A 115,343-nucleotide genomic window follows, 5' to 3' on the forward strand; every position below is an offset into this window, starting at 1 on the left:
GTAACCTCCTATTTTAGAATTGTTGTTTATATATGTTTACCGTTTCAAGCTCCTCTGTGGGGCTTTCCGCTTACACCCCTATAACTGCAATTCACATGCCAATACGAGATATGGCGACATTGTGTCGGGAAAGATTAATGATTTTAATCTTTGCTGAAATAATGTCATAGGAAACGTTTATACTAAAAAGAAAAATTTGTCCAGCCTTTATTACTGCTCAGTGAAAAAACATGGGGATGGGACTCCTAAATGAAGGCAAAGCTTTGCGTGAGAGTTGGGCTGAACTGACACAGAAATGTCTGTCCTATTCTGAATAAGAGAAAAGGGGAAAAGACTCACCCCTACGGGGCACTTAGCCCCCGGAAATTTCTGCTGAGCCTTAATAACTAGGGTGTACAGTTTGATGTGCAAAAATTGAATATCCTAATTCTGAAGTTCATGTCGGTAAATGCTCGCGCTTACAGCGCGCATGGACAATGTCCACTTACACCCAGGGTGCCGCTACGCTCTACCCTGGGCTGTGTGCTTCTGCGCTTACAGCGCGTGCTGGTCAATGTATTTTCTGCGAGCAAGTAGTCAGGGTGGTGGAGTTTGATTATAATGATGAGAGTATGTAAATTAAACATTTTGCAGAAGAGCGCCATTTAATAAATATCCCTTAATAATAATAAAAAAAGAAGCCGTGTCTCTATTAACACGGCTTCCAAGTCTTTTCGCAACGGGTTGAAAACACATTCTACTCTATGCATCATGGAAGAATCACACTAGGAACAACTCACCACTCATGATAAGAAATTCAAAGGTTACCTACTCAATCAGACATTTTCGAATAAAGTTTCTCTTGTGTTTATCACTTTTCCCTATCTCTCAAGGACCTCTCAGTAAGAGCCCCCCTACCATTTCGTTGCATTAATTGTACCTCCTACGCTCATCCCCCCACTTCACGCAGCCGGTATATTAACCGCACCGGTGACTAGGACATTGAGCAAGTGATTCCATCGTAATAGTTTAGCAACTCTATTGAACGTATAAGATCCACCTAAGATTAATACGAATCAAGCAGAAACAAAACAATCTTGTAAATCAAAAAACTAACTCAACTCAATTGAAAAGAACTACCTCAAACAGTACAACCTTAAAGTAAATAATATAAATTCAAAGAACTACCCCTACGCTGACGGTCTGCTAGAGGCGCAATGATAATCTTATCTTTATTTCTCTTTGATGCAAAGGTAATAATAAAATTATTAATAACCAAATTTCTAAAGACTTTTTTCAAGAAAAATATATTTTTTGAAAAATATCCTTAGTATAAAGCAAAATAGAGGGTATAAAAATTCTTTTTAAAAAATGAACCTTCAATTTGAAATTTGAACATTATAAAAACCTGAAGAAATGACCATATCAAGCTCATTTATGAATTATGATACGGCCATTTTTTCAGTTTTACAGTTATAAAATATAACTTTTCAAAGGGAAAATTTAGTTTTTGACCACTCTCTTTTACATTGATAAATCGCCATTGTAATATTATTCATTCGGCTTCAGTTCATCAAAAATGAGACTGCTACCGGCTTCAGTATGCGACTGACGCTTGTAAAGTCCAAGCCAGTTGTAAGTCCGACCATTGAGCCAGCGGGCGCGCTGGTAATTCTTTGTCAAACGGATACCCGTAGCCTGGACTGCTTCTTCGTGAATAACCATAGGCAATTCTTTATTTATACCGTTTTCAAAGATAATCTCTGGACGAAGAATGGTTCCGAGCGGACGAACAGGAAGAATATCGAAATCATTAGTCTTCTCGTTGTAAAGATAGCATGGCATCTTTCCACGGCGAAGAATCATCTCACGGCCTCCCAAGAAAAACGGATTGTTCATGCTCTGACCATTTGTTATTCGCTGAGGAATGAATGGTATCCAGTTGTAAGGAACTTGTGACTGTAACATATAGCGATAGTTAGCCACTTGCGCATCATTTTCAGGTAACAATATCTGTGCATCCATACCGTCAGCAAATTGGACAATTTGAGGTTTACGTTTGGGTAATCCCTTTTCGTTAACTTTATTAACATAGGCTTGAAGATGTGTAGCATAGAATTTTGCATCAAGGGTTTCACCACATCCATCAGGCACGACTTCCTCTACCCCCCATACCATGTTTGCCATTTCATCGCGTAAAATCTTCACTTCCTCAATAGGCTTTCCCTCAACTGTTGCTGCTAACTGGGGAACAAAATAAAGCCCCTGAATATCAGTTACACGACGATTGCCAAAGTTGGTGTTAGTAAACATTTGCCAAGCCTCATTACGCAACCCCATACTACCTTGATCATACTCGAGCTTTCCAGCACGTTCATTACCAGAAATCACAGTCTTACCGCCGAAAGTATCAATAACTTCAATTTTCTCTACGGTGATATATTTTCCAATCTCAGTCTCTAAAGGAAACAGCATCCAATCATTAGAGTACATTGCAGCATACTTCATTACTACAACGTTAGCTTCAGATTGCTGAGAAAGACTGTTACCCATATAGACTTTACGATCTTCCATCTGCCAAAGTCGTTTATTAGGTGCCGCAGCGAAAGTTGCCGGAGTTGGAAGAGCGAAGACATGACGTTCAGATATCAATACTTCATTTTTATCTTTAATATCGCCATTATTTTGTACTTTTTCAAGAAGCGTATTTTTAACAATCTTCAAAATAACCTCATAGCTAATTTTTCTTCTTTCTGATAAATCAATAATAAACTTTCTGATAGTATTAAACTCCATACTCCCTTTTAGGTTTTTACCTTCAATGGAATTTATAACATCTTTAATATCTATTCCGTTTTTAACGGAAAAATCTATAATATCATTTATAAGATTTTCAATGTCCTGTTCCATACTAGGCTTAGAACCAGGAATCAATATAGTCTGCTGTGAATTACGTTTAGGCTTTAAACCAAGATTTAAAGTAACTGCATTATGTCCAGCATTTAAAACATATTCTTCATTTGGTTTATCATATAAAGATTTTTTAAATTTAACAACTTTATCAGGGACTCTTGTTTCTGCATCATTCTTAATGGTTATATTATCATCCCTTTTATAATCCTTATCGTAATCGAATGAGTACCATGAAAGTCGTCCCCCCTGATATCGATCACCTTTGAAATGTTTTTCACCAGCAAAAGCTTCAACTTCATAAGAAAGATCCTCATCTAACCAATGGTCATTAGACTTACTTGCCGGTTTATACTTATCACGAAACCAGTTAATAAATTTATCTCTGTAAGGTTCAAAACCTCTGATAGTCTTTCCTGTGGTCAATGCTTCATATAATTTACTTCCATCAAAGGATTTATTTACGTATCCTTTTATAAAATCTGCTTTGTTAGTATTAAGCAAGTATTCATATTCCAATATATCATTACTAGATAAGACTGTCTTATTGGAACTGTATAGATACTTCTGATCGATGCCGTAAAGGGCTCGACACTCATCCCTGAAAGCTTTTGTTTCCACAAAATCATGATTTTCTCTATACAAATCCAACGCAAATGTAGCAGCCTCAATGCGGGCAAAGAGATCAATTTCCGGATTCATCTGTTCTGTAACAGGTTCAATAGGATCAATTGAACAGTCCTCCTCTTTAATGATACAACGAACAGACATAGCTGTTCCTGCATTGTTACCACGAAACTCACCCATCTGCCACTGACGGGCCAACATCCATAGAGGATCATGTACGCGCAGCCGCAGAGCTTCAGTGATATCATTGTTACGGGTACGTCCCTCAATACGCGTTTTATTTAAATCTACTGTAAATGAATCAGCATTAAAATGTCTGATATCTACATATTTTTTGAGATAATCAGCAACCTTAATCATATGTTCAACTATTAAATGTTTTTCTAATATTCTTTGTACTCAAGAAGTGGGAAAACACCACTTGTCCACGAATCGCGGCTAATCAAATCTGGTGTGACAGTGCGAGTCTTAATCATATGGACAGCACTCTTTAAAGAGTTAACCAGCATATCTTCGTTCCATTGACTCTTCTTTCCGTCCTTTGTTGAAACGGCAAGAAGTATTGTCTGTGGTGCCTCAGCATCAGGCTGATCATAAGCGAAGCTCACGGCTGCACTCTGAGCACGATAAGGAATACGGTCAACAAAATGATCAAATACCAAACCTGCCAATTTAGGTTTTCCACTCTCAGTAGCCTTTACAATTCGATCAGGATTCATCACAATATATGTAAATGCATCAGTAACGGCATTCTCAGATGAGACCTCAGCACCAAGCCACTCATCACCAACAACTTCACTATTTTCTGAAACGATCTGCATCGGTACTATAGGAGCAACATCAAGATCGTTGATTTTCTGGAACATACGTATCTTGTGAAGATTCATTATAGGTTTCTCAACCTGAGCGAGATCGCCAACAAGAGTCTCGAGACCAATCCTGTCGATATTCTTGAAATAATTACCACATGCTTGTGCTGCAAGATTTATGAGAGGAACGTACTCATCAGGCTGGAATGTAGCAACAACTTTGAAGCCATTGACAAGCAACGTCTGAATGGCAGTAGTGAAAACTGTATAATCAGGAACTGTAGCAGCAGCTATAGTCTTCTGTACACTACTAAGCTTTTGACAGAAATCATCGTATACAGATTGCAGACTCTTAAAAAGAGAATGTTGCTTATTAACGATTTCTTTCCAAGCCTTAATATCTTCTACCATTTTACGGTTACCGATGACGAGATCAGGCTCAATTTCATTGAGTGCTGTAACTTGTCCGATTCGATAAGAGTCTATAAGTAAAGCAATGGCCTTAAGAGTGATATCATCAGGCAATACGGTAATGTCGTAGTTACTAGTCTGAGGATTCTGTATTGCCATCTGCTCATTAAGTATTTTAGCAATTTCGTCAAGCATACGCTTGATGTATCCCTCAAGCTTGTAATACGCTCCGCTCATATTGTCAACGACAGAATGGTCAGGCATTCCCGTACTTTTTACCATCTCCTCATTACGCAAAGCATGAGCTGACAGAAGAAGACTACGGACTTCATCTGCTGCAACTTGCATCTCTGACAGAGAATGACAGTCAAGACAATCAGTTGCCAAAACATCCTCTACAACAGATGCATAATCATAACCTTTCATCCAACGTTGCAATTCAATAAACTTTGTAAACGCTGCATTATCGGCTGAGAGATATACGAATTCTGATGCCGATATTCCCAGTTCGCCAAGACTGACAGAAGGAGAGTAAACAGTTTCATCGTCATCGTTTTTCTCTTTGAAAGAAACAAAAATATTATTCATAGAACCAAGCATTTGTTCAATCCACGCATCAACTTTTGGTTCTGTTTCTGCAAGAATATTTGTCATATTGCTATTACGCACGACATCCACATCAAGCATTACCATTGTATAATTATCAATCTGTGCACTTGTGATAGGGATATTCACCACATCAGGCATTGGAATGTTTCTCATCTCATTGAGAGCCTGAGCCAATGCGTCAGAAGCCTCACGGTTTCCAATCACAAGCTTATATACACTCTCCGAAAGTACAACATCAGTCAGTGCATCGTATTCATCATCTACCTGATCAATAAGTTCAAGCAGATAGTCATATTTCAACTCAACATCAATCTGGTCAGGGAAAAAACCTCGCCGTTTAATCCAGTTGCGCAAATAAATCTGCAATTTATCATTATTGCCACGAGCCATACTGATTGCGTAATTCTTTTCTTTGCGATAATCCTCAAGAAGTGCAGATCCATTGATTACAGATATATCATTATTGGATTTCATATCAACAAGAGGATAGTTCTGACGCATAGGATAAATGCACACGTCCATCTCAAGTTGATGTCCTTTGTAAGGCATTTTATATGCTTCATGTATGAAACGCTCAAGATCGGCACCAAGAATATTACCTAAAGACAAACCGTTCTGAATACCCTCAATGATACGAATGGCTGAACGAACACGTTCTGACGACAGATTGACACTCATATCATAGTTCTGATCACCATTCTTTAGGCTGTTATTATACGAACTGCGAAGAACTGCGCCTGTAATAGCATGATTGACAGAAGGAGCAAGGATATACTCATTGGTATTCTCATTAGTGAGTTCATTTTCACGGAGGTTAAACAACCAACCAAAACTTCCTATAGCTACTTTGTGCGTATTGTTCTCCATACGTTCACGAAGCTTATTATTCAACATACCCATAAACCATGCGTCAAGACGATAGTTAAACAGGTCAAAAAACTCGATGACTTGATTCTTAAGAACTTCGCTGTCAGTACTAAGTTGAATACCTTTAATATTCTTGTTGTTCTCATCTTCAATTTTATTTTTAAGATAAGAGACTATATTATCAATCCTCAAGCCATCAACAAGTTTTGTTACGCTATTTTCAATGGCATTGCCATCCTTATCTGTCTCGGTAAGCAAATCAATGATAGGGATATAGTCATAGTTTGGTATGATAGATTTCAATTCCTCCTTGCTCTTTACAAGACCCAGATCGTTAGCTATGGCAAACAATTCTTCAATTTGACGGCTATTTTCTTCACCACGGAAAAACTCGGCATTGAGCACATTTTCATTTTTGATCAGCGCACGTTCATAAAAAGCAGAACTACGAGGCGTACTGTTAAGAATATCCAAATAATCACGAGTAGTGACAGTCGTTGCATCTCCATTGTCTTTACCGTAGCATTTGACATTATTATTATCTACAATCTTATTCCAATGTGTAGTCAATGCTAAAAGAAACTTTTTCACGATGCCAATAGATCTTCGCACCTTTAAATTACGGAAGTCACATATAGGAAGAATACCATAAGGCTGGTCAGAAATACGCAGCATTGGGAACGGTCCACGAGGCAACACATCATTTGCTACGAAACTGTAGATATCATTATTCTTCTTTATCGCTTTTATAAGTGGATTCCCCTTTTGAGCCAGATAGTCAATCATTAATTCATTAACTTTTCTACACAACTGTATCTCGGCGGAACCTGCAGACTTAGGATCGTCAAGATTGCCCAATACACTCTCCTTAAAGCAGCAGAGACGATCAAGAATATCGAGGTCGTTATTTGGTTCCGGTTTGTGAGGGTAAACACAATTATGAACCTGATACTTGAAACGCTCACGTTGTTTTCCCTCAGAGCTGTCAAATACAAATTCAGTATCTTTGTCATCAAGTATATTCGAAGGAGTCTCGAACGAAATAATATCCATTGGATAATCTGAATAGAGATGACCGCACATCAAATCATGAAGAATTTTGGAGCATTCATCAGCAGATGCCTCATTAATACCATACACATAAATTGAAGAGAAATCGAACGAACGTAGCCGAATAGAGGATTTGATTTCTCTTCTCTTTTGGAACATCTCGATTTTTCTCTCTATATCTTGTTTTATTTTTGTATTTTTTGAATTTCCGTACATCTTACGCAGCTTATATAATCTTTTCAATCTCTCCCTTGCGTTTATACGGTCTGTTTTAGTATCGCTTCTTTCATATCTCATTTCTTCAAGAGGTAATGATATTGCCATACCCATTTTCTCTGCCAAATCATAGTCAGTCATCCAGCTAAGGCTACCATTCAGATAAAGTTGTTTCTGATTGTCAGTACCCGATTTCACTACGGTTGAATCTTCAAGATTGTTGAGATCAAGACCTATTTGAAGTTCCGCAGGAAGACGATGTCCGTAGTGTACCATAGTACATTTCTTGCTTTTATTAATATTTACTTCTGCACGAAGGACAAAGCGGTCGGGCAAGAGGCTGGTGGTAGGAATAGTGAAAAGTTTTTCCTCGTTATCAACATATGTTGTCGGGAATGAATTTACAAAGTTTTGGTCAATTTCTTTAACAAACTCATCTTCAGACAGTTTATTGTCGTTGAACTGCTTTGCCTTTCTGCACATCACATTATAGTTTTCTTTTGGGAAAGTTTGTTTAAGGATGAATGCGGAACGGTGAGCAGGGTATAGATCGCAGATTGACAACCAAAGCGAATGATTGTAATTCTCTATCTCAGTACTGTCTTTTGCCAACTTACGATTGTTGTTGAAAATATATTTCAACCAAAAACTCTTACCTACAAGATACTCTGCACGGTTAATTTGTTTTACGGTCTCTGTCATGGCTACTACATCTGGATATATGCGCACACAAAGACTCTTTTTTGCTTCTTTGCTTAAGAAACTACATTTATGTATAACTTTACAACTCTCGATATTTAATTCAAGATTACATTCTTTGGAGCTATTAACAAGTTCTTTATAATGATTGATGATAGTTTTGTTTATTTTACATAATAAGTTTTGTTCTGCATAGAAGTTGCAGTACACATGATTTATCAAAAATTTTGTAGAATCTAATTTCTTATAGAAATCCTTTCGCAGATTTTTCCGATAATCGTAATCCTTATTGTAACGGTACTTGGCAAGAAGAATTTCCAGAGTCAGCAATCTTGTTGCCAATATACTATATCGCTGGTATGGTTTGTCAGAAGACGAAGCTTTCGTTCCAAGATTTGTTTCTAGATATTGAAAGATTTTATTCCATTTACTTCTTTGGAACTGCAAAATTTCTGGAAAAAGCTTTTCCTTTACAAATTTAACAAGTGCACTATGTGCATTTACGCTGTTTATATATGCAGGACTCCCATTAGGGGCTGTTATTTCTGCACAATTATAACGCCAAAGTAGAATATTAGCATCATTTTGACCAGCAATATTGCTGTTAAGCAGTTTATTCCATTTTTCAACAAGGCTATTGTAGCGGGCTAGCTGTTCCTTATAGACCATTCCCTGAGGAATACGGTAAACCTCGTTATCGATATTTTTAAGGAATTCATAAACCTTACGGAAATGATTTAGCGCCTTAGTATATTTAGCCTGTTGAGAATAATAATTATGGTTTATTTTACGTGACCATCCATTGTAATCAGGTCTGGTTACTGTCTCAACAAACATTCTGGTTATTTTCTCCATTTTATCCAGAAATGCCACAGAAGCTTTATCGCTTATTGTTGATACGCAAGTAACATCCTTAAGCGAAGTGATTACAGGCATAAATGCATCCTGTAACTCTACAGTATGGAATGCATTGTACAGATTCTGCGTAAGTTCAAGTAATACAGCTTTATCCTCTCTGTACATCATATCAATCATCTCCACATCGGTCTTCATTTTGGCAATAGCCTTCTTCACATTGACAAAACTGACATCATCACAAGGCTTGTGGTACTCATTTAGTACGTTAGCCAATGATTGAAAAGCTTGGAGCGAGTTCTCTGGTTCAGCAATAGTGCTGTAATCATGCTGCATGATTTTTGTTTCCAGACGCACAGGGAACATCATCAACGATGTGTTCACTCCTTTCTTTGCAAAATTTCTTCCAGTCTGGTCACGCAATATGTCTTGATATTTTTCCATTTTTATCGTATGTTTTTCATTCAAAAAAAATGAATGTAATTATTAGCATAGTATATCTTATAATTTTGATTGGCAAAATCAGACGGGCTTCTGCCCTGCAGGTATTGCAAAAATGCAAGGCTTTACCACATTAAATGAATTATTGATAGGTGCACCGTCTTTTTGGTCAAACTGCAACGACATCGGCATCTGCTCAAATACGAGGTAGTATTTGTAAAGATATTCCTTTTTTATGTCTTGGAAACCTACAAGGTATGTATCTTCTGTGAGCCATGACGACATACATGCTTTCAATACCCTATCTGTATCCTTTTCCCGCAGATAAATATCTGTATCAGGGAAAGCCTGTATCAGTTCTCCCTTGATAGCAAACACTAGCATCTGAGATTTGCATTGCATATGGTTTTTACCAAGTAAAGAGTCCCAATTATGGAGTGGTTCGACATCAAAATACTTATCAAGCTCGTCCTTTTTTGGAAGTTCAGATTGATCCCAGAACTTGCGGAAATAAGAGCCGCGCTGATCGGTCGGATATTCACGCCACAACAGCTCATGTCCCATCTCTGTATTCATACCCATGAGTAATGCTTCTTCAAAAGCAGGGTTGCTATAGAAGCATGATATGGTATTCTTAAGCAGTTCGCCGGCACCAGGAAGTACATAGTTTACTGACAACTCACGCAGATAAAAGAAAGTAGGGTCAAGAAAATCAGGATATACCATTATCGGATATTTGCTATTGAAGTTGTCCTTCAACTGAGCCACCTCCGTGATACCATATTCGTTGACAATATTCACAATACGATCTTTCGCCAACTGGTCAGGATTAGGAATTTCATCGGAAATAATATGATCTTTATCTTCCACTTTCGCTGCCGGAGTCTTACGGTCAGCAAATTTTCGTTTAATATTGGCATATTCTGCTTTAATTTTAGTCAACAGTTCGTCAGTACTAAGGTCTATGTCATTTTCCGTCTTCTGAACATCCTTGACAAGTTCATTGGCCCTTATAATACTGAAGTCATCTAAATCCAGATCTCCAACATCTATATGAGTAGGCTGATAAAGAATATTTTCAAATTTGCTCAAATTTGAAAGAATTTCCTCAATAGCATAAATATATGTCGAGTAATAGTATGTAAGAAGATTATTACCTGATCGGATTATATTTTTGTCAAAAGCATCTTTGAAATTCCAAATCTGCCATGGGTGTTCTATTTTTTTAAATGAGAACCCAATAGTCTTATTGGATTGAAATATACAGAATTGGCTCCTTGGAAATTTTTTTAATGTACTTTTTCTTTTTTCCTTATTATAATCAACATGAAACCATCTGTCATAATCTCTCATAGCTTCACGAAGCGTATCTATAGTATATGAGATTTCATCAAATAATAATTTTGAATAACTGTTAAATTTATATATATCTAATTCCGGCGAAGATGGCTCATCCGGCAAATTTACGCTAAAGCCACCATTTCTATTCAACTCACAACTATAAGAGTTCTGTTTGTATCTGAGTGAATATTTAACATTATTTATTCGTTTATCAAAGTAATCCTTCGTAATAAAGAAAAGATATTCTTTTTTATCATTATCACGTTGATATTCAATTGCCAGCGGCTTATCCAATTTCTTATTAGAAAAAGAATTACCTTCTAAAATATAACCATATCCCTGTTTTGACACAACATTTATAGGTCTTACATTAACATAATTGAAAACTTTCGTACTGTCATAAAGTACCCCCTTCTTGTTCAAATTTACTAGTGACAAAGCTCTGATAAGAGAATTAATATAAAAATAATATTCTCCATTCTCTTTAACACGTTGAACAGCAGAACATATATCATAAGCTGTATCATACCATCCTGTTAATGGGTGATATATGTATGAAGCATCATCAAGAGCTAAACAATCCTTTTCTGTTAGTCTTGGACAGAAATATGCATTATCATTTTTCCACCTTACATATAAAAATTTGTCAAGAAATGCATATTCTGAGAATGTCTGATATGCACTATCTCCCAAACGGCAATTTTTACCGGTAGTCTCTTTGATTTTTTCCAATATAATACCTTCCCTTCGCGCTCCTTCCCACTGTTTTGGATCATAAAGTTCCAAAAGGAATTCACTTGGCAACCCTATTTTTGATATTGGATTCTCCTGCTTGTTCATCTCTGTATTTGCAACCATAAGCATCTTGTCAGGGGCAACACTATTGTAGTAAATGCCTGACGATTGTAGCATTTTCAGAGCAGCATCGCTGAGAAGACCGATGGTCTTCTCAGTAACTTTGTCCTTTTGGTTAAAGATATCCGTACGGGGACTACGTTCTTTGGCACATTCGTTTACCTGATTCATCTGGTAATACTCACGAATAACTTGATTAACGGTATTAACTACTTCAACCTTCTTCCAGGCACGATTCACGAATTCTTCCTGATTTTTTTTCACAATTTGTCCCCCCAATCCCGCCACTATACGGTTGCGCATACGAAGATTGACATCATTTACTATATTATAATGGTTATCGTTAATAGTATTATTTTCAAACTCCGTTTTTGTTGTAAGTTTATGACGCGCACCATATACAGGTGGAACAACCCAAGGGTCAGATTCCAGATCAATCTCCTCGCTCTCATTTTCAGAGAGGACAGGATTGAGCATTAGTGTCTCCTTTAAGATCTGACGATAATCATCGTCTTCTTCGCGTAAGTTAGTCGGTTTCTCATTAACGATGAGAGAAGCTGGTACATCGATAACAGCATTTTCGGATTCTACATGGGCAGAGATCAGTCCACTGTGAGCAATATCAACATCAAGATATGCCCTCATCTCTTTATACTCTTTCTCACTGGTGTGGAAGAGTTTTTTAGCCAATGTTATGAAGTTGTCCGCACCAAACGATGTAGTTATCTTCCACTTTTTGTAAAGTGGAAAGGTCATGCCGTTTGGACGTTTCATTTGTTCTTCTAAAGTTGATGACCAGGCACATGTGTTGAGACCTGTAGAGTCAATACTTAAATCAAGCGCTGCAAGTCGCCCTAACTCGTAGGAAGGAATAAGGAGAATATTATAAACAGTGCTTGGTTCTAACTTACTTGAACATAGGATACGCGATATTCCACAGTCAGGGTTCTCTTCAAGAATCTCATTTACCAGTTTTTCTATCCTACTTTCATCACTATTATTTTCAAGTCGGTCATCTTTCGTATCAATCTGTACATGAGCTACATCCTTCAATACTTTGGATATAGGAAATACTTCTATATAACGTTCGGCTGTAAGATTAAGTTCCACAATCTTTATACTTCCATGCATACTGACCTTCATCTCGTCTTCTTTCACGGCTATAAGAGCCATCCAAGGATGAAAATCCGGATGATCGGCCGCCAGTGGTGTATAGCGCCAAGGAAGATCCTCTTCATAGAATTCGATAAACGGACTGTACTTGCAATTGATCCGTATGTCACCGGTTTCAGCCGGTGACATGCGGATGATAGCATTACTACTCAACATCTTGATATCGGAAGGCCCCAAAAGCTCTATTGACTTCCCTTTTACAAATTCATCCGTATTGAAACTATCATCTGTATTGTTGACGGTTGACGCTTTCACTTTAAGGCCAACCTGTATTTCTGCACGTTTCTTTCCTTTAGTGTCTTCATCCTTATCAATATAGTTGGCGAGACCTTTTCGAAGATATGGCAATATATATACTTTACCCATAATATGTATATTTTTTATTGAATTGAATCAAGAACCTTCATATAACGATTAATAGCTGTCTTATCAGTTTTATGATAAGCGACACGCTTTCCTGTAACATTATTTGCACTTGTCAGTGGTGCCATTGACTCAGTTTGGACCTGATTATATTCATGAGTTTTGTATTCTCCATATTCATAGTCATAATCACCAAGTTCAACAGTTTTTCCTTTACCAACCTTTCTGCTTCCATCATTTTTCAGTGTAAATCCAGAAGCATATTTCTTATAAGACTTTGACTCCAATTTCTCTTGATTAGTCATTGATTTGAAAAGAGCTGGAGCAAAATCATTGTCTAAAGTTACACCAACAACCGAAAGTCTGAAATTCTCGTTTTCTTCTATTTTTCTATTCTCTTCAGCATTGAGAATTTGTCGTTCGTTCTTATTCAAGACTATTTGATCAATCATCATCTTTTTATAGTCGGTAGGAACAGCATTGTTACAGATATCCATGGTTTCCTCCATAGGTATAGCGTTCTGGTTGAATGCCAAAATACTACCAGGAGCAAGAATAAGAACCTCACTTGTATCTTCAGGCTGTCCTACCTTATTCTCAATGGTTACTACATCCCAGTCACGTACAGACTCATCAACGGACCAGTTCTTTGGATTGTTAACCTGTTCTTTGAAGAGATCCATAACATTTATCTGTTTCTTTGGCAGTTCAGATTGTTTGTCACCCCATGTTATATCAAAACCGACCTTAACAGGTATAAATAGGAAATAGAATTTTGCTTTACCTTTAGCGTTCCAAGGTTTAGGACCGCTAAGCGACAATGACAAGTCTATCGAAAGGACTTTTAAGCGTCCTACCATCACAGCCATGCCAGCTTCTATACTGAACATGAACATAAATGGATCGAATTGGAACAAAGCGTCGAAACCAGCATATCCGATGATACCAAACTTATCCCATCCAATCTTTATGTCAAGACGAGCACCTATCTGGAATGAATTAGAGGTAACAGCAAAATATGTCTCCAGTCCAACCCTCAGAACGTTATAGTCAAGTTTCATAGACAGTCGGCGCATATCCGAAACATGCATACCCGCGTCCGGTTTATATGCCGGATGGAAACCACCGACACTCAGCAGGAATCCTTTCGTATCTCCGCCCCAGAACAGACGGAATGCCATGTCGCCTTCAAGTGTGATACCTACGATTGACGAATCGTAGATTGAAGAATCAAACTGAAGCCCCTTCTTGAAATCAAGACTGCCCGAGAACGCTACATTAATCCTTATAATATCAGTATCCTCTATTGACACCTTCAAGATTCCCACAAGGATTATCTCGAACGGGTCAGGCAATTGCAACATCAATCCGGCTGTACATTTCACTACCGGTTCGAAACTTATCTGCCCCAACAATCCTACAAAGAACTGGTCTTCTTTTGCAGGGAAAATCTTTTCGGCTGTTTTCTTCATTTCTGCAATATGTTTTACCACATCAGAAACAAAGAATGTGCTTTCGAGCGTTCCGCTACGTACAGCCTCACGAATAGCATTATAGTCAAGCATGCGCTGCAACCCCAGCATACCGCCAATGGCTGTAAGTGAAAATCCCATACCGAGAGGTATACCTGGAGAGAAACGTGTAGAAAGCATTGCCATCATGCTGAAGAAATGACCGTCAACGATACCGAGATCGAGCAAAAGCATCGCAGAAACGCCAAATTTCTCTATGACATCAAGCTCAAGAGCACCAAACAACTCACCGGTATCTTGATTATAATTGATTATGGCCGCACCTTTTACAGCCGGACAATCAATGGCAACGCCGATACCATCAGGGAATTTGAAATTGAAATCGAAATCAAAATCGCCTAGACTGAAGTCTTTCTTGAAAATATTTATATCAAAACCCAGTTTGAGGTTCTCAAACGACATTGATACGGCTTCGCCCATCTGTAAGCTGAACGTAGTGCCGGAACCCAGTCTGAGAGTTCCGAAATCATTCTTCGGACAACCGATATCAATTCCGAGATTTGCAAGTGTCAACGGACCGATCTTCTTGTTGTTACAGTCAATATCAATATGGAAGCAATATCCGCCATCCATCTTGAAGCCCTTAAGATAATCGTATAGCAACTGCAACGAGAACTTGGCTGATATATCGTCCTTAAGCAGTGTTGAGAAGAACTTGTTCTGCCGTAGCTTCAGTATGAATTCAACATCTTCCAATCCTCCCATAATTCCGGTACTGAATCCTTCAACAGGTTCTTTTTCATCGAGAATTGCCTGCACATCCTCCGGATATGAATGGCTGTAAAGCACATATCCGGTCATAGGATAATTTCCTATACGAATATCAAGGTATTCGGTACTGAGCAGATCGGCTGGGTTTGGATTTGCTTCGCTACAGATTCTCTTGAAATTGATATAGAATATACCATTAAGACCTTTTGTTGAACCAAAGCCATGGAATATACTCGTCACACCTTTTCCCGGATCTTTCTTCGACATACAGAAACCAATAGCAGTATCGCTCATAGCATTGTCTTTCTTCAGCATCTCACCGATATTTCCTTCTGCCATTATTTCCATGTTGTGGTTCTCACCGAGATTTTTACTGAAAAGAACCTTTCCACTAAGCATGATGGTGAAGAATAAAGCCGGAACACTATTGTCTTCTTTTTCTTCTTCGGTATCGGCAGAATCCTCAGTCTCATCTTCATTCTTATCTTCAGTATTATCGTCGGTTATCTCTTCTACCTCGATAAACTCTTCGCTTGTGTATCGTCCCACCATGATGAATAACTGCAGCTTCAGTGAAGCGTCAAATCCGTCAATGTCTTTTTCATCAGTCTTGAGGTCAAGCAGAGTAATGTTACACATCATGTTATCAAGGTCGTAGCTGCAACTTACATCATTCAACATGTCAGTAAAGCTGTTCTTCGGCAATGACGGCAGTGAAGGCATGACATCGGCAATATCATTCTTGATACTTTCAGGTATGCCCTTATATAGAGACTGTACAAGACTAATGACCTCCTTCAGACCCATATCACTTTGAACAAAGTCGAGTGTTGAAGTAAGAATGTTCTGAATCCAGATAACATATTCGTAAGGAACCTCAATCTTTAAATCTGTCTTTATTTCTATACTGAGAGTAAGTTCCTTCAGTTTATCCATAACTGCAGGATTGTCTTTCACGAACTTGTCAATCACGTTGATAAGACCAGGCAACTGGTTCAAGTTGGAGATACCATTGACAAGGTCGGCCTGTTGGATATAATCCTTTACTTCCTTTATGTCCTTCACAGTATTATATACGCTACGGAACTTCTGTATGAAGTCTCGTTCGGCCATGAAGAGTGAATTTAAAGTAGGAAGTTTGCCTAGCATTTCCTGTACACCGTTCTCCACATTCTCCTGAACATTAGTTATCGCCTCTACTATCTTTCTTACAGTATTGCGGATAACATGTTTGACAAAGAATATCACCTGGTTCTTAATATAATTCAACAATGGAATGATATACTCGTTCTTAATGCGCTGCCATACTTCGCTAGCAAGGTCTTCAAGACGTTCCAGGAATTTATTGGCGAAGTCCTTAAGTTTGTCTTCTATAGTCGAACCAAGATTCTTAAGGGTTGTCAAAACCTCGGTTGTGAAGAAATCCTTTACCTTATTAATTCTGTCAGGCAGTCCCTTTGCAATATCAGCAATGGTACGTGCAGTACCGATGATATTCTCAATGAGTGCACAAACGGCAGCTCCAATCTGAGCAGCTTTTTTGTCAATAGCATCCTGCAGTTTCTGTACAAGATTCTCGGCAGCTGCAGGAATATTATCGAAAGTCTTCTTTACAGCCGAAGTTATATTGACGATGTTATCCTTGATATTCTGAATCTCAGCCACTATACGTGCTGTAAGCTTTGATATAACCGCCAGTATAGTCTGCTTGAAGCTAGTATAGAAATATTCCGGATCAGGGATGACAACATCATTAACTGCTGTTTCCAGAATTGTGATATAGTCGGTAATATTAAGATTGTCCTTCAAATCTTTCTTTACAGCCGACGAGTCTCTCAGGAGTTTCATTGCCCCCTCTTTTGATATAAGTCCGGTGATATTGCCAAGATCGTTCTTGAATTCCGCTTTGAGCTGAGTCAATACGATATCTAGACGTTGCTTCCACACCTTCTTGTCAGTCAATGTCTGGATTGTTGTCAACATACCATGAGCCCATACGTTAAGGTCGGGCAGTACTTCCTGCTGTACAAGTGCAGCGATGTCAGGCATTTCTATTGCAACATCAGCGCCGTCAAAAGCGAGAATGCCAAGAGTCTCGTCAAGATTCAGGATACTTGCCAGTTCTGGTTTTTTCTCTATTATAGTCGTCAGCCTGGTATAATCTTTTTTGAGTGATGTCACACATTTCATCAAGTCGTTACGCTCCTGACTAAAGTCGAAGAGACACTGGACATCAAGCTCCACAACCTCCTTGAGCGAACAGTTCACAGCATTTGTCAACGGTTCTACAAAAGTGTTTTTCACCATCTTTGGCATGTTCATCTCCGGCATCTTCGGCATTTGTTTTTTATATTTGCCGAAATTATCGGAAAAGTCCTTGACAATGTCAGACAAAATATTTGATGTCTGATTAGCACCTGTATTCAATCCGTCTTCCACCTGGTCGACAGCATCTGTAACCTTATTCTCGATGTCGGTCGCAATGGTATTTATTCCGTTCTCAATCTCATTAATCTTATCGCACATTGTTTTGGCGATGTCATTCACACTCTTTCCGGCTTTATCCAGCCCTTCTTTTACATCGTTTGTCAGTTCGGTAAAGCCTTTCTTTATCTCATTAAATTCATCCTGCAAATGGTCGGCAATGATATTTACACCTTCCTTTATATCCCCTATCACCTCGCTCATCTTCTCCTTTACAACTAGAGCCAGTTCCTTCAAGGTTTCGATGATATTACGTATAGTGGTGACTATAGGCTGGAACCAATCCCATACCTTATTTATAAGTTCCTGAAGTCTGGTTTTAGCTTCATTGCCAAGCTCCTTCATTTTATTCTTTACCTCTGTGATATATTTCATCACATGCTGCTGGAGTTTGCGCAGAAGGTCTTCAAGAAGATTCTTCAGTGAACCGAAGTCCGGTATGTCAGGATTGATATTGTGTAGGATATCCATGAATTTCCGCATCAGATCTTCTGCATCCTGCATGCTGTTTATAGGATAGATAGATTTGAAATGCTCTACAGGTCGGGTAAACAGGTCAACGATATTTTCCCAACTCAAGACATTAACCTTCACAGTATAACGGAAATTCTTTATATTCTCAAGTTCCCCTTTAAAATCGCCCAATGCACTTTGAGCCTTCGATGCATAACTTGATGCATTTTTCAAAGCACCGTTAGCTCCGGCAACCATTTGTGCAAGTCCCTTTTCGAACTCGGCCGTACCGCTGTTCACCATTTTTTCTACACACTGCAACTGTATGTCGAGTTTTCCTGCAGCAGCTACACCAATACCGGTTACCTCCTTAGTGGTCTTCATTACATCGCTCATCTCGTCCACAATATTCGATGTGGCGTTGCTTACAAGTTCATAAGCAGTATCTTCAGCCGAACCGATAGCTCCAGATACCTTGTCTGCGGAACTTTGCACTTTACCGATAAGCTCTTTTATCTGCTTAGGTAATTGTAATGTCAACTGCTTTTCTTCAAGAATGCCGAGGAATTCGAGAATGGAGTTAGTGATACTCAATGCGTGCGCTATCTTAACATAAGTGTCTTTCATGTCCTGTGCCGTCTGCACAAAATCGTTACCAATGTGGTCTTTCATCTTTTTGTACAACAATGAGGCATCTTCGAGAGTCTCTTTCATATTGTACTCTATATGCTCAATATCTGCTTGAGCATCATTTAATATGTCTTCTAGCGATATCCTTATTTCATTGCTCAGATCGCTCACATTATTTACCAAATCTTTTACTCCACTTTCAATGGTGAGTTTTACGAAATCTATTTCGTCCTTGAATACGCTTTGAGCATTCTTCAATAGGGTCATTAAGATATGATCAAACACCTTGCGGGCAAAATCTCTTGTCAGTATGTTCTCTTGTATATACTGACCAATATCTTCGCCTGAGACAATGATATCTTTTGATACTTTGTCCCATTCCATATCCATAATAGTACGGACAAGCCCTACAATATCCTTAATAAGAGGAATTATATTCTTAGCAATTTCTGTCAATTCTTCACCGGATACTTTACCATCAGCAGACGCATTGGCAATGCTATCCATCGTGTTACCAATTTTCTCAGTCACACGGATAAGCTCTTCTACTAATTTGCGGACATCATTCAGGTTCTCGTAATGACTTATATCATAACCAACCCGAGCAAAAATGGCATCTACGATATTCATTCTTGCCTCCATGAACTTCATCAGTTCTTTACTGTCCTTATTGTCAGGATTATCAATCTTAACAATGGCTTCTTTTACACTTTTAAACTCTTCCTCCAAATCGTAGATAAGAGCATCTTTAATCTTCTGAAGAAGCACCGCAACTTTTTCAAGTATTCTGCTGTTTGTATTTCCCATAACACCCTTAATTTCGCAACAGTATTACAAATATAACTTTTTAAGTACTTGAGCAACAAAAGGTTCTTGCTTGTGGCAAGCGGCAAAGCCGAGTAGCTCTGGATTTTGCCATGTCAGATTTTTCACCTATCTTAGTGTTGCAAATCAAAATATGTATCAAACCCGACAGACATGGCAAAGATAGCAATAAAATCTGAGAAACTCTCTCCTTTTGGAGGAATTTTTTCAATAATGGAGCAATTTTATAGAGTGTACAGTTCTGTGTTCTAATTTTCGAGTTAAAAAGAAGCTTGTACTTCTTCTAACATTATGAGAATCAGATGTTATGCAAACAACGAATACCCCCTCAATTATACATCGCTATTTTATGATTAAAAATTAGTCCATTTCAAATAAGTAAAACTTTAAATATCAAAGCTTTGGAATTATATTGTAATATCAGAAAGTGGAACATAGAACTGTACACCCTGGTTAGTTACCATAAAAAAAAGCCGACTGTTAATACAATCGGCTTATAACCTGTCGGGATGACCAGACTCGAACTGGCGACCTCGCGCCCCCCAGACGTGTGCGCTACCAACTGCGCTACATCCCGTAGTTAGGTTTCGGAGTGCAAAGTTAATGTATTTAGGTGAAATGACCAAATTAATTGCCCTCTTTTTCTCTAAAAAACATATTTTAATAATATTAATGTTGCCGCGAGGACCATGGGATAATATATTTTTAGTAAATTTGCAGCATACATATAAATGAAACTGTTTATGAGAAAAATCAAATGGCTGTTTCCTGGATGTATATATATAATAATGTGTGGCCTGCTGTTGGCCTCATGTGGCGGTGACGATGGTCTCGACGACAGCAAGGAGGTTGCAGACATGGACGATGATGACACAAAGGCAACGCTCGATGACGGTTATACATATAGGCTTCCCGTGATATTCCATGTGCTATATAAAGATGCGGGCGACCTAAACCAGCACATTCCGGCAAGCAGGTTGCAGCAGCTTATAAGCTATGTCAACATGGTGTACCGTGGCGGGCTTTTCGGCGACAGCAAGTCTGTCGGCGTGACGTTTGTGGCCGCGGAATACGATGAGAAAGGCAACAAGCTGGCCACTCCAGGGGTTGAGTACGTCAAGTGGACGGGAACCTATCCCATAGATCCCTCAGACTTCATGACCGACAACAGCAATACCTACGTAAGCTATCTGTGGGATCCCAACGAGTATGTGAACGTAATGATGTACAACTTCAAGGGAACTGATGATGGAAATACCATCCTTGGAATTAGCCACATGCCTTACGCCATAAAGGGAGACTCCATCCTTGGTGGGCTCGAGACTACTACGGCAAAGTACATATCAAAGGCAAACCTCAGATATCCGCATTGTGTCTCTATCAACAGTCTGTATGCATACCTCGACGAAGAGGGCGGATTCTGGGAGAGTGACCGCTATGCTGCTACCGACCATAAGGCTACATACATCAATCCCTCGGACGTAGTTGTCACGTTGGCTCACGAGCTTGGTCATTATCTTGGCCTGCACCATGCCTTCTCTGAGACCATGTCGACCGGGCCGGATGGCTTAGCAAGCGTTGAGACTGCAGACGGGTGCATGGACTCCGACTACTGCGACGATACGCCGTCATACAACAGAATTGAGTATATCGACAACATGTTATATTACATGCAGCATACCAGTCAGCCCAAGCTGAAGGATGTCATAGTCCGCGAGTCGTGCGACGGACCGCAGTTTTTGTCCACGAACATTATGGACTATGCCTACTCGCTCGGCTACGAGATAACGCAAGACCAGAAAGACCGAATGAGGTGGGTTATGTACTATTGCCCCATGATACCTGGTCCCAAGCGCAACGGAGCAAATACGAGGTCGGCAGGACAGGCGGGTAACGTGAAGCTAGACCTCCATCCCGTTACGGTGACTTGCAGGAAGACAGCATGTGGAAACCTACTAATGAATGAATAGCAATAAAAGGAAAACTGATAAAAAATGAAATATATTGTAACAGCACCCAAGACCATCGATGTGACCATCGACCTGCCATCATCCAAGAGCATCTGCAACAGGGCACTTGTTATGCACGCCCTGGCGGGAGGTGGCTGCCTGCCAGACAATCTCTCCGACTGCGACGATACTGACGTGATGGTGAAAGCTTTGTGCAACAACCCCGATGTAATAGACATAAAGGCCGCGGGCACGGCAATGAGGTTCCTGACCGCATACTACAGCGTGGGAAGCGGAGAGCATCTCATCACTGGCACTGAGCGTATGAGGCACCGCCCAATAGGGTTGCTCGTCGATGCCCTGCGATATCTTGGAGCGGAGATTGAGTATGCCGATGAGGATGGTTTCCCTCCGCTGCTGGTAAGGGGAAAGAAACTTGAGGGCGGACCATTGGAAATGCCGGGCAATGTCAGCTCGCAGTATATCTCTGCCCTGCTCATGATAGGCCCGGCGTTGAGCAAGGGTATTGAGCTGCATCTGAAGGGAAACATAGTGTCGAGACCGTATATAGACCTCACTCTGTGGATGATGAGGGAGTATGGTGCTGATGCTGAGTGGACAGACGTGGACACCATTACGGTGAAGCCCAAGCCATACGTCGAGAGACGCTATCTGGTAGAGAACGACTGGAGTGCGGCCTCATACTGGTATGAGATACTCGCCTTGTGCAACGATCGCGAGTCGACGGTAAGGCTTACAGGACTTACCGATGGCTCGAAGCAGGGTGACTCCATAGCCCGATATATATCGTCCTTGCTCGGAGTGAAAACAGCGTTCGCACAGAAGAAGGAGGGCCTGCCCACAACAGTAACACTCACAAGGCATATTAGGACAATACCCCGCCTTGACTACGACTTCATAAGCTCGCCCGACCTTGCTCAGACATACGTAGCTGCCTGCTGCGCCATGGGATTGCCTTTCCATTTCAAGGGGCTGGCAAGCCTGAAGATTAAGGAGACCGACCGTATAGAAGCCTTGAAGAACGAGTTGTGCAAACTGGGCTATGTCGTAAAAGACCGGAACAACAGCGAGCTGATTTGGGATGGTGAGAGATGTGCTCCTACAGGAGAACCTATCGATACCTACGAGGACCACCGTATGGCCATGGCATTCGCTCCACTGGCAATGACGTTTGGCAAGATAGAAATCAACGACCCGCAGGTGGTGACCAAGTCGTACCCCCGTTTCTGGGACGACTTGAAGGCTGCTGGCTTTATCATAGAGGAGGCTTAGCCCATGCTGTGGTATCTGGTGCTGCCTCTTGTCATACTTGGATTTGTGGCTGCCGTGGCGACAAGGCTACAGGGGAATGGCAGGGAAGATGCCGGAAGCGTGAATGCGCCGGCATCACAATGTGGAACATGCGATGGCAACAACAGTAAGTGCGAGCAGGAGTGCATGATGGAGGCTGCGGTGAAGCCTGTGGAGTATTTTGATGATGAGGAACTGGACAGATACAAGGGACGACCTTCTGACGCATATACCGACGATGAGGCTGACGAGTTTGCCGAGGTGATGTACACCATGCGCCCCGAGGAGGTGAGAGACTGGAACCGAAGCCTCATCCTCCGTGGCGTGAACGTACCTGACCAGATTAAGGACGAACTGATAGCAATGATGGATAGTTGAGAGATATGGAGATACTCGAATATAGTTTTTTCCAAAATGCCCTTCTGGGCAGTTTGCTGGCAAGCATCCTCTGTGGCATGGTTGGCACTTATATTGTCGCACGCAGGCTGGTATTCATAAGCGGAGGTATTACACACGCCTCATTTGGTGGTATCGGCCTGGGTGTATACCTTGGTGTAAACCCTGTACTGACAGCCATGGCGTTTGCCGTAGCAAGCGCGTTCGGGGTGGAGTGGATGTCAAGGCGTGGTGATGTGCGCGAGGATTCGGCTATAGCCATGTTCTGGACTCTCGGCATGAGCGTGGGCATCATCTGTTGTTTCCTCTCTCCTGGCTTCATGCCAGACATGCCGTCGTTTCTTTTCGGAAACATACTCACCATAGGCATGCCCGACTTGTGGTTGCTTGCTGCCGTTGCCCTTGTGGCCGGTCTGGTATTTGTGTTCTTCTACAGACAGATTCTTAGCGTGTCGTTCGACTCGACTTTCGCACGCTCCCAGGGGTTGCCTGTCAGCATCATAGAGTATGGCATGATGGCGCTCATAGCCCTTACCATAGTGTCTACGCTGCGCTTGGTAGGCATCGTGCTCGCCATAAGCCTGCTGACGATACCTCAGATGACGGCCAACCTCTTTACGTTCAGCATGAAGCGTATCATCTTGGCGAGCATGGCGATAGGGTGGATAGACTGTCTGGTTGGCCTTGCAATTTCATATCACTGGAATGTGCCCTCGGGAGCATCAATAATATTTGTCAGCATACTGTTTTATGTCCTGCTGAAAACAATAAAATGGGTAGCAGGAAAGTTATTATATAAAGGTTGCTGATGTAGCATAGAGAACGTGTTGAAGACCACTATAAAGAAATATCGGATTTTATGGCTACTGTCGGCCTTGTTGCTGACGGTAGTGGGATGCTCGACTGAGAAGAATACTTCGCAGTCGAGATGGTGGCATTCATTCAATGCAAGGTACAATACCTACTATAACGGTACCTTGGCCTACATCGACGCCTCGCTTGAGAAGGAAAAAGGCAACCAGGACAACTTTACCGAGATGATACCCATGTACTCGGTAGGAAACAAGAAGAGCCGCGAACTGGGAAAGGGCAACTATGACAAGGCCATAGAGAAATGTGAGAAGGCCATCAAGCTGCACAGCATAACCCGGCGGCCGGAATGGAACAAGAGCAGACGAAAGACGGAGAAAGACATTGAATGGCTCAGCCGGAAGGAGTACAATCCATTCCTGTGGAAGGCATGGATGCTGATGGGACGCTCGCAGTTCTATAAAGGTGCCTTCGATGAGGCTGCGTCCACATTCGCATACATGAGCCGCATTTATGCCACCCAGCCAGCCATTTACGGACGCGCAAGGGCATGGCTCGCCAAATGCTATGTGGAGCAGGAGTGGCTATACGATGCTGAGGATGTAATAAGAAACATGAATCGTGACTCCATACATTGGAGGGCGCAGAAGGAATGGGACTTCACCATGGCCGACTACTACATACACACAGCTGAGTACGACAAGGCCGTGCCATATTTGAAGAAGTCCATAAAACACGAGATGCGAAAGGTGCAGAGAGCACGACTGTGCTTCCTGCTCGGGCAGGTCTATGCCGCTTTGGGCGATAACGCCGCGGCATATAAGGCTTTCAGGAGCGTAGTAGCCAAGAACCCGCCCTATCAGATGGAGTTCAACGCACGCATAGCGATGACGGAGGTGATGGGCGCAACTCAGGCAAAGAAAATGGTTGGCTCGCTGAAGCGCATGGCTGCATCGGACAAGAACAAGGACTATCTTGACCAGGTATACTATGCTATAGGAAACATTTATATGGCCCAGCGTGATACTGCCAACGCTATAGCCAATTACGAGAAAGGAGCCATGAAGGCCACACGTGCCGGCATAGAGAAAGGTGTGCTCTTGCTCAAGCTGGGCGACATCTATTGGCAGAAGGAAAAATTCGCAGATGCACGCAGATGCTATGGCGAGGCTATCGGACTGCTTGACAAGGAACGTGACGACTATGAGCAGCTGTCCACTCGCTCGAAGGTTCTCGACGAGCTGGTGCCTTTCACTGACGCCGTCTATTTGCAGGACTCCCTACAGGCTCTTGCAAAAATGGACGAGAAGCAGCGTAATGAGGCTATTGACAGAGTAATAACGGCACTCAAGAAGAAAGAAAAGGAAGAACGCGACCGCCAGGCTGAGGCTAATGCGCAGCAGACCTTGCAGCGGAACGGAGGAAACCGTAATTCCAATACTGCTACTCGCCCAAATACAACAACACCACAAGGCGGAAGACAGGATGCCACATGGTATTTCTATAGTGCCATGGCGGTGCAGCAGGGTAAGCAGACTTTTGAACGCCAATGGGGAAAGAGAGAGAATGTCGACAACTGGCAGCGTATAAACAAGACAGTAGTGGCCGGCCTGGGAGGTACAGACGAAGCAGAGCTTACGGAGGAACAAAAGGATTCTATAGAGCAGGCTGAGGCTGTGCAGGACTCGCTCGAACAGGTGAATGACAGTGCGCAGAACGACCCGCATAAGCGTGAGTATTATCTTGCGCAAATTCCTTTTACGGAGGAGCAAGTGGCTGCAAGTAATGTCATAATCATGGACGGACTATACAACTCTGGTGTCATATTCAAGGACAAGCTCGACAATCTTGATTTGAGTGAGAAAGCATTACGGCGACTGGAGGATAAATTCCCCGACTTTAAACATAATGATGACCTATACTATCACATGTTCCTGCTATACTCCAGGATGGGACAGCATGACATGGCGGCCTCATATGTGGAAAAACTTAGGACTACTTTCCCCGAAAGCCAATGGACAACGCTTCTCACCGACCCATATTTCGAGGAGAATGCTGTCTTTGGTACGCATCTTGAGGATTCTCTATACGCAGCTACCTACGAGGCTTTCAAGCATGACAGATTACAAGAGATTGCAGCAAACGCCTACATCTCGGAGACGAGGTTCCCAATAGGTGCCAATAGGGACAAGTTCCTTTTCATAGGCGGTCTTGCAAAACTAAATGGCGGAGATGCAACTGGGTGTCTTGCGGACATGAGAATTCTTGTGGAGAAATTCCCGCAAAGCAAACTTGCGGAGATGGCGGGTATGATAGTAAATGGTGTGAAGGAAGGACGCCCTTTGCATGGAGGTAAGTTTGATCTTGGCGATGTGTGGTCGAGACGTACAGCAGTTCTTGCAGACAGCGATTCAATCAATGCCAGACAGTTCGACCCTGAGCGTAATACAAAGTTCGTGTATGTTCTGGCATACCTGCCAGACTCTGTTGATGAGAACAAACTGCTCTATCAGATGGCGAAATTCAATTTTGCCAACTATATTGTGCGTAACTTCGAGATATCTTTCGATGATGACAATATGCTCAGAAGGCTTGTGGTAAGCGGCTTCCGTAACTACGATGAGGCTTGGCAGTATGCAAGACACCTGCATACGCAAACAGCACTCAGACAACTTGCCGAGAAAGCCAGGTCGTTGGTAATCAGTGAGGAAAACCTGGCGCTGATAGGTACCAATTTCAGCTATGCTGACTATCAGGCGTTCTACGACGAGCATTTCGCCCCACTTGAGACCATCAAGCAGCCTCTCCTCAACGAGCCTGTATGGAATCTGCGTGACAGCGAAGACGAACCGTCTGCAAAACCTGCAGAAGAGAAGACTCCTGCCGACACTCCTGCTGACGGACTGTTTAATATAGATGAGTATGAGGGAGCAGAGAAAACCGATACAGAGATTATACCACTTGATGATGGTGGAGGTAATATCCCCGCAAAATCAGACATACAGGAGGATGAAGGCACCCTAACCCTGCCTGCAGACAGCAATGACACTTCTGGCGACACACCTGCAGACAGCAATACGATGGAAATAGATGATCCGGATACCCCAGAGCCCCAGGTTAATCAGGACAATCCGAATAATCAGAAAACTACGGACACCCCGGTAGACATCCAAGAAGACATCCAAGAAGACACGCAAACTTCTGATGACACCATCTATTTCGATGACACCCCACAGCCCACACAGGGCACCACAAAACAGAAGACAACCGAGAACACCTACGACCTCGAGGACGAATACTACGAGCTTGACGGATTTTAGGGTGTCTCGCCATATAAGTTGGACATAAAAATCAGAGACATGATTAACGGAGTAATATTGTGGGTCGATGACGAGATTGAGCATCTCAGAGCGCACATCATCTTCTTAGAGAAGAAAGGCTATGAGGTGGTAACGGTCACTAACGGCCCTGACGCCATAGAACAATGCAAACAGCGCAATTTCGACATCATTATGCTTGACGAGATGATGCCGGGACTTACTGGACTTGAGACTTTGCAGACTATAAAGGAGATTACACCCGCCACTCCTGTCGTGATGGTTACGAAAAGTGAAGAAGAGGATATCATGGACCAAGCAATCGGTTCCAAGATTGCCGACTATCTGATTAAGCCTGTAAACCCAAACCAGATTCTTCTTACTCTGAAGAAGAATGTCCACCGCAAAGAGATTGTTACGGAGGTTACGCAGACTGGGTATCAGCAGAGCTACCTAAACATTGCACAGCAGATAGACAACTGCAAGACAGCAGAGGACTGGATGAATATCTACAAGCGGATTGTGCACTGGGAACTGGAACTCAGTTCTGCCGATAGTAACATGACGGAGATGTTGCAGATGCAGAAGGAGGAGGCCAATATTGGATTTGCCAAATACATCCGCAACAACTATCTCGGATGGGTTGCTCCTGCGCCTGCAGACCATCCGATGCTCAGCAACGAGATTTTCAAGAAAAAGATATTCCCAGCTATCGATAACGGTGAGAAGGTGTTTCTCATAGTGATAGACAATTTCAGATATGACCAGTGGCGAATGCTCGCACCAGAGATTGGCGATATGTTCGATATCGACGAGCAACTCTATTTCAGTATTCTCCCTACCGCAACGCAATATGCGCGTAATGCCATCTTCAGTGGCCTTATGCCAACACAGATTGCCGAGCTGTTCCCTGACCTATGGGTAGACGAGGACGAGGAGGAAGGAAAGAATCTTAACGAGGGACCGTTGATTAAGAAGCAGATTGAGAGATACCGCAGGCATGACACCTTCAGCTACCATAAGATAAACGACTCTGCTGGGGCTGAGAAATTCCTGCAACAGCTGAAGTCGCTGTCGGGCAACGACCTTAATGTTGCTGTTGTAAATTTCGTGGACATGCTCTCGCATGCAAGAACAGAGTCAAAAATGGTACGTGAGCTTGCTAACAATGAGTCGGCTTACCGTAGCATCACACTAAGTTGGTTCAGGCATAGTGTAATGTCTGAACTCCTGAGACGCCTTTCACAGACTGACTACAAGGTAATAATCACAACCGACCACGGAAGCATCAGAGTGTCGAAGGCTGTGAAGATAATTGGTGACCGTAACACAAATACCAACCTTAGGTACAAACTTGGCAAGAACCTCAACTACAATGCCAAGGAGCTTTTCGTAATCAAGGATCCGCTGAAGGCTCAGCTGCCTGCACCAAATATCAGCACGTCGTATGTCTTCGCAACAGGTGACTCGTTCTTTGCTTACCCCAACAACTATAACTATTACGTATCATACTACAAGGACACCTTCCAGCATGGAGGCATATCAATGGAAGAAATGCTTGTACCTCTCGTCACCCTGACACCAAAGAAGAGATAGCGCATTGGTGATGAAACATGGAATGGATTTTTTTGAAATATAATAATCAATAGAACAATGGAAATAACAATTGACTCAATAGACAATATCCGCGAGGCTGCCAGACAGTTTGTCAGTAGCATGGGCGAAGCCAGTGTGTTCGCCTTCTATGGTAGCATGGGAGCCGGAAAGACAACTTTCATTAAGGCCGTATGCGAGGAACTTGGAGTGGAGGATGTCATAACCTCGCCAACATTCGCTATTGTAAACGAATATCGTGCAGAGGAAACGGGAGAGCTAATCTACCATTTCGACTTCTATAGGATCAAGAAACTGGAGGAGGTCTACGATATGGGCTACGAGGACTACTTCTATAGTGGTGCCCTGTGTTTCATCGAGTGGCCGGAGCTGATAGAGGAATTACTTCCTACCGATGCCGTAAGAGTAAGAATCGAGGAAACAGAGGGAGGAAAAAGAATAGTGAAGAGTGGAGAGTGAAGAATGAAGAGTGAAGAATCCTATGGCTAAGATCCTTATGCGTATGGATACGGATAATGCGTCAGCAATCAGCTGACAATTGAACTTAGCTATAGAATTTTTCACTCTTCACTTTTTACAGAAGTGCCTTGAATTTCTCCTCAATTTTTGACTTTGCGGCATTGCCTACGAATTTGTCAACAAGCTGGCCACCCTTGAAGAACAGGATGGTAGGGATGGTGCGGACACCAAATTCCATTGCTATGTCGTCGTTTTCCTCAACGTCACACTTGCCGACAACAATCTTGCCGTCATACTCCTCAGCAAGCTCGCTAATTACAGGAGCAAGTGCGCGACAAGGACCACACCATGTTGCCCAAAGGTCTACTACCAAAGGCAACTCGCCATTCTTGAAACTCTCAAAGTTCTCGGTTGTAATAGTTACTTCCATTTTCTTATTTGTTTTAATTTTAGTGTCTTTTTGTTTAATATTTTATGGCTGACTGAATGGGAATGATTTATAGCTCATTGTTATCCCGCCCGCAAAATTACACAAATAAATTGATATAATCTCTTTTTTGGCAAAAAAACATATATCCCTTCTTATTCTTAATTTATGGAGTAGCTTAGCTCTTCGTTGTTCTCAACATAGTCCATAATCTCTTTGCTAAGGTTTATACCTTTGTCTGGCAACCGCAACGTTACCGAGGTGTTGTGCTCTCTGTCTATGAGCTGGAAGTAGAGCTGCGTCTTGCCAGGGTTGTTGCTGACTATTGTTGAGAGGTCGGTTGCTGTGCTCTCGTCAATATTTGCCGCATCAGCTATGATGGTGACTTTTTCAATGCTTTTGTCCTTTACGGCATTCATGTACTCCACATTCTTCATCTGCATGGTGTAGAATGTGCTGTTAGGGTATTTCTTGGTGCATTTGGCAGTTATGTATACCGTTGCTCCCACCAGGAATTTTCCGTTCCAGTTGCCCCACTCGTCTCCGAACAGAGCAAGCTCGCCTGCTCCCTCGTAGTCTTCTATGGTTACAAATCCGCATGGGGCACCATTCTTGGTGAATTTCTTCCTCACGTCCGTGACGATGCCGCCGAAGGTCAGCTCGTCCTTTTCAAGCAGCTTCTCCTTGTCTGCGAGTTCGTTGCAGTGGGTGTTGCACATTGCCTTAAGGATAAGCGAGTAGTCGTCGAGCGGATGGGCCGAAAGGTATATGCCCACAAGCTCTTTCTCCTTGCCGAGTCTCTCTATGGTGCTCCATTCCTCTCCCTTGGGTATTGGCGGAGTGCTCACTTCCACGTCGTCCTCTCCAAACAGCGAGTTGGCAGCCTGCTGCTTTGCCAACTGGTATTGCTGTCCATATCTGACAAGTGTATCGAGGAACATCTCGCCCTTGTTGTTCTTGCCGAAATAATCCTCACGCTTGATGCCGAAACAGTCGAAGCCGCCACTCAGGGCGAGACTTTCCAGTCCCTTGCGGTTCACGTCCTTGAGGCTTATTCTTTGGATGAAGTCGAAGAGATCCTTGTATGGTCCGTTCTTCTCTCTCTCCTGTACTATAGCCTCGGCTGCAGCTCCTCCCATGCCCTTGATGGCCGAGAGCCCAAATCTTATCTCGCCCTCACCGTTGACACCGAAGCCTACGAAACTCTCGTTGACATCAGGACCGAGTGTGGATATGTTCATGGCCTTACATTCCTCCATGAGCTTTTGTATCTCTGTAATCTGGCTGAAGCGGCGTGTCATTAGTGCGGCCATGTATTCGGCAGGGTAGTGCGCTTTCATGTATGCCGTCTGGTATGCAACCCATGAGTAGCAGGTGGCATGCGACTTGTTGAAGGCGTAGGACGCAAACTTCTCCCAGTCCGACCATATCTTCTCAAGCACTTTCGGGTCGTGGCCGTTTTTCTGTCCTCCCTCAATGAACTTCGGCTTCATGGCATCTACGATGGCCTTCTTCTTCTTACCCATGGCCTTACGCAAGGCATCGCTCTCGCCACGGGTGAAGTTGGCAAGCTGGCGGCTCAGAAGCATCACCTGCTCCTGATAGACTGTGATGCCGTAAGTGTCCTTGAGATATTTCTCCATGCAGGGAATGTCGTATGTCACAAGCGACGGGTCATGCTTTCGCTTGATGAAGTCGGGGATGTAGTCCATAGGTCCCGGACGGTATAGGGCGTTCATGGCTATAAGGTCTTCGAAGACGGTGGGGTGCAGCTCACGAAGATACTTTTGCATGCCGGGTGACTCAAACTGGAAAGTGCCAATGGTGCGCCCCTGCTGGTAGAGCTTGTAGGTTAGCTCGTCATCTATGGGCAGGTTGTCGAGATCTATATCCTCGCCAAGGGTCTGCTTCACTACCTTGCATGCCTCCTTGAGCTCAGATAGGGTTTTCAGTCCGAGGAAGTCCATCTTGATGAGTCCTGTAGACTCTATGACATGTCCGTCGTACTGTGTCACAGGTACCTTTAGGCCCTTGAAGTCGGGGTCGTCGGCTGTCGATACAGGTACCCAGTCGCTGATAGGGTTGCGGCAGATGATGAAGCCGCAGGCATGTATGCCCGTGCCCCTGACTGTACCCTCAAGCATTTTGGCATATTTGATGGTATTTCTCTCCTTCGGGTCTGCCGATGCCTCGGCCTCCCGTAGTTCGGGTGTGCATTTGATGGCATTGGTAAGATTCATCTTCATACCGTCGGGCAGACGGTCGGGGATAGCCTTGCACAAGGCGTTTGATATGTCGAGGGGCAGTTTCTCGACCCTGGCAACGTCCTTCAGCGAGTTCTTGGTTGCCATGCTGGCGTAGGTGATGATGTGAGCGCAGTTTTCATGACCGTATTTGTCCATAACCCATTGCAATACCCGTCCGCGTCCGTCATCATCGAAGTCGGTATCGATATCAGGAAGGTTTACGCGGTCGGGATTGAGGAAACGCTCAAACAGCAGGTCGTACTTCAGAGGGTCTATCTTTGTGATGCCAAGGCAGTAGGCCACCACGGAGCCTGCTGCTGAGCCACGCCCTGGTCCAACCATCACTCCCAGTTCCTCGCGGGCGGCCTTGATGAAGTCCGACACGATAAGGAAGTAGCCCGGGAAACCCATGGTCTTCATTACGTGAAGTTCGAAATTGATGTGCTCGATGACATTCTCTGACAGTGGCTCGCCATATCTGCTTGGGTCTTTTGCCCCGTCGTAGGCGAGCTTGGCCAGATAGTCGGCCTCGAATTTTATCCTGTATATCTTGTCATAGCCGCCAAGACGGTCTATGACCTTCTGACCCTCCTCGGGTGACAGCTGGTTCTCGCCATTCTCGTCGGTGGTGAACTCACGGTATAAGTCTTCTGTTGAAAACTTCTGTCTCCATTCTTCCTCCGTACCGAAATCCTCGGGTATGGGGAAGAATGGCATGATGGGACCGTGCTCTATACTGTATATCTCAACCTTGTCGAGTATTTCCAGCGTGTTCGTCAGTGCCTCGGGAATATCGCTGAAAATATCGTTCATCTCTTGCCTCGTCTTGAACCATTCCTGCTTCGTGTACCTCATTCTGTCGGGGTCGTCAAGATCCTTGCCCGTTGACAGGCATAGCAGATGGTCGTGTGCCTCGGCAGTGTCCTTGTCCTCAAAGTGGCAGTCGTTCGTGCATACGAGCTTAATTCCGTATTCCTTAGCCATCTCTATCAGCACCTTGTTGGCTTTCTGCTGTAGGGGGAATGTCTCCCTGTTGGCCAGCAGGGTAGGGTCTGTGACCTCGTGACGCTGCAGCTCCAGGTAGTAGTCGTCGCCAAATACCCTGTGGTACCACTCGCATGCCTCGCGCGCTCCTTCCATATCTCCACGGAGTATCTTTGCTGGGACCTCTCCTGCTATGCATGCCGAGCAAACTATCAGCCCCTCGTGATACTTCTCCAGGTCTTCCCTGTCTGTACGCGGTCTGTAATAGAAGCCGTCAACCCACGCCCTTGATACCAGCTGTATGAGGTTCTTGTACCCCTGTATGTTTTTTGCCAGGACAATGAGGTGATAGCCCGACTTGTCGCCATTCTCGGCAACCTTGTCGGTCTTGTGGTGTCTGGCCACATACATCTCGCATCCGAATATAGGCTTGAATGGTTCCAGCCCCTCTTTTTTCCTGCCCTTGTTGATGCCGGAACAATAGTCGGCGAACTCCTTTATGCCAAACATCACTCCGTGGTCGGTGATGGCCATGCCCCTCATGCCGTCGGCAACAGCCTTGTCAACAATTTTGTTAATCTTCGACTGCCCGTCGAGAATGGAATAATGTGTGTGGACGTGTAAATGTATGAAATCTTCCATGCTGTTTTGGATTTTGAGCCGTAAAGTTACTACAAAAAAGGCGAAGGGCAAAAGAATAACAGCGAAAATTTTGAGGATAGATAAAAATTAATTATCTTTGCAACAAATTATAGTAGCAAACTTTCATGGGCAACAAAATTAAGAAGATAAAAAAGATTAGAATACACCACGAGGGTACAGATACCCTGCTATATGGACTGATGGGAATAGTTGCAGTGTCGGTCATTCTCTGGCAGGCGTTCGATACCAAGGTGCCGTTCTGGGCGTTCGTAGCAATACTTGGAACTGTTTATGCCATAGTGCTCAATTTCTACCGGTGTCCTATCAGGTATTTCGCCAGCGAGGATACCGAGAACATTGTTGTTGCTCCTGCCGACGGTAGGATTGTGGTCGTTGAGGAGGTTGAGGAAAACGAGTACTTCCATGACCGCAGGCTTATGATATCCATCTTCATGAGCTTGTTCAATGTGCACGCCAATTGGTTTCCTGTTGACGGAAAGGTGAAGTTTGTGAAGCATTTCGACGGCAACTACCACAAGGCGTGGCTACCTAAGGCCAGCGAGGAGAATGAGCATGCAGATATCATGATCACAACTCCTGACGGAAAAGATATTTTGTGCCGTCAGATAGCTGGAGCCGTTGCACGCCGCATTGTCACATATGCCAAGGAAGGCGAGGATTGCTACATCGACGAGCATCTGGGCTTCATTAAGCTCGGGTCTCGCGTGGATGTTTATCTGCCTGCTGACTCGGAAGTATGCGTGAAGATGGGACAGGCTACTACTGGTGACCTCACGGTCATAGCCAAGTTGAAGTAGAAGTGGCTTACATATTATTACTATGGCAAACATTATTACAAGAAACATCCCTAACACAATAACCTGTTGCAACCTCATTTCTGGCTGCATAGCTACACTTAGTGCTTTTATGGGGGAGATACACATGGCTTTGCTGTGGATAATCATTGGGGCCATATTCGATTTCTTCGATGGCATGAGCGCCAGACTCCTGCATGTGTCGTCCCCGATAGGCAAGGAGCTCGACTCGCTTGCTGACGACATAACCTTCGGAATGGCTCCTGCGGCAATGGTATTCTATGAAATGGGAATAATGGAATATCCTGCATTTCTTGCCTCCGTGCAACCGTATATGCCCTTTGTGGCATTCCTCATAGCGGCGTTCTCTGCATTGAGGCTTGCCAAGTTCAATCTTGACGAGCGTCAGGCTATGGGCTTCATAGGACTGCCCACTCCTGCCAACGCCCTGTTTTGGGGAGCGTTGCTCGTTGGTGCTGGCGACTTCATCGAGAACACCACGTGGATGGTTCCCGTTGGCATCGTCATGATATTGCTCAGCTGCTGGCTGCTTGTTTCTGAGATACCTATGTTTGCCCTGAAGTTCAAGCATTGGGGATGGAAAGGCAATGAGGTGAAATATCTGTTTCTGATTACCTGCGTGCCTTTGCTAATCGTATTTGGTGTGACGGCATTTGCAATCATCATTGCATGGTATGTCCTTCTCTCTGCGTTGGTGAACATACGTAACAGAAAACAGCCATGCTGAAATTATTCCTCTCTTTGATTTTAGCCTTGATTGTTGCGGGTCTTTTGGCTGTAGGCATATTGGCGTTTGTCATTTACCGTAAGGTAAGGGGCTTTGCAAGTTCCATCAAGGGCGATGCAGCAAAAAACACTAATAGCAGTCAGCAGAAAGCGGGGTATCATGGTTACAGAAACGCAACACCGGATGGAACCATTATTGATACCCGTGACCCGGGAACAGCAAGCCGCAAGATTATTCCATCCGACGAGGGGGAATATGTAGACTATACAGAATAACAAAACAGCGGAAACATATGGCACAGCACAACGATGTCGGCAAATGGGGAGAACGCTATGCTCTTGATATTTTGGACAGGGAGGGTTATATCCTCATAGAGACAGATTGGAGGCCTCCACGCGGACATCGTGACTTGGACATCATAGCCTACACGCCCGACCGCAGGGTGATAGTCTTCATCGAAGTCAAGACGCGCTCCCGGAGACAGGCCATGCTGCCGGAGGATGCTGTTGACAGGAAGAAGATACTCAATCTTCAACACGCAGCCAACCAGTATATCAAGATGTTCAATGTTGTAGAGGAAGTGCGTTTCGACATCATCTCCATCATTGGAGAAGATAATAACGTTGAGAGCTATGAGCATATAGTCGATGCTTTTAATCCAAATTTGCTTTAATGAAAAAATGAATATCCGTACCATAAACCTTCAGTCTACTGACAGCACTAACAACTTCCTGCGTGGTTATGTAATGGATGACAATGATGACATAGTGGTTGTCAAAGCCGACTATCAGACTGCAGGACGTGGACAAGGTGTCAACAAGTGGGAGAGCGAGGATGGCAAGAATCTGCTGTTCTCGCTATTGGTACGACCTCGTACCGTACCTGTTACCAGCCAGTTCATACTCTCCATGACCATGGCGGTGGCCTTGAAGGAAACTCTTGATAGCTATGCAGAGGGCTTTGAGCTGAAATGGCCAAACGACATATATTGGCACAATAGCAAGATTAGTGGAACGCTTATAGAGACCACGGTGTCGGGCAAGGGACTCGGACGATGCATCTTTGGAGTAGGAATTAATGTCAATCAGCAGACTTTTACCAGCGACGCTCCCAATCCTGTGTCGTTGTCTGCCATCACGGGACAGGAAGAAGACATAACTGAACTGCTCAACAAGGTTGTTGAGGCGTTCTGTAAATACTATAAAATGCTTGCCGCCGGGCGGTATGCGGAAATATCAGACCTTTACCATGCAGCCCTATACCGTAGGCGCGGCTTTCATGCCTATCGCGATGCCGACGGTACGTTCGATGCATCCATTGTCGAAATTGAGGGCGACGGACATCTTGTGCTGCGCGACAGAGATTGCCGCCTCAGACGCTATGCGTTCAAGGAGGTGGAGTTCCTGATATAGGTATTGGGAATAAGGACTAAGAATTAATTTACACCTATTAAAAATATATATAATATGGCACGATTTAAAAGAATACTGTTGAAGCTCAGCGGCGAGAGCCTGATGGGCAAGCAAGGGTACGGCATAGACCCAGAGCGTCTCGAAGACTATGCACGGCAGATAAAGGAAATAGCAGAGATGGGCGTACAGATAAGCATCGTCATTGGCGGTGGAAATATCTTCCGCGGTCTTAGTGGCTCGCAGAAAGGCTTCGACCGTGTGAAGGGCGACCAGATGGGCATGTGCGCAACAGTCATCAATTCTCTGGCGCTAAGTTCTGCACTTGGTGCCTTTGGCGTGAAGAACAAGGTGCTTACGGCAATACGCATGGAGCCAATTGGCGAGTTCTACAGCAAATGGAAGGCTATTGAGGCCATGGAAGCTGGATATGTGTGCATATTCTCTGCCGGAACAGGAAGCCCATATTTCACCACTGATACAGGCTCGTCCCTGCGTGGTATTGAGATTGAGGCAGACGTGATGCTCAAGGGCACACGCGTAGATGGAATCTATACTGCTGACCCGGAGAAAGACCCTACGGCAACAAAGTTCTCGGACATCACATACTCCGAGGTGTTGGAGCGTGGACTTAAAGTCATGGACCTTACCGCCATCTGCATGTGCCGTGAGAACAATCTTCCCATCTATGTGTTCAATATGGACATCGTTGGCAACCTAAAGAAGGTTATGGATGGTGAGGACATAGGAACACTTGTGCACAACTGATGATACAAGACGAGCAGACAAGAGCTGATGAGGCTTTCATGCGCATGGCTCTCAAGGAGGCTGAAAAGGCTGGCACCAATGGCGAGATACCCATTGGTGCAGTCATTGTATGTGGCGGTCGCATCATCAGCCGTGCACACAACCTCACGGAGACTCTGCATGATGTCACGGCTCATGCCGAGATGCAGGCCATTACGGCAGCCGCCAACATGCTGGGAGGAAAATATCTTAAGGGCTGCACGCTGTACGTGACGGTGGAGCCGTGTGTGATGTGTGCGGGAGCATTGGGATGGAGCCAGATAGAGAGGGTTGTCTATGGAGCTGCAGACGACAAGCGTGGCTTCAGGCGTTTCGCTCCCGATGCTCTTCATCCTAAAACACTGGTAACAGAAGGTGTTCTTGAGGCAGAGTGCAGGACGCTAATGCAGCAGTTCTTCAAGTCCCGCCGATGATTTTCATGCATCTGCCCCTCCGTTCCCAACGCTGGGCACTGTTGCATTGTTGTCGGTAACATGATATGCAAAAAACATAAAAAATGCCTCAGCGATTTTGTCATATCATCTGCTTGCACTAACTTTGCAGCTATTATGATAGAATATTTCACAGGGGAGACACACCGCCCCGGAAGAATAGAAGTTGTGTGCGGGTCTATGTTTTCTGGCAAGACGGAGGAGCTGATACGCCGTATGCGGCGCGCCAAGTTTGCCAAACAGCGGGTTGAGATATTCAAGCCCGCCATAGATGTGCGTTACAGTGATGACGATGTGGTGAGCCACGACCATAATGTGATACCCAGCACTCCTGTTGACACCTCTGCATCTATACTCCTTATGTCGTCTGAAACCGATGTCGTAGGCATTGACGAGGCTCAGTTCTTCGACGATGGGCTTGTTGCTGTATGTAACGAGCTCGCCAACAGGGGCGTGAGAGTCATTGTGGCAGGCCTGGACATGGACTATAAGGGCCAGCCGTTTGGTCCGATGCCTGCTTTGTGCGCCATAGCTGACGAGGTGACCAAGGTGCATGCCATATGCGTGCGTTGCGGCTCGCTCGCATATGTCAGCCACAGACTTGTGGCAAACGACAAGAGGGTGATGCTTGGCGAACAGGCCGAATACGAACCTCTGTGCAGAGAGTGTTACCGTAGGGAGACAGAGATTAAACAATAGTGGAAACAGGAGAGGGTCCTTTCTTGGCTGGTTCTGCAAATCCACTTTGGTAGCCCATAGTTATTAACCCCTTTGATGGTGATTGTTTATAGAAACCATCTTTAGTTTGTGAACATGCAAGACAAGATAACATTCGACAAGTTCATACGCAAGGCAGGTTTGCTGCTTCTGGTCGTATTTGTGTTGCTCACGATGAATTATCTGAGCGGAGTGCTGTTGCCATTCTTCATCGCATGGCTTTTTGCATACCTTCTTTATCCTATAGTAAGGTTCGTGCAGGACAAGATGAGAGTTAGGGTAAGGGCGCTGGCCATCATTGTCACACTTGTCTTTGTCATTGGAGTGATTGGTGGAATTGTGTGGCTCATCATCCCACCGATGATAGAGCAGTTCCAGAAACTCGGAGACGTCCTCACGAAGTATTTGCAGCAGACTACCCATACCGGCAGCTTCACAGCTCTGGTGAGGGATTGGCTTCATGACCATAGGCTGGAGATAGAACGCTTCTTCAAGAGCGAGGACTTCACTGATGCCTTGAAGACCTCCATGCCAAAGCTGTTCTCATTTGTAGGGCAGACAGCCAACGTCATCATCAGTATAGTGGCCTCAATGATTACCCTCCTCTACATGTTCTTCATACTTCTTGACTACGAACTCCTTACTACCAATTGGATAAGGATATTCCCGGAAAAGAACCGCCCGTTCTGGCGTGAGCTGATGAAAGACGTAGAGCGTGAGCTCAACAATTATATTCGCGGTCAGGGCCTTGTGGCATTATGCATGGGTATAATGTTCTGCATAGGCTTCACCATCATGGACTTCCCGATGGCCATAGGCTTGGGTATACTTATTGGCATACTCGACCTTGTGCCCTATCTCCACACCTTCGCCATAATACCCACAGCATTCCTTGCCATGCTAAAGGCCGCTGATACTGGTCAGAACTTCTGGTGGATATTCGGACTTGCCGTGGGGCTGTTCTGTCTTGTTCAGATTATTACCGACATGGTGGTGACACCTAAGATAATGGGTAAGGCTATGGGGCTGAACCCCGCCATTCTGCTGTTGTCGCTATCGGTATGGGGTGCCCTCCTTGGCTTTTTGGGACTTATCGTAGCCCTTCCGTTGACGACATTGCTCATCGCCTATTGGCAGAGGTATGTGACAAAAGAACATCATCCCTGACCCATTCGGTCAAGTTAGACGGTAGGTAACAGGCATGCAGAGAAGAAAAAGTGCAAAAAAACACCTTTTTATTTGTTCATGTCGAAAGATTGTTGTAACTTTGCACCGCTTTTTGTAAGAGATGGTACAAAGACTCGCTAGCTCAGCTGGTAGAGCACAACACTTTTAATGTTGGGGTCATGGGTTCGAGCCCCATGCGAGTCACAGAAATGGTTTAAATATACAAAAATGGGACTATGTATTTAGTCCCATTTTCTTTTTTTTGTCTCTCGTTGAACAAATAGGTAGGGTGTCCAGTTTGATGTACCCAAAATGGAACTGTTCCTGATTTACTCTGACTACTTGCTCGCAGAAAATTCAGTGACCAGCACGCGCTTACAGCGCGACAATTACTTACATGAGCTTCAGAATTAGACTATCCAATTTTTGCACATCTAACTGTACACTCTAATTTGTTGAATAGTTACAAATATCTGAAGAAGGTAATGAGGGTATGACTTTACTTCACGGCCTCTACGGTGTAGCCAGCCTCGCGCAGCAGTTTCAGCAACCCCTTGTCGCCTGGCAGATGGCCGGCACCTACGGCAAAGAATGTGGGGTGTGCCTTCATGATGTCAGGCATCTTGGTTGCCCAATCGGTATTTCTGTTGTCGATGAGCCTTGCTCTCTCCTCAGGCGTGGCGTCGCATTTGTCGCTTATCTTGGTGTCCATGACTTTTTTCAGGACGTCAAGGTCTTGCGCATAGAAAGCCTCTGTCATCTCGTCCATTAAGTCTGCGTTCTGCTCCTCGTGGTCAATGAGGCATATCAGTTCCTCGGCCTGCCGGGTGATAGACTTCGATTTGAATAGTATGTCCGTCTGGAAGCCAATGGTCTCCAGTCCTCCCACTGTTTCGTTGTTTTTCTGTGCTTGTGCCTGGAAATACTGGTCAAAGGTGCTTGATGGGTCAAATTCTCCCATGTGCCTCTGCATGTACATCAGAACCGTGAGCTGGTTGGTGAGGGCTGCCGGTTTCAGCTTGCCCATCTGTGCAGCCACCTGCGGATGGCTTAGTCCTACGCCCATGGTCCTCTTTAGGTAGTTGTCCACTTTCTTGTATGCCTCAGCAGACAGAACATCCTTCAGAGTCTTGCCATCATCCAGCATCATGCTTTCTTTCATTACCTTCATTGAGTCTGGGCGCATGAGGTCGTCCCATTTCAGTTCGCCATATACCTGTTCTGTTTCAGTCAGGGCTTCTTTAAGGCCAGGAACTTTTTCTACAAATCCAACGTTTGCGAGATGGTGGGTGCCAATAATGTACGAGGGTTTGGTGAGGTCTTTGCCTGAAATCCTGTAAAGGAGCTGGGCGCTTGCCCCTGTGATGGCCATGACGGCTGTCATGGCAGTGATGATAATTCTTCTCATTTCCTGTTATTTGTGGTTGGTATTTTAGTTGAATGTGTATTGGGGCTCGAATTTTCGTGTGGTCGAGTTGCAGAGCTGTCGGGAATGTTGTTTTTTAGTCTTTCAGCGAGTAGGTTATGGTTGTCACCACCCTTACCTTTTTAATATATGGTGTGTTGGGGTCGCGGTCGTCGATGGAGAACTGTCCCTGATCGGCCTTTACAATCTTGTTGATATTGCTATTGCTGTTTTTGGCAAACTGAGTTGCTGTGGTCTCAGCGTTCTTTATAGCTTCCTCCATCATCTGTTGTTTCATCTTCTGGAAAGCCACATACTCGTAAGTCGTTCGGTTGTCATAACCTCCGTCGACAACAGCAACACCCTGCTTGAGCAGCTCTCCTTGTCTCGCCATGATGCTTCTGACGAGCTTGACGTTGGTTGAGGTCACGGTGACGGTTGAGGTGATGTTGTATCGGTAGCCTTTGGTATTGTTGCTGTACTGGTCGGCATTGAGGTCGATAACCGATGGTGCGCCAGTGCTTATCTCGCTGTCCTTGATGCCGTTTTGCTTTAGAAAAGCCTTTACCTTTGCTGTTGTGGCGTTGATGCGTGAATACAGCTCGGGCAGGTCGTTGCCGAGTTCCTTTGTCGGTATTGGCCATGTCACCTTGTCTGCCTCCACCTCCTTTTCTGAAAGTCCTTTTACTGTGACTATGCGGTCTTTGTTGACAAAGTCATCGATGCCCCACCTGATGCACAGGCCGAGGAAGGCGATGCTGGCTGCTATGAGCAGGGCCGATAGGGTCTTTGAATTGAATTCCATAGACAATACTGTTTTTGCTGATTAGTTTTGCAAAGATAGCGATTATGCGGCAAGAAAGTCAACTATCAGTGTTAAAAAGTTATAAGGTGGGTTCTGTCAATTATTCACACATTGTTTAGAATTGTTTATAAAGAGGCTCTTAAATATTTGCCATAGTCTACGAATATGATTGCACCGCTGATAAGGTTATTAACCTTACGCCTGCAAGGTTAATAACCTTAAGGCCGTAAGGTTAATAACCTTGCAGGCAATGCAAATAATATACATGGACTGCGCATCTGTAAGTGTTAGTCACTCTAAATGTCTGAAGAGCCAACTGCTAAGTTATGGGGTATACTTTTGCAAGCCATGTGGAAAACAGAAAAAATTGGCTATGGAATAGCTGCTATTAGCATAATATGTTGTAACTTTGCACCATCTAAAACACAGAACGATATGTTAGATAAGAATACCAAGATTTATGTAGCCGGCCATCGTGGTCTTGTGGGCTCGGCAATATGGAATAATCTCAAGGCTCGTGGTTACAACAATCTTATTGGGCGCACCCATCGCGAGCTTGACCTGACCGACGAGGTGGCAGTGAGAACCTTCTTCGACGAGGAACAGCCCGAGGCGGTGGTGCTGGCAGCAGCCTTTGTTGGTGGCATAATGGCGAACTCACTTTACAGGGCTGACTTCCTGATGCAGAATATGAAGATGCAGTGCAACGTCATATCAAATGCCTATTCGCATGGAGTGAAGAAGTTGCTGTTTCTTGGTTCCACATGCATATATCCGAAGAATGCCCCTCAGCCAATGAGAGAAGATGCATTGCTGACATCCGAGCTTGAGTATACCAACGAGGAGTATGCCATAGCAAAGATTGCCGGACTGAAGATGTGCGAGTCGTACAACTTGCAGTATGGTACCAACTATATTGCCGTGATGCCTACAAACCTGTATGGTCCCAACGACAATTTCCATTTAGAGAACTCGCACGTGATGCCAGCCATGATGCGCAAGGTCTACCTGGCCAAGCTGCTGCATGACAACAACTGGCAGGCCATACGCAACGACATGGACAAGCGCCCGATAAATCCTACGGACAAGCTGCGTGCCATCATCGGTGACGGTAATGTGGACGGCAAGAATCCGGAGGAGAGGATTGTCAAGGCCTTGGCCTACTATGGCATAGAGGACAATAAGGTTACCCTTTGGGGTACGGGATCTCCGCTTCGCGAGTTCCTGTGGAGCGAGGATATGGCTGATGCCAGTGTGTACCTGCTGCTGAACGTCGACTTCAAGGACGTGATAGGCATAGAGAAATACTCGTCGGTGTTCTATGGTGCCAAGACCGACGGCAGCGTAGACCGCAACAACTCTGAGGGTAGGGGAGGAGCCATCCCGTCGTTGGGCGAGATCAGAAATTGCCACATCAATGTCGGTACTGGCAAGGAGCTTACCATAAAGGCACTCTCGGAGCTCGTCGTCAAGGCCGTGGGCTTCGAGGGTGAGGTCGTTTGGGACAGCACAAAACCCGACGGTACCCCACGCAAGCTTATTGACGTGTCGAAGCTCCACTCCCTTGGCTGGACGCACAAGGTCGAGATAGAGGATGGCGTAAGGATGCTCTTCGACTGGTATCAGGACAGCTTGAAATAAACGCTTGTGGCATCCGTTGGATTGATATGGAACAATTTAACGTTTGACAAGAGAGTTTTTCCGTCAATAGAAACATATTATTATTCAGAAATTTTGTATCTTTGCACACTCTAACAAATATATTGTATACAATTTATGGCTGAAACAAAGAAAATCAAGACTGCGCTTGTGTCGGTCTTCCACAAGGACGGGCTCGATGAGCTCCTTGCAAAACTCAATCAGGAGGGCGTAAAGTTCCTCTCTACAGGCGGTACCCAGAAGTTTATCGAGTCGTTGGGCTACGAGTGCCAGACTGTTGAGAGCGTAACGTCATATCCCTCGATACTTGGCGGTCGTGTGAAGACCCTTCATCCTAAGGTGTTTGGAGGTATACTTGCCCGCCGCGACAATGAGGGCGACATCGATCAGATGGCTCAGTATGAGATACCTGCCATCGACCTCGTGATTGTCGACCTTTATCCATTCGAGCAGACCGTAGCCAGTGGCGCCAGCGATGCGGACATCATCGAGAAGATTGACATAGGCGGCATATCGCTCATCCGTGCCGGAGCAAAGAACTTCAAGGACGTTGTCATCGTACCGAGCAAGGCCGAGTATGGTGTGTTGCTCGACATACTCAACAGCAAGGGTGCCCAGACCGACATCGAGGACCGCAAGATGTTCGCAGAGAGGGCTTTCGGCGTCAGCAGCCATTACGATACTGCTATTCATGAGTGGTTTGCGAAATAAGAAAGGCTGAGGAGATGAAATTATATAGGTGGGTTCTGTTAATCCCCACCTATACCAAATAATTTAAACGTGGGTTACGTTTTAAGATAATTAATAGAATCCATCAATAACAATAAAGACACATTCATGGGATTTTTCTCTTTTATCCAGGAAATTGCGATGGACTTGGGAACGGCCAACACCATCATCATCAGCGACGACAAAATAGTTGTTGATGAGCCATCGGTCGTTGCCCTTGACCGCCGCACAGACAAGATGATTGCTGTTGGCCAGCAGGCCAAGATGATGTATGAGAAGACGCACGACAACATACGCACCATCCGTCCGTTGCGTGACGGTGTGATAGCCGACTTTACAGCCTGCGAGCAGATGATGCGCGGACTTATCAAGATGGTACATACGGGCAGCCGCCTCTTCTCGCCATCCCTTAGGATGGTTATCGGCGTGCCGTCTGGCAGCACCGAGGTTGAGCTGAGGGCTGTCCGCGACTCTGCCGAGCATGCCGACGGTAGGGATGTATACCTGATATTCGAGCCGATGGCTGCCGCCATCGGTATAGGCATTGACGTAGAGGCTCCCGAGGGCAACATGATTGTTGACATAGGTGGTGGCTCTACCGAGATTGCCGTAATATCGCTTGGTGGCATCGTGAGCAACAACTCCATCCGTATTGCCGGTGACGACCTCACCGCTGACATCCAGGAGTACATGAGCCGCCAGCACAACGTGAAGGTCAGCGAGCGTATGGCCGAGCGTATCAAGATACATGTAGGCTCGGCACTTACCGACCTTGGTGACGAGGCTCCTGAGGACTATGTTGTCCATGGTCCTAACCGTATTACGGCTCTGCCTATGGAGGTTCCAGTATGCTATCAGGAGATTGCACACTGTCTCGACAAGACCGTTGCCAAGATAGAGAATGCCGTCCTCTCGGCATTGGAGCATACCCCGCCAGAGCTTTATGCCGACATCGTGAAGAACGGTATCTACCTCAGTGGTGGCGGTGCTCTGCTTCGTGGTCTTGACAAACGTCTGCAGGACAAGATAAACATTCCGTTCCATATTGCCGAAGACCCATTGCACAGCGTTGCCAAGGGTGCGGGCATTGCTCTTAAGAACGTAGACAGATTCTCTTTCCTGATGCGTTGATATGAGAAACCTCACGGAGTTTCTTGCAAGATATCATCACTGGTTCCTGTTCCTGCTGCTTGAGGTGGCAGGACTGGTGCTGTTGTTCAAGTACAACAGCTATCAGGGCAGTGCATGGTTCTCAACCGCCAATGCTGTCATGGGCAAGGTCTACGAGTGGGACTCTGAGGTTCAGACCTACTTCTCGCTCGTAGAGGTGAACCGTGAGCTTACGCAGCGCAACATCTATTTGGAGAAACAGGTGGAGACACTTGGCAACCAGCTCACCACGGCTACCCGCGACAGCAACTGGGTGAGGCGGGGACAGCTGGCACTGCTCGACAGCTACAAGCTCATTCCTGCCAAGGTGGTGAGCAATACGGTTGACAAGCACGACAACTTCCTTACCATAGACAAGGGGCGTGCCGACGGAGTAAAGGACGGCATGGGTGTTGTCTCGGGTACAGGTGTTGTCGGCATAGTCTATCTTGTCTCTGAACATTATGCCGTGGTGATACCGGTTCTAAGCTCTAAGTCGAGTATCAGCTGCTCCCTGCAGGGGCGTGGCTATTTCGGCTACCTGCACTGGACAGGCGGTGACACCAGAAAGGCATGGCTCGATGATGTTCCCCGTCATGCAGCGTTCAGGCTCTACGACAAGGTGGTCACCAACGGCTACTCGTCGGTGTTCCCGGCCGGCATCCTCGTTGGCAAGGTTCTTCACGTATACAATTCGCCTGACGGCATAGCCTACCGCATACAGGTAGAGCTGTCCACAGATTTTGCCAAGCTCCGCGACGTTTGCGTTATAGATAATCAGATGCTTGAGGAGCGTCTCCAGATAATGAGGGCTGCCAAGGATTCGTTAAAAGCTAAATAGTAAAGGGCAGAGAGTTATGAACATGTATTTGCTTTCGCAGTTTCTGTGGTTTGTGGTGATGCTTGTTGTTCAGGCCTTGTTGCTCAACAACATCCATCTCTTCGGCTGTTCTACGCCTTTGCTTTACGTATATGTCATACTTATGGCACGCCGCGATTTTCCCCGTTGGGGACTTCTGCTATTTGGCTTCTTGTTGGGGCTCGGCGTAGACATGTTCTCCAATACCCCTGGCGTCGGCGCCTGCTCGATGACTCTGCTTGCCTTTGTGCAGCCTATGCTCATGAAGCTCTTCCTGCCCCGCGATAGTGCCGACGATTTCCAACCTGGCATACCGTCTCTGGGTCTGATGAAGTTTGTGTATTTCAGCTTTATCTCGATATTTCTCTACAGCCTCGTGTTCTTCACTTTGGAGATGTTCAACTTCTTCAACTGGACGCTGTGGGCGTTGAGTGTGGGAGGAAGTACGCTGCTCACGCTGCTGCTGGTCATTGTGATAGACAATTTAAGGAACAAGTAGGCGTGTGACGGTGCTGCTGGTGCTGCGAAAGTCATTATATTATTATAGAACGCGCGTACATATTATATATATCCCGTATTTCCAATAAGACAAATTGAAGGACTATAATCTCGAAAAAAGGAGTTATGTGATAGGCGGTATGGCAATCGCTATTGTGATTGTCTACATTATTCGCCTGTTCACGTTGCAGCTGATGAGCGACGACTACAAGAAGAACGCCGACTCAAACGCCTTCCTCAAGAAGGTGGACTATCCGTCGCGTGGCGTCATCAAGGACCGCAACGGTAAGCTTCTTGTGTATAACCAGCCGTCGTACGACATCATGGTTGTCACCAACGAGGCAAAGGGAAAGATAGACACCCTGGAGTTCTGTGATGCCCTGGGCATAACAAGGGAGTATTTCGACAAGCGTATGGCCGACATCAAGGACTACGGAAAGAATCCCGGCTACTCACGCTTCACGCAACAGCTCTTCATGACTCAGCTCTCTGACAAGGACTTCAGTGTCTTCCAGGAGAAGATATTCCGCTTCCCCGGCTTTTATGTGCAGAAGCGCAGTATCAGACAGTATGAATACCCCTATGCCGCACACGTGCTGGGCGACGTGGCAGAGGTGTCGCAGGCAAATATCGAGGAGGACGACTACTATCAGGCTGGCGACTACATAGGCAAGTCGGGAGTGGAGAAATCGTACGAGAAAGAACTTCGGGGCGAGAAGGGAGTACAGATATTGCTGCGCGACGCACGTGGACGTATACAGGGAAGCTACCATAACGGAGTTCTCGACCGCCGGCCAGTGGCAGGCAAGGACCTCATACTGAGCCTCGACATCAAGCTACAGGCTCTTGGCGAGAGACTTATGGAGGGCAAGAAGGGAGCCATAGTGGCACTGGAGCCTTCTACGGGACAGGTGCTTGCCATGGTGTCGGCACCTACCTACGACCCTCGAATACTCATCGGACGCGACCGAGGCAAGAACCACCGCATGCTTGCACAGGACGCATGGACACCGCTGCTCAACCGTGCCATCATGGGACAATATCCTCCTGGCTCCACATTCAAGACGTCACAAGGACTGACATTCCTCACCGAGGGCATCATTACCCCTGGTACCACCTTCCCATGCCATCACGGCTTCTCCTACAGGGGACTCCATGTAGGCTGTCATGGACACGCCTCGCCACTTAACCTCGTGCCGGCAGTGAGCACGTCATGCAACGGTTTCTTCTGCTGGGGACTCTATTACATGATTGGCAACCGCCGCAAGTACAAGACTGTGCAGGAGGCTATGGACACGTGGCGCGACTACATGGTGAGCATGGGCTTCGGATATAAGCTGGGCATCGACCTCCCAGGCGAGAAGCGGGGACTCATCCCTAACTCCCACTTCTACGACAAGGCATACAAAGGCTCGTGGAACGGACTAACCATCATCAGTATCTCCATCGGACAGGGAGAGGTGAACCTCACGCCGTTGCAGATTGCCAACCTTGGTGCCACCATCGCCAACAGGGGATATTATTATATTCCGCATGTCGTGAAGGAGGTGAAAGGAGCGTCCATCGACACCATGTACACCAGGAGACACTATACCAAGGCCAGCCACAAGGCATACGAGTATATAGTCAGTGGTATGCGCTCGGCGGTGCTCGGCGGTACGTGCCGGGCATTGGCATCGAGCGACATTGCCATCTGCGGCAAGACGGGAACGGCGCAGAACCGTGGACATGACCACTCGGTATTCATGGGCTTCGCGCCTATGGACGACCCGAAGATTGCCATAGCCATCTATGTAGAGAATGGTGGCTTCGGCGCAGACTTTGCCGTGCCTATTGGCGGGCTGATGATAGAGCAGTACATACACGGCAAGCTCTCGGAGGCCTCGGAGCGGCGTGCAGAGGAACTACAAAAACGGAGAATTGCTTATGGCGCAAGGAACAGGTAAGGCACCAGGTGTGCTGGCCAGTCTCGACTGGTGGACAATTGTTATATACGTATCTTTGCTTGCATTCGGATGGCTGAGCGTTTGCGGAGCAAGCTTCACATATGGCGATACGGACATTTTCAGTCTGAGTACCCGCTCGGGTATGCAGATTGTGTGGATATGCACGTCAATAGTGCTGGGCTTTGTGCTGCTGTTGCTCGACGACCGCTTCTACGACACCTTCGCCTATGGGGTCTACGCGCTGCTTCTCCTCCTGCTGTTCGCGACAATATTCAACCCCCACGAGATAAAAGGCTCGCGCTCATGGCTTGTCCTGGGACCTATACACATACAGCCGGCAGAGTTTGCAAAGTTTGCCACAGCCCTTGCCGTGGCAAAGTTTATGAGCACGTACGGTTTTGACATAGGCAAGTGGAAGCATTTCGCCTCGGCAATGGCTATCGTCGTCATTCCCATGCTCTTTATCGTGGCACAGAAGGAGACTGGCTCCGCGCTCGTCTACCTGTCGTTCTTCCTCATGTTCTACCGCGAGGGAATGCCGGGAAGCATCCTTTTCACGGGTGTCGCCATGATAGTGTATTTTGTTGTCGGTATCAAGTACGAGCAGACGATGCTCTGGGATACCCCCACGTCTCTTGGCAAGTTTGCCGTCCTGCTCTTGGTGCAGATGTTCACAGCAGGGATGGTTGCCGAGTACTGCCATGACAAGGCAAAGGCCTTGCGGATAGGAGGCCTGTCGATAGGCCTGACGTTGATCTTCCTGCTGTTCTCGGAGTATGTGATACCCTTCGACATCGTATGGGTGCAGCTTGCCCTGTCGGCATTGCTGGTTGGCTACCTGCTCTACAATGGCCTGTATACCCGCTTACCGGGCTATTTCTATATTCTTGCCTTCACCGTAGGCTCCATAGTGTTCTTCTATTCTGCCGACCATGTGCTGAACAATGTCATGGAACCCCACCAGCGCACCCGTATCAATGTGTTGCTCGGCCTTGACGAGGACCTGGCAGGAGCAGGCTATAACGTTCATCAGAGCGAGATTGCCATTGGCTCGGGCGGACTTCGTGGAAAGGGCTTCCTTAATGGCACGCAGACCAAGCTGAAGTTTGTGCCCGAGCAGGACACAGACTTCATATTCTGTACTGTGGGAGAGGAAGAGGGATTTGTCGGAGCGGCAGGAGTGCTGCTGCTGTTCCTTGCGCTGATATTGCGCCTTATAAAACTTGCCGAGCGTCAGCCCTACCGTTTTGGGCGCGTCTACGGCTATTGTGTGATGAGCGTATTCCTGTTCCATGTCTTCATCAATGTCGGCATGGTGCTCGGTCTTACGCCTGTGATAGGTATTCCGTTGCCGTTCTTCAGCTATGGAGGCAGCTCGCTGTGGGGTTTCACCCTGCTGCTGTTCATATTCCTGCGTATAGACGCAAGCCGCAACATGGTGCGCTCGTAGCTTGCAGGCACTAATATGCCCACAACGATATACCTACGTCTGTAATACCCGGTAAGATCTCGCGTTTCATGTCGTGGCGCACGCTGATGTGCAGGCTGTCGCCTTTGCGGTAGTGCCTGTCGCTGACATGAAACACGTATTGGTAATTGCTTATTCCGTTGCCCTTCACCTTTCCTTTGTCGTCAGTCAGTTCGCAAGTGACCGTGTCGCACCGGGTGACGTTGCCGGGCATCACTTTCTGCTCGACAATCATGGTAACTCTTCTGAATGGATAGCCTGCCGAGGTGCGCAGGCCAAGGTCGAGAGCATAGGTGCCGCTCTCTTTAAGCGGCCTGATGCTGAACGGGAGCGTATCGTTACGCTCCCATCCTGCCAGGGCTGTATGCTCGTAGTTGCTGTATACAACCCCGTCACTGCATGCCGTCATTGCCATGAGCATGGCCAGCAGCCATGCCATCCTTTTGGCTGTCTTAACCACCATATTATAATATATTGCCATAAGGACCGCCATGTTGTCTATCCCTGTGGTTTAGCCTTTGGCTGTTTGCCGAAGGGCTGCCTTGTTCTGCCCTCAGGCCTTTTGTCCCTCTTAGGCTCGTTGCTTTCAGGCTTTGCAGTCTGTTGTGGACCCTTGTTGCCGTTAGCGTCGGTACTGGCCGCCTGCTTCTGGTCTTTAGGCTGCTTAGGCTTGTTCTTCTGTCCCTTCTTTTTCTTCTTGCCAGTCTTGTCGAACCTGCTGACATCGGCATCGGCCAGCAGGTCAATAGGCTTCTTCTCCGTAGCCTTGCCGTCCTCGTCGAGTCTTTCAGGCTTCTCGCCCCGCTTGTTCATCTCTATAATCTGCTTCGCCCTCTGCGCGCTTATGGTCTCAAGGTTGGCTGCGATGTTCTTGTCCGTAGAGTAGGTACACAATCCGGCCAGGATGTCGGTCTTGAAGAGGAAATAGTCGCTGTCGAGTGTTTGCAGCACCACCTCCCTGCTTGGCATTTGCCTTCCAGCCTCCACATAGTCGTCAACCTCGTAGTTGAGGCAGCATTTCAGCTTGGCACACATTCCCGCAAGCTTCTGCGGGTTGAGGGAAATATCCTGGAAGCGTGCGGCGTTGGTGCTCACGCTGACGAAGTTCTTCATCCATGTGGCGCAGCACAGCTCGCGTCCGCACGGGCCAGTCCCGCCTATGCGGCCAGCTTCCTGCCTTGCGCCAATCTGCTTCATCTCTATTCTCACATGGAAGGTCTCGGCCAGCACCTTTATGAGCTGCCTGAAGTCTACCCTCTCGTCGGCAATGTAGTAGAAGATGGCCTTGTTGCCATCGCCCTGATACTCCACGTCGCCAATCTTCATCTGCAGTCCCAGGTCCTTTGCTATCTGCCTGCTCTGTATCATGGTGTCGTGCTCGCGGCTCTTGGCCTCGGCATACTTGTCCATGTCCACCTGCTTGGCAAGCCTGTACACCCTCTTGATGTCGTCGGCCGACTTTATGTTTGCCTTCTTTATTTGCAGCTTCACCAGGCGGCCTGTCAGTGTAACCACGCCGATGTCATGTCCCGGGTTTGCCTCCACGGCAACAATGTCACCTTTCTTCAGGTCGATGTTGTTGACGTTGTGGTAATATCCCTTTCGGGTGTTCTTGAACTGCACCTCAACAAGGTCTGTCGACTCGGCATTGCCGGGCACGTCAGCGAGCCAGTCGTAGGTGTTCAGCTGTTTGTTCTGCCTGCCTACGGCACATCTGCAGAGTCCTCTGTCTACTCCGCAGCATATACGGTAATTCTTATTGTCGTTCGTTGTGTCCATTCTTTATAGTTATGTATAATCTGATATGTCTCTGTATGTATTGAGGCCTGCCGTCACTTGGGCTGTCCTGCCCTGAGCATAATGGTGAGCTGCAGTGCAAGGTCGAAGAACACCATCTTGGCATTGGCGTTCTGTCCGATGTCGCGCCTGGCCTTCTGCATGGCGTCGGCAATGTCTATCACGTTGGCCTCGTTGATGAAGCGGGCGAAGTTTCGCGAGAAAGCCTCCTCCTGCTGTGACATGTATGTTATCTGCGGCAGTCCGAAGTTGTATGCGAAGTTCTCCCTCACCATTCTCTGGAAATAGTCTATCATTGCGAGTTGCCTCTCACGTCCCATTGCCGCCACAGCCTCTGTCCAGGCCTTCATGCCCTTGACGTTGCGCTGGTATGTGAGTCTCATAATCTGTATGAACAGCTCCAGCCTCTCGTTGTCTGCGTTGTCTGCCTGCAGCAGTTCCAGTGCCTTCAGCCAGCTGCCGCTTGCCCTGTGTGCTATGCGGTGTGCCATATCCTGCTCCAGCCCTCTTCGCTCAACGAGTGCCCTTTCCACCTCGCTGTCATCAATACGTTTAAGGTCTATGCGCTGCACCCTGCTCCTTATGGTGTCAAGGAGCTTCTCCGGTTGCTCGCTCACCATGATGAACGCCGTCATCTGCGGTGGCTCCTCCAGTATTTTCAGTATCTTGTTGGCGCAGGCAGCGTTCATTCTCTCCGGGAGCCATATCAGGCACACCTTCCATCCGCCCTGGCTTGACTTGAGGTTGAGCTTATGAGTGATGGCGTCGCTCTCAGCCTCAAAGATGATGGCCTGTTGGTTCTGGGCGTCCATACGCTGCAGCCATTGCTCCATGGAGAAGTAAGGCCCTTCCTCGAGCATTGCTGTCCACTGCCTGATGAAGTCCGCACTCACCATCTTGTGCTCCGAGGAGGTACCTGTCGGACGTATTACGGGGAAGGAGAAGTGAAGGTCGGGATGCGCCCATTTGCGCAGCATCGCCTCACATGCGGCAGTGTTGGTAGAGCTGCTCTTGAGCAGGGCCGATGCGAAGGCGAGCGCTACGGCCATCTTGCCGCAGCCAGTAGGCCCGCACAGCATTATGGCGTGTGGTACCTTCTGCCCGTCCATCATCTGCAAGAGTCTCCTCTGGGCTTCTTCCTGTCCTATTACTTCCTTGAAATCCATTATTTCAGCAGTTCCCCTTCTGTTTTTTATGTATGTTGTTACAGTATTGCCTTATGTCATGCCGGCGACACCGTTTTTTTTTCTTGTCTTGTCAGAGAATTCTCCTGACAATCTCTGCCACGGAGTCTACGGCCGATACGGTATAGAAGTGTATGTCCTCGACACCTGCCTCGTAGAGCTCCTTGCATTGGTTGGCTGTCCACTCAATGCCCAGCTGTTTTGCTTCCATGTCAGACTTGCATTTCACGGCCTCTGCAGCCAGTTCCTGCGGCATGTCGCAATGGAATGTCCTTGGCACCACCGTAATCTGCGACAGCTTGGCGAATGGTTTCACGCCGGGTATTATCGGAATGGTTATGCCCATCTCCCTTGCCTTGCGTACAAAGTCGAAATATTTCCTGTTGTCGTAGAACAGCTGTGTAATGGCATATTCCGCTCCCAAGTCCTGCTTCATCTTCAGGTACTGCATGTCCATGTCGATATTGGGAGCCTCCTCGTGCTTCTCCGGGTATGCGGCCACACCATAGTGGAATATGCCGCAAGGATGCTTGATAGGAGTGCCGTCGGCAAAGATGCCGTTGTTGAAGGCGTTCACCTGCTTTATTAGTTCCGTCGTGTGCTCGTGGCCACCCTTGGTAGGGGTGAACATCCTGTCTTCCTTGGCTTTGTCGCCTCTGAGCAGCAGCAGGTTGTCTATGCCGAGGAACTGCATGTCTATCAGCTCATACTCTATGTCCTCTATGGTAGCGCCGCTGCAGATGACGTGCGGTATGACGGGAATGCTGTATTTCTGCTGTATGGCAGCAGCTATGGCCACCGTACCAGGGCGTCTTCTGATGCGCTGCCTCTCATAATGCCCGTTGTCCAGTTCCTTGTATACATACTCGCTGTGGTGTGTCGTTATGTTTATGAACATCGGGTCATAGTCTCTCATCTTTTCTATTGTCGAGAACAGGTTTGCCGTGCCATTCCCTTTGAGTGGCGGCAATACCTCGAATGAGAATTTCCTATCCTTGTCAGTGCTGTTTATCAGTTCTGTTACTCTCATATCCTTTGCGTTAGGTGCATTTCTGTGCAAAAAGTCTCCCTACTTCTTGCGGTATATTGTTTATAGAAGACAATAGTAAAAGTCGGCTTAAACATACGTCTCTTATCTCCCCTTATCTTCCCTTATCTCCCCTTATCTCCTCTTAAAGAAGATTTAGTTCCACGGGGCAATGGTCGGAACCGAATATCTCGGTGTGTATGGTAGCGCCGGTCAGCTGTGGGCGCAGGCGGTCGGAGATGAGAAAGTAGTCTATGCGCCATCCGGCGTTTTTCTCTCTTGCCTTGAATCGGTATGACCACCAACTGTATGTCACCTCCTCTGGGTGTAGGAAGCGGAACGTGTCCGTGAAGCCGTTGTCGAGCAGTATGCTCATCTTCTCACGTTCCTCGTCGGTGAAGCCAGCGTTGCGGCGGTTGGTCTTGGGGTTCTTCAGGTCTATTTCCTGATGTGCAACATTCAGGTCGCCGCATACGATGACGGGCTTTTGGCTGTCAAGCCGTTTGAGGTATGCAAGGAAATCGGTCTCCCATGTCATGCGGTAGTCCAGGCGGCGCAGTCCGTCCTGTGAGTTAGGAGTGTAGACCGTTACGAGATAGAAGTCTTCCATCTCAAGAGTTATAACCCTTCCCTCGTGGTCGTGCTCCTCGATGCCTATGCCATAGGTCACGCTCAGCGGTTTGTGTCTGGTATATATGGCCGTACCGGAGTAGCCTTTCTTCTCGGCGTAGTTCCAGTACGAGGTGTAGCCTTCGAATTGCAGGTCGAGCTGTCCCTCCTGCATCTTTGTTTCCTGGAGGCAGAAGAAGTCTGCGTCCAGTTGCCTGAATGACTGTTCAAAATCCTTGCCTACGCAGGCTCGCAGGCCGTTGACGTTCCAAGATATGAATTTCATCTGAACTTCTGAGTAGTTATGATCTGTAGGTTTTGTAGGTGAACCCTTTAACCCATTAACCCTTTAACCCTTTAACCTTTTAACCCATTAACCTTTTAACCCCTTACTCTCCCCTGAGGAGATTCATGAATTCCTGTCGGGTATTGAGGTTGTTGAAAACACCGCTGAAGTCGCTTGTTGTCGTGATGGCGTTCTGTTTCTCCACGCCCCTCATCTGCATGCACATGTGCTTGGCCTCGATGACAACCATTACTCCCTGCGGTTTGAGGGTCTCCTGTATGCAGTCTTTTATCTGCTGTGTGAGCCGTTCCTGTACCTGTAGCCTGTGGCTGTAGATATCCACGACGCGTGCTATCTTGCTCAGTCCCGTGATATGTCCGTTGGGAATATATGCCACGTGCGCCTTGCCGTAGAACGGGAGCATGTGGTGCTCACACAGCGAGAACACGTCTATGTCCTTTACTATTACCATCTGGTTGTAGTCCTCCTTGAAGAGTGCGTCGGTGAGTACCTTGTGCGGGTCCTGGCTGTAACCTCTTGTGAGTATCTGCATGGCCTTGGCCACCCTCATAGGTGTCTTCTGCAGTCCTTCCCTTTCCGGGTCCTCGCCCAGCAGTCCGAGAATGTCGTGATAGTGTTCAGCGAGCTTCTCCAGCCCGTCTCTGAATTCTGTTTCCGGGTTCATGTCTTATTGTCAGTATGTATGTGTTGCGATAATTGCAATGGCAACAGTCGGTGTTATTTGTCTTGTACTGTTATCTGTCCTTTCACTATTGTTGCTGCGCTGTAGCCCATCTCCTTGACGAGTCTCAGCATCTGGTTGGCCTCCTCGTAGGTGCGGTAGTTGCCTATCCGGCATATCCACCTTGGGGAGTAGAAGTGAACGTATACTGGTTGGTCGGGGTATTTCATTTTTATGGCATTGCCAATTTTCTCAGCCTTAAGCTTGTCGGCTTTGGTGTTTCTGCCGGCGAAAGCCTGCACTCTGTAGCCTGTAACCTTATAGCTGTTTCTCATCACCTTCTTCCTCATGTCCACTGTAGGTATGGACATCTCGTTGTCTGCCTCATTGTTGCCGTCGTGCCTTGTGGTCTCGTGTGCCGGTGAGTGCTGGCCTTCGTTGCGAGGCTTTGCGGCAGGTTTGTCTTCGGTCTTCTGCTGTGCCTTCTGTGCGGCCAGTCTCTGGCTTTCGGTCTGTGCGGGCCTGCTGTTGACGAGCTGTTCTATCTCGGCACTCTGTGTGACGGTCACTGTCGCCTTGCCATTGCTGTTTTGCCTCAGATGTTCCGTGAAGGTCTGAGCCGTGATGGTGCCAAAAGAACTGAGCCACAACAATATTGCTGTGACTATGGTAGCTACGGTATGTGATGTTGAGTGGGTCATGGAAGTGAAAGTGAAGAGGGAATAATCCTATAGTGAAGAGTGAAAAGTGACGAGTGAAGAATGAAGAACCATATAGCTCTATGATTGAAGATTAGCGTACAAGAACCAATAGACCATTGGATTTTTCACTCTTCACTCATCGTTCTTTAATATTTCCGCTTATTTCCAAGCATCGATGATGCCCTTGAAGTCAGCAGCCTTGAGTGATGCGCCGCCGATGAGGCCTCCGTCGATGTCGGGCTTTGCGAACAGCTCAGGAGCATTGCTTGCCTTGCAGCTGCCACCATAGAGGATGCTGGTGTTGTCGGCAACTTCCTGTCCGTACTTCTCTGCTACTACGCTGCGGATGTAGGCGTGGATGTCCTCAGCCTGCTCTGCTGTTGCTGTGAGACCGGTACCGATAGCCCAGATTGGCTCGTAGGCGATAACGATGTTTGCGAACTCCTCTGCTGTGAGGTTGAATACGCTGCCCTCAAGCTCGGCCTTTACCACCTCGTTCTGCTTGTTGGCCTCGCGCTCTTCCTTGCTCTCGCCGATGCAGAAGATAACCTTCAGGCCGTTCTTCAATGCCAGAAGAACCTTCTCCTTAAGTATCTCCGGAGTCTCGTTGTAGTATTCGCGGCGCTCTGAGTGGCCAAGGATTACATACTGTGCTCCTGTGCTCTTTACCATCTCTGCTGACACCTCGCCAGTGAAGGCACCCTTCTCCTTGTCGGCGCAGTTCTCGGCACCAAGTGCCACTACGTCCTGATTGAGGAACTGTGCTACGCTTGCCAGGTGGATGAACGGTGTGCAGATGATGACACCGCAGTTAGGCTTCTCGGCAGTAAGTGTGTCGTTAAGCTCCTTTGCCAGGGCGATACCCTCTTGCAGGTTCATGTTCATTTTCCAGTTACCTGCTACGATTTTCTTTCTCATGTTGTTTTTTGTTTTAAGATGTTTAATATGCTGTTGCGGTTTTACTCTTTTTCTTCTTATCCATTTTGTCCATGCCCATGTGCGGTCGGCGAGGGTCAGCATTGTCAGCGGCAGTATGAACCACAGTATGACGAGCAGCACCTTCTGCGATGCTGGCCGTGTGTTGTCATGCAGCGACTGCAGCTTGTCGGGCGATACGTCAGGGTCGCTGATGTCGGGCAGGGCGTTGTGGCTCCATTTTCCCACTATCACGGGCCCTCGTAGCATGAGCAGTCCGGGATTGCTCCTGATGACCGTCTTGAGGGTTGTCTCGTCGGTGTTTGCAAACGGGTATTCGGCTCCCGTAATGTCCTGCCAGTGCTGTATGGCCTTCCCTGTGCTTGCCGTCAGGCAGTAGAAGGGGATGTCGTGCTGCTTGGCATACTCGTATATGCGGTCGATGTCGCCGAAGTTGGAGTCGTCGGCAGTCTCCAGGTGTGGCGATATGAGCAGGAACGTGTAGCCCTTGTGGGTCAGAATGTTGTCGGTGGCGTCGGTACCGTCCTCAAGCTGTATGCTGAAGTCGTGTATTGGCGGCACATACCCCTCGCTCGTCTGCACGGTCTTCGAGTCAACGAATGTCCATGTGGAGTCGGGGTAGTCATCCAGCGTAAATTCCTTTCGCTCCCCGTTCTTCTCCAAGACGAATGTCGTGGTGAATTGCGGCTGCGGGGCGTCAGCAGGTATCTCCATGCCCTTCAGCAGGTCGGCGCCTATGTGGTAGGGCCGGAAGTCGAATGGCGGCAGCAGATACAGTGACACTATGGATGAGGCAAGGCTGAAGAGAATGGTATAGTTGATGGCTATCCATTGTGCCGGCCTCGATATGAACCTGTACATCCTCAGGGGCCATGCGTAGACAGTTGCCGCACATGCCAGCAGGACGATGTTCTTGGCTAGTGTCTGCATGTTGGTCAGTATCACGGCGTCGCCAAAGCATCCGCAGTCAGAGACGGGGTCGGCAATGGCTATCCATACCGTTATTGCCGTCATTGCCATCATGAAGAGCAGCATCGCCGCCGATGTGGCCCTGCGCCTGATGGCGAAGAGCATGAATATGCCCAGCGAGAACTCTACGGCCGACAGGGCTATCGACGAGCACAGCGTCAGCCAGTCAGGGGCATAGGCCGCAAGGCCCAGTGCCTCAAGGTAGTCGTGTATCTTGTACTGCGTGCCCAGAGGGTCGCTGGCCTTCACATATCCCGAGAATATGAAGGTCAGTGCCAGCACTATCCGGCAGGCGTTGGCGGCTATGGTCTTTATCTTGTTCAATGTGTCAGGCGAGTTTTATTGCTCCGAAGACGGCATAGTTGATAATGTCCATGTAGTTGGCGTCGATACCCTCCGATACGAGAGTGGCCCCGTTGATGTCCTCAATCTCCTTCACCCTCTGCAGCTTGGTGAGTATGAAGTCGGTGTACGACGTTGTCCGCATGTCCCTCCATGCCTCGTCGTAGTCGTGGTTCTTCCTCGTCATCAGCTCCAGTGCCTCGTTGGCCTTCTGGTCGTATAGTGCCATGGCCTCTGCCGGGGTGATGTCCGGGTGGTCGGCAAAGCCCTTGTCGAGCTGTATCAGTCCTACGATGCCGTAGTTGATGAGCGCTATGAACTCCGGCCGTATGCCCTCTCCGACCATGGACACCTGCTTGGTCTCGAGCGACCTGATGCGCTTGGCCTTGATGAACAGCTGGTCGGTGAGCGACGATGGCCTCAGGATGCGCCATGACGCTCCGTAGTCGTGCAGCTTCTTCTCGAAGAGACTCCTGCACTCTGCCAGTATGTCCTTGAACTCTTGCTCTGTGTCCTTTTGTCTCATAATGTGCGCAAAGTTACTCATTATTGTTGGAATAACGCATCGGTTATTGCATATTTTTATATTTTTTCCGTCATGTGCTTACTGTCACGGCGTGCCTTCACTTTCCTTCCTGTTGCCTTCTCAGTATTATTCTCACCGTGCCGCACAGTGCCTCGTAGCGAACCTTCAGGGAGTCCCTGACCACTCCGAGCTTGTTGCGCGTGGCTATGTCTGTGGCGTTGGCCATCTGTCTCTCTACTGCCATCAGCGCGGAGTCCGTAACGGCTATGTCCTGCCTGGCGAGCCGCAGCGATGCGTCCTGCCATATCTCCAAAGCCTGTTCCCTCTGCCTGATAGCCTTGGGGAAACGCTGTCTCAGTGACTTTATTGAGTCGAGGGCCTCGGCATAATGTCCGTTGTCGCGCAGGGCGCAGATGTTGTCGAGCATCGCCTGGGCCTCCTTGCTGCCGTTGTCGTCGCAGGCCGTAAGCAGAAATGCCGTGGCTGCTATTATGATAATGTGTCGTCTCATACTAATGTGCTGGCTATTTTCTGCAAAGTTACAAAAAAAACTCCAAGTAGCCTGCATGGTGGAAAGAAAAACAAAAAAACTCGCTTTTGTTTTGTCGTGTCTTCAATTCTCACTACCTTTGCACCCTAAAAAAATCCACATAATGAGAAACCTCACTAATGCCCAGCTGGCAGAATTGCTCGATAAAGACATATTCCACAAAATATCTCAGGCCGCCGACTCGCTTGGCCTCGAATGCTATGTCGTTGGAGGCTACGTACGCGACCTTTTCCTGGAGCGGCCGTCAGAAGATATCGACGTGGTGGTTGTAGGAAGCGGCATTAGTGTGGCTACAGCGCTGAAGAACATTCTCGGCAAGTCGGCCCACCTCTCGGTGTTCCGCAATTTCGGAACGGCACAGGTGAAATACAGGAATATGGAGGTTGAGTTTGTCGGTGCCCGTAGGGAAAGCTACAGCCACGACTCGCGCAAGCCCATAGTCGAGGAGGGGACACTTGCCGATGACCAGAACCGCCGTGACTTCACCATCAACGCCATGGCAGTATGCCTCAATGCAGGCAGGTTTGGCGAGCTGGTAGACCCGTTCGATGGAGTCTACGACCTTGAGGACGGAATAATTGCCACACCGTTGGATCCCGACATCACATTCTCCGACGACCCTCTCCGCATGCTGCGCTGCGTGAGGTTCGCCACACAGCTCAACTTCACCATTGAGCCGGAGACCTTCGAGGCCCTTGGGCGCAACGCGCACAGGCTTGACATTATCAGTGGCGAGCGCATACAGGCCGAGCTCAACAAGATTATGCTTTCCGCACACCCCAGCCGGGGCTTCTACTATCTGCGCGAGTCGGGCCTGCTCGACCTCATTCTGCCTGAGTTGGTGAGGCTGGACCTTGTAGAGACACGCAATGGCAAGGCACACAAGAACAACTACGACCACACGCTGGAGGTGCTGGAGAATGTATGCCGGCAGAGCGACAACCTATGGCTCAGGTGGGCGGCTCTGCTGCACGACGTGGGCAAGCCGAAGAGCAAGCGCTGGGAGCCGGCAGTGGGATGGACGTTCCATAATCATAATTATATAGGTGCCAGAATGGTACCCGAGATTTTCAAGAGGCTTAAGATGCCCCTTGACATGAAGATGAAGTATGTGCAGAAGCTCGTCGACCTCCACATGCGGCCTATTGTCATTGCCGACGAGGAGGTGACGGACAGTGCCGTCAGGAGACTTGTCAACGATGCCGGCGACGACATCGATGACCTTATGACGCTTTGCGAGGCCGACATAACAAGCAAGAACAGCGTGCGCAAACGCCAGTTCCTCGATAATTTCCGAATGGTCAGGGAGAAAATCAAGGACCTCAAGGACCGTGACTACAAGCGGCTGCTGCAGCCCGTCATCGATGGCAACGAGATTATGGAGATATTCCACCTAAAGCCCTCACGCGAGGTCGGCGATCTGAAGAAAGCACTCAAGGATGCCGTACTCGACAATAGGGTAGAGAACGAGCGCGAGGCTCTTATGCAGCTCCTTATGGAAAAAGCCAAGAAAATGGGACTGACCACCTGATTTGTCTCTCAATACCTGTCGTAGGATGAGGGCTAAGGTCTAAAATCAAAGGTCGAAGGGTTCGGAGGGTTCGAAGGTCTGAGGGGGGAGTTCGAAGTGCTCGAGGAGTTTACTGGGATTGAACCATGAAATACATAAATAGGAAGGAGTTGCAGCATACTCCTTCCTTTTTCTTTGTTCAGCCCGTTGTCTTGTACTAATCTGGCTTAAAGATATGTCATTTTCCAAACGATACGAAATCTTTGTTAAAAAACTAATATAACATCTGTAGTTTTCCATGATTATTGTTACTTTTGCACAGCAAATGCTGAGAAAGGACTCAACTTTCGCAAGTAAAGGAAGGTTAGGAAGAAGTTATGATGGGGAGCGGAGCACATGCGAACCAATGGTCACCAGCCGAAGGGTAAGGTAAACTTAAGTAATAAACTATATAAATATTAGGTATGAAAACAACAAAGATTTTTTTGATTGCGACTCTTGGAGCAGTACTCGCTTCATGCGGAAGCAAGTCGGGCGGCAAGCCAAACTTTGCTGACAACGAGTATGCCGTGAGAACGGTTGAGGCCCAGGGTACAGAAATGCAGACATCTTATCCAGCCACTATCAAAGGTATTCAGGATGTACAGATCCGTCCGAAGGTATCTGGCTTTATAACCAAGATTTGTGTCCATGAGGGACAGACCGTTGGTGCCGGTCAGCTGCTCTTCGTCATCGACAACGAGACCTATCAGGCACAGGTGCGTCAGGCCAAGGCTGCAGTAAACACGGCCAAGGCACAGCTGGCGACCTCGAAACTTACTTATGAGAATTCCAAGCAGCTCTTCGACAACAAGGTTATCGGCCAGTTTGAGCTTTCGACAGCCGAGAACAACTATTCCACAGCACAGGCTTCACTGGCCCAGGCTCAGGCAGCATTGGCATCAGCCGAGGAGGCTCTGAGCTATTGCTACGTGAAGAGCCCGGCGGCAGGTGTCGTAGGCAGTCTTCCGTATAAGGTTGGCGCACTGGTAAGCGCGTCGAGCCAGGAGCCTCTGACAACGGTTTCCGACATCTCGAAGATGGAGGTGTTCTTCTCACTTACGGAGAAGGACATGCTCACCCTCACCAAGAGCGAGGGCGGTGTCAGCGGTGCGATAGCCGCATTCCCCGCAGTGAACCTGCAGCTTGCCGACGGCAGCATGTACGGTCATACTGGTAAGGTTGTCAAGGCCAGTGGAGTCATCGACGCCGCAACAGGCTCGGTATCGCTCATTGCCCATTTCGACAACCCCAACCGTGAACTAAGGAGTGGCGGCTCTGGCCAGATTGTCATTCCTACAACAGCAAGCAACGCCATAATAATACCGCAGGAGGCAACATCGGAGGTACAGAACAAGAAGTTCGTTTACATAGTAGGCAAGGACAACAAGGTGAAGTTCAGCGAGATAAAGGTCAACCCACAGGACAACGGCAAGACCTATATCGTTACCGATGGCCTGAAAGTTGGCGACCGGTATGTATCGAAAGGTATCACCTCGCTTACCGACGGCATGAAAATCAAGCCCATCACTGAGGAGCAGTACATGAAGAAGATTGATGATGCTGCAAAACTTGGTGAGAAGCAAGGCTCGGCATCAGGATTTGCTGACGTAATGAGTGGGAAAAAGTAAACTTCTCCTCATAACTTCACTTTACAAACTGAGTAAATCAATAAAACATGACATTTACAAATTTCATTAAACGCCCGGTTCTGTCGACGGTGGTTTCCATCTTCTTCGTACTTCTGGGTACAATCGGACTTATCTCCCTGCCTATCGAGCAGTACCCCGATGTGGCACCGCCTACCATCTCTGTGCGTACCACCTATACTGGTGCCGACGCCCAGACGGTGCTCAACTCCGTGATTACTCCTCTTGAGGAGAGTATCAACGGTGTGGAGAACATGACATATATGACCTCACAGGCCACCAACGACGGTTCGGCCTCCATTACTGTATATTTCAAGCAGGGCTCTGATGCCGACATGGCCGCCGTCAACGTGCAGAACCGTGTTAGCCAGGCCCAGGCCCTTCTGCCGGCCGAGGTTACCAGGGTGGGTGTCACCGTCACCAAGCAGCAGACCTCAAACGTCATCATGTTCACCCTCACGTCTGAGGACGGACGCTATGACGACGAGTTCCTCACCAACTACAACGAAATCAACGTTATTCCGGCCATCAAGCGTATAAACGGTGTAGGTGGTGTGCAGTCGCCTGGTATGAAGACATACTCCATGCGTATTTGGCTGGAGCCTGAGAAGATGAAGCAGTACGGGCTTGTGCCTTCTGACATCAGCGCCGCTCTTGCCGAGCAGAATATCGAGGCTGCGCCGGGTAAGTTCGGTGAGCAGAGCGATATGGCATACGAGTACACCATGCGCTACAAGGGACGTCTGAAGACGGCCGAGGAATATGGTGACATCATCATCTCAAGCGACCACAACGGACAGACACTCCGACTGAAGGACGTGGCGAAGGTTGAGCTTGGCGGACTCGTCTACAGCGTGTCGATGAAGAACAACGGCAACCCGTCAGTAATGGGTATGGTGCAGCAGATTGCCGGCTCCAACGCCACGCAGATTGCGGAGGATGTAAAGGCCGAGCTGGAAAAGCAAGCCCAGAGCTTCCCTCCCGGTGTGGAATACAAGATAAACTACGACGTTACGGAGTTCCTCTTCGCCTCTATCGAGGAGGTTGTCTTCACCCTTGTGCTCACGCTGTTGCTCGTGTTCCTCGTGGTTTACATCTTCCTGCAGGACTTCCGCTCCACACTCATCCCTATGATTGCGGTGCCTGTGGCATTGATAGGTACATTCCTCTTCCTCTGGATATTCGGGTTCTCCATCAACCTGCTTGTGCTCTCGGCCTTGCTTCTTGCCATCGCCATTGTGGTGGATGATGCCATTGTGGTTGTAGAGGCTGTCCATGCCAAGCTCGACCAGGGTTACAAGAGCGCGCTTACGGCAAGTATCGATGCCATGAACGAGATTTCGGGAGCCATCATCTCCATCACCCTCGTGATGTCGGCAGTGTTCGTGCCAGTATCGTTCATGGGTGGCACGAGCGGTGTGTTCTATCGTGAGTTCGGTGTGACGATGGCTGTCTCAATTCTTATCTCAGCCGTCAACGCCCTCACGCTGTCGCCTGCCCTGTGTGCCATATTCCTGAAGCCGCACGATGGTGAGCACGAGAAGAAGATGAGCTTCATCGACCGTTTCCATGCTGGTTTCAACTATCAGTACGAGAAGATACTCGGCAAGTATAAGACTGGCGTGGCTAATGTCATCAAGCACCGCATATTGGCGGGAGTAGCCGTAGTGGTAGGTATTGTGACTATGGTAGTCACCATGGCTACCACAAAGACCGGACTTGTGCCAGATGAGGATACCGGCGTTATCTTCTGTACCGTGTCCATGGCGCCTGGTACCAGCCAGGAGCGCACCAAGCAGGTGGTGGGCCAGATAGACAAGATGCTGGCAAGCAACCCCGCGGTGAAGACACGCGAGCAGCTCTTGGGATATAACTTCATCGCCGGCCAGGGATCAGACCAGGCAACGTTCATCGTGAAGCTCAAGCCGTTCGAGGAGCGTCCGGCAGGCTTCTTCTACAATCTCTCAGGACTGTGGCAGGGCGACGGCATCATGCGTTTCTTTGTCAACCCGATGTCGTACACCTCTGTTCTCGGTATGATATACAAACAGACTGCAGAGATAAAGGATGCGCAGATTCTCGCCTTCGCTCCACCTATGGTGAGCGGTTTCGGTGCTACCAACGGTATCACCTTCTCCATGCAGGACAAGACTGGTGGCGACCTGAACAAGTTCTTCGAGATTACCAAGACCTACTTGGCTGAGCTGAACAAGCGTCCGGAGATCTCGAACGCCATGACATCATACAATCCTAACTACCCGCAGTACATGGTGGATGTTGACGTGGCTAAGTGTAAGCAGGCCGGAATATCTCCACAGACTGTCCTCTCCACCCTGCAGGGTTACTATGGAGGTCTGTACGCCTCAAACTTCAACGCCTACGGTAAGCTCTACCGTGTGATGATACAGGGTACCGTAGACAGCCGCAAGAATACCGCCACGCTGACAAATATATATGTGCGCACCCCAAGCGGCATGTCGCCAGTGAGCGAGTTCTGCTCGCTGCGCCGTGTCTATGGCCCGTCGAACGTCAACCGTTTCAACCTCTTCACCTGTATCAATGTCAATGCGTCTGCCGCAGAGGGATATTCGTCTGGTCAGGCTCTCCAGGCTGTTGAGGAGGTGGCGGCACAGGTGCTGCCCCAGGGCTATGGTCTCGACTACTCGGGCATGACACGCTCGGAGCAGGAGTCCAGCGACTCTACGGCCATCATCTTTGCCCTGTGTCTGGTATTCGTATACCTCATCCTCTCGGCACAGTATGAGAGCTACATACTGCCTCTGGCCGTTATCCTCTCCATACCGTTCGGTCTTGCCGGTGCCTTCATCTTCACCGAGCTCTTCGGCCACAGCAACGACATCTACATGCAGATTGCGCTCATCATGCTCATCGGACTTCTGGCAAAGAACGCCATCCTTATCGTGCAGTTCGCGCTTGAGCGCCGTATGACAGGTATGGCCATACGCTACTCTGCCATCCTTGGTGCGGGAGCCCGTCTGCGTCCTATCCTCATGACATCGCTGGCGATGATTATCGGTCTGCTGCCTCTGATGTTCGCAAGTGGAGTAGGCAAGAACGGTAACCAGACCCTCGGCGCCGCTGCCGTGGGCGGTATGCTCATCGGTACGCTCTGCCAGCTGTTCATCGTACCGGCACTCTTTGCTGTCTTCCAGTGGCTGCAGGAGAAGATCAAGCCATTGGAGTTTGCCGACGACAATGCCCATGTCGACACAGAGCTGTTGCAATACACTCATCCTTTCGGTAAAAGTAAACTATTGACCAAGTCATGAAAAAGAGAAATATCATCGCAATAATGTCTGCAGCTGTTCTCATGAGCAGCTGCGGACTCTACAACAAATACGAGCGCCCTACTGTTGACACCAAGGGTATTGTAAGAGATGCCATATCCGACACCGATACCCTTGCCGTGAGCGATACCACCAGTTTCGGCAACCTGCCATGGCGCAGCGTCTTCACCGACCCGCAGCTTCAGGCTCTTATCGGACAGGCGCTTGAGAAGAATGTCGACCTGCTCAACGCTGCACTGAATGTCGACATGATAAAGTCGCAGCTCATGGTATCAAAGCTGGCTTTCCTGCCCTCGATAGCACTGAGCCCGCAGGGTACTCTCGCCTCGTGGGACGGTGCCAAGGCTACGCAGACTTACCAGTTGCCTATAGCGGCAAGCTGGAGCGTGGACCTCTTCGGCAACCTGCTGTCAGTGAAGCGCAATGCGCAGATGCAGCTACTTGCCGCCAAGGACTACCAGATGGCTGTCAAGAGCCAGGTCATAGCCGGCGTTGCCAACCTATACTATACTCTCCTCATGCTCGACCGCCAGCAGGAGATACTCGACGAGATGGAGTCGCTGACCAAGGAGACTTGGGACATGATGGCACTGCAGATGAAGTTCGGACGCGCGCGCTCCACAAGCGTGCAGAGTGCCGAGGCAAGCTACTACAGCGTAAAGGCACAGTCGGCAGACATGCGCAGGCAGATTAGGGAGGTGGAAAACTCCTTGTCGCTGCTCATCGGACAGGCCGGACAGGCCATACAGCGTGGAAAGCTCGCTGACCAGTCGCTGCCTACGGAGTTCAGCACGGGCATAGCCTTGCAGATGCTCAACAACCGTCCTGACGTGCATGCGGCAGAGATGAAGCTCGCATCGTGCTTCCATAATGTGCAGACGGCACGCAGCCGCTTCTATCCAAGCATAAACATCTCTGGTGCCGGAACATTCACCAACAGCAGCGGCATGGGCATCGTCAACCCAGGCAAATGGCTCCTCTCGGCCGTAGGAAGCCTCACGCAGCCTATCTTCGCCAACGGACAGCTCGTGGCAGGACTGAAGGTTGCAAAGGCCCAGCAGGAACAGGCGTTCAACTCATGGCAGAACGCCATCTTCAAGGCTGGCAACGAGGTGAGCAACGCCCTGGTGAGCTACAATACCTATAAGGAGAAGGGCGAGCTCGACGCACGCCAGACAGAGCTGTACAGACAGAATGTCGAGGACACACGCCAGCTATATGTAAGCAGCGGCACAACCTACCTTGAGGTTATCAGCGCACAGGCAAACCTGCTCAATGCAGAGATTTCCAAGGTTACTGACGACTTCAACAAGATGCAGGCAGTAGTGAGTCTCTATTCCGCACTGGGAGGAGGGGTAAGGTAAGCCTCACCCCCAGCCCCTCTCCAAGGGGAGAGGGGAGGTAAATAGTCTTACAATAACATATTAGAGCATAACATAATATTAACCCGCCTCATTCCCTGTTTTGAATTATAGGAGACGAACCCTGCAAGACCATCTTGCTCCCCTCTCCAAAATAGAGGGGGAGGTAATTAGTCTTACAATAATATATTAGAGCATAACATAATATTAACCCGCCTCATTCACTGTTATGAATTATAGGAGACGAACCCTGCAAGACCATCTTGCTCCCCTCTCCAAAATAGAGGGTGAGGAAATTAGTCATACAATAACACATTAGAGCATAACATAATATTAACCCGCCTCATTCCCTGTTTTGAATTAGGAGACGAACCCTGCAAGACCGTCTTGCTCCCCTCTCTTTTGGAGAGGGGTCGGGGGTGAGGCTTTATTTTAACAATTATGAGCAACATTAGTGACAAGGCTTTGGTAAGCCCAAGGGCAAAGATAGGAAACAACGTGACCATCTACCCCTTTGCATATATCGAGGATGACGTTGTCGTTGGTGACAACTGCGTGATCTATCCTTACGTGAGCATCATGAACGGTACAAGGCTGGGCAACGGGAACAAGGTGTTCCAGAACACAGTGCTTGGTGCCGAGCCGCAGGACTTCAACTACCGTGGCGATGCCTCGCAGCTTATTATCGGCGACGAGAACATCATCCGCGAGAACGTGGTGATCAACCGCGCCACGTTCAGCGACGGCAAGACGGTCATCGGTAACCGCAACTTCCTCATGGAGGGTGTGCACATATCGCACGATACCAAGATAGGAACGATGAACGTTTTCGGATATGGTACGAAGATTGCCGGCGACTGCGAGATTGGCGACAGGACGATATTCTCGTCGGGTGTGATTGCCAACCCCGGCGCACGTGTGGGCGATGCCGTGATGATACAGAGCGGTACACGCTTCAGCAAGGACGTGCCACCGTTCATCGTAGCCACCGACAACCCTGTACGCTACGGTGGTGTGAACAGCACCATACTGCGCAACTACGATGTCGACGAGAAGACTATAGCACACATCGCTAACGCCTACCGCCTGATATTCCATGGTCAGACGAGCGTCTTCGATGCCGTGAACCAGGTCGTTGACCAGGTACCCGATGGTCCCGAAATTCAGAACATCGTAAACTTCATCCGTGCTACCAAGCTCGGTATTATTAGCAAAATGTAAAACATCATACCTATAGTATTTATATTCACTCTGTTCTTATGGGGTGGGCTTACCGGGAGGCAAGCTCACCCCTTTTTTGATGGGTTCGAGGGGGGTGATTGATTATTGATTATTGATTATTGATGGTTGATGATTGATGATTGATGATACCATTGTCATTTATCTCCTCTTATCTTCATTTTTCTCCTTTTTACTACTTGCGAAGTTTGTATTCCATTATTGTTGCAGATGTCGTATTCTTTTTGTATTTTTGCAGTATGAAGATAATTGTTGCTGTCGATTCCTTTAAGGGATGTCTTACATCTGCACAGGCTGGACAGGCCGTTGAGGAGGCTGTTCGCTGCTGCTGTCCCGAAGCCGACGTCGTTACCTGTGTTGTTTCCGATGGAGGTGACGGTATGCTTGAGGCTTTCTGTCGGGCATACGGAGCAAAGCTGCATACTGTTTCCGTACATGACCCCCTGATGCGCCCCATCCAGGCACGCTATGGCATTACCGCGCATGGCATGGCTATTATAGAGAGTGCCCAGGCCTGTGGACTAACTCTTATGTCTGCCGACGAGCGCAATCCCTTGCGTGCTACCACTTATGGCGTGGGCGAGATGGTGGCAGACGCCGTGCGTCGGGGTTGCCGTTCGTTCATAGTCGGGCTTGGTGGCAGCGGAACAAGTGATGCAGGTATGGGAATGTTACGGGCTCTTGTCGACGCTTTTGCACCGGCAGGTGGCCATATCGACGATGTGTTGTCGGGACAGATGGCTGATTGCTCCTTTACGTTGGCTTGCGATGTTGACAATCCTCTGTGCGGACCACAAGGTGCGGCAGAAGTCTATGCTCCTCAGAAGGGAGCCAGCAGGGAGGATGTGCGGACGCTTGACCGAAGGGCTGCGCAGTTTGCCCGCATGTCGGCAGCTCACTTTGGTTTCGACTGCTCTGATTATCCTGGTGCTGGTGCCGCGGGAGGACTGGGATATGCCTTCATGCAATACTTTCATGCCCGCAGATGCTCTGGTGCCGACATGCTGCTCGATGCCTTGGACATGCGTGGCATTATGCAGGGAGCCGATGTGGTGATAACGGGCGAGGGTAGTGCCGACCGTCAGACACTTATGGGCAAGATGCCCAGCCGTGTGTTGTCGTGTGCGGCCGATTGTAGAGTTCCCGTATGGCTGTTGGCAGGACGGTTGAGAGATACCAGTCTGTTGCGTGACGCAGGGTTTGCCCGTCTGTCTCAAGTCACTCCCGAAGGCTGTGACCTTGCAGAGGCTATGCAGGCAGAAGTGGCCGTTGCCAATATCCAACGGGTGGTCAAGGATTGGCTTGATAGTGTCAAATTTGTCTAAAACGAATAATATTCCGCTAAAAGACGGTTGCTCTCTCTGATAATTGTAGTACCTTTGCCGTGCCATTGATGAATATTAGTTGCGTTTGTTCGCGGCACTAAGTTAATTGATATTTCTGATATGGCCACATCTCGGGCCGCACGGTTATGCCGCTTGCCACAAGCAAGGTTGTTGTTGCCCAGGTGTTTTGTAAACAATGTAAAGCTAAAGTGCTGCGGATTATGGTAATGGATAACAATAAGCCCTTGATAGCCCATCTAAGCATGTTTTTTGCATGTGCGTTTTGGGGACTGATGGCTCCTGTGGGCAAGGATGCCATGACTCACGGAATTACAGGCATTGACATGGTGACGTTCCGTGTGGTTGGAGCTGCGGTATTGTTTTGGGTGGCCTCGTTCTTTGTCAAGAGGGAGCATCCGCCTGTCAAAGATATCCTGCATCTGGGACTGGCAGGCCTTTTCGGTCTTGTTTTTAACCAGTGTAGCTATACCATTGGACTAAGTATCACTTCGCCCATCAATTCAAGCATCGTCACTACTTCTATGCCCATCTTCGCAATGGTTCTGTCGGCCTTGATACTTAAGGAGCCGATAACGGGCAAGAAGGCTGGCGGCGTATTGATGGGCTTCAGCGGTGCGTTGTTGCTAATTCTTACGAGTGCCACTGCCGACAACTCGAAGGTTGGCGACTTGCGTGGCGACCTGTTGTGTATGTTTGCCCAGTTGTCGTTTGCCTTTTACCTGTCGATGTTCAACAGGCTTATCAAGCGCTATTCCGTGTTTACTGTCAACAAGTGGATGTTCACATTTGCCGCCTTTGCAATCACTCCTTTCACATTCTCTCATGTCTCGGCGATAGCTTTCTCAGAGATTTCCGTCAAGACATGGCTTGAGACATCATTTGTGGTTGTGGTCTGCACCTTTGTGTGCTACATCCTTACTATGCAGGCGCAGCAGGTGTTGCGTCCCACGGTAGTGAGCGTATATAATTATGTCCAGCCGGCTGTGGCTGTTGCCGTGAGTGTACTGACAGGCTTAGGCGTATTCAAGCTACCCCATGCCCTTGCCGTACTGCTGGTGTTCTTCGGAGTAAGGCTTGTCACGAAGAGCAAGAGCCGCAAGGATATGATGAGAGAGAATACACCTTCTGGGCGCACCATGGCATGAAAGCAAAAGACGTGGTTATGTACTTTTTGGCAGAATATAGCCTATTGGCGTTTGTTGTCTTATCTTACTACGACTTTCCTTTTGAGCAAGTTGTTGTCGATTTACAATATAGGTAGGTTCTTTTACTATCGGCACAAATCAACTATAATAGGTTGACTTAATCAAGAAAATGTATTATCTTTGCATCAGAAATCATCCATAACCAAAGTAATAGAAATAGAAAATGGCAAAGAGCAAAAAAGACTTTACATTACTTCTCATTGCGCTCTTTTGCAGTTCTTTGGCTCATGCACAAAAGCAAGTTCCTGCAGAACGGAAAGATTCCATTGACAATGGAAGTAATATAATAAAGATAGTTGGAAATCATTCCAACAAGGGTGCGGCCAACAACGCCCTCGACGTGTTGAGTGGTCAGGCTGCTGGTGTCAATGTGACATCCAACGGTCTGGATCGTATGGCTATGCTCAATAGTGTGCGAGTACGTGGTACAACCTCCATCATCGGAGGCAATGACCCTTTAGTGCTGATTGATGGTGTCACTTCTGACGTACTTACCCTATCAACCATCTATCCTGCAGACATCGAGAGTTTTCGTATATTAAAGAATGCTGCGGAGACCGCCATGTATGGTTCACGTGGAGCGTCTGGTGTTATAGAGGTGAAAACCAAGAAAGGCACAGGAAGAGGATTCCAAATCTCGTATGAGGGTAATGTGGGGTTCGAGCAGATGTACAAACACCTGGAGATGCTCAATGCTGCTGAATATGTTGCAACGGCAAAGGCATTGGGTATCTATTGCAACAACGGAGGTTTCAATACCGATAACTACAAGGTGATAACACGCACGGGTATGGTGAACAATCATTACCTTGCATTCAGCGGAGGTACGCCACAGTCAAACTATCGTGCATCTTTCGGAGTAATGGACCACAACACCATCATCAAGAAGATGGACTATAACGTTTTTGTTGCCAAAGTTGATGTGACCCAGAAAGCCTTCAATGACAGACTAACCGGAGAATTCGGAGTTTTCGGCTCGTCATTCAAGAACCATGACATCTTTGATACGCAGATGCTGTTCTATTCCGCAGCATGCCAGAACCCGACTTTCCCTGCTGGTACTGACGAGCATGGAAACTGGCTGAAAAACGAATCGGCAACGCATATCAACCCACCCGGAATATTGCTTGAAGAGAAAAACGACTCCAAGGATTTGAACTTTGACGCGCACATAAAGCTGAGCTACGATTTCAATAAGAACTGGCATGTATCCACCTTCGGCTCTTACCTGTATGGCTCTACCGAAAACGGACAATTCTGTCCGACATGGGTATGGGCACAAGGCAACGTGTACCGTGGGGAATTCAAGAAAGAGGAATGGCTCGGCAATGTATCTCTTGATTTCAACAAGGAGTTCGGCATACATAAGGTCTCTGCTGGAGTAAGCAGTGAATACAGAAAACTGAGAAAAACTGCTTTCTGGGTGTATGCCAAGGGAATACCTACAAACGATTTTCATTACGACAATCTGGGTGCTACAGCAGCCCGTCCATACGGTGGAACAGAAAGCACATACGAAGACCAGTCTCTGGCTTCTGTAATGGGAAGCATCACTTATAATCTGCTTGACAGATATACCTTAGCAGTAAATGCACGTGGTGACGGATCGTCTATGGTAGGTGACAACAATACATGGGGCTTCTTCCCATCTGTATCATTAACTTGGGACATGAAGAAGGAAAGCTTCCTTGCCAACATAAAACCGCTGTCAATGCTTAAACTCCGCACGGGTCTGGGACAGGCGGGCAATCTTGGCGGTATCTCCGCCTACACAACCATGAACACCGTAAGGCAGACTGGCATTGTTCCGGTAAAGAGTTCTCCAACAGTAACCCTTGGTATGGTAAGAAACAACAATCCTGATTTGAAGTGGGAAACGAAGACAACGTTTAACCTCGGTGCGGACATTGGTCTCTTTGCCAACAGGCTGATGCTTACAGCGGAGTATTACTATTCCAAGACCACCGACATGCTCTACGCCTATGAGGTTCCGGTTCCACCATTCGCATACAATACATTGCTGGCAAACATCGGTTCAATGTCAAACCGCGGATTTGAGCTGGGCTTGTCCGTGCAGCCAATAAGCCAGAAGGACCTGGATCTTAACATCAATATGAATCTGTCGTTTCAAAGCAACAAACTCATCTCGCTAAGTGGAGATTACAAGGGAATGAGCATGTCGGCAGCAAACATCACCGCTATTGGATCATTGGATGGTGCTGGTCAAAACGGCGGCGACAACAACGTGGTCTATCAGATTGTCGGACAACCGCTTGGCGTTTTCTACTTGCCACATTGTAAAGGGCTTGTCAAGAACGAGAACGGCAGCTATTTTTATGACATAGAGGACCTTGATCATAATGGCAAGGTGGATTTGAGCGACGGAGGTGACCGATACATTGCAGGACAAGCCACACCAAAGGTGATCCTTGGCTCAAACATCAGTTTCAGATACAAGAATTACTATGTCTCCATACAGATGAATGGAGCATTCGGGCACAAGATTTTCAATGGAACAGGACTGGCTTATACAAGCATGGCTTGCTTCCCAGACTACAATGTCTTAAAGGATGCTCCAAAGAAGAACATCGTAGACCAGAGAGTCTCTGACTACTGGCTTGAAAAAGGTGACTACCTGAACTTCGAGCATCTGACAATAGGCTACAATGTGCCTTTGAGGAGCAAGCTTATTCGTTCCTTGCGTGTATCATGCAACATTAGCAACATTGGAACAATTACCGGATATAAAGGTTTGACACCAATGATAAATAGCTATGTTGTCAACAGTACGATGGGTATTGACGACAAGCGCAACTATCCATTATACCGTACTTACTCATTGGGACTGAGTGTACAATTTTAAAACGAAAAGAGTATGAAGACTATTATTAAATACATATTAGCAGCACCGTTAATGCTTTGTTTCAGCAGCTGTCTGGATGAGCATCCCAAAGACCAGCTGGACCAGGAGGCAATCTACAACAATGCTGATAATATATACAAGAATGCTGTGGCTTCTCTGTACAACTATATCGGCAGTAACCAAGAGTCGGAAGGGCTTCAAGGAACTTGCCGGGGTATTTACGACTACAATACCCTGACTACTGACGAGGCAATGATTCCAATCCGTGGTGGAGACTGGTATGATGGCGGTTTGTGGGAGAACATGTATCAGCACAAATGGAATGCCAATGATATTAGTTTATATAATGTATGGAAATACCTCTTCAAGGTAATTGTTATATCTAACCAGTCGCTTTCTATCATTGATAGCCATCAGAGTCTGCTTTCTGCAGAACAGACAAGAGATTTCACGGCAGAGGTAAGAGCTGTACGAGCCTTGTTCTACTATTATGCGATGGATATGTTCGGGCGTGTTCCTATCGTGACATCATACGACGTGAAATTGGAGCAGGTAACGCAAAGCGAAAGAAGTGAGGTATTCAAGTTTATTGTTGACGAGTTGCAGGATGTTGCCCCACTGCTCGCCGATGAGCATTCCAACAAGGAGGGGAACTATTACGGACGTGTGACACGCCCTGTCGCAAACTTCTTGCTTGCAAAGCTTGCCTTGAATGCGGAAATATATACGGATGATAACTGGACCGACGGCATGCGTCAGGACGGGAAAAGCATTTACTTCAATGTGAATGGTGAGAAAAAGAACGCTTGGGAAACCTGCATCTGGTATTGCGAGCAACTGCGGCAAGAAGGCTATGAGTTGGAGAGCGACTACGCATCGAACTTTGCGGTTCATAATGAAAGTTCCAAGGAGAACATCTTCACAATCCCTTTGGACAAGAACTTATATTTGAACGAATACCACTATCTTTACCGCTCACGCCACTACAAACATGGCGGAGCTTATGGCGGTTCTTCCGAAAACGGCACATGTGCAACTGTTTCAACCGTCAAGGCTTTCGGTTACGGAACGGACAATGTTGACAATAGATTCAAGATAAACTTCTATGCTGATACCGTGCTTGTTGACGGAAAAAAGATATATTTGGACAACGGGAAGCCGTTGGTGTATATGCCGCTTGAACTGAAACTGAACCTCAGCGACAGCCCATATAAACAGACGGCAGGCGCTCGTGTAGGCAAATACGAGGTTGATCGAACCGCCTATTCGGACGGACGGCAGGTTGACAACGATATCGTCCTTTTTAGATATGGTGACGCGCTGTTGATGGAAGCCGAGGCGAAAGTTCGCAATGGCGAGGATGGTTCAATAGAGCTGAACGCTATAAGAGACCGAGTAGGAATGCCTCATGTGGAAGCCAATTTGGACAACATTCTAAAGGAGCGTCTGCTGGAATTGGTTTGGGAAGGTTGGAGACGTCAAGATCTCATCCGTTTTGGCAAATATACCCAGGCATATGATCAAAGAACTCCATTAGAAAAGGAGTCTACCGGGTTTACAACGGTTTTCCCAATACCACAAAGATGTCTGGATTTAAACAAGAAATTAAAACAGAATCCAAGTTATTGATATAGTTGCCATAAGCTTTTCATTCACATGAGATCATTTTAAGGTAATAGTACTGATGCGATTTAATCGCATCAGTACTAATAATACAATAATGTTACAAGTGGTGTTATCGTAGTATAACTTACTTACACTCTATTGGTTACACGCCTCAAACCTTCTCTTATTAAGAGGTGCGGCGTTTTATTTTGCTTAACACTTTCCTATTTCCCTTTTTGAGCAAGTTGTTAGGGTGTACAGTTTGTTGCACCCAAAATGGAACTGTTCCTGATTTACTCTGACTACTTGTTCGCAGAAAATACATTGACCAGCACGCGCTGTAAGCGCAGAAGAACATAGCCTAGGGTAGAGCGCAGCGGCACCCTGGGTGTAAGTGGACATAGTCCATGCGCGCTGTAAGCGCAAGAGCGTTATTTGTCCTGCTGTTATCTACGCTTTTGCGCTTACAGCGCGACCATCACCTACATGAAATAACCCAGGGTGCCGCTACGCTCTACCCTGGGCTATGCGCTTTTGCGCTTACAGCGCGATTGTCACCTACATGAAATAACCCAGGGTGTCGCTACGCTATACCCTGGGCTATACGCTTTTGCGCTTTGCCTTTCCTTTCAGCCGGCGACCTTTGGTTCAGCGCGACAAATACCGACATGAACTTCAGAATTAGGATATTCAATTTTTGCACATCAAACTGTACACCCTAGTCTTACAATGTCGGCAAAAGGCATGCCATGGTGTAGGCGGAGAAGATGAACATGTCCCGTGCACACCATGGCATGAAAATTCAAATATAGGGGGAAGCAACCTTCCCTTCAGGATAGGGGGATGGGAGTGAGGCTGTTTTATCCTCTACTCCTCTTCCCACAGATTACCTTTCTTCGACATTGGGATGGTGTTCTCATCACCATAGCCAACAAATTCTATGACTGGGCCGTTGTTAGGCGTACTGACTGTTGCCTTACCCGGACTTCCGGCCATCAGGTCTTCTGTCTCTATAGGGGTAATGCTGATACCCGGCTTTATATATTCTTTCTTTTCCATATTCGTTGTGTTTTTGTTTTTGAATGTTTTGTCATTTATCTCCCTTTATCTCCCTTTATCTCCTCTTTACTACTTGCTAAAGTTGAGTCATTTATCTCTTTTCGAAGCAGAGCTATTTTACTACTGTCTTCTTGCCGTTGATGATATAGATTCCCTTAGGCAGGTTGTCGTCATTAGGTGATACGAACTGGCCGTTCAGGTTGTATACCCCCTGCTTGTCCATTTTTGTTGTAGCGACGGGAGTGCTGATGGCCGATGTCATGCCGTCTATGGCTAAGAGCTTGGCGTTGTTGCTGTTGCCGTTTAGCTTGAAGTAGGCACGGTAGCCGCCCATACTGATGTCTGCACCTGGCGTATAGAGCTTGTTCTCAGGTCCGAGGAACATCACCGTTCTGTCGCCCTTGGTAAGTGTCGTGGGAGCGTAGAGTCCTACAAAGCTGATGTCGCCATAGGTGTCAGTATCAGGAGTGTTCGAGCTGTCGAATTTCAATTTCATATTGTCGAAGCCCCATGGCTCTGTGACATCCTGTGACGGACATACCAGGTAAGGCTTGCCAGCAGTAAGATCGCCGGTGTTGGATGAGAAGTTGATTATCTCCGTTCCGTCGCTTCCCTTAGTTACACCACTGAACTCTGCAACAATAGTCTTATAGCCCATCCATCGGTCTATCTTTGAGCGGGAGACATCAAATGGGAAGCAGACGGTGTTCCACATATTCTTCTTCAGCTGGCGGTCGATAACGAGATGTTCCTTGCTGCTGTCGTAGCTATATGGTATCTTGTCGCTCAGATAGACTATGCTTGCTGTCTTGGCGTCTATCAGCGTCTCGAGTTTTGCGAGGCGGGACGTTACAAAGTCTTTGAGCTTAGCACTGGCTCCTGACCAGCTGGTGCGATATTCTGATGGTGAATATGAATAGTCTATTCCATTCCAAATCCGGAAGTTGTCAGGTCCTGCATTCTTCAGCTGCTCATTCATGGACGCTATACCTGCCAGCAGCTTGTTCTGTAGACCATCTGCCAGCAACTGCTTGTAGCGCATTCTTACGGCATTGGCAAACCATGGGTCCGTCCATAGATGTTCTATTGCAGGCTGCAGGCGGCGGTAGCTGTTTACGCCTACCGACTCGTTGAAATTATTCTCACATAGCAATTTGTCGTAGAAGTCGCCATTTGGGAAATAAGTTCTGTCGTATGTCTCTGTATGGTTTCCGTATGCCAGGTCCTCATCCCATAATGGGCCGAAATACAGCTTTGAGTATGGTGTCTTGTACATGTACACGCTATAGAAACCATCCCAGTTTGCCGTTATCTCTGTCGCAATATACCAGTTGATGAGAGATGCGGTGTCTACGAGTGCGCGATAGCCAGTAATGGGATTCTGGAAGTCTACGGAATAGGTTTGGGGATGTAGCCGTACTCCGAGGGTGTCGATGAAGAAACGATTGATGTTCTCCTGTGCTGACAGTCCGTTGGGCAGCTTACCAGTAAGAAAAAGATCGGCTCCATCATCCTCGGGATTCTTGATTTCCACATAACCGTATGTGTAACCGTTACTGGTCCAATCAACCTTTGGGTCTTCCACCTTCTCATAGGAGTTGGCGTATTCCAGCAGCCAGTCAGTGTTCTTGTCTTTGAGGAACACCCTTTTTTTAGCTACTTCCACTTGGTCGGATATCTGGTATACACCCTTATATGTGCCATTCATATATAGGTCAACAAACTTATATGCAGGACAGAATTTCAGGCCAACGGCCTTGCCGAGATGCCATGTCAGGGCATTACGCATAAGCGATTTGTCGAAAGCGTTGGCAAGAAGAGTCCAACTTTTAGCTTCGGCATAGTCGCTGCCAAGTAACTCCTTTTTTTTGGAAAATTTTATTCTCCAAGGCTTCTTATCTGCCCCCCATGTTGAGTTGCCACGACCGCGGATGCCAATTGTCTCGGCTGTTGTCGTTGTGTAGTCTGTGGTTTTTCCATTCTCTACAAATCTCAGGTTGCAGTTTATGTAATCTTTCTTGCTTGTAGGGTCTGCTCCTGTTGCCGTAGTGATATACAGCGTTGGAATTTCCGCGTGTCTTTGTGTTGTTGCTGTGATTGTGCGTTGTGCCACAGCATCGGAAACATAGCCTGCAGCAAGTGCGGCGATAATGACTTTTGGTAGAAATAGTTTCATAAATATATAAAAGGTTGGTTGTTATTGCCTTGGAGAGTGTTGTGTAGTACGGAGACGGGACGTTAAGGAAAAGATATCCGAGGATTTTTCCTTAACGTCCCGACGGGGTTATGTACTTTCGGTCAGACTGTAGTCTGTTTGTCTTTGTTGTGTCATCTAACTACGATTTTCTTTCCTTTCACGATGTAGATGCCCTTTGGAAGCAGCTTCATGTCCTCCTGTGACATTCTCTGTCCGCCAATGGTGTAGATGCCATCCTGCCCGGCGGTCTCAGTGCGGCCGGTGTTTATGCCCTCAATGGCAGTAGTACCCTCGTCTACGCCGTCAATGGCAAGCGAGAACTTGCTGTCGGAAGTGCTTCCATCAGAGTAGCTGAGAGTCCAGTAGGTTCCGAACAGCGACGTGTATGCCTCTGTGAGGTGATACATGTTTCCATATTCCATCATGTACAGGCCTGCATCGATGCTTGCTGGACGATAGTAGTAGCCCGTGAAGGTCAGTTTTCCGGCATCTGTGGTGTAATCCTTGGTTACGGTAGCCTCGGTATATGCGTCCTGAGTAACACCCTCTATGTGGTATACAGGTCCTTTGATGGTTACATTCTCAGTGTTCTTGTTCACATAGCTCTCTGTAGCATCCTTTGCGAGGTCCGGGCCTTTGGTTACATATACTATGTAGCACTCGCCCTTGGTCATACCTTCCTTGTCGAGGTCAACGCTCTGGAAGAGTATCTGCGATGGCCTGTCGGGGTTGATGCCCATAAGCTTGCTCAGCTTGGCGTCACCATTGCCGAAGGCTGCCTTCACCTGGTCACCACTAAGGTCTACGGGCAATACTATGGCGTTCCACGCGTTCAGCTTGAAGCTGCGGCGAAGGTTCAGACGCACAGGGTACTTATATTCCGTATAGTCGATACCCGTTGCTGTACCGTCTGTCACCGTTCTTGATGCCGTTGATGTGTTGTTTGCATCAAGGAACATCTGTTGTGTACCGCAGTAGAACAGCTCGAAGTTGTCGGCAAATACCATTCCGTCCTCGCATGTCTTATCGATACCGAAGGTCAGGATTCCGTCTTCGCCCACCATTACGTATATCTCGTTAGTGTAGGCTTGGTTTCCCTCACCGGTGTTGTATGTGTCGTTGCCTGCGAATATGGCTCCCGCCTTTATGGCATTATTAGTAGTGGTGATGGATGTGCCTTTTCCAAAAACTTCTGTTGAGATAGTATTTACGAGAGACTTCTCATTATTAGCAAAGAGATATGCGCAATCATTTGTACCGTCTGTGACATCGAAGCTCTGGCATGTTACTCTGTACAGACCAGGAGTAAGTCCCGTAATGGTTTGTGACAGCTTGCCTGTCCCCGATTCTATCGAAGCTGCGTTATAGGCACCATAGTCAGCTTCCTCGGTGTATACATCCCATGTGTTGTTTACAGTAGCATTTTCCTCCAATGTCCATTGATTAACATCTGCGTTGTTTCTGTCGAAGCGTGTGTCATATATTAGGCCGGAAACGTTGATGAATGTAGCCTCAAGACGGGAGATTTCAGCTCGGTAATCGGCTTCTGTTACTATAATCCATTCTGCAGCAGGGGTTTTAGGAGTTGGGTAGCCGCTTGTACTGCTCTTATCAGTTGAAGACGATACTAACTTATTATTAGTCTCTGAATATGACATCCAATAATAGTACGTGTAGTAAGTCTTATCCCAATAGCCGCCGGTAGTGGTTTTAAAATCATCATTATTCCTGATAGAATAAGCCTTGCCACTTGCATCTAGTATAAACCTCCATCTGTTAAGGGACATATACCCGCTAGTATTATCGTACTTGGATTGTCTGTCAAGATAGATGGTTTGATTTTGATCTTCAGCTATTGCCACACAATTGCCCTGATTAGGGTTGTCAAAACGTGATATTATTCTATAGCATCCATTTTTATCCGACGTTTCTATCTTGAAACGCATACCCACACTGGCGAATATACCTTCCATTCCATATACACCACCAGAGGTAAGGAATTTCTTGGCATTTGTATTGTACAGATACACGTATGTCTCTGTATTAGCAACTTCATCGACGGTCTTGGCATAATTGCTCCAATTGATTTCCTCTACCGTTGCGGCAGCATGGCCCTTGTTTGTAGTGCATAGACCTACGAGGGCCACAATTGCTATGAGTAATGTTCTTTTGTTCATGAGTCTGTCGTTTTTAAGTTTTGATTACCAATTAACTCCTTTTGAGTCTTCTTTATTTTCATCAGACCAGAGATTGAACCTCTTTGCACTATACGGGTCGACAACAGGAGGTTCGGGGGTTCCTTCAATGATTGGAAAGTTGTCTCCATTTCCGCTTGACCATGAAGCAGGCCTCATGACCACATTGGTGTGGGCCACGATAACCTCAGCTACTGGTGTAGAATACTTTTTCTTCATACTTTTAATTTTTATGTTCATTTCTTCTGCAAATTCAGGGAAGAGTAAGTCCCTGTTGTTATATTTATTGAGTTGAAAGCTTATTAAGACTTTGCCGACTGGTAGTTATAGAAGTCTGCTCTGTACGATAGCTCCACAATGCTGCGAGACAGTAAGGAGCTTGGGTTATATTTTGTTGTGCCTTGGCGAAACCGCGGCATCTGACTGTATCAGAAAAAAGGACGCAGGCGTCTCACGACTTTGCGCCCGTAATAAAAAAAGCTCGCCATGATGTATTCTCACGAACCCATCCTGACCGTATTGAGTTTTAAGAATGCAGATTCAACCTCTTCATAAGAGGAGGTTTGAAGTGTGTAACCAACAGTGTACAAGCAAGTTATACTACAATAATACAACGTAGAATTATGTTGTATGTATGTTAAACAATGTTTATCCAAGAAGTATTTTGTTTGAGCTAATTTGGTGAGAATAAGATTTTAAGCTAACTTTGCAGACTGAAATAATTGAGTTATTTTCACCTCTTATGAATAGGTGCAGCATTTAGTTTGCTTAACACTTTCCTATTTTCCTTTTTGAGCAAGTTGTTGTCGATTTTCCCTATATATATTTGCGTGGTCTTGGTGTTGGCATGTCCCAAGGCTTCGGAAATAACGGTCAGGTCGACCTTTTCCTGATAAGCTATGGTTGCCCACGAGTGTCGTGCGACGTAAGTGCTTAGCGGCAGTTCTGCCTTGGCCATCTTGCCGATGGTTTTCAGTAGTTTGTTTTGTGTGGAGAGCAGCGACTGATACTGTTTTAGTCCCTCTGCGCCTTTTTGTAGGAATGGAAAGAGTAGTGGACTGTCCTCCTGGTGGTATCTGTTGATGATGTCGGTCATGCATTTCTCGATGCTTATTCTCACCTGTCTCAGAGTCTTTTTACGGAGATAGACAATCATATTGTTGGACACCTGCGCTTTCGTCAGTCTTACAATGTCGGCAAAGGGCATGCCCATGGTATAGACGGAGAAGAGGAACATGTCGCGTGCGCGGCACAGGCTGCTGCCAGCAGGAAGGTTGAGTGCGGCAATGCGCCGTATGGTCTTTACGCTGATGCCTCGCCTGATGGTTGGAGCATTGCCTGTAAAGATTCCGGCAAAGGGATTGGCCTTACGCCTGCCGGACTTTGTTGACACCTTATTATATATAGCCCTCAGCGACCGCATGTAGCATGATGAGGTGTTGCGGCAAACACCTTTGATGGAGAGCCATTGCTGATAGTCGGTGATGTTTTTGGGAGTGATGTCGCAAAGGTAAGATTGTGGATGGCCGAGGAACAGAGAGAACGACCTCAGAGCCGTGAGGTAGTTCTGCGTCGTTTTCGGGCTTACTTTGCCTGACAGACGGCCGACATGGTCGAAGAGTGATAACTGGTGCCTTACCGGATCTGTTCTTGTCTTTAGTGACACTTTCTGCTTTCTTGTCTTCAGTAAAGGGATTTTGATTTTCAGACTAAAATGAATAGAAATCATAATTGATAGTATTTTTGGTTATCTTCATTATCATACTCAGAAGGAAATATGGAAGATGATATGTGTGGTTCGTACGAGATATGGAGTGATACTTTATAGAATATTATTATTCAAGTGGGGCAAATACCTATGACATTGCCTACGAATACGTTTGCATCACCGATAAGGTTAATAACCTTACGGCCTTAAGGTTATTAACCTTACGGCTGCAAGGTTATTAACCTTATCGGCCATGATAACAATATACATATACCACGCAACAATATAATATCACCCGAAAAAAGTATCATGAGGCAAGTTCCTACAGATGAGTGTGAATTCGGGAAACGATAAGAGGGAGATACGGATTTGTTCCGTATCTCCCTCGTTGTTTCTGCATTTTGAAAAACAGTGGGGTAGGTTTATCTTGCCCTGAAGTTTTCGAGGTCCTCAGCCGTGAACGCCTTGATGTATGCGTGGTGAGCAGTACACTCAGCCTCGGCATGACGAAGGAAGACGTTGATGCTCTTCTTGAACAGCTCGGGAGCACGTGTGGCATCCTCAAGCAACAGCAGCGACATGATGATGTCGGCAGTCATCTCGTAGAGACGGCGTGCGAGGAAGTCCTGCACCTCCTGGTTGCCCTGCTCCTTGACGTAGTTGAGGGCATCCTCGTAGATGGCGATGAGCTTGCCGATACGCTCGCGCATGGGAGCGGCGCACTCACAGATAGGACGTTCCATCATCTCCTTCATTATCGAGAGATAGGTGCCGTTGGTGATGTAGCGGATGGCTGCAACGACCTGCAGCTGCGTTGTACCCTCGTAGATGGAGAAGATACGTGCGTCACGATAGAGGCGCTGGCTCTTGTACTCCATGATGAAGCCTGAGCCACCATGTATCTGTATGGCGTCGTAGGCGTTCTGGTTGGCATACTCTGAGTTCATACCCTTTGCCAACGGTGTGAAGGCATCGGCAAGACGAGTATACTTCTTCTGCTCGGCACGCTCCTCGGGAGTGAGCTTGCGCTCGCGTGCTATATCGTCGAGAGCCTTGTAGATATCCACATAGCGTGCTGTCTGATAGAGGATGGCACGACCTGCATCGAGCTTTGCCTTCATGCGGCTGAGCATGTCATATACGGCAGGGAAGTCGATGATGGCAGTGTCGAACTGCTTGCGCTCCTTGGCATAGGCCAGTCCCTCGTTGTAGGCAGCCTGGCTGACACCTACTGACTGTGCGGCGATGCCGAGACGGGCACCGTTCATAAGAGCCATCACATACTTGATAAGACCCATACGTGTGCTTCCGCACAGCTCGCACTTGGCATTCTTGTATACAAGCTCACAGGTAGGAGAGCCGTGGATGCCAAGCTTATGCTCGATGTGACGTACTGTCACACCGCCGTCGCGCTTGTCGTAGATGAACATCGACAGTCCGCGTCCGTCGTGTGTGCCTTCCTCAGAGCGTGCAAGCACGAGGTGGATGTCGGAGTCGCCATTGGTGATGAAACGCTTCACACCGTTCAGTCGCCAGCAGTTGTTCTCCTCGTCATAGCTTGCCTTGAGCATCACGCGCTGAAGGTCGGAACCGGCATCAGGCTCGGTAAGGTCCATGGACATGGTCTCGCCGGCGCATACACGTGGAATGTACTTCTGGCGCTGCTCCTCGGAGCCAAACTCATAGAGGGTCTCTATACAGTCCTGCAGGCTCCAGATGTTCTGGAAGCCGGCATCGGCAGCAGCAACAATCTCCGAAGCCATAGAGTAGGGAGTGATAGGCATGTTCAGGCCACCATAGCGGCGAGGCATGGACACACCCCAAAGGCCAGCCTTGCGTGTGGCATCGAGGTTGTCGAAGGTCTTGGAAGCATATACCATGCGTCCGTCAACGAGGTGCGGACCCTCAAGGTCAACGTCCTCAGCGTTAGGCTCAAGGATATTGGCGGCGATGTCGCCAGTAATCTCGAGCAACTTCTTGTAGTTCTCTATTGCGTCATCGAAGTCAACGGGAGCGTCTGCATACTGAGCCTTGTCGGCAAAGCCGCGCTCTTTCAGTTCAACGATGCGCTTCATCTCCGGATGGTTGAGGTAGAACTCAAACTCGGGATGGTCGGTATAATAGTTTGCCATAATCTAAAAGCCTCACCCCCGGCCCCTCTCCAAGGGGAGAGGGGAGATAATATGCTTTGTACGCTTGGTTTCATCTGTTGGATGGAGAGCGTTTGCTTTAGCCTGAATTCTCGTGTAGGAGAGGGGCTGGGTGTGAATTTTGTTTTATTCGTTATACAAAGTGTTTTTTATCTCTTTCATTACCTCATCAATATTGTCGGTTATCTGCTCGTTTTTGAACCTTAGGACAGTAAAACCATATTTGTTAAGCTTCTCTGTTCTGAATAGGTCATCCTCAATTTGCTGTGGTTCGGAATGGTAACCTCCGTCCACTTCAATAATCAATAACTGTTCGAGACAGACGAAATCAACAATAAAATCCCCTATGATATGTTGTCTTCTGAAATGAAATGTGCTTGGTAGTTGGCGAAGTTGTTCCCAAAGTATGGTCTCACTAAGGGTCATCTTCCTTCGGTTCTCTCGTGCAAACTCCTTAAGAATAGCATATCTGTCAGGAGCAGCCATCATAAAACCAAATTTCTGTTTCTTCTCCATCCCTTATTCTGTTATATCAAATCATGAATCTCAACTCAGTCTCAAATCATGACTCTCAAAACTCAAGCTGAAAAACATATCATCTCCCCTCTCCCCTTGGAGAGGGGCCGGGGGTGAGGCTACTTATTATTCTGCTTATAATACTTTATCAGCTTCGGCACCACCTCCTCAACCGTGCCTACTATCACATAGTCGGCAATCTTGTTGATTGGTGCCTCGGGGTCGCTGTTCACTGAGATGATGATGCCAGAGTCCTGCATACCGGCGATGTGCTGTATCTGTCCGCTGATACCGCAGGCGATATACACCTTGGGATGTACGGTGACACCCGTCTGGCCAATCTGACGGTCATGGTCTATCCAGCCGGCATCAACGGCAGCACGGCTACCGCCAACCTCACCATGGAGAACCTTGGCAAGCTGGAAGAGCTGGTCGAAACCTTCCTTAGAGCCTACTCCGTAACCGCCTGCTACAACGATGGGAGCACCCTTGAGGTTGTGCTTGGCAGCCTCTACGTGGTGGTCGAGTACCTTTACTACGTATGCCTCGGCAGAAACATACTTCGATACCTCGGGATAAACAACCTCACCCTTTGCCTTGCCCTCGTAGACGGCCTTCTGCATAACACCCGAACGAACGGTAGCCATCTGTGGACGGTGGTCGGGATTGACAATTGTGGCAACGATGTTACCACCGAAGGCAGGACGAATCTGATAGAGCAGATTCTCGTAGGTCTTGCCAGACTTCTTGTCCTCGTAAGAGCCAATCTCAAGCTCTGTACAGTCAGCGGTGAGTCCGCTGGTGAGAGATGATGATACACGTGGACCGAGGTCACGGCCAATAACAGTCGCTCCCATCAGGCATATCTGTGGTTTCTCCTCCTTGAAGAGGTTTACGAGAATGTCTGTATGGGGAGCAGAGGTATATGGGAACAGTCCTTCGCCGTCGAAGACGAAGAGCTTGTCCACACCGTAAGGCAGTATCTGCTCCTCTACCTTACCCTTGATGCCGGTTCCGGCAACTACGGCGTTGAGGTCGGCACCCAGCTCGTTAGCCAGCTTGCGTCCCTTTGTCAACAGCTCCTGAGAAACCTCCTGCACCTGTGTGCCCTCGATTTCGCAATATACAAAGACAGCCTCACCCCCTTGCCCCTCTCCATGAGAGAGGGGAGTCGTTACTGCTGCTCCAAGATTATCATTCATATTTCAATTATTATTAAATTTACATTATGTTACATTAAAGAAAAATTGAGAATGTCCTCAAAATCACCCTAAAAAGTAATCCCTCACACATCATCCCTTAAAAGTAATTATCTCCCACTCTCTCATGGAGAGGGACAAGGGGGTGAGGCTTTTTATCTCCCCTCTCTATTGGAGAGGGGGCGGGGGTGAGGCTACCCAATAATCTTCTCGTTCAACAATTCCTTTATCAGTCCCTCTACGTCAGCGTCGCTGCCAGTGAGAGTCTTGCTCTCCTTAGCCTGGAAGACGATGTTCTTGACTGCCTTCACCTTAGTTGGCGAGCCGCTGAGACCACACTGCTGTGGGTCGCCATCGACATCAGCCACCGACCACTGGTTGAGTGTGAGGTACGGGCGCTCGGCATACAGCTCCTTGTATGGCATGTCCTCGGTACGCTCCATGGGAGCAGTAGCACGCTTGTACTGCATTACAAGCTTCGCATTGCACGGACGGCATGGGACTGCACTGCCGTTTACTGTCACCACCACAGGCATTGGAGCCTCTACGGTCTCCACGCCACCGTCTATCTGGCGGCGGATGGTGAGCTTGCCGTCCTCGCACTTCAGGATTTCCTCTGCGTAGGTAACCTGGTTGAGGCCAAGCTTCTGAGCTACCTGCGGTCCAACCTGTGCTGTGTCACCGTCGATAGCCTGGCGACCACCGATGACGATGTCCACGTTGCCAATCTTCTTGATGGCTGTAGCCAGCGCATAGGAAGTAGCGAGAGTGTCAGCTCCTGCAAAGAGTCTGTCTGTCAGCAGCCATCCGGTGTCGGCACCACGATAGAGTCCCTGACGGATAATCTCTGCCGCACGGGGAGGTCCCATGGTAAGAATGCCTACAGTGGAACCGGGATTCTGCTCTTTCAGGCGAAGAGCCTGCTCAAGAGCGTTCAAGTCTTCAGGATTGAAGATGGCAGGCAAGGCAGCACGATTGACAGTTCCTTCGGCTGTCATGGCATCCTTGCCCACGTTGCGTGTGTCTGGTACTTGCTTTGCAAGCACAACAATGTTTAAACTCATAATTTATTTATAGTAGAATTTTGATAATTCAGGTTTTATAGACTGCAAAATTACAAGATTTTTACTTCTACACCAAATAAAATGCACAAAAAGAGACTTTTTGCGCACAAAAGATATTGTTTGTGTAGATAAAGGATATGGCAGGGTGTTTCCGAATAGGCTTTCGAAAGCGGCTAACAGCAGTTTCTGTGACACTCCTTTGCGGGGAACCGTGTCACATAATCTCGGAAAGCGGCTTCATTACGAAGTCCCGCTTGTACATGTCCGGGTGCGGTATCTTCAGGTCTGGCTCGTCAATGGTCAGATCATCATAGAGCAGGATGTCGATGTCGATAATTCTGTCCTCGTAGAGGCCGTTCTCCGACTTGTTCAAACGTCCGAGGTCGCGCTCTATCTGCTGCGTTACTTCGAGCACCCGTCTTGGCGACATTGTCGTAATCACTTTCACGCAGGCGTTGAGGAACATGTTTGGTGAGTTGAACCCCCATGGCTCTGTCTCGTGGAGTGACGAAGCCTTTACGACCTCGCCAACTCTTTCAGACAGTTGTATGAGTGCCTCGCGCATCACTCCGCGGCGGTTCCCAAGATTGGAGCCAAGAGCTATATATACAGTGTGCATCAGTCGTTGACTATTAATAGGGAGTCACCGTAGCATCCGAACATGTATCCGTTCTTAACCGCCAGGTCGTAGCAGCGCATGACATTCTCGTAGCCACCGAATGCCGCCGTTGCCATGAGCAGTGGCGAGAGCGGGTGGTAGAAGTTGGCAACCATGGCATCGGATAGTCCGAAGTCATAGGGTGGGAATATGAATTTGTTAGTCCAGTCGGAATACTCCTTCAGTCTTCCGTCCACACCTACGGCGGTCTCTGTTGCCTTGAGCACGCTGGTGCCTATGGAGCATATATGGTGTCCCTTCTCCCTTGCGCTGTTAACGATGTTGCAAGCCTCTGGCGATACCACCATCTGCTCAGAGTCCATCTTGTGCTTGGTGAGGTCCTCAACCTCTATAGGGTTGAAGTTGCCCAGTCCGCAATGCAGTGTTATGTATGCGCTCTCAATGCCCTTTATCTCCATTCGCTTCATCAGCTCGCGTGTGAAGTGCAGGCCAGTGGCGGGAGCTGTCACAGCACCTTCATTGCGTGCGAAGATGCACTGGAAGTCCTCATGGTCCTCATCCGTACCGTGGTGGCTCTCGCGGCGGTCAATGACATAGCGTGGCAGAGGAGCCTCGCCAAGGGCGAAGAGCTCGCGCTTGAATTCCTCGTGCGGGCAGTCGTACAGGAAGCGCAGAGTACGTCCGCGGCTTGTGGTATTGTCGATAACCTCGGCAACCATGGTTCCGGAGTCGTCGAAGAAGAGCTTGTTGCCGATACGTATCTTACGGGCAGGCTCCACAAGGACATCCCACAGGCGCATTTCCCTGTTCAGTTCCCTGAGCAGGAACACCTCTATCTTGGCATCGGTCTTCTCCTTGGTGCCATAGAGTCTGGCGGGGAATACCTTGGTATCGTTGAATACAAAGACATCGCCTTCATCGAAATAGTCGATGATATTGCGGAACTCTATGTATTTTCCCTCAATGGGGTTGCCGTCAGCATCTTTCTGGAAGAGGTCTATCTGTCCCGACTTACGGTGCAGCACCATCAGTCTGGCCTCGTCACGGCGTACAATCCGGTAGTGTTCTGTCTCCCCGGCATCGTTCTTGAACTCACGGTCGTATCCATGAGGATAGAGCGCAATCTGCTCATCGGGCAGTTTGAATTTGAATTGTGATAGTTTCATTTGAATTCTGTATATTGATGGGGTGCTTAAAATTTTAATTATTCGGTCAGTACTTTGTCGAGCCACTCTGCGACATTGTCGAAGTCTACGCAGTCTTCCACTCTTATGTCTCCGACTCTTGTTCTCCGCAGCGATGTCAGGAACGCTCCGCTGCCGAGTGCCCGTCCGAGGTCGCGTGCCAGGGCCCTGATGTAAGTGCCCTTTCCGCATACCACCCTTATTGCGAGCGTTTTCTCGTGGGCATTGAAGTCGAGGATTTCTATCTCGTCAATGCGTACCGTCTTTGGTGCCAGTTCTACGCTGTCACCCTTGCGGCGCAGGCTGTATGCCCTGTCACCGTTCACCTTTACGGCACTGTATGTTGGCGGTACCTGACTTATGTCGCCAATAAACTGTGGAAGCACCGAGCGTATGAGCTCAAGTGATATATGCTCCTTGGGGTAGGTGCGGTTGACGGTATGCTCGCGGTCGTAGCTGTCGGTAGTCGCTCCGAGCTGCATGGTGGCTACATACTCCTTGGTGTGGGTCTGCAGCTGCTCAATCAGTTTTGTCTTCTTACCTGTGCAGAGAACGAGAACACCTGTGGCAAGCGGGTCAAGGGTACCAGCGTGGCCAATCTTCACCTTCTTGCCCAGCCGTTTGGACATGACGTACCGCACATGTGCGAGTGCTCCAAAGCTCGACATTCTGTAAGGCTTGTCGACAGCCATAATCTCGCCTTTAAGGAAGTCCATGTTACTGTAAGGTTGTTATGGTTGAACGTAGAGTATCAGCAAATTGTTGCCCAACTCTCTTAGGAGAACGAGCAGGCAAGGGTGATGACACCTATGATGGCGCAGTAGATGGCGAAATAGACCAGCTTGCCTTTCTTCACGATGTCTATCATCCACTTGCAGGCCAGACAGCCGAAGACGAATGATGACAGGAAGCCTACGCCAAGAGCCAATGGCGAGATGTTGCCAACGGCAGCCTCGGAGCCATGAGCCACAGCCTTGTAGACGTCGAGGAGTGCCTCGCCAAGGATTGGTGGTATGACCATCAGGAACGAGAACTGTGCCAGCGTCTCCTTCTTGTTGCCAAGCAGAAGACCTGTGGCAATGGTGCTGCCCGAGCGAGACAGACCGGGCATGACGGCGGCAGCCTGTGCCAGTCCGATGATAAAGGCGTCGCGCATGGATATGGTCTCCTTCTGGCGTGGCCGCGCATAGTATGAGAACGTGAGCAGCAAGGCTGTCACCAGCAGCATCGTGCCGACAATGGCGAGGCCGGAGCCAAACACTTCCTCAACGGCATCCTTGAAAAATACGCCCACTATGCCAACAGGTATCATTGACACTATGATGTTGAGCACATAGCGTGTCTCATCGTTTAGCTGGCCCTTGAAGAGTCCGCGGAATATCCATGAAATCTCTTTCCATAGTATCACGAGAGTACTCAGCACTGTTGCGACATGTACGGCTACAGTGAAGGTCAGGTTGTCGTCTGGGTTTACACCAAAGAGGTAGGAGCCAATGGCAAGATGGCCACTGCTGCTTACAGGCAGATACTCGGTGAGTCCCTGCAGGGCACCGAGGATGAGAGCTTCCAACCAGTCCATAATTACTCTTCAGCCTCCTTGCTGTCTTTGGGTTTGCGGACGATAGCGTAAATCATGGATATAAATCCCACGAAACATACAACAGGTGCCACTTTTATGCGGGTGGCACTGAAGATGTCGGCATTGAATGCTGACTCGTCTGAGCTTGAGCCGCTCATAAGCACAAAGCCTATGATGACAATAAGCATGCTGACAGCCAACAGAATGAAGTTGGTCTTGTCGAATGCGTAGTTTCTCTTGTTCATGTATGTAGTTGATTTTATGATTGCTGTTTTCCTCTGTTTCTATAGTATGGTATGCCTGTTCGGTCACCCGTGTTCCGACTGTCAGATTTTGTAAAGGTCGCCAGCCTTCATCTTCAGGAATTTGTTTACCGAGATGTTGGCGCAGATGGAAGTGATGACAATTCCGAACACCACTACCGCCAGCGCGGTGATGGCAAGGTCCTGCCATGACACTATAGTGACGATGTCTGGCTCGTAGCACACCATCGCATACGACATTCCGCCAAGGGCCGCAATGGCGAATAGCGAGGCCACCAGTCCTATGACAACGGCACGGCTTACGAACGGACGGCGTATGAATCCCCAGGAGGCTCCAACGAGCTTCATGGTGTGGATGGAGAAGCGGCGGGCGTAGATGCCCAGGCGCACGGTGTTGTTGATAAGCGAGAATGAGACAAATGTGAGCAGCACGGCCAAAGTGAGCATCGCAAGTCCTATCTTGGCAAGGTTGCGGTTTACGGCCTCCACCAGGTCTTTCTGGTAGCTTATCTCAGTAACCTTCGGGTACCGCTTCAGCTCTTTGGCTATCCATCTCAGCGAGTCGTTGTTGGCATATTCGCTGTTCAGGGTAATCTCTATTGACGGCGAGAAGGGATTAAGCCCCTCGGTAAACTCGCTGGGGTCTGCCCCCATCTCTTTTGTTGCCTCTTTCAGTGCTCTTTCCTTGCTGATGAAGTTGATGCTCCTTATGTATGAGCTCTTCTTCACGGCATTGCACATCTGGTTGCCCTCAGAGTCGGTCATGTCGTGCTCAAGCATGAGCGTAACAACAAGGTTCTCCCTAACATGAGCAGAGAGGTTGCGCCCTGCAAGAGTGGTGAGCACCACCAATCCCAGCAAAATGAGCACCAGGGCGGTGCTTATACATAACGTAATTGCCTGCAAGCCTGAACGCTTGCCGGTCTTTCTGTGTTTCTTTACCATTGTACTAAAAGGCAATAATAAGCCAAATCAGCTGCAAAGTAACAAAAAAAATGGCTATTAAACGAGAGTTTAACGAGCGTTAACAACCATACTTGCGAAATAATCGTTACTTTTGCACACGATTATGACAACATCTCTACACCATTCACCCATATACGGTCCTGTACATAGTCGCAGGCTTGGGCTGTCGCTTGGCATAAACCTTATGCCGGGAGACGGGAAAATTTGCAATTTCGACTGCGTGTATTGCGAGTGCGGCACAAACGGTCAGAGGCATACAGTCTTGCCACGTCCCACACGGCAGGATGTCTCAGCCGCCCTTGAGCAGGCTCTCAATATTATGCTTTCAGAAGGGAAGGTCCCCGATGTGCTTACTTTTGCCGGCAATGGCGAGCCGACAGCTCATCCCGACTTCGCGGCTATTGTTGACGACACCATCAGTATGCGAAACCGCTATTGCCCCAATGCCCGAATAAGCGTGTTGAGCAATGCTACGCTCATTGGAAGGCCAGATGTCTTCAGTGCCCTGATGAAGGTCGACGACAACATCCTCAAGCTCGATACCGTTGACACCTATTATATATATAAGGTGAACCGCCCGCAGCAACATGGATTTGATATAGGCAATACCATTGAGCTAATGAGAAAGTTCAACGGCCACGTCATCATCCAGACCATTTTCATGAAAGGCGATGTGGAAGGTGACGATGTCGACAACACTTCCGAGCAGTTCGTCGCCCCATGGCTTGACGCTATCCGCAGCATTGCTCCTTCCAAGGTTATGATCTACACCATTGACCGTGACACCCCAGTGAAGACACTCCGCAAGGCCGACAAGGCTACCCTTGATGGTATCAGTGCACGGGTTGTGGCGGCAGGGTTTGAATGTTCTGTAGCATATTGACAGGCTTAAACACCCTTCCTTGATTGCGCACACTGATAGCTGTGGCATATGCCGCGCTTATGCTGTATTTCATGCGCTAAGTAACAAAATAGACCGTAGAATGGTACTGATAAATATATTTTTATTATCTTTGCAGCAAAATACAGGAAACGTATAATAATCTATATATAGCAAGACAATTCATATGAGGAAATTTTACGCAGTATTCGCTGTCCTTTCTGCATTAGGCTTTAATGCCAATGCTCAGGACAATTTTACAGTCCATGATTTTAAGGACGCAGAATTCTTTATCGACTTTGGTGGAGGCTACAAGGAGACCTATGGTGTGGCTGGTGTGTTCAACCACGTATCATCAAACGGCAAGTACGCCGTAGGTTGTGATGACCAGGGGATGACTACCGACTATGGATGCGCCTTCCTTTGGAGGAAAGATGCTCCGGACCAGTTGGAGTCGTTGTCGACAAAGACCTTGCGCGTGTCTGCGCTCGACGTATCGAACGATGGTATCGTGGTAGGAAGCTATGAGGTGGAGGCAGAAGGTGCCTGCTATCCGGCATGGAGGCGAGTAGACAATGATGAGTGGTTTTATCTTCCCGTTCCCGAGAACTACTCTGAATACCAGGCCAAGGAGGGCTACTTTGCTGATGAGGCCAGGGCCATCACTCCCGATGGCAAGTATATTGGTGGCAACATCCAGTATAAGGTAGGTACATTCGAGTTTCAGGGCACCACTTATGAGAGGTCAATCGGTATTCCAATAGTATGGAAGCAGAACGACAATGGAGAGTATGTCATAGACAGCTACAATACAGAGTTGGGCAAAGCCGGCAACCACAGGCTTCTGGATGGCGGAAAGTTCGTCTCACCAGACAGGGACGTTTCTGCAAGCTACTTCTTTGGCCGCTGCATCACTCCCGACGGCAAGACCTACGCCGGACTCAACATCGCCGGCAGCGGCGGCTTCAATCCTGCCTTCGTCCGCGACGGCATCCTTTACCAGATATACGATTGCGGAGAGGAAGAGGATGACGTCAAGAATTTCAATGGCGGATGCATATACAACTCCGATGCCAAAGGCAATCTCTACGGCTACTACCAGCAAGCTTCTGGCGACATTACTTATTTCATGATCTCGCCGAGTGACAGATTGTCCGTATTGACCGATGAGACCCTTTGTGCAGATGCAGCAGGCAATCGCTACCCTATATCGTACCAGGGCATGTATCCGATGTGGGATTGCGACGATGAGGGAAAAGTATTCGTGGGAGCGGGAACGGCTATTATCGGAGATACGCCATACAACTATCCCATATGCGCATCTGAGAATATTACCGATGGCATTGGCAATACCCTGAACTCCAATATGGGCGTTTCGCTCGATTTCGATGGCAACAAGGCCAGCATACATGGAGCATACCTCGCTGTAAGCCTTTATGATGCCTCAGGCAAATACCTCAAGTCTGCTGGACAGAGGCAGGCAATAGACCTTTCGGCAATGCCTGCAGGAACATACGTCCTCAGAGTGGCTACCGCTGCCGGAGTGAAGACTTTCAAGGTTGCAAAATGACAATACATAATTCTTTCCATACCGCCTCAAGGGTCGCAAGCATAGTGTTTGCGGCCTTTGTCGGCCTTATGCCGCTGACGGCTGGAGCTGACGAGATTGCCCTCTCCAACGTCAGCAGCACTGGAACGGCCCTGATGGAACAAGTAAAGAGTGGGGTAGAGGCACCAGGTGAGGCTTTGTTCTTTCCTGCGTCCACCATGCAGGCATACAAGGGATGCACCATTCGGACGATAAAGGTGGCCGTATGTGGGGCTACCGACGAGGGCAGGGTGTTCGTGACATCCGACCTCAAAGGCACTCCCCTTGCCGAGCAGGCTTTCACGACAGCTGGCTCGGGGTGGGTCGATGTGACGCTCGATAGTCCTTACGTTGTCGACGGTTCTGCCATATACGTAGGGTTTGAGGCCAAGGGGCAACGCTTTCTCGCATACTGCAAGAGGCTGGTGGCTGACGAGGAGTGGATAAAGTGTGATACTCTTGGATGGAAGACTTACGACAACGGCAGTAGTTCGGCCATTAAGGCAATTGTTGATGGAGACAACCTGCCACGGACCAATGTGCGCCTCGGCACACTCCGCATGCCTGCCTATGCTCTCAGAGATGCTCAGACAGCATGCGAGGGAGAGTTCTTCAATCTCGGACTTGACGATGTGACAAGCCTTACGTTCAGCTATATCGTCGATGGCAACGTTGCCTCGACAGAGACCATTACCATGTCGGGCGTAAAACCACGAAGCAAGGGCACCTTTACCTTGGCAGGCTACACATTGTCCGACGAGGGTGAGTACGACCTGCAGTTGCGCATATCAGCCGTCAATGGTAGTCCTGACCCTATAGATGCAGACAACCGCTCGGCAACAAAAAGGGCTGTCTGCAGGGAGTCGTTCGTTCAGCGCAAGATGCTTTTGGAGGTGTTCTCCACAGAGCTGTGCGTTAACTGCGCTGGTGCCCATGTCGCCATCGCCGAGGCTATGAAGGACTGCGACGATTATGTGGAACTTTGCCATCATGCCGGCTTCTACACCGACGGCCTGACAATAGACGCAAGCAAGGACTACGAGTGGTTCTACAAACCGTCAAACCTCTTTGCTCCAGCCCTGATGGCCGACCGTACGAACTTTGGCGAGGAATATCCAGACTATTATAATTATGGTGTACCTGTGATAGAGGGCAGTGGCTCGCGCGCAAGGCTCTTCCATGACGTTGCGATGAAGATACCTGCACTGGTGTCCGTCGATATGAATGTCGCTCTTGACCGCGAGACAAGAATGGTGTCGGTCAATGTCAAGGGCAACCAGCTGCTGCCCGTGGAAGGTGCCGATATGGCCAGGCTGTATGTGTTCCTGACCGAGGACAGTATTTTCACTACAACGCAGCGCGGTGCTCTGGGCGATTTCTGGCATCGCCATGCGGCACGCAAGAGTCTTACCCCGTCGTGGGGAGACGCCATAGACCTGCAGGAAGGCTATGATGCCGATTACTCCTTTGTTATTCCTGAGGAATGGAACATTGACAAGATGTCGGCCGTGGCATTCGTGGCCAAGTACAATCCCGATGACAAGAACGACTGCAATGTCTTGAATGCCAACTCTATTGAATTGTCGGATGCTACATCGGGAATAAGCCTCACGGCCAACGACCATTCCGGCGAGGCTCCTCATGCCATATACAACCTTGCCGGAATGCGACTGAAGGCTCTGCCCAAGACAGCAACTCCTGGTCAACGCAAACAGTTGTATATAATTGATGGAAAGAAGGTTCTACGATAAGGAGCGCTCCATTAATTAGCAAGAGGCTAAAATCGCCCTTGGCATAAGAACAGTCCCGAAATGGCTCAGTGGAAAAACATGGGGATGGGACCTAAATGAAGGTGCCTTTTCCAGCAAACGTTTGTAAGTATGGTTGCAAAGCTTTGCGTGGGCGATTGCAAAGCTTTGCGTGGGCCGATGCAAAGCTTTGCGTTGGCCGATGCAATGCTTTGCGTCTGGGATGGTCAAAACTGCTAACCCTACTCTCTAAAACAAAAATAGCCGCTCTCCAAAGGAGAACGGCTTGTTTTTTTTGCTTGCTGCAATTACTTGCGGAGGCCGAGGGCCTTGATGATGGCACGATAGCGGTTGATGTCGCGATCGTAGAGGTAATTGAGCAATGCACGGCGCTTTCCTACCAGCTGTGTCAGAGAACGTGTGGTAGTATAATCTTTACGGTGCTTCTTTACGTGCTCCGTCAAATGGGCAATACGGTATGAGAACAATGCTATCTGGCTCTCAGCTGAGCCAGTATCAGAGTTAGACTTTCCGTACTTGCCAAAGATCTCTTCTTTTTTTGCCTTGTCTAAATACATAGCTTTTGTAAATAATTAATAATGTTGTGCAAAAATGCGGGTGCAAAGTTACAACTTTTTTCCGATAATGACAAGCACATCCAATATTTTTTTGTAATTTTGCACCCGATTTATATCATTTTATACAATGCAAGACATTAGGAACATAGCAGTTATTGCTCACGTCGACCATGGCAAGACAACTCTCGTCGACAAGATGATGCTCGCCGGAAAGCTTTTCCGCGACGGACAGGATAACAGTGGAGAAGTGCTCGATGCCAACGATTTGGAACGCGAGCGTGGCATTACCATTCTTTCGAAAAACGTATCCATAAACTGGAAAGGAGTAAAGATAAACATCCTCGACACCCCGGGTCACTCCGACTTTGGTGGTGAGGTTGAGCGTGTGCTCAATATGGCCGATGGTTGTCTGCTGCTCGTCGATGCCTTTGAGGGGCCGATGCCGCAGACGCGCTTCGTATTGCAGAAAGCCCTGCAGCTCGGACTGAAGCCCATTGTGGTAGTCAACAAGGTTGACAAGCCCAACTGCCGTCCCGAGGAGGTCTACGAGATGGTGTTCGACCTTATGTTCGCGCTCAACGCTACTGAGGACCAGCTCGACTTCCCCGTTGTCTATGGTTCGGCAAAGAACGGATGGATGGCAGAGGAGTGGAACCAGCCTACCGACAACATCGACTATCTGCTTGACAAGATTGTAGAGGTCATACCAGCCCCAAGACAGATTGAGGGAACACCTCAGATGCTCATCACATCGCTCGACTACAGCAACTATACAGGCCGTATTGCCGTGGGACGCGTACACCGCGGAACCCTTACTGACGGCATGAACGTTACTATATGTCATCGTGACGGATCGCAGGAGAAGACACGCATCAAGGAGCTGCACACCTTCGAGGGTATGGGACACCAGAAGACCAGCAGCGTTGACTCTGGTGATATATGCGCCGTCATAGGACTGGAGAAATTCGAGATTGGCGATACCATCTGTGATTTTGAAAATCCCGAGCCTCTGCCGCCGATAGCCATTGACGAGCCTACCATGAGCATGCTCTTTACCATCAACGACAGCCCGTTCTTCGGAAAGGAAGGCAAATACTGCACCTCACGGCACATACAGGACAGACTCAACAAGGAGCTTGAGAAAAACCTCGCTCTCAGGGTTAGGCCTTTCGAGGACTCTACCGACAAGTGGATTGTCAGCGGACGTGGTGTGCTCCATCTGTCTGTGCTCATCGAGACCATGCGCCGTGAAGGCTACGAGCTGCAGGTGGGACAGCCGCAGGTTATCTACAAGACCATCGACGGACAGAAGTGCGAGCCTATCGAGGAACTGACCATCAATGTCCCGGAGGAGTTTGCAAGCAAGATGATAGACATGGTGACACGCCGAAAGGGCGAGATGACCTCCATGGAGAGCCAGTCCGACCGTGTGAACATAGAGTTCGAGATACCTTCACGCGGTATTATCGGCCTGCGTACCAACGTACTCACGGCATCACAGGGCGAGGCTATCATGGCCCATCGCTTCAAGGAGTACCAGCCTTTCAAGGGCGAAATCCTGCGTCGCACCAACGGCTCCATGATAGCACTTGAGACCGGAACGTCGTATGCCTACTCAATAGATAAGCTCCAGGACCGTGGAAAGTTCTTCATCGACCCGGGTGATGAGGTGTATGCCGGACAGGTAGTAGGCGAGCATGTACACGATAACGACCTGGTCATCAACGTCACCAAGGCAAAACAGCTCACCAACGTGCGTGCCTCTGGTTCCGACGAGAAGGCTCGCGTCATTCCCAAGACCGTTATGAGCTTGGAGGAATGTCTTGAGTACATCAAGGGCGATGAGCTGGTGGAGGTAACACCGAAGAACATGCGAATGAGGAAAACTATTCTCGACCATCTGGAGAGAAAAAGAGCCAATAAGGAGTAACAGGGACAAATAGTATTCATGACCAGCACAGCCCGCAGTCAGGAGCTTGACTATCTGAAGGGAGTACTCATCCTGCTGATGATAGCCTTCCACCTTGTCTATTTCGAGCACCTGTACCCCTATGCCAAGCAGGTGGTATATACGTTCCATATGCCGGCATTCCTGCTCGTAAGTGGCTATCTGGTCAACGTGGCTAAAACATGGCGGCAATTCCTCATCACTATGATGTGGATTGCCGTGCCATACGCCATCATGGAGAGCGCGTATGTCGTTGCGGCATCCCTGCTCCCCGTCTCTGACCATGTAGACAACCTCACTCCCGCACTATTCCTTGACAAGCTAGTGCTCAACCCCCTCGGCCCATACTGGTATCTGCATACCATGATAGTATGTGGCCTTATAACAAAGGCAGCGCAGTCGCTTCCTGTGGGCAAGCTTGCACGTCTTCTTGCCATGGTCGTCGTCATGGCCGTAGTATCGCTGTCGCCACTGACCCTCTCGCTGCCATGCGCCATGTACTATCTCGCAGGCCATGCCCTGCGCACTTCAGGCCAGCCGTTCACGCTGTTCTTTCCTTCTACCTTGCTTGCCGTATTGCCCTTTGCCGCCCTGGCCTGCTTCCCTTCCTGTCTTAACAAGGCTACTCCCGGCGGAGCCGTCATGGTGTATCTCTCTGTATGCTCGCTGCTTGCTGTCTACCGTCTGTCAGGAACACGCTTGCGGCAAGTACTATCTTTCCTTGGCCGTCGCTCTCTGCTGCTCTATGTGTTCTCACCAGTATTTACCTTGTCTGCAAAAGCCTTGGTACCCTTTCTTTCCTTCGACCCCACGGGGCTCCTGTTCCTTGTCCTTTCGCTCCTGCTTGCAGTGTGCGGAAGTCTGGCCATAGGCTATGTACTCGACCGCCTGCATATTTCTCCCTGGATATTCGGAAAGAACACAATGTGAGGTGTCTTTTGCTCAACTATATAAGTGAATAATAATACACACATACAAGGGGGGCTTTGTTGAATCCACATATACAGAACCACCACGGGGACATTCCGTCTTTATGGAATGTCCCCGTGGTGATTGTTTTTATACAATTATGTTTTTTACGAATGTCTTATTTCTTTCTGCTGGCCATGATGTCAGGATGCTCCAAAAGATATTTCATCTTGTAGTCTCTTGGTGTTGTTCCCTGAAACTTGTAGAAAGCAGCGTAGAATGACTGTCTGTTTGCAAAGCCAACCATGTCGGCGATGTCGCCCATGTTTAGTCCGATGTATCTTTTGTCGGTAAGAAGTGTCATGGCATCGTTGATACGGTAGGAATTGACAAAAGACGTGAAGTTCTGGTGAAATCTGGTGTTGACTACAGCGCTGATGTAGCGGGTGTTGGTGTTAAGGTCTTCGGCCAGGTTCTTGGCAGAGTAATTCTTGTCCTTATACTTCTTCTCCATTACTATTATCCTTAGAATGCCCTCCTGAAGTTTGTCCATCATTTCTGGACTGACAAGCGACCTGTACTTTGCCTCTTTCGGCTTTAGCTCGTGCAAGTTGTACTTTACCATAATGAATAATTTTTAGAGTTAGATAAACCTTCTTGGTCTTTTAGAGGTGCAAAGTTATACAATCTGTTTGAAATTTACAAAAAAACGGCAAGTTTTTCCACTGTGATAGCCAACAAAAGCCCTTACCAGTGGTTCTACAGGCATGGCTTAACATAGTGCAAAGGTGGTTACTGTTGGTCTGTTTAATAGGAAATAATAGTGATAAATGATAAAATAAATACCATTTGGGTAACATTTTTTTCCATATATGTGTAGTTATCATTTTTTTTTTTTAACTTAGCGCACAAAATTGATAATATCATGGAACTATGAGGCAGATAAAGATATCATACAACATCACGAACCGTGACAGTGAGGGCCTGGAGAAATACCTCGTGGACATCTCACGTGAGCCTATGGTTTCAGTAGAGGAGGAGACAGAGCTGGCGCACAAGATTTCCCTCGGCGGTCCAGAGGGAGAGAAGGCGCGCGACAGACTGGTAAAGGCCAACCTGCGGTTTGTTGTCTCCGTTGCCAAGCAATATCAGCATAAGGGGCTGTCGCTCACCGACCTTATCAACGAGGGCAATATCGGGCTGGTGAAAGCTGCCGATAAATTTGATGCCACCCGTGGCTTCAAGTTCATATCCTATGCCGTGTGGTGGATTCGGCAGAGCATCATGCAGGCTTTGGCCGAGCAAGGAAGGCTTGTGCGCATACCGCTCAACCAAATGGGCTATATCATGCGCATCAACCAGGCCATAGGACGTTTTCAGCAGACATACGGACGGATGCCTTCAACGGAGGAGCTGGCCGAGATAACGGGCATCGAAGAGGAGAAGGTGACCCAGAGCATGGCGAGCGACAACAAGGAGACGAGCATTGACGCGCCTTTGGGCGATGGCGAGGACAATTCCATGGCAGACAGGCTGGTATCAGACGACATACACACCGACAGGAATGTCGATAAGGAGTCGATGGAGCAGGAAGTGGAAGTTGTGCTTGAGAATATTCTCCACGGGAAGGAGCTGAAGATACTAAAGGAGAGTTTCGGCATCGGAACCAGGGAGAAGACGCTTGAGGAGATAGCCTCCGACATGGGTCTCACGCGTGAGAGAGTAAGGCAGATTAAGGAGAGAAGCCTCATGAAAATCAGACAGAGCGGCAACGTGAAGATACTGCTTAAGTATCTGGGATGAGGTGCCATATAAACAGTAATAAACAGGATGTCTATATTGACACAACTAATAATTTTTAAGGTATGAAGAAAATCAAGATGACAACCCCCATCGTAGAGATGGATGGAGACGAGATGACTAGGATTTTGTGGAGAATGATCAAGGATGAGCTTCTTCTCCCGTTCATAGACCTGAAGACAGAGTATTATGACCTTGGCTTGCCCTACCGCGACAAGACCGGTGACCAAGTTACAATAGATGCTGCTGAGGCCACCAAGAAATATGGCGTGGCGGTAAAGTGTGCCACTATCACTCCCAATGCCCAGCGCATGGACGAGTATAAACTTCATGAGATGTGGAAGAGTCCCAACGGCACTATACGCTCAATACTCGACGGCACCGTGTTCCGTGCTCCCATAACGATACCATCCATACATCCGGTGGTGAAGAACTGGGAACAGCCCATCACTATTGCCCGCCATGCCTATGGCGATGTATACAAGAGCGTGGAGATAAAGGCCGACGAGCCCGGTGTGGCCAAGCTTGTCTTCGAGGGCAAGAGCGGTAGCCGCGAGGAGGTTGTTATCCACAATTTCGATGGCCCGGGCGTTATCCAGGGTATGCACAACACCGACAAGTCCATAGCATCCTTCGCACATTCGTGCTTCAAGTATGCCATCGACACCCGTCAGGACCTGTGGTTTGCAACCAAGGACACCATATCAAAGAAGTATGATGCCCGTTTCCGCAAGATTTTCGAGGATATTTACGAGCAGGACTATAAGGAGACGTTCGAGAGTCTCGGCATAACCTATTTCTATACCCTTATAGATGACGCCGTGGCACGTGTCATACGTTCCAAGGGAGGATTTATCTGGGCATGCAAGAACTATGACGGCGACGTTATGAGCGACATGCTGTCAACGGCCTTTGGCTCTCTTGCCATGATGACGAGCGTGCTCGTGAGTCCAGATGGCAACTATGAGTACGAGGCTGCCCACGGCACCGTTACCCGCCATTACTACAGATACCTTAAGGGTGAGGAAACATCCACCAACCCCATGGCCACCATCTTCGCCTGGAGTGGCGCATTGCGCAAGCGTGGTGAGCTTGACGGCATAGACGAGCTTGTAGGCTTTGCCAACAGCCTTGAGAAGGCATGTCTCGACACACTTGCCGACGGCATCGCCACCAAGGACCTTGTAGGACTTATGGAGGGAGTAGAGGCTAAGGCCGTCACCTCAGCAGGGTTCATTGCCGCCATACGCGAGAGGTTGGAGAAGGCTCTTGCCTGACACACCGCCTGTCCTGAGCCTGACTGCGGCTCCTGCGCCTGACTGTATGTGGCCTATAGCCCTTGCCATGCTGCTATGCGGCAGGCAATATGCACTTCTGTACCAGTAAATGCTGCTATGTGCCAGTCAATGAGCTCAGATAACCCCGAAATGGTGCAGCGCATTTCTAACGCCGTCTTCGTCGACACTGTCTGTCACGAAGTCGGCGTTTTCCTTTGCCTCGTCGCAACCGTTGCCCATAGCCACACCTATGCCTGCAGCGCGCAGTATTGGAGTGTCGTTGCCGCCGTCGCCGAATGCCATGGTGTCATGGATATCGAAACCAAGATGCCGGGCCATAGCTGCCAGCCCCTTTCCCTTGTCGGCCTTGCTGCATGTGATATCGGTAAACTGTGGTGTCCATCTTCCCGACGTGCATCCGGGCAGCAGAGCCATCAGTTCCTCCTCTTGCGAGGGAGAGATGAATGGTGTCATCTGCAGTATGGGCTTGCAGAGGAGCCTTTCAGCCGGCAGGCTGTAGTCTATGCAGCTTACTCCAAGCCACTTGTTGAATATGTCGTCGACATCCTGCTTGTAGTTGAAGACGGCCACGTCGTCCTTGCCGCTCATCACTATCGGGCGGTCCCATTGCCGGCATGCGTCCATGATTACGGCCACCTCGTCCTCGCTGATGGCGTTCATGCACACTTGCTCCTTGCCAATGAAGCAGTAAGCTCCGTTGGTGGTTATGTAGCCGTCTATGAGGTCGTCAATCTGGCCGAGATTATTAATAATATGTATGGGGCGGCCAGTGGAGATAAAGACCATCACTCCCTTCTGTTTGGCAGCTCTTAGAGCCTGGACGGTGGAGTCGGGGATGCGGTGGGTGTTGAACGACACCAGCGTGCCGTCAATATCGAAAAATAAAGCTTTGAAGTTTCTCATCTTCCCAAATGTATTTTTGATAATGTAATTCTCGCACACAATTGCACAAGCAGCAGAACCTTCCCCCGAGGTCCTGCTGCTTGAGATTACGGTCTGTTGTCTGTTGTATGCCGTTATGCGAAATAAGTCTTATTCTCCCTCTGGTGCCTTGTCGATAAGGTCCATGAACTGGTCGAGCTTCGGAGTGATGATTATCTGTGTGCGGCGGTTGCGCTGCTTGCCTACTTCTGTGTCGTTCGATGCCAGCGGGTTGTATTCGCCACGTCCGCCCGCCGTGAGCCTCTTCGGGTCTACGCCATAGTGGTTCTGCAGATACTGCACCACGCTGGAGGCGCGCAGGCAGGAGAGGTCCCAGTTGTTGCGGATATTCTCGCGGCTTATGGGCACATTGTCGGTATTACCCTCTATCAGCACGTCGTAGTCCTTGTAGTCCATGATAATTTTCGCAATCTTTGACAGGGTCTCCTGTGCCCTGTCGTTAATCTCGTACGAGCCACTCTTGTAGAGCATGTTGTCAGCGAGCGAGATGTATACCACTCCCTTGAGCACCTGCACGTCAACCTCCTTCATCTCTTCCTTGCTCAGCGAGCGTGTGAGGTTGTTGGTGAGCACCATGTTGAGCGAGTCGCTCTTGCTCTTTACCTCAACGAGGTGTCTGATATACTGATTCGACTCGTTAATCTGGTCTACCAGCTTCGATATGTTGACATTGTTGGAGCTTGCGTTGCTGAGACTCTGGTCGAGCGAGCGCTGCAGGGCTGCATAGTCTTTCTTCTGCTGCTCAATCTGTGCCTCCAGGCTTGCGGCGCGTGCCTTGGCAGCAGCCAGTTCCTCCTTGGCGTTCTGGTAGTTTGTTGACAGTTCCCTGTTCTCGTTCTGGCAGTTCTGCAAATCTTTCTTGCTTGCGCAGCTGCTGGCGAGCAGCGTTGCTGCCACCATACCTAAGATTACAAAATTCTTTCTCATATCTTAATATTGTTAATATGTTAATATTTTCTGCAAAGTTACTATTTATGACGGCAATAACCTTCTAAAGTTACTCCTCTTTATGGAAAATTAACCGCTTTTTGTCCCGTTTTATTGTGTGTTAACGAGTTAAATAGTCAAGTCGGCTAAATTTCATCCCAAAAATGATGTGGTTTTTCTTTGTCATGTCATTTGTTTGAGCTACCTTTGTCGGCTCAAAAGAATAACAGATGAGAAGAGTTCTTGCCATATTATTGCTTCTCGTTGCCATAGCCTCCAGCAGGGCCGGCACGCACGACGGCAATGATGTTGTGCTGCTGGGCGACTCCAACACATGGCTTGGCGGAGACAGCTGCGACAACAGGAGGGGATGGAGCTGGTGGTTCTGTAGCTGCTACCATCCTGCCACATGCGTGAGCTATGCGCGCAGCGGTGCCACATGGACTAATACTCCAAGTACGGTGAGGGATATCACGGGCTATTCGGAGACCATCTCTGACAACAATGTTATCTACAATCAGATATATCGGCTTGTCGATGCCGTAAGAACAGGCGTGCAGCCCATGCCGGAGCTTGTTGTTGTCATGGCAGGCACCAATGATGCGTGGTTTTGCACCAAGCGCCCCTACGCCTTGTCAGAAACTGCTGACGAGGCCTTCAGCAGGACGTTGCCTGCCTGTGCGTCGGAGGCCGTCACCCTGGCATCATCCGTACGGCTGGCTTGTGACATCCTTATGCGCGAGCTGCCCTCATCGCGCATCGTCCTGATTACGCCCATGCAGTCGGTGAGCGCGGGATCTGACGCCATAGCCGCCGTCTCAGCCATTATTGCCGACTGTGGTCAAAGAATAGGACTGCCCGTCATACGTCTCGACACCGACGGATGTGTGAAAGCAGACACGGAGAGACGGCACCGTACGTACACATACGACGGCAACCACACCAACACCGAGGGTGCGCGGTGCATAGGAGAGTACATAGCACGGGCGATAGATAACATAAGCGACAAATAACACAGACAACAATGGTTTTTTCTGACCTTTTCTTCATATTCGTATTTCTGCCACTTTTCATGCTCAGCTACATGCTGGCCTCATATGCTGACAGACGGCTGCAGGCTGACGGCATGCCAGCGAGAGCAACCTGCCGCAATGCGGTTCTTGTGGCATTCTCGCTCATTTTCTATGCCTGGGGCGAGCCGGTCTATGTCTTCCTCATGCTGTTGAGCGTGCTTGCCAACTACTGGGCAGGACTGGCCATAGACCGTGGCCAGGGACGCAACAGGGCAGCCCTGGTGGCTGGACTGGCTGTCAACGTCCTGATATTGGGTGTGTTCAAGTATGCCTCTTTTATAGCCCAGACCCTTGCCGACCTCGGAATGCCTGTTGCCGTGCCGCGCATCTCGCTTCCGATAGGCATCAGCTTCTATACTTTCCAGTCCATATCCTACCTTGTCGATGTCTACCGCAAGGAGGCTCCGGCCCAGCGCCGCTATGCCGACCTGCTGCTCTACATATCCATGTTCCCTCAGCTCATTGCCGGTCCTATCGTCCGCTACGACATTGTCGCCCTGCAGATTAGGGAGCGAACCATCATGCGCTTCGACCTTGTCGAGGGCATCTACCGTTTCTTCATCGGACTGGGCAAGAAGGTTATCCTCGCCAATCAGTTCTCGGAGATAGCCGACCAGTTCCTGGCGGGCGGTCTCAACGACTTGTCCACTTCGGGCGCATGGGTAGGCATACTCGCCTTTACGTTCCAGATATTCTTCGACTTCTCCGGCTACAGCGACATGGCTATAGGACTTGGCCGTTGCCTGGGCTTCCGCTTCGCAGAGAACTTCGCACATCCCTATTGCTGCACGTCGATAACCGATTTCTGGCGCCGCTGGCACATGTCGCTTGGCAGCTTCTTCCGCGATTATGTTTACATCCCCTTAGGCGGCAACCGCCGTCATCAGGTGGCCAACATTCTTGTGGTGTGGTTCCTCACGGGACTATGGCATGGCGCAAGCTGGAACTTCGTCATCTGGGGCCTCTATTTCGGCATCATCGTGACTTTGGAGAAGTACACCCTGCTGCGCGTGCGCGACCGCATACCATCGGTGCTGCTCCATGTCTACAGCCTGCTGCTGGTTGTCGTGGGGTGGGGCATATTCTACTTCGACGACTTCGGGCGCATGACGGCGTTCTTCACAGCCTTTGCGGGCAATGCTTCCGAACTGCATGACTTCACGGTAGAGAGTGCCCTGTTCGGCAATTTCTGGTTGTGGGTGTCGGGAGTGTTGTTCTCGCTTCCCGTCTACGACTTCGTGTCGCGGCGTTTTGCCCGGCTGTTCCCCGCCAACACCCTGCTGCGCCGCAATCTGGTGCTTGCCATGAGGCTTGTCGTGTCGTGCGTGCTTCTGTTTCTGAGTGTGTCACTTCTTGTTGGAGCCACCAACAATGCGTTCATATATACGAGATTTTAGGATTATGATGAGAATAGTAACAATAATATTGGCCGTGACAATGGCCGCCGCGGCTGTTGCCGCCCCCTCGGTAAGCATCCGTAGGACAGCCCGTGGCATCATCGTTGTCGACGACGGTGAGCATATACGGGCGTTGGAGCCGTTCAGCGGCCATGCGTCGGGAGGCACGTGGTATGCCGGGGCTGTCAACAGCTACCGTGATGCCATGCCTGCAGATGTGAATGTCTACTGCATGGTCATCCCCACAGCCGTGGAGTTCTATTGCCCCGAGGAGGCAAGGACTTGGACTGTGGCCGAGAAGCCGGTCATTGACAATATATACGCCTCGCTGTCGCCTGCCGTCCATGCCATCGATGTGTACTCCGTTCTTCAGGCACATGCCGGTGAGCCCATCTATGCCCGTACCGACCACCACTGGTCGCCCCTTGGAGCCTATTACGCAGCCGGGGAGTTCGCTCGTGTGGCTGGGGTATGCTTTTCCCCACTTGCCAACTACGAGCGCAAGGTGGTGCGCGACTTCGTTGGCAGCATGTACTATTATTCCAAGGACCCGGCGGTAAAGAATGACCCCGAGGAGTTCGTATACTATGTGCCACAGGACTCATCATACATTACCACATATATAGGCCACAATATGGGCCGCAACCGCAAGGTGACGGGGATAACGGCGCCTTTCCAGGGGCCCTTCTTCATCAGCTACAAGGATGGCAGCAGCAGCGCATACTGCACATTCATGGGCGGCGATACCCGCACGACGCATGTCGCCACGAAGTCGGAGACCGGGCGCAACCTGCTCGTCATCAAGGACAGCTATGGCAATGCCCTGCCCGGCTACCTCTTTGATGCCTTCGATGACATCCATGTCGTTGATTTCCGATATTTCACACGCAACATTGTGGACTACGTCAGGGACAACAACATCACCGACATCCTTCTCGTGAACAACCTCCAGCATGCCTATGCGCAGACAACAAGCACAGCCCTGATGAAGATGCTCGGCAAGTCGTGACATAACAATATTCCTGAGGAGCTGACTAAATGAAACAGAACAACATATACATAGCCGTCATGCTGGCCGTTTACCTCTTTTTGGCAGTGGTATTCGACTTCTTCCCGCGCAGCAGGTACTCCGAGCTGGAGAAACGTGAGCTGGCGTCGTTTCCCACCTTTACCGCCGACAGTCTGATGACGGGCAAGTACACCACCGCCATCAACTCTTGGTTCAGCGATACGGAGCCTTACCGCGACCTTTTCATGTCCGTGAGCATGACGCAGAAAGACTTGCTGTCAATAGCACCTACCGACGATGCCGTGACCTTCCATGCCTCCGCCTCTCCGGCAACAGAGACAGAAAACGAGGAGGAAGATGACGCCGACGGCATGGACGAGGAGCTGAGCGAGCGCAACGTGGGCAAGTTTGCCGACAGGCCGCTTGCCGACGAGAACGCGAAGATAGCCAACAAGGGCATCATCATCGTGGGCAAGGGCGACAAGGTCAGGGCGCTGATGGCTTATGGAGGAGGACCCAACGGAGGAGTGGCCTATGCGCAGGCGGCCAACGAATACAAGAAGGCGTTCGGGAAGAATGTGAACGTATACTGCATGGTTATCCCCACGGCCGTAGACTACTACTGTCCCGAGAAGGCACGCAAATGCTCTAACGAGGAGAGGCTTACCATCAACAACATACATGCTCACCTCGCACCTGACGTTCATGCCGTGGATGTCTATACCATTCTGGGGAAACATGCCGGCGAGGACATCTTCCTGCGTACCGACCACCACTGGGCACCGCTTGGCGCATACTATGCAGCACAGCAGTTTGCCAAGGTTGCCAAGGTGCCGTTCCGCACGCTGGAGAGCTACACGCGCAAGGTGGTAAGGGGCTTTGTCGGAAGCATGTATGGCTATTCCGGAGACATCTCGCTGAAGCGAGCCCCCGAGGATTTCGTCTATTATGTTCCCAATGGCATTGACTACACCACCACATATACCGACTACAAGCTCAATGACGATTACCAGATTGTAGCCGAGTGCAAGCCCGTCAACGGACCTTTCTTCTACAAGTTCAAGGACGGCAACGGCGGAGCATACTGCACCTTCATGGGCAGCGACATGAGAATTGTGAAGGTGAGGACAGGCACTCGCAATGGCAGGCGGCTGATGATTCTCAAGGACAGCTTCGGCAATGCCTTGCCTGGCTACCTTTTCTATTCGTTCGAGGAAATAAATGTTGTCGACTACCGCTATTTCACCAAGAACATGCGCGACTTCGTGAAGGCCAATGCCATCACCGACATCCTGTTTGCCAACAATATCTTCAACGCCTATTCCAAGAAGATATGCAGCCGCTACATGCGGTTCCTCACACAGGCCAACGGCTCGTTCCCGTCGGCACCGGTCAAGCCGCAGCGAGCCGACTCTACGGCACGCAAGCACAAGGAGGAGAGCGCCGCAGGCAAGGCGGAAGCTGCCGTAGAGAGCAAGCCAGAGGCGGTGGATTCGATTTTATCGGAAAATTGAGCCGTGAATAGAGAAAAATGTGTATATTTGCACTGTTTTATCTTATACCTGTAGACAAATGAAACGATTACTATCTGCTATTGCATTTATCGCCGCGGCACAGCTCGCTGCCGCTCAAGGCTTTGACAACCTCCCCGACCCTGTGGAGGATGTGAACAAGGTTGTCGACAACACTCCTGACTCCATAGCCAAGGCTCTGATGTCGCGACCGGAACCAGGTACCACCCGCAAGGGCGACAACCCCGTGCTGTTCCTCATCGGCAACTCCACCATGCGCAACGGCACCAAGGGCGACGGCTCCAACGGACAGTGGGGATGGGGTTTCTTCGCCAGCAAATATTTCAATGCCAACAAGATAAGCGTCGAGAACCAGGCGCTTGGCGGCATGAGCACCCGCACCTTCTACACCAAGCTGTGGCCTATGGTCAGAAAGGCTCTGAGGAAGGGCGACTGGGTGATAATATCCATTGGGCACAACGACAATGGCCCCTACAACGAGGGACGCGCCAGGGCCGTGATACCCGGCGTGGGCACCGACTCGCTCTGCGTCACCATCAAGGAGACCGGAGAGAAGGAGACCGTATATACTTATGGCGGGTATCTGAGAAAATATATCGCCGAGTGCCGGGAGGCCGGCGCCCACCCGATACTGATGTCGCTGACCCCACGCGACGCTTACGATGAGAAGACAGGGAAAATTGTCAGAAAGCCACAGACAGAGTGGGCGGCATACGTGGCCGCACAGGAGGGCGTGCCATTCGTCGACCTCAACGAGATTTCGGGCAGCAAGCTCGACAGCTATAGCAAATGGAAGGAGCAGTACCACTTCTTCGGCGACCATATACACACCAGCGCCTACGGAGCGGAGATGAATGCGCGCTCTGCCGCCGAGGGCATTGCCGCAAGCCGCAATCCCGACCTAAAGCCACTGCAGGACATGATGATGGGCGTGCAGTTGCCCGTTGTCCAGGTGACGAGGGAGAAAGGCAAGCCCATAGTGTTCATCACTGGCGACTCCACGGTGAAGAACAAGGACAGCGACAAGGACGGCATGTGGGGATGGGGCTCGCAGGCATACACCGTCTTCGACCAGGACAAGGTGACTTGCGTCAACGTGGCAAAGGCTGGACGCAGTACGCGCAGCTATGTGCGGGAGGGACGCTGGGAGCAGGTCTACAACACCCTGCAGCCTGGTGACTTCGTGCTGTTACAGTTCGGACACAACGACATCTGCCCCATCGCCGACGCCAAGGAGCGTGGCGTAATCCCCGGCACCGCCGACACCTGCCATGTCTACAAGATGGAGAAGGACGGACGCTACGAGGTGGTATACAGCTTCGGATGGTATCTGAGGAAGATGATCGATGACTGCCGTGAGAAGGGCGCCACGCCGATACTCGTCTCGCTGACCCCACGCAACGAGTGGCCGCACGGAAAGGTTGAGCGACGCAACGACTCCTACGGCAAATGGTATCGTGAGGTGGTGGAGCAGACGGGCGTTGACTTCCTCGACGTACACAATATCTCTGCCGACTTCCTCGACCGCAAGTTCGCAAGCAAGAGCGAGGAGAAGAGCAAGAAGGCAGCGTCGAGGTATTTCAACAACGACCATACGCACACCTCGCTCGCCGGTGCCAGGATGAACGCGCAGAGCGTTGCCAAGGGGCTCCGCGACATCAACAGTCCGCTGGCCGCATACCTGAAGAAGGGAAAGTGACAACATAAGCAAACAAGATGATTGACCGCCAGACAGTAGAGAGAATAAAGGATGCCGCAAACATCGTCGACGTGGTGTCGGAATTCGTTACCCTGAAGAAGTCGGGTGCGAACTACAAGGGATTATGCCCCTTCCACAACGAGAAGACACCGTCGTTCATGGTGTCGCCGGCACGCGGCACCTGCCATTGCTTCGGCTGTGGCAAGGGCGGCAATGCCGTGAGCTTCATCATGGAGCACGAGCAGATGACATATCCCGAGGCGCTCAGGTGGCTGGCAAGGAAATACCATATAGAGATAAAGGAGCGGGAGCTGACGGCCGAGGAACAGCAGGAGCAGAGCGAGAGGGAGTCGATGTTCATCGTCAACGACTGGGCGGCAAAATACTTCGAGCAGACCCTTCACGACCATCCCGACGGCAAGGCCATTGGCATGCAGTACTTCCGCTCGCGCGGCTTCCGCGACGACATCATACGCAAGTTCCAGCTGGGCTTCGACCTCAGCGACCGGCAGGCCCTGGCCAGTGCAGCCGTGGGCAAGGGCTACAACCCCGACTATCTGCTCAAGGTCGGACTGTGCTACAAGAACGACCATGGCCAGCTCATCGACCGCTTTGCCGGAAGAGTGATGTTCCCGTGGATAGGAGTGAGCGGAAAGGTGGTGGCGTTCGGAGGCAGGAAACTCGACTCGGCCACCAAGGGGGTGCAGCAGAAATATGTCAACTCGCCCGACTCCGACATTTATCACAAGGACCGTGAGCTGTATGGCATCTATCAGGCCAAGAAGGCCATAGCCAAGGAAGACTGCGTGTATATGGTCGAGGGATATACCGACGTGCTATCGCTCCATCAGTGCGGCATCGAGAATGTCGTCGCCAACTCCGGCACCGCCCTCTCCCTGCACCAGATACACACCCTTCACCGCTTCACGTCGAACATCGTGCTGCTCTACGACGGCGACGCGGCAGGAATACATGCGGCTATGAGGGGTACCGACATGCTGCTTGCCGAGGGCATGAACCTCAAGGTGCTCCTCTTCCCCGACAACGACGACCCCGACAGCTTCGCACGAAAGCATACAGCAGCAGAGTTCAGAGACTACATAGCAGCCCATCAGACAGACTTCATTGAGTTCAAGACCAGACTGCTGCTCGACGGTGAGGCAGACCCACAGAAGAGGGCCGAGGGCATAGGCTCGATAGTAAGCTCCATATCCGTAATACCCAACCAGATATTGCGCGACACCTACCTCAAGAAATGCTCGCTGCGTCTCGGCATCAACGAGACGACCCTCATAAACCAGATGAACCGCCTCATACGCGACAGGCAGGAGCAGAGACCAGCACCCCAGACGCAGCAGCCGCCCGTAGCCCGGGAGAGCACCATTGTCACGAAGCCATCCATGCAGGCGTCGGGCAAGGTGGAGTGGATGCTCGCGCAGATGCTCGTAAGGCATGGAGAGCATGTCGTGCTACGTGGTGTGGAGGCCGACGACGGACAGCTCGTCGATGTCAATATCGCACAATATATATACTACAACCTTGGGGCCGACGGACTGCAGCTCTCCAATGCCCTTTTCAACCGCATGCTCGACGAGGCCGTCAGCCATTCTGCCGACCCTCAGTTCAATGCCATGCACTATTTCCTTCACCATCAGGACATAGAGGTGGCAAGGGTGGCGGCGGAGATGAGCGAGGACAGATACCACCTCACCGAGCAGAGCCAGCCCGCCATGCAGGACATAACGCCCGAGGAAGTCAAGAGGAAGGAGGAGTCGCGCACGGAGGCTCTTCTACAGCAGACCACCCACCTGCTGCTCGACTTCCGCATGGACTACGTGGAACAGCGGCTCAGGGACCTCAAGCAGCAGATAGCGGCGGCCGCGGCCGACAGACAGCGCATGATGGAGCTCATGCAGGAGTTCAAGCAGATGCAGGAGATTAGAAACAGCCTGGCCAAGCAGTTGGGAAGCAACATCATAATTTAGGCACCCGCTGCCCCGCCAACGCACAAGAAATATAAATACGGAAGATGTACTATATAAAGAAAACCATTGAGATTTCGGCATGTCACAGACTATGCCTGTCTTACGAGAGCAAATGTACCAACATGCACGGCCACAACTGGATAATAACGGTATACTGCCGGGCCAGGAAACTCAATGCCGACGGCATGGTGGTGGATTTCACCGAGGTGAAGCGACGCATACAGAATGTCCTCGACCATGCCAACCTCAACGATGTGCTGCCGTTCAACCCTACTGCCGAGAACATCGCCCGATGGGTTACGGAGACCGTGCCCTGCTGCTATAAGGCGATGGTGCAGGAGACCGAGGGCAACGTGGCAATGTATGTCGCCGATGATACGGAAGATATTTTATGACATCAATGCGCACTTACAGGGTAAACGATATTTTCTACTCCTTGCAGGGCGAGGGACATAATGCAGGACGTGCGGCGGTGTTTGTCAGACTGTCGGGATGCAATCTCGCATGCCCGTTCTGCGACACTGATTTCACAAGCTACGAGACGCTCACCGCAGCGGAGATAGTAGGGCGTGTGCAGGCTCTCGTTCCAGCAGGCTCTGTCAGGCCTATGGTGGTGCTCACGGGTGGCGAGCCGACGTTGCAGGCCGACGAGGCTCTTGTCGGCGCTTTCCATGGCGCAGGCTTCGGAACAGTAGCCATGGAGACCAATGGCACTATGCTGCCTCCTGCCAGCATCGACTGGCTTACGGTGTCGCCAAAGACACCGGTGACCGTTGACAGGTGCGACGAGCTGAAATGCATATTCGGCCCCGACGGCATTTTGTGTGATGCTGACATCGAGGCTACCTACAGGTATGTGCAGCCGTGCGATACAGGGGATGCAGCAGCCAATGCCGAGATTATAGCCCGGTGTGTTGACTTTGTCAGGCTCAACCCCCAGTGGAGGCTGTCCCTGCAGACGCATAAGCTCGCGGGGTTCAAGTGAGCGGA

The 115,343-nt window shown here is 48.5% G+C and carries 84 protein-coding genes and 2 tRNA genes; 48 read left to right on the top strand and 38 right to left on the bottom strand.

Annotated features, from left to right (window positions below; genetic code table 11):
• Nucleotides 1–1,530 precede the first annotated feature (1,530 nt).
• From CIL02_RS10215 to CIL02_RS10235, 5 genes are all read right to left on the bottom strand, one after another.
• Entirely contained in the window at nucleotides 1,531–3,876 is a 2,346-nt protein-coding gene (locus CIL02_RS10215) for a hypothetical protein (RefSeq protein WP_094401449.1), read from the bottom strand.
• 23 nt (nucleotides 3,877–3,899) lie between these two features.
• Nucleotides 3,900–9,476, bottom strand: a complete 5,577-nt coding sequence (locus CIL02_RS10220) for a hypothetical protein (RefSeq protein WP_094401451.1) — start codon at nucleotides 9,474–9,476, stop codon at nucleotides 3,900–3,902.
• Between the two features lie 78 nt (nucleotides 9,477–9,554).
• Nucleotides 9,555–13,208: a hypothetical protein gene (locus CIL02_RS10225; protein WP_094401453.1), complete on the bottom strand. Its 3,654-nt coding sequence runs from the start codon at nucleotides 13,206–13,208 to the stop codon at nucleotides 9,555–9,557.
• A gap of 14 nt (nucleotides 13,209–13,222) precedes the next feature.
• A complete protein-coding gene (locus CIL02_RS10230; protein ID WP_094401455.1) occupies nucleotides 13,223–19,822 on the bottom strand; it encodes a DUF6603 domain-containing protein in 6,600 nt (2,199 codons plus the stop codon).
• A gap of 522 nt (nucleotides 19,823–20,344) precedes the next feature.
• Nucleotides 20,345–20,417 (bottom strand) — tRNA-Pro (locus CIL02_RS10235).
• Between the two features lie 166 nt (nucleotides 20,418–20,583).
• Here CIL02_RS10235 and CIL02_RS10240 point away from each other — a divergent pair.
• From CIL02_RS10240 to tsaE, 7 genes are read left to right on the top strand one after another with little or no spacing between them, the layout of a single operon-like run.
• On the top strand, nucleotides 20,584–21,810 hold the full coding sequence (locus CIL02_RS10240; RefSeq protein ID WP_240513638.1) for a zinc-dependent metalloproteinase lipoprotein: 1,227 nt from the start codon (nucleotides 20,584–20,586) through the stop codon (nucleotides 21,808–21,810).
• A gap of 24 nt (nucleotides 21,811–21,834) precedes the next feature.
• Entirely contained in the window at nucleotides 21,835–23,082 is a 1,248-nt protein-coding gene (locus CIL02_RS10245) for a 3-phosphoshikimate 1-carboxyvinyltransferase (RefSeq protein WP_094401456.1), read from the top strand.
• Nucleotides 23,083–23,085: 3 nt separating this feature from the next.
• Nucleotides 23,086–23,478 carry a hypothetical protein gene (locus CIL02_RS10250; RefSeq protein WP_094401458.1) on the top strand — a complete coding sequence of 131 codons (393 nt, stop codon included), beginning with the start codon at nucleotides 23,086–23,088 and terminating at the stop codon, nucleotides 23,476–23,478.
• Nucleotides 23,479–23,483: 5 nt separating this feature from the next.
• Entirely contained in the window at nucleotides 23,484–24,305 is an 822-nt protein-coding gene (locus CIL02_RS10255) for a metal ABC transporter permease (RefSeq protein ID WP_094401459.1), read from the top strand.
• Nucleotides 24,306–24,323: 18 nt separating this feature from the next.
• The gene (locus CIL02_RS10260) at nucleotides 24,324–27,626 is read left to right on the top strand and encodes a tetratricopeptide repeat protein (RefSeq protein WP_094401461.1); all 3,303 of its coding nucleotides are present in this window, start codon (nucleotides 24,324–24,326) and stop codon (nucleotides 27,624–27,626) included.
• A gap of 39 nt (nucleotides 27,627–27,665) precedes the next feature.
• Nucleotides 27,666–29,219, top strand: a complete 1,554-nt coding sequence (locus CIL02_RS10265) for a PglZ domain-containing protein (RefSeq protein ID WP_094401463.1) — start codon at nucleotides 27,666–27,668, stop codon at nucleotides 29,217–29,219.
• 57 nt (nucleotides 29,220–29,276) lie between these two features.
• A complete protein-coding gene (gene tsaE, locus CIL02_RS10270; protein WP_094401465.1) occupies nucleotides 29,277–29,696 on the top strand; it encodes a tRNA (adenosine(37)-N6)-threonylcarbamoyltransferase complex ATPase subunit type 1 TsaE in 420 nt (139 codons plus the stop codon).
• Between the two features lie 115 nt (nucleotides 29,697–29,811).
• On the opposite strand, the gene trxA is transcribed toward tsaE, so the two are convergent.
• Nucleotides 29,812–30,126: a thioredoxin gene (gene trxA, locus CIL02_RS10275; protein ID WP_094401467.1), complete on the bottom strand. Its 315-nt coding sequence runs from the start codon at nucleotides 30,124–30,126 to the stop codon at nucleotides 29,812–29,814.
• A gap of 158 nt (nucleotides 30,127–30,284) precedes the next feature.
• On the bottom strand, nucleotides 30,285–33,995 hold the full coding sequence (gene dnaE, locus CIL02_RS10280) for a DNA polymerase III subunit alpha (protein WP_094401468.1): 3,711 nt from the start codon (nucleotides 33,993–33,995) through the stop codon (nucleotides 30,285–30,287).
• Between the two features lie 125 nt (nucleotides 33,996–34,120).
• On the opposite strand from dnaE, the gene CIL02_RS10285 reads away from it, so the two are divergent.
• The 10 genes from CIL02_RS10285 (at nucleotide 34,121) to CIL02_RS10330 (ending at nucleotide 40,293) form a co-directional block, all read left to right on the top strand.
• On the top strand, nucleotides 34,121–34,813 hold the full coding sequence (locus CIL02_RS10285; protein WP_094401470.1) for a phosphatidylserine decarboxylase family protein: 693 nt from the start codon (nucleotides 34,121–34,123) through the stop codon (nucleotides 34,811–34,813).
• A gap of 22 nt (nucleotides 34,814–34,835) precedes the next feature.
• Complete coding sequence (locus CIL02_RS10290) at nucleotides 34,836–35,558, top strand: phosphatidylcholine/phosphatidylserine synthase (protein ID WP_094401471.1); 723 nt, start codon at nucleotides 34,836–34,838, stop codon at nucleotides 35,556–35,558.
• Complete coding sequence (locus CIL02_RS10295; RefSeq protein ID WP_094401473.1) at nucleotides 35,552–35,833, top strand: DUF4834 family protein; 282 nt, start codon at nucleotides 35,552–35,554, stop codon at nucleotides 35,831–35,833. The genes CIL02_RS10290 and CIL02_RS10295 overlap by 7 nt, the downstream gene beginning before the upstream one ends.
• Nucleotides 35,834–35,850: 17 nt before the next feature.
• Complete coding sequence (locus CIL02_RS10300) at nucleotides 35,851–36,231, top strand: YraN family protein (protein ID WP_094401475.1); 381 nt, start codon at nucleotides 35,851–35,853, stop codon at nucleotides 36,229–36,231.
• A gap of 7 nt (nucleotides 36,232–36,238) precedes the next feature.
• On the top strand, nucleotides 36,239–36,970 hold the full coding sequence (locus CIL02_RS10305; protein ID WP_094401477.1) for a biotin--[acetyl-CoA-carboxylase] ligase: 732 nt from the start codon (nucleotides 36,239–36,241) through the stop codon (nucleotides 36,968–36,970).
• A 54-nt stretch (nucleotides 36,971–37,024) separates the two neighbouring features.
• Nucleotides 37,025–37,735: a UMP kinase gene (gene pyrH, locus CIL02_RS10310; protein ID WP_094401478.1), complete on the top strand. Its 711-nt coding sequence runs from the start codon at nucleotides 37,025–37,027 to the stop codon at nucleotides 37,733–37,735.
• A complete protein-coding gene (locus CIL02_RS10315) occupies nucleotides 37,735–38,187 on the top strand; it encodes a nucleoside deaminase (RefSeq protein WP_094401480.1) in 453 nt (150 codons plus the stop codon). The genes pyrH and CIL02_RS10315 overlap by 1 nt, the downstream gene beginning before the upstream one ends.
• A 135-nt stretch (nucleotides 38,188–38,322) precedes the next feature.
• Nucleotides 38,323–38,904 carry a thymidine kinase gene (locus CIL02_RS10320; protein ID WP_094401482.1) on the top strand — a complete coding sequence of 194 codons (582 nt, stop codon included), beginning with the start codon at nucleotides 38,323–38,325 and terminating at the stop codon, nucleotides 38,902–38,904.
• 114 nt (nucleotides 38,905–39,018) lie between these two features.
• Entirely contained in the window at nucleotides 39,019–40,089 is a 1,071-nt protein-coding gene (locus CIL02_RS10325) for an AI-2E family transporter (protein ID WP_094401484.1), read from the top strand.
• Between the two features lie 131 nt (nucleotides 40,090–40,220).
• Nucleotides 40,221–40,293 (top strand) — tRNA-Lys (locus tag CIL02_RS10330).
• Between the two features lie 295 nt (nucleotides 40,294–40,588).
• On the opposite strand, the gene CIL02_RS10335 is transcribed toward CIL02_RS10330, so the two are convergent.
• Together CIL02_RS10335 and CIL02_RS10340 are read right to left on the bottom strand one after the other, a co-directional pair.
• A complete protein-coding gene (locus tag CIL02_RS10335; RefSeq protein ID WP_094401485.1) occupies nucleotides 40,589–41,497 on the bottom strand; it encodes a TraB/GumN family protein in 909 nt (302 codons plus the stop codon).
• A 94-nt stretch (nucleotides 41,498–41,591) separates the two neighbouring features.
• The gene (locus CIL02_RS10340) at nucleotides 41,592–42,299 is read right to left on the bottom strand and encodes an SIMPL domain-containing protein (protein WP_094401487.1); all 708 of its coding nucleotides are present in this window, start codon (nucleotides 42,297–42,299) and stop codon (nucleotides 41,592–41,594) included.
• A gap of 435 nt (nucleotides 42,300–42,734) precedes the next feature.
• Between CIL02_RS10340 and CIL02_RS10345 the strand changes: the two genes are divergently transcribed.
• The 7 genes from CIL02_RS10345 to rodA all read left to right on the top strand — a co-directional run bounded on the left by CIL02_RS10345 (nucleotide 42,735) and on the right by rodA (nucleotide 50,589).
• Entirely contained in the window at nucleotides 42,735–43,940 is a 1,206-nt protein-coding gene (locus CIL02_RS10345) for a GDP-L-fucose synthase (RefSeq protein WP_094401583.1), read from the top strand.
• Between the two features lie 135 nt (nucleotides 43,941–44,075).
• Nucleotides 44,076–44,669: an IMP cyclohydrolase gene (locus CIL02_RS10350; protein WP_094401489.1), complete on the top strand. Its 594-nt coding sequence runs from the start codon at nucleotides 44,076–44,078 to the stop codon at nucleotides 44,667–44,669.
• 126 nt (nucleotides 44,670–44,795) lie between these two features.
• Nucleotides 44,796–45,818, top strand: a complete 1,023-nt coding sequence (locus CIL02_RS10355; protein ID WP_094401490.1) for a rod shape-determining protein — start codon at nucleotides 44,796–44,798, stop codon at nucleotides 45,816–45,818.
• Between the two features lies 1 nt (nucleotide 45,819).
• Nucleotides 45,820–46,677 carry a rod shape-determining protein MreC gene (mreC, locus tag CIL02_RS10360; RefSeq protein ID WP_094401492.1) on the top strand — a complete coding sequence of 286 codons (858 nt, stop codon included), beginning with the start codon at nucleotides 45,820–45,822 and terminating at the stop codon, nucleotides 46,675–46,677.
• Between the two features lie 16 nt (nucleotides 46,678–46,693).
• Entirely contained in the window at nucleotides 46,694–47,194 is a 501-nt protein-coding gene (gene mreD / locus CIL02_RS10365) for a rod shape-determining protein MreD (RefSeq protein WP_094401493.1), read from the top strand.
• Between the two features lie 94 nt (nucleotides 47,195–47,288).
• Entirely contained in the window at nucleotides 47,289–49,139 is a 1,851-nt protein-coding gene (mrdA, locus tag CIL02_RS10370) for a penicillin-binding protein 2 (RefSeq protein ID WP_094401495.1), read from the top strand.
• On the top strand, nucleotides 49,120–50,589 hold the full coding sequence (gene rodA / locus CIL02_RS10375; protein WP_094401497.1) for a rod shape-determining protein RodA: 1,470 nt from the start codon (nucleotides 49,120–49,122) through the stop codon (nucleotides 50,587–50,589). The genes mrdA and rodA overlap by 20 nt, the downstream gene beginning before the upstream one ends.
• Nucleotides 50,590–50,599: 10 nt before the next feature.
• On the opposite strand, the gene CIL02_RS10380 is transcribed toward rodA, so the two are convergent.
• The 10 genes from CIL02_RS10380 to CIL02_RS10425 all read right to left on the bottom strand — a co-directional run bounded on the left by CIL02_RS10380 (nucleotide 50,600) and on the right by CIL02_RS10425 (nucleotide 60,177).
• Nucleotides 50,600–51,088 (bottom strand): gliding motility lipoprotein GldH, encoded by a 489-nt coding sequence (locus CIL02_RS10380; protein WP_240513641.1) that lies wholly within the window; start codon nucleotides 51,086–51,088, stop codon nucleotides 50,600–50,602.
• Between the two features lie 17 nt (nucleotides 51,089–51,105).
• The gene (locus CIL02_RS10385; protein WP_094401499.1) at nucleotides 51,106–52,386 is read right to left on the bottom strand and encodes a regulatory iron-sulfur-containing complex subunit RicT; all 1,281 of its coding nucleotides are present in this window, start codon (nucleotides 52,384–52,386) and stop codon (nucleotides 51,106–51,108) included.
• A gap of 53 nt (nucleotides 52,387–52,439) precedes the next feature.
• The gene (locus tag CIL02_RS10390; protein WP_094401500.1) at nucleotides 52,440–53,570 is read right to left on the bottom strand and encodes an ATP-binding protein; all 1,131 of its coding nucleotides are present in this window, start codon (nucleotides 53,568–53,570) and stop codon (nucleotides 52,440–52,442) included.
• A gap of 91 nt (nucleotides 53,571–53,661) precedes the next feature.
• Complete coding sequence (locus CIL02_RS10395) at nucleotides 53,662–54,618, bottom strand: methylenetetrahydrofolate reductase (protein ID WP_094401502.1); 957 nt, start codon at nucleotides 54,616–54,618, stop codon at nucleotides 53,662–53,664.
• A 142-nt stretch (nucleotides 54,619–54,760) separates the two neighbouring features.
• The gene (locus CIL02_RS10400) at nucleotides 54,761–55,510 is read right to left on the bottom strand and encodes an exodeoxyribonuclease III (RefSeq protein WP_094401504.1); all 750 of its coding nucleotides are present in this window, start codon (nucleotides 55,508–55,510) and stop codon (nucleotides 54,761–54,763) included.
• Nucleotides 55,511–55,613: 103 nt separating this feature from the next.
• Nucleotides 55,614–56,195, bottom strand: coding sequence for a GTP cyclohydrolase I FolE (folE, locus tag CIL02_RS10405; protein ID WP_094401505.1), 582 nt, complete (start codon nucleotides 56,193–56,195; stop codon nucleotides 55,614–55,616).
• A 53-nt stretch (nucleotides 56,196–56,248) separates the two neighbouring features.
• Nucleotides 56,249–56,893 (bottom strand): SPOR domain-containing protein, encoded by a 645-nt coding sequence (locus tag CIL02_RS10410; protein WP_141210198.1) that lies wholly within the window; start codon nucleotides 56,891–56,893, stop codon nucleotides 56,249–56,251.
• A 159-nt stretch (nucleotides 56,894–57,052) separates the two neighbouring features.
• On the bottom strand, nucleotides 57,053–59,113 hold the full coding sequence (locus tag CIL02_RS10415) for a BT_3928 family protein (protein ID WP_094401588.1): 2,061 nt from the start codon (nucleotides 59,111–59,113) through the stop codon (nucleotides 57,053–57,055).
• Nucleotides 59,114–59,126: 13 nt separating this feature from the next.
• Nucleotides 59,127–59,666, bottom strand: coding sequence for a DUF1599 domain-containing protein (locus tag CIL02_RS10420; protein ID WP_094401589.1), 540 nt, complete (start codon nucleotides 59,664–59,666; stop codon nucleotides 59,127–59,129).
• A 97-nt stretch (nucleotides 59,667–59,763) separates the two neighbouring features.
• On the bottom strand, nucleotides 59,764–60,177 hold the full coding sequence (locus tag CIL02_RS10425) for a hypothetical protein (RefSeq protein WP_094401507.1): 414 nt from the start codon (nucleotides 60,175–60,177) through the stop codon (nucleotides 59,764–59,766).
• 142 nt (nucleotides 60,178–60,319) lie between these two features.
• Between CIL02_RS10425 and CIL02_RS10430 the strand changes: the two genes are divergently transcribed.
• The 9 genes from CIL02_RS10430 (at nucleotide 60,320) to CIL02_RS10470 (ending at nucleotide 76,365) form a co-directional block, all read left to right on the top strand.
• Nucleotides 60,320–61,747, top strand: a complete 1,428-nt coding sequence (locus CIL02_RS10430) for a CCA tRNA nucleotidyltransferase (RefSeq protein WP_094401508.1) — start codon at nucleotides 60,320–60,322, stop codon at nucleotides 61,745–61,747.
• Between the two features lie 443 nt (nucleotides 61,748–62,190).
• Complete coding sequence (locus CIL02_RS10435; protein ID WP_094401510.1) at nucleotides 62,191–63,396, top strand: efflux RND transporter periplasmic adaptor subunit; 1,206 nt, start codon at nucleotides 62,191–62,193, stop codon at nucleotides 63,394–63,396.
• A 47-nt stretch (nucleotides 63,397–63,443) separates the two neighbouring features.
• On the top strand, nucleotides 63,444–66,704 hold the full coding sequence (locus CIL02_RS10440) for an efflux RND transporter permease subunit (protein WP_094401512.1): 3,261 nt from the start codon (nucleotides 63,444–63,446) through the stop codon (nucleotides 66,702–66,704).
• Nucleotides 66,701–68,086, top strand: a complete 1,386-nt coding sequence (locus CIL02_RS10445) for an efflux transporter outer membrane subunit (RefSeq protein WP_094401513.1) — start codon at nucleotides 66,701–66,703, stop codon at nucleotides 68,084–68,086. Before CIL02_RS10440 ends, CIL02_RS10445 begins: the two co-directional genes overlap by 4 nt.
• Nucleotides 68,087–68,521: 435 nt before the next feature.
• Entirely contained in the window at nucleotides 68,522–69,304 is a 783-nt protein-coding gene (gene lpxA / locus CIL02_RS10450; protein ID WP_094401515.1) for an acyl-ACP--UDP-N-acetylglucosamine O-acyltransferase, read from the top strand.
• Nucleotides 69,305–69,561: 257 nt separating this feature from the next.
• The gene (locus tag CIL02_RS10455; RefSeq protein ID WP_094401517.1) at nucleotides 69,562–70,647 is read left to right on the top strand and encodes a glycerate kinase; all 1,086 of its coding nucleotides are present in this window, start codon (nucleotides 69,562–69,564) and stop codon (nucleotides 70,645–70,647) included.
• Between the two features lie 227 nt (nucleotides 70,648–70,874).
• Nucleotides 70,875–71,813, top strand: coding sequence for a DMT family transporter (locus CIL02_RS10460; RefSeq protein WP_094401518.1), 939 nt, complete (start codon nucleotides 70,875–70,877; stop codon nucleotides 71,811–71,813).
• Nucleotides 71,814–72,036: 223 nt separating this feature from the next.
• Complete coding sequence (locus CIL02_RS10465) at nucleotides 72,037–74,736, top strand: SusC/RagA family TonB-linked outer membrane protein (protein WP_094401520.1); 2,700 nt, start codon at nucleotides 72,037–72,039, stop codon at nucleotides 74,734–74,736.
• A gap of 12 nt (nucleotides 74,737–74,748) precedes the next feature.
• On the top strand, nucleotides 74,749–76,365 hold the full coding sequence (locus CIL02_RS10470; protein ID WP_094401521.1) for a RagB/SusD family nutrient uptake outer membrane protein: 1,617 nt from the start codon (nucleotides 74,749–74,751) through the stop codon (nucleotides 76,363–76,365).
• Between the two features lie 843 nt (nucleotides 76,366–77,208).
• Here the strand turns inward: CIL02_RS10470 and CIL02_RS10475 are convergent.
• From CIL02_RS10475 to CIL02_RS10545, 15 genes are all read right to left on the bottom strand, one after another.
• A complete protein-coding gene (locus CIL02_RS10475; RefSeq protein ID WP_094401523.1) occupies nucleotides 77,209–77,400 on the bottom strand; it encodes a hypothetical protein in 192 nt (63 codons plus the stop codon).
• A 112-nt stretch (nucleotides 77,401–77,512) separates the two neighbouring features.
• Nucleotides 77,513–79,576, bottom strand: a complete 2,064-nt coding sequence (locus tag CIL02_RS10480) for a CotH kinase family protein (RefSeq protein WP_094401525.1) — start codon at nucleotides 79,574–79,576, stop codon at nucleotides 77,513–77,515.
• Between the two features lie 152 nt (nucleotides 79,577–79,728).
• A complete protein-coding gene (locus CIL02_RS10485; protein WP_094401527.1) occupies nucleotides 79,729–81,774 on the bottom strand; it encodes a hypothetical protein in 2,046 nt (681 codons plus the stop codon).
• Between the two features lie 24 nt (nucleotides 81,775–81,798).
• Nucleotides 81,799–82,032: a hypothetical protein gene (locus CIL02_RS10490; protein WP_094401529.1), complete on the bottom strand. Its 234-nt coding sequence runs from the start codon at nucleotides 82,030–82,032 to the stop codon at nucleotides 81,799–81,801.
• Between the two features lie 493 nt (nucleotides 82,033–82,525).
• Nucleotides 82,526–83,521 (bottom strand): site-specific integrase, encoded by a 996-nt coding sequence (locus CIL02_RS10495; protein WP_094401531.1) that lies wholly within the window; start codon nucleotides 83,519–83,521, stop codon nucleotides 82,526–82,528.
• 401 nt (nucleotides 83,522–83,922) lie between these two features.
• Nucleotides 83,923–85,632 carry an acyl-CoA dehydrogenase family protein gene (locus CIL02_RS10500; RefSeq protein WP_094401532.1) on the bottom strand — a complete coding sequence of 570 codons (1,710 nt, stop codon included), beginning with the start codon at nucleotides 85,630–85,632 and terminating at the stop codon, nucleotides 83,923–83,925.
• Nucleotides 85,633–85,776: 144 nt separating this feature from the next.
• The gene (locus CIL02_RS10505; protein WP_094401534.1) at nucleotides 85,777–86,166 is read right to left on the bottom strand and encodes an endonuclease domain-containing protein; all 390 of its coding nucleotides are present in this window, start codon (nucleotides 86,164–86,166) and stop codon (nucleotides 85,777–85,779) included.
• A 119-nt stretch (nucleotides 86,167–86,285) separates the two neighbouring features.
• Nucleotides 86,286–87,368 carry an electron transfer flavoprotein subunit alpha/FixB family protein gene (locus CIL02_RS10510; protein ID WP_240513643.1) on the bottom strand — a complete coding sequence of 361 codons (1,083 nt, stop codon included), beginning with the start codon at nucleotides 87,366–87,368 and terminating at the stop codon, nucleotides 86,286–86,288.
• A gap of 191 nt (nucleotides 87,369–87,559) precedes the next feature.
• The gene (locus CIL02_RS10515; RefSeq protein ID WP_094401536.1) at nucleotides 87,560–88,429 is read right to left on the bottom strand and encodes an electron transfer flavoprotein subunit beta/FixA family protein; all 870 of its coding nucleotides are present in this window, start codon (nucleotides 88,427–88,429) and stop codon (nucleotides 87,560–87,562) included.
• Between the two features lie 214 nt (nucleotides 88,430–88,643).
• Nucleotides 88,644–89,048: a 2-amino-4-hydroxy-6-hydroxymethyldihydropteridine diphosphokinase gene (gene folK, locus CIL02_RS10520; protein WP_094401537.1), complete on the bottom strand. Its 405-nt coding sequence runs from the start codon at nucleotides 89,046–89,048 to the stop codon at nucleotides 88,644–88,646.
• Nucleotides 89,048–90,214 (bottom strand): tRNA preQ1(34) S-adenosylmethionine ribosyltransferase-isomerase QueA, encoded by a 1,167-nt coding sequence (queA, locus tag CIL02_RS10525; RefSeq protein ID WP_094401539.1) that lies wholly within the window; start codon nucleotides 90,212–90,214, stop codon nucleotides 89,048–89,050. The genes folK and queA overlap by 1 nt, the downstream gene beginning before the upstream one ends.
• 38 nt (nucleotides 90,215–90,252) lie before the next feature.
• Nucleotides 90,253–90,948 carry a tRNA pseudouridine(55) synthase TruB gene (gene truB / locus CIL02_RS10530; protein WP_094401541.1) on the bottom strand — a complete coding sequence of 232 codons (696 nt, stop codon included), beginning with the start codon at nucleotides 90,946–90,948 and terminating at the stop codon, nucleotides 90,253–90,255.
• Nucleotides 90,949–91,007: 59 nt separating this feature from the next.
• On the bottom strand, nucleotides 91,008–91,811 hold the full coding sequence (locus CIL02_RS10535; RefSeq protein WP_094401543.1) for an undecaprenyl-diphosphate phosphatase: 804 nt from the start codon (nucleotides 91,809–91,811) through the stop codon (nucleotides 91,008–91,010).
• A gap of 2 nt (nucleotides 91,812–91,813) precedes the next feature.
• Entirely contained in the window at nucleotides 91,814–92,056 is a 243-nt protein-coding gene (locus CIL02_RS10540) for a DUF3098 domain-containing protein (protein ID WP_094401544.1), read from the bottom strand.
• Between the two features lie 81 nt (nucleotides 92,057–92,137).
• Nucleotides 92,138–93,019, bottom strand: a complete 882-nt coding sequence (locus CIL02_RS10545; RefSeq protein WP_094401546.1) for an ABC transporter permease — start codon at nucleotides 93,017–93,019, stop codon at nucleotides 92,138–92,140.
• 124 nt (nucleotides 93,020–93,143) lie between these two features.
• Between CIL02_RS10545 and CIL02_RS10550 the strand changes: the two genes are divergently transcribed.
• From CIL02_RS10550 to CIL02_RS10560, 3 genes are all read left to right on the top strand, one after another.
• Nucleotides 93,144–93,923 carry a radical SAM protein gene (locus CIL02_RS10550; RefSeq protein WP_094401548.1) on the top strand — a complete coding sequence of 260 codons (780 nt, stop codon included), beginning with the start codon at nucleotides 93,144–93,146 and terminating at the stop codon, nucleotides 93,921–93,923.
• A 184-nt stretch (nucleotides 93,924–94,107) separates the two neighbouring features.
• Nucleotides 94,108–95,490: a T9SS type A sorting domain-containing protein gene (locus CIL02_RS10555; protein WP_094401550.1), complete on the top strand. Its 1,383-nt coding sequence runs from the start codon at nucleotides 94,108–94,110 to the stop codon at nucleotides 95,488–95,490.
• The gene (locus CIL02_RS10560) at nucleotides 95,487–97,259 is read left to right on the top strand and encodes an Omp28-related outer membrane protein (RefSeq protein WP_094401551.1); all 1,773 of its coding nucleotides are present in this window, start codon (nucleotides 95,487–95,489) and stop codon (nucleotides 97,257–97,259) included. Before CIL02_RS10555 ends, CIL02_RS10560 begins: the two co-directional genes overlap by 4 nt.
• A gap of 305 nt (nucleotides 97,260–97,564) precedes the next feature.
• On the opposite strand, the gene rpsO is transcribed toward CIL02_RS10560, so the two are convergent.
• Nucleotides 97,565–97,834 carry a 30S ribosomal protein S15 gene (gene rpsO, locus CIL02_RS10565; protein ID WP_021991732.1) on the bottom strand — a complete coding sequence of 90 codons (270 nt, stop codon included), beginning with the start codon at nucleotides 97,832–97,834 and terminating at the stop codon, nucleotides 97,565–97,567.
• A 127-nt stretch (nucleotides 97,835–97,961) separates the two neighbouring features.
• Between rpsO and typA the strand changes: the two genes are divergently transcribed.
• Nucleotides 97,962–99,764, top strand: a complete 1,803-nt coding sequence (gene typA, locus CIL02_RS10570; protein WP_094401553.1) for a translational GTPase TypA — start codon at nucleotides 97,962–97,964, stop codon at nucleotides 99,762–99,764.
• Nucleotides 99,765–99,782: 18 nt separating this feature from the next.
• On the top strand, nucleotides 99,783–100,712 hold the full coding sequence (locus CIL02_RS10575) for an acyltransferase family protein (RefSeq protein WP_094401554.1): 930 nt from the start codon (nucleotides 99,783–99,785) through the stop codon (nucleotides 100,710–100,712).
• Nucleotides 100,713–100,869: 157 nt separating this feature from the next.
• On the opposite strand, the gene CIL02_RS10580 is transcribed toward CIL02_RS10575, so the two are convergent.
• Nucleotides 100,870–101,316, bottom strand: coding sequence for an AraC family transcriptional regulator (locus tag CIL02_RS10580; protein ID WP_094401556.1), 447 nt, complete (start codon nucleotides 101,314–101,316; stop codon nucleotides 100,870–100,872).
• Between the two features lie 308 nt (nucleotides 101,317–101,624).
• Between CIL02_RS10580 and CIL02_RS10585 the strand changes: the two genes are divergently transcribed.
• Both CIL02_RS10585 and CIL02_RS10590 read left to right on the top strand, forming a co-directional pair.
• Entirely contained in the window at nucleotides 101,625–102,494 is an 870-nt protein-coding gene (locus CIL02_RS10585; RefSeq protein WP_094401557.1) for an RNA polymerase sigma factor RpoD/SigA, read from the top strand.
• Between the two features lie 62 nt (nucleotides 102,495–102,556).
• Nucleotides 102,557–103,768: an NADP-dependent isocitrate dehydrogenase gene (locus tag CIL02_RS10590; RefSeq protein WP_094401559.1), complete on the top strand. Its 1,212-nt coding sequence runs from the start codon at nucleotides 102,557–102,559 to the stop codon at nucleotides 103,766–103,768.
• A gap of 135 nt (nucleotides 103,769–103,903) precedes the next feature.
• On the opposite strand, the gene CIL02_RS10595 is transcribed toward CIL02_RS10590, so the two are convergent.
• Complete coding sequence (locus CIL02_RS10595) at nucleotides 103,904–104,692, bottom strand: Cof-type HAD-IIB family hydrolase (protein WP_094401592.1); 789 nt, start codon at nucleotides 104,690–104,692, stop codon at nucleotides 103,904–103,906.
• A 129-nt stretch (nucleotides 104,693–104,821) separates the two neighbouring features.
• Complete coding sequence (locus CIL02_RS10600) at nucleotides 104,822–105,658, bottom strand: flagellar motor protein MotB (RefSeq protein ID WP_094401560.1); 837 nt, start codon at nucleotides 105,656–105,658, stop codon at nucleotides 104,822–104,824.
• Nucleotides 105,659–105,888: 230 nt separating this feature from the next.
• On the opposite strand from CIL02_RS10600, the gene CIL02_RS10605 reads away from it, so the two are divergent.
• The 8 genes from CIL02_RS10605 to CIL02_RS10640 are packed head-to-tail and all read left to right on the top strand — an operon-like array spanning nucleotide 105,889 to nucleotide 115,338.
• On the top strand, nucleotides 105,889–106,671 hold the full coding sequence (locus CIL02_RS10605; protein ID WP_094401562.1) for an SGNH/GDSL hydrolase family protein: 783 nt from the start codon (nucleotides 105,889–105,891) through the stop codon (nucleotides 106,669–106,671).
• 11 nt (nucleotides 106,672–106,682) lie between these two features.
• Nucleotides 106,683–108,128, top strand: coding sequence for an MBOAT family protein (locus tag CIL02_RS10610; RefSeq protein WP_094401563.1), 1,446 nt, complete (start codon nucleotides 106,683–106,685; stop codon nucleotides 108,126–108,128).
• Between the two features lie 4 nt (nucleotides 108,129–108,132).
• Nucleotides 108,133–109,137: a DHHW family protein gene (locus CIL02_RS10615; protein WP_170935070.1), complete on the top strand. Its 1,005-nt coding sequence runs from the start codon at nucleotides 108,133–108,135 to the stop codon at nucleotides 109,135–109,137.
• Nucleotides 109,138–109,166: 29 nt separating this feature from the next.
• Complete coding sequence (locus tag CIL02_RS10620; RefSeq protein WP_094401567.1) at nucleotides 109,167–110,651, top strand: DHHW family protein; 1,485 nt, start codon at nucleotides 109,167–109,169, stop codon at nucleotides 110,649–110,651.
• A gap of 58 nt (nucleotides 110,652–110,709) precedes the next feature.
• Nucleotides 110,710–112,368: a rhamnogalacturonan acetylesterase gene (locus CIL02_RS10625; RefSeq protein WP_094401568.1), complete on the top strand. Its 1,659-nt coding sequence runs from the start codon at nucleotides 110,710–110,712 to the stop codon at nucleotides 112,366–112,368.
• Nucleotides 112,369–112,385: 17 nt separating this feature from the next.
• Nucleotides 112,386–114,353 (top strand): DNA primase, encoded by a 1,968-nt coding sequence (gene dnaG, locus CIL02_RS10630; RefSeq protein ID WP_094401570.1) that lies wholly within the window; start codon nucleotides 112,386–112,388, stop codon nucleotides 114,351–114,353.
• 44 nt (nucleotides 114,354–114,397) lie between these two features.
• On the top strand, nucleotides 114,398–114,748 hold the full coding sequence (locus CIL02_RS10635; protein ID WP_094401572.1) for a 6-carboxytetrahydropterin synthase: 351 nt from the start codon (nucleotides 114,398–114,400) through the stop codon (nucleotides 114,746–114,748).
• Between the two features lie 5 nt (nucleotides 114,749–114,753).
• Nucleotides 114,754–115,338 carry a radical SAM protein gene (locus CIL02_RS10640; RefSeq protein ID WP_094401594.1) on the top strand — a complete coding sequence of 195 codons (585 nt, stop codon included), beginning with the start codon at nucleotides 114,754–114,756 and terminating at the stop codon, nucleotides 115,336–115,338.
• Nucleotides 115,339–115,343: the final 5 nt, after the last annotated feature.

Origin of the sequence: Prevotella sp. P3-122, from assembly GCF_002251365.1 — a bacterium.
In the GTDB taxonomy this organism is placed as follows: domain Bacteria; phylum Bacteroidota; class Bacteroidia; order Bacteroidales; family Bacteroidaceae; genus Prevotella.

Coding starts and splice junctions, on each gene's coding strand:
- CIL02_RS10215 (WP_094401449.1), bottom strand. CDS start 3,876: ATGATTAAGGTTGCTGATTATCTCAAAAAATATGTAGATATCAGACAT.
- CIL02_RS10220 (WP_094401451.1), bottom strand. CDS start 9,476: ATGGAAAAATATCAAGACATATTGCGTGACCAGACTGGAAGAAATTTT.
- CIL02_RS10225 (WP_094401453.1), bottom strand. CDS start 13,208: ATGGGTAAAGTATATATATTGCCATATCTTCGAAAAGGTCTCGCCAAC.
- CIL02_RS10230 (WP_094401455.1), bottom strand. CDS start 19,822: ATGGGAAATACAAACAGCAGAATACTTGAAAAAGTTGCGGTGCTTCTT.
- CIL02_RS10240 (WP_240513638.1), top strand. CDS start 20,584: ATGAGAAAAATCAAATGGCTGTTTCCTGGATGTATATATATAATAATG.
- CIL02_RS10245 (WP_094401456.1), top strand. CDS start 21,835: ATGAAATATATTGTAACAGCACCCAAGACCATCGATGTGACCATCGAC.
- CIL02_RS10250 (WP_094401458.1), top strand. CDS start 23,086: ATGCTGTGGTATCTGGTGCTGCCTCTTGTCATACTTGGATTTGTGGCT.
- CIL02_RS10255 (WP_094401459.1), top strand. CDS start 23,484: ATGGAGATACTCGAATATAGTTTTTTCCAAAATGCCCTTCTGGGCAGT.
- CIL02_RS10265 (WP_094401463.1), top strand. CDS start 27,666: ATGATTAACGGAGTAATATTGTGGGTCGATGACGAGATTGAGCATCTC.
- tsaE (WP_094401465.1), top strand. CDS start 29,277: ATGGAAATAACAATTGACTCAATAGACAATATCCGCGAGGCTGCCAGA.
- trxA (WP_094401467.1), bottom strand. CDS start 30,126: ATGGAAGTAACTATTACAACCGAGAACTTTGAGAGTTTCAAGAATGGC.
- dnaE (WP_094401468.1), bottom strand. CDS start 33,995: ATGGAAGATTTCATACATTTACACGTCCACACACATTATTCCATTCTC.
- CIL02_RS10285 (WP_094401470.1), top strand. CDS start 34,121: ATGGGCAACAAAATTAAGAAGATAAAAAAGATTAGAATACACCACGAG.
- CIL02_RS10290 (WP_094401471.1), top strand. CDS start 34,836: ATGGCAAACATTATTACAAGAAACATCCCTAACACAATAACCTGTTGC.
- CIL02_RS10295 (WP_094401473.1), top strand. CDS start 35,552: ATGCTGAAATTATTCCTCTCTTTGATTTTAGCCTTGATTGTTGCGGGT.
- CIL02_RS10300 (WP_094401475.1), top strand. CDS start 35,851: ATGGCACAGCACAACGATGTCGGCAAATGGGGAGAACGCTATGCTCTT.
- CIL02_RS10305 (WP_094401477.1), top strand. CDS start 36,239: ATGAATATCCGTACCATAAACCTTCAGTCTACTGACAGCACTAACAAC.
- pyrH (WP_094401478.1), top strand. CDS start 37,025: ATGGCACGATTTAAAAGAATACTGTTGAAGCTCAGCGGCGAGAGCCTG.
- CIL02_RS10315 (WP_094401480.1), top strand. CDS start 37,735: ATGATACAAGACGAGCAGACAAGAGCTGATGAGGCTTTCATGCGCATG.
- CIL02_RS10320 (WP_094401482.1), top strand. CDS start 38,323: ATGATAGAATATTTCACAGGGGAGACACACCGCCCCGGAAGAATAGAA.
- CIL02_RS10325 (WP_094401484.1), top strand. CDS start 39,019: ATGCAAGACAAGATAACATTCGACAAGTTCATACGCAAGGCAGGTTTG.
- CIL02_RS10335 (WP_094401485.1), bottom strand. CDS start 41,497: ATGAGAAGAATTATCATCACTGCCATGACAGCCGTCATGGCCATCACA.
- CIL02_RS10340 (WP_094401487.1), bottom strand. CDS start 42,299: ATGGAATTCAATTCAAAGACCCTATCGGCCCTGCTCATAGCAGCCAGC.
- CIL02_RS10345 (WP_094401583.1), top strand. CDS start 42,735: ATGTTAGATAAGAATACCAAGATTTATGTAGCCGGCCATCGTGGTCTT.
- CIL02_RS10350 (WP_094401489.1), top strand. CDS start 44,076: ATGGCTGAAACAAAGAAAATCAAGACTGCGCTTGTGTCGGTCTTCCAC.
- CIL02_RS10355 (WP_094401490.1), top strand. CDS start 44,796: ATGGGATTTTTCTCTTTTATCCAGGAAATTGCGATGGACTTGGGAACG.
- mreC (WP_094401492.1), top strand. CDS start 45,820: ATGAGAAACCTCACGGAGTTTCTTGCAAGATATCATCACTGGTTCCTG.
- mreD (WP_094401493.1), top strand. CDS start 46,694: ATGAACATGTATTTGCTTTCGCAGTTTCTGTGGTTTGTGGTGATGCTT.
- rodA (WP_094401497.1), top strand. CDS start 49,120: ATGGCGCAAGGAACAGGTAAGGCACCAGGTGTGCTGGCCAGTCTCGAC.
- CIL02_RS10380 (WP_240513641.1), bottom strand. CDS start 51,088: ATGGCAATATATTATAATATGGTGGTTAAGACAGCCAAAAGGATGGCA.
- CIL02_RS10385 (WP_094401499.1), bottom strand. CDS start 52,386: ATGGACACAACGAACGACAATAAGAATTACCGTATATGCTGCGGAGTA.
- CIL02_RS10390 (WP_094401500.1), bottom strand. CDS start 53,570: ATGGATTTCAAGGAAGTAATAGGACAGGAAGAAGCCCAGAGGAGACTC.
- CIL02_RS10395 (WP_094401502.1), bottom strand. CDS start 54,618: ATGAGAGTAACAGAACTGATAAACAGCACTGACAAGGATAGGAAATTC.
- CIL02_RS10400 (WP_094401504.1), bottom strand. CDS start 55,510: ATGAAATTCATATCTTGGAACGTCAACGGCCTGCGAGCCTGCGTAGGC.
- folE (WP_094401505.1), bottom strand. CDS start 56,195: ATGAACCCGGAAACAGAATTCAGAGACGGGCTGGAGAAGCTCGCTGAA.
- CIL02_RS10410 (WP_141210198.1), bottom strand. CDS start 56,893: ATGACCCACTCAACATCACATACCGTAGCTACCATAGTCACAGCAATA.
- CIL02_RS10420 (WP_094401589.1), bottom strand. CDS start 59,666: ATGAGACAAAAGGACACAGAGCAAGAGTTCAAGGACATACTGGCAGAG.
- CIL02_RS10425 (WP_094401507.1), bottom strand. CDS start 60,177: ATGAGACGACACATTATCATAATAGCAGCCACGGCATTTCTGCTTACG.
- CIL02_RS10430 (WP_094401508.1), top strand. CDS start 60,320: ATGAGAAACCTCACTAATGCCCAGCTGGCAGAATTGCTCGATAAAGAC.
- CIL02_RS10435 (WP_094401510.1), top strand. CDS start 62,191: ATGAAAACAACAAAGATTTTTTTGATTGCGACTCTTGGAGCAGTACTC.
- CIL02_RS10440 (WP_094401512.1), top strand. CDS start 63,444: ATGACATTTACAAATTTCATTAAACGCCCGGTTCTGTCGACGGTGGTT.
- CIL02_RS10445 (WP_094401513.1), top strand. CDS start 66,701: ATGAAAAAGAGAAATATCATCGCAATAATGTCTGCAGCTGTTCTCATG.
- CIL02_RS10455 (WP_094401517.1), top strand. CDS start 69,562: ATGAAGATAATTGTTGCTGTCGATTCCTTTAAGGGATGTCTTACATCT.
- CIL02_RS10460 (WP_094401518.1), top strand. CDS start 70,875: ATGGATAACAATAAGCCCTTGATAGCCCATCTAAGCATGTTTTTTGCA.
- CIL02_RS10465 (WP_094401520.1), top strand. CDS start 72,037: ATGGCAAAGAGCAAAAAAGACTTTACATTACTTCTCATTGCGCTCTTT.
- CIL02_RS10470 (WP_094401521.1), top strand. CDS start 74,749: ATGAAGACTATTATTAAATACATATTAGCAGCACCGTTAATGCTTTGT.
- CIL02_RS10475 (WP_094401523.1), bottom strand. CDS start 77,400: ATGGAAAAGAAAGAATATATAAAGCCGGGTATCAGCATTACCCCTATA.
- CIL02_RS10480 (WP_094401525.1), bottom strand. CDS start 79,576: ATGAAACTATTTCTACCAAAAGTCATTATCGCCGCACTTGCTGCAGGC.
- CIL02_RS10485 (WP_094401527.1), bottom strand. CDS start 81,774: ATGAACAAAAGAACATTACTCATAGCAATTGTGGCCCTCGTAGGTCTA.
- CIL02_RS10490 (WP_094401529.1), bottom strand. CDS start 82,032: ATGAACATAAAAATTAAAAGTATGAAGAAAAAGTATTCTACACCAGTA.
- CIL02_RS10495 (WP_094401531.1), bottom strand. CDS start 83,521: ATGATTTCTATTCATTTTAGTCTGAAAATCAAAATCCCTTTACTGAAG.
- CIL02_RS10500 (WP_094401532.1), bottom strand. CDS start 85,632: ATGGCAAACTATTATACCGACCATCCCGAGTTTGAGTTCTACCTCAAC.
- CIL02_RS10505 (WP_094401534.1), bottom strand. CDS start 86,166: ATGGAGAAGAAACAGAAATTTGGTTTTATGATGGCTGCTCCTGACAGA.
- CIL02_RS10510 (WP_240513643.1), bottom strand. CDS start 87,368: ATGAATGATAATCTTGGAGCAGCAGTAACGACTCCCCTCTCTCATGGA.
- CIL02_RS10515 (WP_094401536.1), bottom strand. CDS start 88,429: ATGAGTTTAAACATTGTTGTGCTTGCAAAGCAAGTACCAGACACACGC.
- folK (WP_094401537.1), bottom strand. CDS start 89,048: ATGCACACTGTATATATAGCTCTTGGCTCCAATCTTGGGAACCGCCGC.
- queA (WP_094401539.1), bottom strand. CDS start 90,214: ATGAAACTATCACAATTCAAATTCAAACTGCCCGATGAGCAGATTGCG.
- truB (WP_094401541.1), bottom strand. CDS start 90,948: ATGGACTTCCTTAAAGGCGAGATTATGGCTGTCGACAAGCCTTACAGA.
- CIL02_RS10535 (WP_094401543.1), bottom strand. CDS start 91,811: ATGGACTGGTTGGAAGCTCTCATCCTCGGTGCCCTGCAGGGACTCACC.
- CIL02_RS10540 (WP_094401544.1), bottom strand. CDS start 92,056: ATGAACAAGAGAAACTACGCATTCGACAAGACCAACTTCATTCTGTTG.
- CIL02_RS10545 (WP_094401546.1), bottom strand. CDS start 93,019: ATGGTAAAGAAACACAGAAAGACCGGCAAGCGTTCAGGCTTGCAGGCA.
- CIL02_RS10550 (WP_094401548.1), top strand. CDS start 93,144: ATGACAACATCTCTACACCATTCACCCATATACGGTCCTGTACATAGT.
- CIL02_RS10555 (WP_094401550.1), top strand. CDS start 94,108: ATGAGGAAATTTTACGCAGTATTCGCTGTCCTTTCTGCATTAGGCTTT.
- CIL02_RS10560 (WP_094401551.1), top strand. CDS start 95,487: ATGACAATACATAATTCTTTCCATACCGCCTCAAGGGTCGCAAGCATA.
- rpsO (WP_021991732.1), bottom strand. CDS start 97,834: ATGTATTTAGACAAGGCAAAAAAAGAAGAGATCTTTGGCAAGTACGGA.
- typA (WP_094401553.1), top strand. CDS start 97,962: ATGCAAGACATTAGGAACATAGCAGTTATTGCTCACGTCGACCATGGC.
- CIL02_RS10575 (WP_094401554.1), top strand. CDS start 99,783: ATGACCAGCACAGCCCGCAGTCAGGAGCTTGACTATCTGAAGGGAGTA.
- CIL02_RS10580 (WP_094401556.1), bottom strand. CDS start 101,316: ATGGTAAAGTACAACTTGCACGAGCTAAAGCCGAAAGAGGCAAAGTAC.
- CIL02_RS10585 (WP_094401557.1), top strand. CDS start 101,625: ATGAGGCAGATAAAGATATCATACAACATCACGAACCGTGACAGTGAG.
- CIL02_RS10590 (WP_094401559.1), top strand. CDS start 102,557: ATGAAGAAAATCAAGATGACAACCCCCATCGTAGAGATGGATGGAGAC.
- CIL02_RS10595 (WP_094401592.1), bottom strand. CDS start 104,692: ATGAGAAACTTCAAAGCTTTATTTTTCGATATTGACGGCACGCTGGTG.
- CIL02_RS10600 (WP_094401560.1), bottom strand. CDS start 105,658: ATGAGAAAGAATTTTGTAATCTTAGGTATGGTGGCAGCAACGCTGCTC.
- CIL02_RS10605 (WP_094401562.1), top strand. CDS start 105,889: ATGAGAAGAGTTCTTGCCATATTATTGCTTCTCGTTGCCATAGCCTCC.
- CIL02_RS10610 (WP_094401563.1), top strand. CDS start 106,683: ATGGTTTTTTCTGACCTTTTCTTCATATTCGTATTTCTGCCACTTTTC.
- CIL02_RS10615 (WP_170935070.1), top strand. CDS start 108,133: ATGATGAGAATAGTAACAATAATATTGGCCGTGACAATGGCCGCCGCG.
- CIL02_RS10620 (WP_094401567.1), top strand. CDS start 109,167: ATGAAACAGAACAACATATACATAGCCGTCATGCTGGCCGTTTACCTC.
- CIL02_RS10625 (WP_094401568.1), top strand. CDS start 110,710: ATGAAACGATTACTATCTGCTATTGCATTTATCGCCGCGGCACAGCTC.
- dnaG (WP_094401570.1), top strand. CDS start 112,386: ATGATTGACCGCCAGACAGTAGAGAGAATAAAGGATGCCGCAAACATC.
- CIL02_RS10635 (WP_094401572.1), top strand. CDS start 114,398: ATGTACTATATAAAGAAAACCATTGAGATTTCGGCATGTCACAGACTA.
- CIL02_RS10640 (WP_094401594.1), top strand. CDS start 114,754: ATGCGCACTTACAGGGTAAACGATATTTTCTACTCCTTGCAGGGCGAG.